Raw genomic sequence first — 102,164 nt, 5'->3', positions numbered from 1 at the left:
ACCGACGGCTGCGCACGTTCGCTGACGACGAGGCGAAGCGGTTCCTGGACGTCGTCACCGCAACGCCAGCACCGCGCGCCGACGCCGCGGCCGCGATGGCCAGAGTCCACGCTGGCGGCAGCAGATGAGCAGCACCTTCAGCTTCGTGTGCCTCGGCCACGACCCAGCGATCGAGACTGCTCGGCTCATCCACGGCTCTCGCGACGTCAGGGACGTGGACACCGCTCTCGGCCTTCTGCCCGAGTACCGCATCGAACACCCACGGTGCGACCTGCTTCTCGCCCGCTACTCCGGCGGCCTGGTCGAACTAATCTGTCCACCGTCCACTGAGGTCGGTGAGACGCGACATGGCGGCAGGTACCACCCCCACGGGCCGGACCGGATCGATGCCAGCTGGCTGCGGCTGCTGTGGGCAGCCTGCTCCTACCCGACCCAGCGCGAGCCCGCGTTGCAGTTCGCGGTCGACGCGTTCAGTGCCACGTGCTGGAACTGGGCGCGCCTCTCCCAGCTGGGCTACGTGCTCGGCGTTCAAGACCACCCTGGAGCGGAGCTGCCATGAGCAACGAGATGTACCTGCAGATCGGCGGCGACCAGCAGCTCGTCCTCGTCGTCCCCGCGAAAGCCCCTGCTTTGCCTGCCACCTACGGCCCGTTCAAGGACAACGAGGCGGTCGCCAAGGCGCTGGAGCTGCTGCTCCAGGCCCGCGTCGAGCTGGCTGGGGCGGTCGTCGTCCCGCTCAACCGGGTCGTGACCGAGCCATGACCGCGCGAGAGCCGTTCTGGTGGAAGCTAGCGCGCCGGTGGATCTGTCACGGCTCCCTCTGGTGTTGCAAGACCATCGACACCCCGCTGTGCAACGGCTTGCTTGAGCCACACCGGTTGGCCCGCTGGCGCCGCGCCGCGCAAGAGGTCGCCGACGACCTCGCCGTGCGACGCGGCATCACGCGCACCGTCGTGCTGGTAGGCCCGTGGGCCATCAAGCTGCCCTCGTTGCGAGCACACGGCGAAGGCCTCGCCGGCGTGTTGTGGAGCATCAGCCGCGGCATCCTCGCCAACCAGTCCGAACGCGACTGGTCCGGCCAGCCCGGCCTGTGCCCGCTCCGCTGGTCGTTCGCCGGCCTCGTCAACGTGTACCCGCGGTGCGAGCCCGTCGACCGCGAGCTCACCGACGACGAGTACGCCGCGATCGGCTTCGCTGGACCGGTCGACAAGAAGCCACCGAACGTCGGGGTCCTCGCCGGCCGCATGGTGTGGCTGGACTACGACCAGAACTGGAACGACCAACCGCCCTGCCGTCACGCAGACAGGAGCAGGGCATGAACAGGTGGATTCTCGGGATCGTGGGCCTCGTACTGTGCGTGGCGGGACTTGTCGCACTGGGCCTTGGCCTGGCTTCCGACCGCGGCTCACGTGCTGCGCTGGGCGCGGTGGGGTTCATCGTGTTCTGGTACGCCGGCTTCTTCTGCTTCGTGGGCGCGTCCTGATGTCCGGCCGCGAGCCTCCGCCGGGCGTGCTGTTCGCGGTCGCCATCGTCGCGCTGCTCGCCGCGATCTGTGCGGTTCCCGTGCTGGCAGCCTGGTGGCTGTTGTGAGCCGCGTCCTGACAATCACACAGCGGCCCGTCACGAGGTGCGCCACGCCAACACTCCGCCCGCGGGCCACGCTCTTCGGCCGCTACTGGCCTGGCATCGCCGGGCGCACGCCGTGGCTCAGGCGACCGTGATGACCGCCTGACGGATCATGGACAGCAGCCCACATACAACCGATCATCCGATGTAAGGAGGTGGCACCATGCGGGCCAACGACGACAAGCCACGTTGCAAGGGCACAACTCGCCAGGGGCTGCCGTGCACAAACCCGCCTCGGCGCGGCGGCAAGGTGTGCCGGATGCACGGAGGCAGCGCCCCGCAGGTGAAGGCAAAGGCCGCCGAGCGAGTCGCCCAGCAGCAGTTCGACAAGGCGATGAGCCAGGCGCTCGCATCCCTCGACGTCGCGCCCGTCGACAACCCCCTCACCGTGTTGGCCGAGCTCGCCGGCCAAGCGGTCGCTTTCAAGAACGCACTCGCGCAGCGGGTGAACCACCTCCAGGACAACATCCGCTACCAGGACGCCCGCGGTTCGGAGCAGTTGCGCAGCGAGGTCGCGCTCTGGGAACGAGCGCTCGACCGGTGCGAACGGTTCTGCGTCTCGATGGCGCGCCTGAACATCGACGACCGGTTGGTGAAGGTCGAAGAGGCCCAGATCGAACTGGTGCTCGCCGCCCTCGACGCCGGCCTCATCGCCATCAACGTCGGACACGACCAGCGCATCGAGGCGAAGGTCGCCGCCGCCCGGCACCTGCGCTCCGTAGAGAACGCCGCGTAGGAGACCAGCGGTGGGGGTGCTGAGCGGCGCGGCCGCGCGGTTGGAGCGCGAGGCCGAGGAAGCGGCGAAGAAGCGTCGCTGGCTTGAGCAGCCCGCGACGTGGATCAAGGACCGGCTCGGCGAGCACATCTGGTCCAAGCAGATCGAGATCGCCGACTCGGTGCGGGACCACCGACTCACGGCGGTGAAGTCCTGCCACGGCTCGGGCAAGAGCTTCACCGCGTCCCGGCTGACGGCCTGGTGGCTCGACACCCACCCGCCCGGCGAAGCGCGCGTCGTCACCACCGCCCCGACCGGGGACCAGGTGCGCGCGATCCTGTGGACCGAGATCAACGGCGCGGTGATGAAGGCGGCCGCGCGGGGGAACCCGTTCCCCGGCCGGGTCAACGAGACCGACTGGAAGCTCGGCAAGCAGCTCATCGCGTTCGGGCGCAAGCCGTCGGACTACAACCCGCACGCCTTCCAGGGCATCCACGCGAAGTTCGTGCTCGTGATCCTCGACGAGGCGTGCGGCATCAACAAGCAGTTCTGGACTGCGGCTAACTCCATCGCGACCGGCGAGCACTGCCGGATCCTCGCGATCGGCAACCCCGACGACCCGTCGAGCCACTTCGCCCGCGTCTGCGCGAGCGAACGCTGGAACACCATCCGCATCAGCGCGTTCGACACCCCGAACTTCACCGATGAGGACGTGCCGGAGGACCTGCGCCCGAACCTCGTCAGCCACGCCTACGTCGAGGAGATGGCCGAGGACTACGGCGTCGAGTCCCCGACCTACATCTCGAAGGTCACCGGCGACTTCCCCAGCGACTCCGAAGATGGCGTCGTCCAGCTCTCCAAGGTGCGTGCGTGCAGCAGCCCCGAGCCCACGCCGCGCGCGGCCGACCAGCTCGTCCCGATCGAGCTCGGCGTCGACCTCGGTGCCGGCGGCGACGAGACCTGCATCCGTGAGCGGCGCGGAATGGTCGTCGGACGAGAGTGGCGCACCCGCACCCGCGAATCCGCGCACGCAGTAGGCCTGGTCATGCAGGCCATTGAGGAGACCAAGGCGACGGCCGTCAAGGTCGACGTGATCGGCATCGGCTGGGGTGTCGTCGGTCGGCTTCAGGAGCTGCGCTCGGAGGGCAAGCACAAGGCGGCCATCTACGGCGTCAACGTCGCCGAGGCGTCTGCCAAGCCCGAGAAGTACTCCCGCCTGCGGTCGCAGCTGTGGTGGGAGATCGGCCGGCAGCTGTCGGAGTCGCGCGGCTGGGACTTCTCGCACCTTGAGGAGAAGGACCGGGAGCGGCTGGTGTCCCAGCTGACCGCGCCGAAGTACACGCTCGACTCGTCTGGTCGGATCACCGTCGAGAAAAAGGACGAGACGAAGAAGCGGCTCGGGCGGTCGCCGGACAACGCGGACGCGCTGCTGCTGGCCTTCTACGTTGAGTCGGGCCCGCGGGTGCGCTGGATCTAGAACTGGCGTTGCGACGCGTCGACGACGGCCTCGCGGATCTTCTTCTGGAACTCGGTGGCCTCGTGCATCGACAGCGCCAAAGGCTCGTTCGCGGGCAGCGGCAGGATCACAACCTGCCCGCGATCGTTGACGGCAGCACCGATGTTGATGGTGCCTCCGCGTCGTCGGACAGGCACGAGGAAGGAGGAGACGTACTCAGGGCGGGGCTGGGACATGTCGCTCTCGCAGACCAGCAGGTGGGGCACCACGAGAGCGGTCCGGGCCTCATGGTGGCGATGGAGACGGCGCCGCACCATGCGATGCGAAGCGGGATGCCTCGGTGGTCGATCTTGAATGAGTCGGCCTCAACGAGGTGTTTGAGGCGCCGGAAGAGACCGACACCCAACTGTGGTGGGCCTGCTACGGGATCCACAGCTGCGGTGCTCTGCCGATGACGCGAGCGGGCGCGAGGCGGGATTCCGGCTGGGGCAGCGCGAGCAGCTTGTGCACGATCTCCTCGAGGCCGCCGGTCTCCTCCCACGTGATCTCGTCGGGCGAGTGTCTGTCGCCAGGCAGGTGGAGCCGCATGCCGAGGGCGTCGTTCACGTCGTTTACGCGAATGGCGTCACGCCAGCCATGCGGCCACACCTTCGCGCCGTCGAGCAAGGCCTCGGTGCCATCGTTGGGGAAGAACTTCCAGCCGGCGTCCTTCAACAGCAGCAGGCCTGCGAACGTCGGGAAGAGCTCGACGGCGTCCTCGGCGGTCAGTGCGGTCACGACGCCTTGCGCTGGGGTTCCTTTGGGTGAAGCGGCAACCAAATCGGACATGTCGACTCCGGGGCGGTACGCGGGTGTCCCGATGTTGTGGGACGATCTCCTCTTGCAAGACGGTACAAACTTGCGCAAGTTTTGACCAGGGCGTGCAAGGTTGCAAGTTCCGATCGGGTGATCTGGGAGTGACGGTGAGTCAGCCAGGCAAGAAGGCGCAGGGGTTGGGTGCGGAACTCCGCAGGATTCGAACAGCACTCAAGCCTCGGCGGTCGATGGCGAGCATCGGCGCCCAACTCGGCTGGTCCGAGTCGAAGGTGAGCCGGATGGAAACCGGCGAGCAGCCGATCTCCTCCGAAGAGTGCGCTTCGCTCCTCACAGCCCTTGGCGTTATCGGCGATGAGCACGCGAAACTCATGGCCATGGCGCGCACACCGAACGACCCGGCGTGGCTCGACAACATCCGCGAAGGCCTGCCCGAAGAATCGATCACGCTGGCCACCTACGAGGCCGAAGCAACCCGCCTCACCAACTGGTCGCCGCTGCTCGTGCCCGGTCTGGCGCAGACCCTTGAGTACAGCCGCGCGTTCATGTTGGCCGACGGCATCTCAGAGGCCGAGGTCGGCACACGACTCATGGCCCGCGCGAAACGGCAGGAACAGGTCCTCGACCGAGGTGTCGAGTACGTCGCCTACATCGACGAGACCGTGCTGCGATTCAACCGCGTCGGCGACGACCTGATTCGCCGAAACCAGCTTCGTCACCTGCTCGATTTGAGCGAGCGCGACAACGTCACGATCCGGCTGATTTCCGTCAACTCTGCGGCACATCCGGGGCTTGTCGGTCCCTTCATGATGATCGAATTTGAGTTGACTCCACCGGTCGTTCACGTGGAACTGTCCAGGTCAGGCGTGTTTCTCTCGAACGGTGGCGAGACCACGCCCTACACCGAGACGCTCAACCAGTTTCAGTCAATCTCGATGGAAGAGGCAGACTCTCTCCGAGCGATCGATTCGATGCTCAGAGAGAAGGGTTCTGGCAGATGACAGATGCAGCGCCGCTCCGGTGGCGCAAGAGTTCCCGCAGTGGCTCCACGTCAGACTGCGTGGAGGTTCCCCACACAAGGGATCGCCTTCGGGACTCAAAGCACACGGCCGTCGAGCTGACGGTCGGCCAGGATGGCTGGTCCGCCTTCCTGGCCACCGCGAAGAACGACGGGTTCACCAGCAACTGAACATCACGCAACACCAGGGGCCGTGCTCAGAGCCGTTGAGCACGGCCCCTGCGCGTAGTGTGCCAGCCGCCGTCGACACGGCGAACCCCTGCAAGGGATGGTCGAGCACCCCGGCGCGGCGCTGGTCCGGGCCGGGGGTCTTACCTCAGTGAGCGGGCCGCGCTTGTCCAGCCACACGAGCCAGCGGTGGCATCTCCTGGACCACCCGAAGGTGGTGGCAGCCCTATGGGAAAGAGACGAGAGCGGGATTCGAACCCGCGTCTGCGGAGCTACCACGAGTGGCTGCCCGTCCGGACAGATCAGCCGCTCGTTCGCGGCGCTCCCCTGTTCTGGCCGCTGAACTACCTCGCCTGGAGCCGGGATGGCAGCTCGCCAGCTGTGCGTTCCAGAGCCCGACACGATGATGGTAGCTCGCAGATGCAGCGAGACCCAGCCGCCTAGTAAACGGCTGGGTCTCGCTGTTCCGACGCTTTGAGCGGCCGGAGGGAGTCGAACCCTCCGGTCTCACCTGGGCTCAGCCGTCGTCACCTGCTCGCGCGAACTGCAGGGAGGGGGCGGCAGCCTATGACACCCAGGGAGGAGCCCAGATCCGTGGGACCGCATGAGGTTTGCAGCCGGGCGGCGCCGGGCGATGTGCGAACGGCTGACGGCCGTCCCGCTTCCGCAACGCCCGTGCACTGACGCTGCGTCCGCTGTTCTCGTCCGGCGGCGGGGGAAGCCCGACGATGATCCGTGCCCCGCGTTGCCCGTCGCCCCCTCACCTGTCACAGCTACTCAGCGACGTATGCAGATCAGGATAGGCGCTCGCCGTCTGGATTCGAACCAGAGTTACCGCACGCGGTGCCACTCCCTGCCAGGTTCGCGGGCGCTCGGCTTCAGGTGCACCTGGTCCGGCTCACGGTTCCCGCTGGGGCCTCGATCCCCGCTGCGCGCGGCGTCTTAGGCCGCTGGACTACTGGCGAGCATGGAGTTGGTGGCCCCTCCAGGTTGAACCTGTGCCGACTGGACGGCGTTGCGCGCCGAGGGGCCGTCGCTCCTCACCGGTGTACGGCCAGCGAGTCCAGCTGCGCGATGCAGTGAGGCTAGCCGAAGACACGAGACTGAGCGCCGAACCACCACGGTTACCCGACGATTCCACGGTCACAAACCGGTCTCGCCGATGAATCGTAGGCGTGTCGTCCGGTTCTGAGCTTGAAAGAACAGGACTTATCGATCTACCTTGTGCGCATGCAGGTCGACGGCCGCCACCCCACGCCTATCCAGGCGGCGCGTCCTGCATGCCGTGACTCGGGTGCCCGACCCCCTCGTGGGGTGTGGGGTTGGGCGCCCGCCCCGCGGCGGTCGCCGTGAAGCTGAGACGACTCCGCTACTCGCGCACCGCGACCCTCATCCTCCTCGGCTTCGCCCTGATCATCGCTGGCCTCTGGACGATCGCAGCCGCTCTCTTTGGCGCGGTGATCGGCGCAGGCGTTGGCCTCGTGCTCACGGGCGTCGCAGTCCTGGTCGTCGAGGGCCTCAGCTCCGAGCCGGGTGATCGCTGATGCGCAGCCTCCTCGGTCCCCTGCTCAACCAGGCGCCCGTCCCGCTCGCGATGCGCCGCAGCAACGGTGGCGCGATGCTCGGCGCCGGCAGCAGCACCGCCGGCTTCGAGACGCAGCTTCGATCGTTCACCACCAACGGCACGGTCAACGGCATCGTGTCGCGCACCAGCACGGCCGTCTCCCAGGTCGAGTGGCACCTCTACCGCAAGTCCAAGACCGGCAAGCCCGAAGACCGGAAGAAGGTCACCGAGCACGCCGCGTGGGACCTGTGGACCAAGCCGAACCCGTTCATGCCACGCCAGGAGTTCGTCGAGGTCGCCCAGCAGCACATCGACCTCGCCGGCGAGTCGCCATGGGTGGTGGCCTACGACAAGCGCGCCAAGACGCTGCCGCTGGAGCTGTGGCCGGTCCGCCCGGACCGAATGGAACCCGACCCCGACCCGAAGAAGTTCCTGCTCGGGTGGCAGTACCGCAGCCCGGAGGACGGCAAGCTCATCCCCCTCGGGCTCAAGGAGGTCATCCACCTCCGCACCCCGAACCCTCTCGACCCGTTCCGCGGCTGCTCCCCGATCGCCACGCTTCTCATCACCCTCGGCCGGTCCCGCGCGGCGGCCGAGTGGAACCGCAACTTCTTCGCCAACAGCGCCAGGCCCGGCGGGATCATCCAGGTCGACAAGCGCCTGTCTGACGACGAGTTCGACGAGCTCGTCCTGCGTTGGAACGAGCAGCACCGCGGTGTCGGCAACGCGCACAAGGTCGCGGTGCTGGAGCAGGGCCAGTGGAAAGAGATCGGCTTCAGCATCAAGGACCTTCAGGTCACGGAGCTTCGTGAGTCGGACCGCGACGAGATCCTTGAGGCCTTCGGGTTCCCGCGCCCGCTGCTGGGCATCGACCAGGACTCGAACCGCGCCGCCGCACAGGCCGCCGAGTACATCTTCGCGAAGTGGCTGACCGTCCCCCGCCTGGAACGCATCCGCGGCGCCCTGAACCACGACCTGCTGCCGCTGTACGGCGACACGTCGAAGGACTTCGAGTTCGACTTCGACAGCCCGGTGCCGGCAGACGACGAGGCCGAGAACGCGTCGCGTGACTCCCGTGTCGCCGCAGCCGTCGCGCTGATCGCGCAGGGCGCCGACCCGGAGGCGACGCTCAAGGCGTTCGACCTGCCAGCGCTGCCGTTCAGCGTGGCTGTCGCCGCGCCGCAAGCGCCTCCGCGCGAGCAGACGACGCCGGACGACACGACGAACGCCCAGTTCTCACGCATCGTCGCCAACCTCGTGCGCAACGCCGCCGACGAGGACACGCCACCTGAACCGGACCTGTCCGCTGTGGACGTCGCCTGGTCTGCCGCGCTCGCCGCGCTGCTCGCCCAGTGGACCGCGGTGGTCGCCGACTGGATCGTCCAGCTCATCGAACAGGTCCGGAGCATCCTGCGTTCCGGTAGCACCGCGGACCTCGCCACCCTGAAGGTCAACACCAGCACCGCCGTCGGGCTGCTGCAGAGCGCGCAGCACCAGCTCGGCGAAACCGCCGCACGCCAGGTCGTAGCCGAGGCCCTCGAGCAGGACGTCGACCTCACCGCGGTGTACCCGACCCGCGAGGACTACGCCCCCGACGCCACCCTCACCGTCAACCTCCTCGCCCGCGGGCTTGAGACCTCGGCCGCACGCGAAGTGCAGCGCATCGCAGGGCCTGACCCGGACGTGGACGAGGTCATCGCAGGGGTGCGCACTCACCTGGAGTCCGCCACCGACGCCGAACCGAAGCGCGTGCTAGGTGGGGCGTTGCACGGCTCCATCAACGCTGGCCGAGCCTCGACGCTCGCGGCCGGGCCGGTCGGCGCCATCTACGCCACGGAGACGCTCGACAGCGCCACCTGCGGACCGTGCCGCGAGATCGACGGCCGCTGGATCTGCGACACCGACGACCTCACCGCCCTCTACAAGCTCTACCCGCTCGCGGGCTACCTCGACTGCGAAGGCGGGATCCGTTGCCGTGGCACCTTCACCGGTGTCTGGCGTGCGCAGACCGGCAAGGAGACCTCATGAAGGACCGGACGAGGGCTGCACGCCGAGGAGCCGTGATCGGCAAGACCGCGGCCCCGAAGAAGCGCGTCAACGCCAACCAGTGGTACCGGATCGAGAACCTCGTCGACCGGCCGTCCACCGCGGCGATCTACATCTACGACGTCATCGGCTGCACCTGCTGGTGGGACGACGACTGCCGGTGCATGACCGCGAAGAACCTGATCGACGAGCTGCAGGGCCTGCGCGTGGACGAGCTGCACATCCACATCAACAGCCCCGGTGGCGAGGTCGACGACGGCATCGCGATCTACAACACGCTGCGCAACCACTCGGCGCGGAAGACGACGTTCATCGACAGCCTCGCCGCGTCGGCCGCCTCGTTCATCGCGCTGGCCGCGGACGAGGTCGTGATCGCGCTGACCGGCCAGGTCATGATCCACGACGCCTCAACGATCGCCATCGGCGACGCCAACGAACTGCGCGAGACCGCCGACCTGCTCGACCGGTACTCCAACAACATCGCCGGGATCTACTCCCGCAAGTCCGGCCGGTCCGTTGAGGACTTCCGCGAGCTGATGCGCGCGGAGACCTGGTTCACCGGCGCCGAGGCCGTTGAAGCGGGCCTCGCCGATCGCACCGACGAGGACGACACCGAGGACGGTGACGACGACATGCAGCAGCGCATGACCGCCCGCCACAACCTGTCGTTGTTCGCGTTCCGCTACGCCGGCCGCGAGCTGGCCCCGGCGCCCGCGCTCACCAACCAGGTCGCGGAGCCCGAGCCGCAGGCACCCGCCGAGCCTGAGCCCCAGGGTGAACCTGAGCCTGAGCGGAGCGCCGTGGCAGCCGAGCCCGAAGCAGAAGCGCCCGAGCCTGCGGAGGACCCGACACCCGCTGATGACGCTGTTGTCGTGCCCGACGCGTCCGGTTCCGACGAAATCGAAACCGGACAGCAGGCGGACGACGAGGCCGCCGAACCCGGCACCGAGCCGGAGGAGACGCCGGCAGACACGGCGTCATCCGACGAGGCGCCCGCCGAGCCCGTCGCAGAAACCCCGGACGACGAGCCGGAACCCGTCCCCGCCGAAACGGCCCCGGTCCCCGAACCGGTCAAGGCCGCCACTGACACGGACTCCTGGGCGCAGCTCTGGAGCCCGCTGATCTCCGCCACCCCAGCGTCGCCCACCTGGGACGACGCGTTCGCCAGCCTGACGAAGCCCTGAAGGGGGCGTGACGATGAAGACGAAGCTCTCTCCGGGGCGGCGTGCGCTGCTCACATCTCGCGGCATCGACCCGAGGTGGGTTGGCCGGATCTGCAACCGAGCGACGCTCACCCCGCCGCCCGGCGTGGCGATCCCGAAGAACTCCGACGAGCTCCTCGAGATGGTCGGCGACCCGAACAAGATGAAGGACGTCGCGAAGGACCCGTCGACGTTCGCCAGCTGGGTGCAGGCCTACGCCGACGAGCAGCAGGGTGAAGGCACCGACCTCCGCGCGGCCGTCAAGGCGGAGACGCAGCGCGTGGTCGCGCAGATGCTGCGGGACAACGACGTCGACGACGAGGGCCAGGAGAACGTCAAGCGCCTCAACCTCGACCCGCAGAACCGCTCCTCGGGCCGAATGCTGTCGACCCACAAGCAGGCCACGGCGCACAACCCGAAGGCGCTCGGCGCCAAGATGGACGGGAAGTTCGCCAACCACAACGACTTCATCTACAACATCTGGCACCTGAACACCACGCCGGAGGCTCAGGCCAAGCGCGCCGAGATCTCCAACGCGTTCGGTTCGGTCGTGCCGTCGGATGGTGGTTTCCTCGTCCCGGAGACCCTGCGCAGCCAGCTGCTGCAGATCGCTCTGGAGGAGTCCGTCGTCCGTCCTCTGGCGACGGTCGTGCCGATGGAGTCGGCGCGGGTCCCGTTCCCGATGATCGACTCGGTCGGCAACAACTCCAGCGTGTTCGGCGGCATGGTCGCCTACTGGGGCGAGGAGGGCGCGCCGCTCACCGACTCCTCGGCAAAGTTCGGCCGGGTCACCCTCGACGCGAAGAAGCTCACGGGCCTCTCCGCCGTCCCGTCCGAGCTGCTGCAGGACAGCCTCATCAGCTTCACCGCGCTGATCGAGAACCTGTGGCCGAAGACGCTGGCGTTCTACGAGGACGTCGCGTTCATGAAGGGCAACGGCGCGGGCGAGCCGCTCGGCTTCCTCGGCGACGGCAACCCCGCCGCGATCGCCGTCGCCGCGGAGTCTGGCCAGGACGCGTCCACGATCTACATCGAGAACATCCTCAAGATGTACTCGCGGATGCTGCCGGCGTCGCTGAGCCGCGCCGCGTGGATCGTCTCCCCGGACTGCATCCCGCAGCTCTACACCATGGCGCTCTCCGTCGGCACCGGCGGCGCCCCGGTCATGCTCGTCAACGCGTCGGGCCCTGGCCCCGCGACGATGCTCGGCCGCCCGATCATCGTGTCCGAGAAGGCCGGCCGCCTCGGCGCCCGCGGCGACATCTCCTTCGTCGACCTCGCCTACTACCTCGTCGGCGACCGGCAGGTCATGACCGCGGCGTCCAGCACGGACTACCAGTTCGGCTCGGACAAGACGACGTTCCGGATCATCCAGCGCGTCGACGGCCGCCCGTGGGTTCAGTCCCCCATCACGCCGCAGAACAACGGCTCGACCCTGTCCCCGTTCGTCGAGCTCGCGGCTCGCTGAGACGGCTGAATCCAGAAAGGACTGACTGACATGGCTCAGGAAGGGCTCGGCCGCCTCTTCGACCTGTCGATCGGGTTTGCCCCGGTCGACATGCAGACGGCCGCGAACACCGGCAAGCGCATCAACCTGCGCATGTACGGCGGCATCGAGATCGTGCTGTTCAAGGGCGCTGGCACCGCGGGCGATGACCCGGTGCTGACCCTCAAGCAGCACACCGCCTCCTCGTCCGGCACCACGGCGAACCTGGCGTCGATCGACCACTACTACGTCAAGTCCGAGCAGACGCTGGACGGCGACGAGACGTGGGCCCGCATCGCCCAGGCCGCGGCCGCCACGATCACCGACCCCGGTGGCGCGGGCACCTCGGCGGAGGAGCAGCAGATCGTCGTCATCCCGGTCAACGCCACGTCGCTGGCCGACGGCTACGACTACATCTCCCTCGACGTCGCCGACGTCGGCGGTAACGCCCAGCTCGGTTGCGTGCTGTACGTCGCGCGTGACCTCGCCGCAGAGCGGGCGCCGGCCAACCTCGTCGCCCCGCTGTCGTAAGGAGACGCGATCATGGCTCCCACGCCTCCGCAGGGCTCAGCGTTCCGCAAGAACCTGTTCGGGCTGAAGGTCGACCGCGCTACCGCGGCTCTTCCTCAGACCACCGCGTCGCCGATCTTCACCGTGGCCGGCGGCCGGGTCCTCATCACCGGCCTGATCGGTGAGGTCACCACGGCGATCCAGAACCAGGCCAACAACACGAAGCTGATCGCCAACCCCACCACGGGATCCGACGTCGACCTCTGCGCGGTCGTTGACGTCGCGAACCTCGAAGTGGGCGGGAAGCTCAGCCTCACGCCGGATCTCGACGCCACGCCGTTCTCGGTGGCGCTCGACAAGCAGCTCGCCGGAGCGATCCCCATGGGGTTCGCGGCGAAGGCGATCTGCGTTGCGGCGGGCTCGATCGATCTCTCGTGCGCCGCCAGCAACACCGGTTCGGTCAAGTGGTCGGTGTTCTACGTGCCGCTCGACGACGGCGCCACGGTAACGGCGGCCTAGCCGTGTCTCTGTGGGTGTGCGGGGGCTGTACCTGCCGGTACTCGGTGGGCGCCCCCGCATGCCCGCAGTGCGGTTCCACGGACCACTACGAGGAAGGCGGCGTCATGCCGAAGATCACCGTCCACGGTGGCCCGTCGATCGCGGGCGAGACACCGGTACTGCTGGAGGCTGGCGAGCACGTCGTTAGCCGCGAGGCTGCGGCCGAGGTGGCTGCTGCGCATCTCGCCCAGCATGAAGAAGACGCGGCCACCACGCCAACGTCCGTCGTCGGCGATCAGGGTCCCGGCGTGGCCGACGAGACGCTCGGCGGCGACTTCAAGCCGCTGCCCGAGGCAGTCGAGGGCGACACCACCGAGCACGTGTCCGAACCGGACTACGAGAGCTGGACGGTGAAGCAGCTCCGCGAGGTCCTTGCCGACCGTGAGCTCGCCACCACCGGTCTCAAGGACGAGCTGATCGCACGTCTCCGCGAGGCGGATGCGGCGGCCAGCGATGGCTGAGGGTCTCTCGGCGGCGGCCGCGAACATCGGGCTTGACCCGATCCTCGCCGCGTACACGTGGATCAAGCTGCACGTCGGCGCGCCCGGTTCGGCCGGAACCGCCAACGCTGCAACGGAAACCACGCGCAAGCAGGCCGCATGGGCTGCCGCTTCTGGTGGGGCATCGAGCAACACCGGAGCCCTGTCATGGACCGGCGTCGCTGGCACCGAGGACTACACCCACTTCTCCGCGTGGTCCGCGAGCACGGCCGGCACCTTCGGCTTCAGCGGCACCATCTCGGCCAACGCCGTCGTCACCGGAGACAGCCTCACCGTCCCGATCGGCGACCTCGACGTCTCCTTCCCCTTGGCCTCGTAGGAGGTGACGCATGACAACTCGGCACCACACCGACCTCATCCCGTGTCCACGGCACCTCGACACGGGACACGTCGCTGTGGCCACCGAGATGTCAGCGCACACCCGTGCGGCAGCTAGGGGGCTGTCGTGACGAACTACTCGATCTGGCCGGCCACCGACGGGCCGTTCTCGTCGAGCGCCGACGACCCGGTCAATCTGGGCATCCAGTTCTCTGTGGACTCGCAGGCCTGGATTGTTGGCCTGCGGTACTTCCGAGGCGCCACGGACGTCAACCCTGACGAGCTGCGGCTGTGGCGAGCAGACAGCCCCAGTGTGGGAACGTCATTGGCCGCCGTCACACCGCCTGCGGCAGGAACGCTCGGGTGGCAGACGGTGTTGCTGGCAGAGCCGGTCGAACTCACGCCGAGCCAGATCTACAAGACGGTCGGTCACTTCCCTGACCACTACGTGGCGTCGGCGGGCTACTGGACGAGCGGTGACGGTGCGGCCGGCATCACCAACGGCATCCTCACCGCCCAGAACAACGACGGTTCTCTCGGAGGTCAAGGCACCTTCAAGTACGGGGCTTCCGCTTACCCGGATGGCACGTTCAACGGCGGCAACTACTGGGTGGACGTGGTCGTCACCGACGTTGATCCGTCGGGTGGCAGCGAGGTCACGGGTACTGGTGTCGCGTTGCTCGGTGCGCTCGCTGCTGCCGCATCCGGGGTTCGCTCGGTGTCGGGCGCGGGCGTCGTCACCTTCGGCGGCCTGTCGGCGACCGCGTCGGGCGTGCGCGTGGTCACGGCCACGGCGGTCGCGAACCTTGGCGGTCTGTCCGGCAGTGCAGTGGGTGGACGGATCGTGGTCGCCACCGCGTCGGCCACGCTCGGCGGACTCATCGGCTCCGCCACAGGTGCACGCACTGTCCTCGGCGGCGTCAACGCCACCCTCGGCGTGCTGGCGGCCAGCATCGTCGGCCGCGTCTCGTTGCGTGGCACCGGGTCCAGTGTGCTCGGACGACTTATCGCCGCCATCACCGTCGACGCGCCAGCGCCTTCGCAGCCGGTGGCGGCAGGCAACTGGTCGACGTTGCTCGACATCGCCCGCGAGGGCGCGGCCTGGGCGGCAGCCGAAGCATCGCGGCCCCCGGTGGCATGTCCGAACGACGGAGAACCGCTGGAACGCAACAGAAGCGGTGTCTTGCACTGCCGCTTCGACGGCTGGACCAGCTACTGACCGCTGGGGGCCTGCAAGGCGGAGCAGGCCCCCAGCCCTAAACGTAGGAGGAGGTGACGATGACCCAAGTTTGGTACTGCACCCGCGAAGACGTGAAGCACGCGACCGCAGCAGAAGAGACCGTGTGGAACAACCGGCAGATCGACCGGGCCATCGCCGCCGGCACCGAAGCGGTCGAGTCGTTGACGCACCGCCGTTTCTATCCCGAGTTCGCCACCCGATACTTCGACTGGCCGAACGAGCAGGACGCGACCCCGTGGCGGCTGTGGCTGAACCAGCACGAGCTGATCGAGGTCACCACCCTTGAGGTCGCCGGGGTGGCGTTGTCGCCCAACGACTTCTTCCTGTACCCGCAGGGCGGCCCGCCGTACAACCGCGTCGAGATCAACCTTGCTGGCAGCGCAGCGTTCAGCGGCGGCGCCACGCACCAGCGCGCGATCGGCATCGCTGGCCTCTTCGGACACAGCGCCAAGCAGGCTCCCGCCGGCGTGCTGGCTGAAGGGCTGGACGCCAGCGAAACGACCGTCGACGTCAGCGACTCCGCGGCGATCGGCGTTGGCCAGCTCATCAAGGTCGGCTCGGAACGCATGCAGGTCACCGGCAAGGCCATGCTCGACACCGGGCAGACCCTGCAGGCCGTCATGCCGTCCGAGGACAACCACGAGATGTGCGTGGTCTCGAACGGTGCCGCGTACTCGATGGGCGAGACGATCCTGGTCGACGCCGAGAAAATGCTGATCCAGGAGATCGCGGGCAACACGCTGATCGTCGAGCGTGCGTACGACGCGAGCACCCTCGCGGCGCACACCGGATCGACGATCTACGCACCCCGCACCTTGACCGTTGAGCGCGGAGTCCTCGGCACCACCGCAGCCGAACACGCCATCAGCACGGCGATCGTGAAGCACGTGCCGCCCTCCCTCGCGCGAGACCTGTGCATCGCGGAAGCGCAGAACACCTTGTACCAGGAGGCATCCGGCTACGCGCGGCAGATCGGCCGCGGCGAGACCGCCCGCGAGGTCTTCGCCCGCGCACTGCGTGACCTTCGGTCCCAGGTGTACGACAGCCTCGGCCGTCACAGTCGAATGAGGACGGTGGTGTGACGTGGCTGAAGTGAACGTCTCCGGGCCGATCTTCGACGGCCGCGCCGACCTTGCCGCTGGCGACTATGTGGACGCTGCACGTCATGCGGTCGCCCGGCAGGCCAAGGCGAACGTGTCGATGCTGCTTGACCGCTACCTCAAGCACCCGACCCCGTACTACGAGACGCAGATGCACATCGACTCCGGCGACCCGGACGTCGTGAAGAACCACGTGAAGCTGTACGGGCCGTGGCTGGAAGGCACCGGCTCCCGCAACTCGCCGAAGACCCGGTTCAAGGGCTACGGCCACTGGCGCGAGGCCACGAAGCTCACGCAGGCCGAAGCGACCCGCGTGGCGCAGAGCGTGCTGCCGCCGTTCCTCGAAGCGATGGGGGGCTGAGGTGGCCAACGACTTCACGCAAGAAGAGTTCGAGGACCTGTTCTCGCAGTTGACCTCGCACGCGAACCGGCTCGGCATCTTCGAGCGCGTCGAGTTCCGCGAGCCCGTGAACAAGCCCGTCGGCGGACTCGCGCTCGCCCTGTGGATCAACGACTACAAGCCCGTCCCGGCAGGGTCAGGACTTGCTGAAACGACGATGCTGCTCGACGTTCGGGCGACCGCGTACAACCCGCTCGGCAGCGGGAAGAACGCTGCGCCGAAGGTCGAGGCTCGCATCCTCTACGCCGTGCACCGCTACATGAAGGTGCTGTCCAACGACTTCGAGCTCGACCGCATGGTCCGCAACATCGACCTGCTCGGGCAGACCGACAAGCGACTCGAATCCGACTTCGGCTACCTCCAGTACGAGGACACCTGGTACCGCATCGGCGAAATCACCGTGCCGCTGATCATCAACGACGTCTACGAGCAGGAGGCCTGACGTGGCAGGCAAGACGACGGGTCTCGGTGACAACCTCTATGTCCAGGGCCGCAACTTGTCCGGCGACATCCAGGCGCTGGGGCGGATCGGCGGCGGCCCTGCGCTGCTCGACATGACCTCCATCGTCAAGTACGCGATGGAGCGCCAAGGCGGCCTGCGCGACGGCGCGATCGAGGCCACGTCGTTCTTCAATCCCGACTCTGGCGCCTCGCACGAGACATTCAGCGCGGCGCCCACGAGCGACATCATCGTCACCTACTGCCGCGGAACCACGCTCGGCAACCCCGCCGCATGCCTCAACGGCAAGCAGGCGAACTACGACCCCACCCGCGGCAACGACGGCTCCCTCACGGCCTCCGTCAACGCGCAGGGCAACGGGTTCGGCCTGGAGTGGTGCGAACAGCTCACCGCCGGCGTCCGCACCGACAGCGCGGCCGCGAACGGTGGAAGCGTGGACTTCGCTGCTGGCACGAACTTTGGACTGCAGGCCTACCTGCATGTCTTCGACTTCACCGGCACCGACGTGACAGTGAAGCTGCAGCAGTCCAGCGACAACGGCGGCGCCGACGCCTGGGCCGACGTCACCGGCGGAGCCTTCACCGCCATCACCGGTGGCGCACCGTCTGCGCAGCGCATCCAGACCGCCCGCAACCTCGCCGTCGAGCGCTATCTCCGCGTCGTCACCGCAACGACCGGCGGGTTCAGCAACCTCGCATTCGCGGTGTCCGTCGCAAAGAACCCTGTGGAGGTGTTGTTCTGATGACCGCTCCTCAGAACATGGAGACGTACGAGATCCAGTCCCCTGTCACCTCGCACTTCCGCGTTGCCTCCTGCGATGAGTACGGGTGCGCCGGTCGCGAGCACGGCTGGGTCACTCTGCTCGACGAGTCCATCGAGCAGCAGGCCGGATGGGCGCAGTGGATCCGCACCAAGTCCAGCCGCAGGTTCCGCGAGGAACGCAACGGCCAGCTCGTCACCTTCACCTTCGAACCCGGCCAGACGTGCTTCCGCACCCACAACGTGCCCGTGCACCGGCCCCCGATCTTCCTCGTGCGCCAGGGAAACCTGACCGTGCGGGGTTCTGTGGTCCGCCACCACACCAGCGGTGAGTCCTGGATGGACGACCTGCACACCAACACCGACAAGGTCGTCACCGCCCTCGGGCGGGGATAGGAGGCGGACATGGCTGGAAAGCAGACTGGTCTCGGCTGGACTGGACTGAACGTCGACAACGCGGCCGGCGTGGCGAAGGACATTCGCAACGACGTCACGAACTTCTCGTTCGCCACGCCGCGAGCGCTGCTGGACTCGACCGGCATCGACAAGTCCGCGAACGAGCGTCTTCCTGGGCTTGCTGACTTCAGCATCGACCTCAGCGGCATCCCCAACTTCGACGCGGACAAGTCGCACTCCGTGCTGAAGACCGTTCCCAGCAGCAGCGTCATCCGCACCGTCGGGCTGGAGATCTCTTCGCAGACGCTGAACAACGAGTGCCTCTTCGCGAACTACGACTGGACGCGCGGAAACGACGGCGCGCTCACCTGGCAGGCCACCGCGAGCCTCGCGGACGGCACAGTACCTACCTGGAGCTGAAATGGGTTTCGTCCGCCAACGCCCCATCCTTGTCCTCGACTTCGAGGGCACGGAGCTCGACGGTCTCACCGTCCGAGCCGAACGCTGCTCGATTGCCGACTACATCGCGATCGGCAACGCCATCCAGCGGCCAACGTCCAGCTTGGACGATTTCGGGCGCGACATCGCGGAGCTGCAAGAACTCGTGATCCCGCGCCTGATCGAGTGGGACCTCGAAGAAGAGGACGGCACGCCGATCCCGCTGACGGCCGAGTACATCGTCCAGCAGGACAAGCAGTTCCAGCTGGACCTGTTCAACGCCTACCGCTACGGGAACGTGCTGGTGCCCCGCCCTTTGGGGAAGCCGTCCGACTCTGGCGAGCCGTCCCCGGAGGAGTCGATTCCGATGGACGTGTTGTCGGAAAGCCTGCCGAGCTGACCGAAGCCGAGCTGATCCGCCGCCTGTGCAGGGAGTTCGGATGCCTGCCCAGCGCCCTGCTCGCCGAAGACACCTACCTGCTGCAACTGATCGCGATCGAAGCCGAAGGCCTCACCGACTAGGAGGTGAACCCGCATGTCCCGTCAGAACACCGTCGAGATCATCGTCAAGACCAAGAACGCGACGGGCGCGGGTCTCCAGTCTGTCCGAAAGGACTTTGCCAAGCAGGGCGACGAGATCCAGCGTGAACTCGACAAGACCGAGGCGATCGTCGCGAAGTCGGGCACCCGCATCGGCGAGAACCTGAGCAAGGGTGTCGCCAAGGGCGCCAAGGACGCCGGAACGAAGGTCACCGAGGCCGCCGAGAAGCTCAAGCGGGAACTCGCCGCGGCGGAAACTGCCGCGTACCAGGAAGCAGCGAAAAGGCGTGCCGCCGAGCAGAAGGTCACTCAGCGGCAGGCCGAGAAGTTTCAGCAGGAGATTCTCAAGGCAGAGAAGGACGCTTACAAAGAAGCGGCCGCGATGCGCGCCGCCGAGGAAAAGGCGATCCAGAAGCACCACGAGAAGCTCCAGCTGGAGATCGCCGCAGCGGAGAAGGCTGCGTACAAGGAAGCTGACAAGCGACGCGCTGCGGAAGTCAAGGCCGCCGAGAAGCACGCCGACACGATCGCGAAGGTCGTCGCGGTCCGTGCCAAGGCAGAGGCCAAGAGCTCCGGGGCAGGCTGGGCCATCGAGTTCGGCAAGGGCGCCGTCACAGCCATGGGCGCAGTGCTGGCCACGCCTCTGGGTGCTGGAGCGGCGGCCGCGGGCCTGTCGCTCGGCGCGGGCGTAGTCGGTGGTCTGACCACCGCTCTGGTCGGCGCTGGCGCGGTCGGCCTTGCGGCGTACCTGTTGAAGGACAACAAGCAGGTCAAGGACACCTGGACCAAGACCTTCAAGGGCATCGCCGAGGACTCGAAGAACGCCGCCGGAGTGATGGCGGACGAGTTCGTCGCGTCCGGCAAGAAGACCGCCGACATCTGGCGCAACGACGTGAAGCCCTCCGTCGAGGAGATCTTCAAGAACGCGCAACCACTTGTCGACAAATTCACCACTGGGCTCGGTAAGGCGGTCGCCGACTTCCTGCCCGGTGTCTCCGAGGCGGTCAAGAACAGCGGGCCTGCGGTCGACGGCTTCACCAAGCTCCTCGGCACGCTGCTGAAGGACACTGGCGACGGGCTCGCCGACCTGTCCACCCACTCCGAAGACCTCGGCAAGTCGCTGGAGCTTGCCGGTGACGGGATCGGCTCGGTCATTAAGGGAACCCTCGGATTCATGGGCGACCTGTCCGAGGCGGTCGCCCGAAACGAGGACGACTTCCGCCGCTGGGGCCGCAACATCGGCGACGCCGCAGATGGCGTCGGCAAGGACATCATCCGGCTCACCGATTTGTTCGCGGCGACCGGCGGCGACTGGAAGACCGGCGACGGCACCGACTTCAAGGAGGCGGCGCGGCGGTTCCTCGAGGGCGGGGAGGACAAGTACGACTCGTACAAGCCGGACCCGGACAACATTCTCGCCAAGCTGCCGCTTCCGACCTCGGTATTCGGCCCGGTGCCGGGCATCGCGGCGAAGGCCTTTCTGGACAAGCGGGACCTCAAAGCGCAAGACCCCACACCGGACTACGCCGCACCGGACAGCGTCAAACTCGTCACTGAGGCCTACAAGCAGCAGGACAGCGCTGCGAGCAAGCTGACCGCGTCGTTGGACGTGCTGAACCAGACGAAGACGTTCGGCATCGAGATCACCGCCGAGGAACTCAACAAGACCGACGGGCTGATGTCCCGCCAGGCGGCGCTCGTCACCAGCCTGCAGGAAACCACGAAGGTCACGGGCGACCACACCTCGGCGAACACCATGGCCTTGGCGTCGATGCTGCAGATCGCGGCCGCCGGCTATCCGGTGCACGACTCGCTGATGCAAATGGTGTCGGGCATGAGCGACGCGCAGCTTGCTGCGCTCGGCGCCACCGTCACCACCGATGCGCTCGGCAACAGCGTCATCAACATCCCCGGCTACAAGCCGATCACCATCAGCGCGGACGCGAGTCAGGCCAACCCGCCGCTGGACGGCGTGATCAACCGGCTCGGCGGGATCCAGAGCAAGACCGTCACCATCCGCGTCAACTCGGTGTACTCGAGCACTGGCGGCTTGGGCTACGTCAACGGCCAAGCGGTGCACCACGACCAGTACAACAAGGGCGGCTGGGTCGGCGGTGTCGGCGGCGACTACGACTCCCAGCCAGCGCTTCTCACGCCTGGCGAGTTCGTCGTCACTCGCAAGGCAGCGCAGCAGAACGGCGCACTGTTGGAGCAGCTCAACAAGAGCGCGGGCGGCTCCATCCTCATGGAGACCACAGACGGCGGCCGCTCAGGTGGCGCGGGCAGTTCTGGCGGTGGTGGCGGCACTGCTGTGATCGAGCTTCGGGCGCTGGGCAACATGTCGCCCCTGGAGCGGATGTTCTACGAGTGGCTCCAGGCCTCCGTTCGCACCGGCAAGCTCACGCTGTCGGGGGTGACCTGATGCAGTTGGTCAACGACCTCGTGACTCGGCTCTTCTTCGACGCCTGGCGGGACGTGTCGACCGACGTGCTGGCCGATGGTGGCGTCAGCATCCAGCGCGGCCGGCGCAGCGAGGACAGCACCGCCCCGCCACAGGAATCCGGGTTCACGCTCAACAACGAGAGCGGCTGGTACACCGAGCGGAACCCCCTGAGTCCGTGGTACGTCCAGCTCGGCCGGAACAACCCGCACGAGACGTCGCTTCGGCTGGCCAAGGACACCGGCTCAACCACGGTGTCCAACGGTTGGGGCACCACCGACGCGCACCCGAACGGCGCCTGGACGGTCTACACGTGGACGAACGCCGGCGGCTCGGCCTCTGACTACGCGAAGGCCGGCGGGAAGCTCACGCACCTCGTCAGCACGGCCAACGCCGCCCGACGGAGCGAGCTGCAGTCGTTCGACCAGCGCGACTTCGACATCACCTACTCGATGACGCTCGGCTTCACGGACGTCCAGGTCGGGTCGATCGGCACGGACCTGTACTTCCGGGTGCAGAACAGCACCGACTTCTACTTCGCCCGGTTGTTGATCGCTCCGGATGAGACGCTCCGGCTGGCGCTGTACGACGGCGCCCAAAACCCGATCCAGGACCTCACAACGGTCACCGGCATCACGCACGCCTCCGGTCAGGCTCTGCACTTCCGCGTGCAGGCCGAGGGCTCGACCTTCCGCCTCAAGGTCTGGGTCGGGGCAGACCGCGAGACCAGCGAGCCCTACGCCTGGCAGGTCGACCTGACCGACACGTCAGGGCTCAACACCGATCTGCTCGACATCCCCGGCTACCTGGCGATCAGGTCCTTTGTGGGCAGCGGCAACACCAACGTGCCGATCACCTTCAGCTACGACAACATCGACATCCGAGTTCCGCTCGCGTTCGACTACATCAGCGAATGGCCGCAGTCCCGCGACATCACCGGTTCCGCCCAGACGGTGACCGTCACCGGCGGCGGGTTGCGGCGGCGGCTGGTGCAGGAGAAGAAGACCGCGATCAGCGCCGTCCGCACCTTCCTCCGTCAGGACAACCGCAACGCCACCCAGGGCATCAAGCACTACTGGCCGCTCGAGGACGGCAGCGGGGTCGTCGCAGGCGAACCGGAAGTCGGCACCGCGGCGCTGTGGCTCACGACCGGGCAGGACACCGCGCAGTCGTTCGGCAAGGGCACGTTGGCGCCGTGGCTGGGCCCCGCAGTCAAGATGCTCGGCGCCGACTCGCTCGACACCCTAGAACCGCTTGCCCTGACAGGATTCCTCGCGGACGAAGGCTGGATGGTCGACCACGTCCGCCGCGGCGCCTGGAGCAACGACTACCTGCTGCGCGTGAAGTACGGCTCCACGGACATCACGATCACCTTCGAGCACTCGATCGACGAGATCGACGTCAACGACCCGTCCGGAAGCGTCACCATCACCTACGTGCCACCGTTCGACGGCGGGTTGCACCACATCCGGTTCACGATCGAGCAGGTCGGCGCGAACATCACCTGGATCCTGTACGTCGACGGCGTTCAGGTCCTCAGCAACACCTACGCCGGCACCTTGACCCGGCTGCGCGAGATCTCCATCGACGACCTCGTCGAGCACTCCAACGAGTTCAGTGTCGGGCACGTCGCGATCTACGACGCCGTGTTCGCCAATACGCCGGCCCCCTGGGATGCCGCGTTCGGCTTCGCCGGAGAGACGGCGCTGAACCGGATGGAGCGCGTGTGCGCCGACTACGACGTTCGCTTCAACTGGATCGGCGACGAGGACGCGACGGCAGCGATGGGTCCGCAGCAGGTCGACCCACTGATGAGCGTTCTTGAGGACTGCGAGAAGGTCGACGACGGCCTGCTGTACGAGCAGCGCTCTGCCGCGTCGCTCGTCTACCGGTCCTCGAACTCGATGATCGGCCGCGAATCGCACTGCACGATCAGCATGGCCGCCAACGAGACCTCCCCACCGTGGAATCCGACACGCGACGACCGCAACGTCGTCAACAAGGTCGTCGCGAAGCGGATCGACGGCGGCGAATACACCCACGAGCTCGACGCCGGGCGCATGTCCACCCAGGCGCCGGAAGACGGCGGCATCGGCCTCTACGAGCAGAAGATCGAGCTCAACGTCGACCTCGACTCGCAGCTGCCGGATCAGGCTTCCTGGCGCGTGGCCCGCGGCACCGTCGACGAGTACCGGTACCCGTCCGTCGTGATCGAGCTGCACCGGCCGGAGATCTGGCAGGACAACCCGGAGCTGTACCGGCGGCTGATCGAGTTGGACGTCGGCGACCAGATCACGTTGGCCGACATGGACAACTCGCACGTCTTCGACGACACCCCGCAGCTCGTCATCGGCTACGCCCGCACCCTCAACCAGTTCCAACACGTGCTCGTCATCGTGTTCGCCCCTGCATCCCCGCTGCGGTCCGGTGTGCTCGATGACGACGATGCCTGGATCGACGCGGAAACCACCGTCGTAGACCGGGCGATGGCGGCCTCGAGCGACACGACGTTCCGGGTGCGCTCGTCATCGGAGACGTGGACGACGAGTGTCGGTTCCGGCGTGCCGATCATGCTGGCCGGTGAGGAGATGCTGGCGACGGCCATCGGGTCGGCCAGTCCCGCACAGGTGAGCGTTGGCACGGCAACGCACGCCGACAACGCACCGGTCACGCCAGGCACGCCGGCTACCAGTGCGGTCGGTGACGTGATGATGATTCTCGCTGCCATCCGAAGCACGTCAGGACGGCCGACCAAGCCAGCAGGCAACTGGGTCACCGTCGTGGACGGTGACAATGTCCGCCTGTTCGCCAAGTACGTGGCGTCCACCAACGAAGCGCCGCCGCAGATTGCGTTCACTGGCGGCGCTGCAGGTGACACGACGTCCGCGATCGCAGCGGTGTTCAGCGGTATCTCGCTCACCACCTACGACACCAACACCGCGCCGAACTCCTCGGCGCAGAACATCGCCTGCACGCCGCCGCTGACGCCGTACGCGGCAAAGACTCTCGTCGTGCAGTTCGCGTGGAAACAGGATGACTGGACATCGGTTGCCACGCTCACGGGCATGACGGAGATCGCCGAGCCGTCCAGTACCACCGGCAACGACCAAGGCATCGTCTGGGACTACCAAGTGTGCGATGGGCTCACCGTCGGCCCTACTGCCAGCTCGTTCACCGTCACCGGCGGCGCTGCCGCTGTATCGCGCTCCGGCGCCGCGGTGTTCCACGCGACCCAGGCATTCACCGTGACCCGCGCGGTCAACGGGGTCTCGGGCCTCGTGCACGCAGCCGGCACGCCCGTCAACGTCGCCCGCCCGCTGACTGTGGGCCCGTCATGACTTGGAGGTGGTGATGGTCGCGCTTGCAGGGCAGAAGGTCACTGCCAGCCTGCTCAACTCCCTTGCGCCCACTGGAGAGACGACCTCCGGCGTCAACACGACGGCGGGCACCACGACGTCGACGGGCTACACGGACACGCTCACCAGCTCCAGCACAGTGTCCGTCGCGTTCATCGCGCCGCCCTCCGGGAAGATCGCCGTCACCATCTGCGGCGCCGTGGACAACGGCGGCGACAACTACTCGGTGATCTCGTACCGCCTCTCGGGCGCTGCGGGAACCGTTGCTGCCAGCGACAACTGGCAGGTCTACTTCCGCAACACCAACGAGGGCGTGGTGTCACGCACCACCTACCAAACAGGACTGACGCCAGGCGCAGCCGGGACTATCACCATGCAGCACAAGGTCTCGGGCGGCACCGGAACGTTCAACCATCGCGAAATTCTCTGGCGACCTGTCGCCGCCTAAGGAGCAAGCATGAGAGCCGTTGAGATTCCCGGCGAGTTCGAGGCCGTGCAGTGGACAGGCAACAACCTCGCCGAGGTCGCCGAGGTCGTCGGTCGATACCGCGGGCCGGAATGGCAGTGGACCGTGCAGCCGGACGGTTCGCTCTACGGGTCGCCCGGCATGGACAGCCTCCGGCTCGCGGAGTTCGAGTGGTTCGTCGTCGGCCCGATGTGGGGTGGCGAGAACCCAAGCGACATCCCGTTCAAGCAGTTGAGCCCCGAGTCGTACAGCAACCGCTACAGCGAGACGCCCAACCCCGACTAACCGCAACGACAGCAGGAAGTAGGTGCCCCAGTGCCAACCACCACCGCGCCGAGCATCTTGACCCGCGGCGGCGATTTCGCCCGCTTTCAGGAAGTGGTCGACTGGGCATCGCTTCCTGCTGACCGGGAGTTCGCGTACCTCGGCATGTTCGACTGGCAGAACCTCGTCGTCGACAAGCAGCTGGCGCGCAACGTCCTCGAAGGGTCCGCCGCGGGCCGAACGCTCGGCGGCTACATGCGCGTCAACCCGACGAGGTGGACGCCGAGCCAGGAAGCGCGCCGGATGCTCGCGCTCGCCGCCGCCCACAACCTGCTCGCTCCGGGCCGTCTGATCCCTGCCGTGGACATCGAGCCCACCAGCGACAAGGAAGCCGACAAGCTCGTGAACTGGCCTCAGTGGACGGCCGCGTTCTTCGACTCCTGGCGGACGCTGTCCGGGCTGCCGCTGGTCGTCTACAGCTCCGGCTCGTACTTCTCCACGCTGCTGGGAGGAACCGGAGGCTGGCCGCTCTGGGTGAAGGCCTGGGTCGGCCACTCGGAGAAGTACTCCCGCCCCGCCGGCCTGAAGCCGGAGGACTGGGCGGGCAACACCTGGTACGAGCCACAGCGCTGCGTCGTGCACCAGTACACGACGACCGGGCGCCTGGCCGGGATCTCGAAGCCCGTGGACCTGGACTGCCTGATGCCAGGCATCCAGCTCAAGGACATCACGCTGCACGCCGCCTAGCGGACAAGGAGGGCAGATGCGAAACGACGACAACGAGAGCGCGCCGAACGACGAAGCGTTCGACGAGGAAGCGCTGATCGACTACCTCATCAGCGTTGACGAGGCGGTCGAGTACGGCGAGCCGTGGACGGAAAAGACCACCTACGAGTGGTGGCACGACGCCGACGGCAACCGCCACGTCCGGCAGGTGATGTCCTACCACGGCGGCGGTTCCCGCGGTGACGACGACGAAGCCGAGTACGTCCGGCGCCTGCTCGACCTCGGTCGAGCGGTCGAGGTCGGCGACCATGCGCCTCTGCCGGATCCGGCCACGACGGACCTGCCTCCCGAAGTCACCCACGTGATCAAGGACGGCAAGGCGGAGCGATTCCGCTTCTACGTCGGCCCACCCGACGACGCCCCGCAGGTCGGCTTCGGGATCAGGACGCTGCTGGCCGCTGCGCCAACTCTCCCGAGCAGTCCTCGCAACGGCGCGCGGGTCATCTGGGTGACCCTGCACACCGCCGAGGGTTCGCGGCGTGCGATCGACCTCTTCAACTTCTTCGCTGCCAATCAGAACGCCTCCAGTCACGTCGGCATCGACGGCTCCGGCTACTACGACTGGGTCGGCCGCGATCGTTCCGCGTGGACGTTGCTCAACGGCAACCCCGTGTCGGTCAACGCGGAGCTCTGCGGCTTCGCGCGGTGGACGCGCGAGCAGTGGCTCAGCACGGGCGTCGTTGACGGCGTTGTGAACCCCCGCGCCATGGTGCGCAACGCGGCCTTGTGGGCGTTGCGCGAGTGCGAGGCGCTCGGCATTCCCAAGCAGTACATCGGGGTCGACGGCGTTCGCGCTCGCCGAGCGGGCGTGATCATCCACTGGGACTACAGCCGTGGCACGGGCGACGGCGATCACTGGGACACCGGCAACGGCTTCCCCTGGGACGTGTTCTTCGCCGACATGAACGGCGGACAGCAGGAAAGCGAGGATGACGTGAGCGCAGAAGAAGTCTGGAACTTCGAGGTCACCAACCCGACCACGAACAAGAAGACGAAGATCATCGACCTGATTCGCTACATCTGCGCCGAGAACATCGGGCCGCTGGTGTGGAACCACGTCGAGCAGAACGCCAACGGCGACAAGGTCGCGATGAAGACGGTCGCGCACGCCACCGACAAGAACGTCGGCGCGGTGAAGACCACGGTCGAGAAGCTGACGGCTGCCGGCATCGACGTCGCCGCGCTGGCCAAGGCCATCGCCACTCAGGTCCTGACCGGGCTCGAAGGTCAGACCGGCGGCGCAACGACGGAAGAGCTGTTCGAAGTGGTGACGAACGGCGTCAAGACCGTTCTCTACAACAACGCTCAGGTGTTCACCCCCAAGGAGAACGTCGGCCTGTGATCACCCCGGTCGTGTCAAGCAGCTGCACGACCACCCACGCCCTTTTCAGCGCAACAGATCCAAGGAGAGATGAGTGGGTGTTCTCCTCCAGTTGCTCACCACCGGGAGGCCGTCGTGATCGCGCCGGCCGTGCGCTACGTGCTCGCCGCCCACGCCATCGTGATCGGCGTGGGCTACCTGCTCGGCCCGTCGAAGTGGTACTCCGGCGGCACCTTCGCCGTCGTCAAGTCGCTGGGTCTGCCGATTCCGGTGTGGGGAGCGGCGATCGCGGTCGTCGGGGTGCTGCTTCTCCTGCGGTTGCACACGATCGGGCACGCGCTCGGCTTGGGCGTGTTCGTGTTCTGGGGCCTGGCCTTGGGTGCGTCGATCTTCACCGGCGACCTGTCTGGCTGGGGCTCGGTCGTGCACAACCTGTTGATGGCAGCACCGTTGCACGGGCTCGGGCTGTGGCGTCGCCGCCTCGCTCGGGTACGAGAACGGGCAGAGCTGACGTGATCCGCGACGTGCTGGTGTCTCCGTCGGCGCGGGACGGTCTTCTGCACATGGCGCAGGCCGCCACGACAGGACCGCCGTGGCTGGCGCTCGCGCTCGCGGCGATCGGCGCTATCACGGCGATCGCCGTTGGTTTCGTGCCTGCGGTCCAAGAGCGCATCAAGCGCGGGCGGTCGCCCAGCGACGGTGCCACCGCTGGGACGTCGCCCGCTGTCGACGGCTCCGTAACCCTCGTCCGCGAGGCGCTCGATGACGCGCGCAAGGAGCGGGACGAGGCGCAAGACGAAGCACGCGAGTTCGCCAAGCAACTCGCCGCCGAGCAGGTCAAGAACGTGCGACTCCAGGCCACGGTCGACCAGCGAGACGAGCAGATCCGGCAGCGAGACGAGCAGATCCGACAGATGATCGCCCGATTCGGAGGTGGCACGTTGTGACGGGCCAGCACGAGCAGAACGGCCGGGACGACCCGATCGACGCTCTTGAGGAGGCGGTCGCCGAGCAGACAGTGGCTGCCGCCGAGCACACCGCGCAGATCTCCGTCGCTCACAGCCAGCGCACGTGGCTGCCGTTCACGCTGGCCGCAGCAATGCTCGTGTCCGTCCTCATCTCAGCGGCGGTCGCTGTCGCCGTAGTGGACCTGTACGGCAAGCAGACCAAGGTGGCCACCGACGTCGGCGAGGTCCGGCAGCTCGCTGAACGCGCGAAGGAAGCCGGCGACACCGCGAACGCGGAGCTGGAGCGCCGCGGCCAGCAGCCAGTCCCCATTCCGCAGCCGGGACAGGCCCAGGACTCCGACGTCCTCGTTGCGGCCGCGACCGCGCGCGTCCTCGCCGCGCTACCCGACACGCGGCCCACCTCGACAGCGATCGCCACCGAAGTCGCGCGGTACGTCACCCAGAACCAGAGCCTGTTCACGCCGTCGCCGCAGCAGATCATGCAGACCGTCGCGGCCTACCTCGAGGAGACCCCGCCCCCGTCCGGGCCCCCCGGTACCCCCGGCACAGACGGCGCGAAGGGCGAGAAAGGTGACCGGGGCGACAAGGGCGACCCGCCGACGCAGCAGGAGATCCAGGCCGCGTGGGTCGCTCTGCTCCGCGACCAACCCGACGTCCTGTGCCCGCGCGGCGGCGCGTTCGCTCAACTCCGCATCGCCCTCGCGGACGGCGGCACCGCCGATACCTGGACGTGCGTCGTCCAGGTCCAGCAGCCCACCACAACCACCACGACTCCGCCGCTGCTTGGGCGACGGTAAACAAGGAAGGGAGCGCCGCTATGCGCGCGTACCTCAAGTCCATTGCCGCGGTTGTCGGCGCCGCCGTCGTCACCGTGCACCAGCTGGTTGCCGACGGCACGCCGTGGACGATCACCCGCACGTTCATGGTGGTCCTCGTCGTTCTCGGCGCGATCACCGTCTACGTCGTGCCGAACCTCGCCAGCGGCGTCGGCGCGTTCGCGAAGGAGATCGTCGCGCTCGGCACTGCAGGTGTTGAGGCCACCATCCCGCTGCTCGACGACGGGCGGATCGTTGGCAACGAGTGGCTCGTGATCGTCATCGCCGTGATGACGGTGGCCGGCGTGCCGCTTGTGGGCAACGCCTCGGTGCCTCGTGCGCTTTCCCCGGTGCCGCGAGCTGCCTGACGACCCGCCGAGCAGCGGCGGCGGGTTGTGCCGCCCACTCCCCCTCGGGCGGCACACAGAACGCCCCAACTCCCCTAGCGGGTCGAGTTGGGGCGTTCTGGCAAGTTGGCGGCCGCGACCAGCTCGTGAAGCCGTGCCGACTGGTACTCGGCTTGCTCAAGCGCCTTGGTCTGCAGCTGCACGAGCTTGCTTGCCGAGACCATGATGCGGCCGACCTCGACCAGCAGCAGAACAAGCAAGATCGCGATGAAGATCAGGATGCTGGTGGGGTCCACGAGGCAGCTCCGCTCTGTCGGTGGCAACCGACGTGTCGCGGGTGCCCGTGCAGGTGTTACGCCATCGGCAGTCCGAGGACAAGCAGAGCGGCGATCAGCACGAAGGCGGGGAAGACCGCAGCCTTCTCCACGACTCCCCCAGTGCGGAACCGGAGCATGCGCGGCGGCCGGATCTCGAACCACGTCTCCCCGGCGATGGGGAGCGGCCACAGGAACGGGCATCCGGACAGCGTCGCGGCGTCTCCGAGGCAGTGCGTCACGCACCCCAGCGCGATGGCGATCCCCAGCAGTGGGCCGGTACCCGCGACGGTACCCAGCACGTCGTCCCCAGCCGATCCCCACCACGCCGCGCCGCAGATCCCCGCGGCCGCGAGTACCCAGTCCCCAAGCGCGTCGACGGCGAACAGGATCCCCAGAACCACGATCCCCACGGGTACCCAGGGGCCGCTCCAGGCGGTACCCAGCGCTGCCGTGGTACCCGCGAGCAGCGCGAACGCGATGGTGTGGGTGGCGTGCCTGTGCTCCCCACGGTGGCGTTCGTCGCGGGGACCCTTCGTGCGGGCGTACAGCCACCTGCTCCCCGCCCGCACCCCACTGGACAGGGCGCCGGTGACTGGTCCGAGCAGGCGCGATGCCCGCGCGCCGGGATGGTCGAGGTCGGGCAGCAGCGCGTACCCGGCGGTGACCGCAGCGAAGAGCAGTGCCTGCGCCAAGGTATCGACGAGCAGCGGGGACGCGGCGAGGCCAGCGCACAGGCCGGTGAGGGCGTGGGTACGTCCCATCACGGGGATCTACCTCCTGGGGATCAGCGGTGAGTACCTGGCGGGTGGGGACCGGGGATCAGCGCCAGGTACGTGAGCGGGTACCTGAGCAGTAGGGGCAGACGGGTACCTGCCGGTCGTTGCGCCATCCCCGGTACCTGAGTTCGCCGATCCCCACGGCGGGGTCGTCGGTGGGGATCGTGGCGCGGGTACTGCAGCCGTCCTGCCCGCAGAGGACGTGCACGACGTCGAGCGGGTACCTGCCCTGGTTGTGGAAGTGGCACAGCTGCAGGTGCTCGGTTGATCCCCAGCCGCCGTGGTACATGTCGGCGATGTCGAGGCCGGCGTGGTGGGCGCGAATGGGTGCGGTGGGGATGCGGTCAGGGTGGTGGCCGGGGTCGTCGCAGATGACGGGGATGTAGTCGAGATTGCGCAGTCCACGCTGGGTTTCCGGGGCTTGCTGGGGATGGTGGTCGCGGGTGCGGTACCACCAGACGAACAGCGCGACGGCGGTGATGACGGTGAGGAGGCTGCTGGACTCAGTCACCCGATCTCCCTTACGGATAGTGACGAAGGCGTCGGCGGGCTGCAAAGCTGCAAAGGGTGACGATCTCCAGGCCGCCATGACACCTCTGCGACGCGCTGACCTGCAAAGACGCGCCCTGATGAGGGGGCACACGCCTGCCTTTGCAGCCTTTGCAGGGTCGACGTTTGCGCTGGTCAGAGCCTGTTTCGCTTTGCAGGTTGCTTTGCAGCAGCCTCTGCAGGTCCTGCAAAGCGGCTGCAAAGCGCCGAGGCCCCTTCCGCGTCCCCGGAAGGGGCCTAACGTCACCTAGTGTGACTGCAGTGGTCACGACCACGCCGCGCGCAGCGTGCCCGCGGTGACCGACATGCCCGCCTCCCTCTTCGTCGTTGCAACCCCCACGCCAGCAAGAACACGCCCCAGCTCCCGGCCAGCTGCCTGCACCTCGCCGAGCGGCGCGTCCTCGTCGACGTCACCGATGCGCTTGGCCAACGCAGACACGGTGATCCACTCGTCGTCGCGCAGATCCTTGACCGCGTCGAACAGGCGCTGCACCAGGGCGACTGCATCGTCCAGCGCGGTGCGCAACTCATCGGCGTTCGGCTGCCACGTCACCACCGGGGCCGGCCACTGGATCACGTTCGCCCCCGCCGCGACCGCAGGTGCAGGCACCGTGGGCGCCAGCGGGGCGGAGGGCGTGGTGGCGTTGCCGGTCGTCTTCGCGAGGAACCGGGCGCGCGCCGACTCGCGGTTCGCCTCCGCCACGCTCTCCCCGCTCTTCGGAAATAGGCGCTCCCACGTCACCCGGTCCGGCTGGTAGCGCTCGGTCGTCGGCAGCGCCTCGAACAGGTCCTCGGCGTACGGACCCTCCACGCCGTGCTTCGCCTTGGCGCGACGCGGCAGGTAGTCCATCGACACCTGCATCGTCCGGGTGCTCTGCCCGCATGCCAGCGCCCGGCCCTGGATCTGCGGCAGCAGCTTCGGCGAGTACGGCAGACCAGGGATCAGCGTGCCGGACACGTTGCTGCCCACGAACATGGCGACGAAGTTCCGGATCGGCAGGTTCGACCGCAGCATCTCTGAGCCGCCGAACGTCTTGAGCTCGGGCAACTGGGTGAAGCCGATGATGGCCATGCACAGCTTCCGGATCCGTTTGGCCAGCGAGCCGAACCGGTCACCGAGTTTGGTGCTGGTGCCGGGGAAGACGGCGTTGAAGACCTGGTCGCACTCCTCGACGAACGCGATTAGCGGCGGCGGCACCACACCCCCGCACGGGCAGTCCGGGTCGGGGATCTCGCCGTTCTGCGCGCACGGCGCGACCATGCCCCACGTGATGGTGCCGCCCGCCTCGGGGTGCATCGCCAGCCAGGTCTCGCGGGTATCTGCGCAGTCCTCCAGGAACTCGAGGAACGCAACTGCGGCTTCTTCTCCGAGTGCCGGGTAGTGGGCATGCTGGGCGAGCACTGGCGAGGAGGCGCCGCGCTGCGGGTCGAGGTAGGCGATCTCGAAGCCAAGGACCTTGGCCTTGTAGCCGAGCTGGTCGCTGATGCTGGATTTGCCCATGCCGGTGCCGCCGAGCACGACGCCGGACCAAGCCCCGTCGCTGGTGGCGAACTCCCAGAAGTAGGCGGTGGCGTCGTCGATGTAGCCGCCGATCCTCACGGCGCACGGGTTGCCAGGGGCGTGCTCGATGTCGGCGGTGACGCGCTTCCCAGCGGCAGCGGCAAGCTCGAGGTCGATGATCTGGGCACGCAACTGCGACGCGTCCTTCAGAGTGCCATCGGTGGGCTGGTCGAACACGATGTCCTGCCCGCCCGATGTCGGGGATGCGATGGCGAGCTTGAGCGCGGACACGATCTTCGATCGCGCGGTGTTGGCCGCGTCCAGTGTCACGCCTGCGGGGCCCGCCTGGACGATGAAGCTGTTCGGACTGTCTGGCCCGACCGGGATGAGCTTGGTGTCGGGCAGGTGCCGGGTTGCGCCCAGCTGCCACAGGGTGACGATCGTGTCGGGTTCGACGATCTCGACGTCCAGGATCTCCGGGGCGACGGAGGTCTCCGGCTTTGGTGCGGGTTGTGCTTCGGTGAGGGCGAGCCGCTGCTCCTTGAGCGTGCGGCGTGCGGCCAGCCGCTTGCGATACCACGGCACCATGCTGAGCAGACCCGCGTAGGTACCGGCGACGAGCAGTGGCGCGTCACCGAAAAGGGCGAGCGCGAGTCCGACCGCGGCACTGCCACCGAACAACTTCCGGCCCTCGGGAAGCCCGTCGAGGGCTCCGGCGCGGGCGGCGTAGAGCGTGGCCATGCCGGTGGAGACAACGCCGGCGACGAGGCCGCCACCGAGGCCGATGATGAGCATTTCCGGGCCGCCTGCCGCGAGGGTCGCCATGAGCCGCTCGTGCATCCAGCCACCGCTCATCACCGTGCCGGTGGTGGCCAGCGGCGGCAGCAGCATCAGGCGGTGCTGCTGCCGGAGCTGGTGTTCCACGGTGGCCAGCACGATGGGCTGACGTGTGCGGGGCTGAAGCTCGGTTGTCACGGCGACCCTCTCTGCGGTCAGCGGTTGGTGACGGACTCTTTGTCGCCTGCGCCGGGGTTCGCGTCGTACTGCTCGGCGATGCCGGTTGCTCGTTCGAGCTCGGCCGCCGCATCGTTGAATGCCTGCTGCGCGGCGGCGAGCTGGTCGCGCGCGGCCTCGATGCCCTGGGTCTTTTCCGCACCCCAGCCCCGGCCGTACATGTCGCTCAGGGTCGTCTCGACGATCCCGAGGCCGTTCTCGCAGGTCGAGGACATGGACTGGCAGAAGCTGATGTAGGGGCCGAGGCCGCCTTCGCCGGCGACAACGGTCGTGGTGGTGTTGGCAATGGCAGCGGTCACGCTGACCTCCAGTGAGTGGTGAATCCGGTGTTATTCGTGCTGCCCGCTGTTGAGGTGCCAGCAGGAAGAGCGAGGGGCGGGGGCCGATCGGTGCGCTGCGCGGTCGCGTAAACGGGCGCGTTGGGCTCGCCTGGCTTGGGCCAGCGCGCCCAGGCGACCCAGCTGGCTGCCCACGCCCACTTCGAGTCGTTTTCGGTGGCGCGCGGCTGTCCTGCGGATTGGGCCGCGCCGATCGCGTCGGCGACCGCAATCCGCACCCACAGGAGCATCAGCGCGACGCCAGCAGCAGCGACCACCCCTGCCCCCTCGAACGCGGCTTGCGCGGCCTGCTGGCCGTTGGAGGTGCGCGGGTCGGTCGGCGAGGGCCGGTTCCGCAACTTCGCGGCACCGTGCTGGGCGAGCTTCGCAACGAACGGCGCGAACCGTGGCGAGCGGGCGGCATGCCGCTGAGCGAGCGCGGCGACCTTGTCTGCGCCCCACGCGAGTGCGCGCCGGCCAAGGGTCTGCAGGTCGGATAACAGGCGCCCGCTGAAGAACCAGAAGAGGAAGATGATGAACAGGATCGCTTCCATGTCACGCCCCGAAGAACGTGGCAAGCGGGCCACCGAGGCGACCGATCAAGGAGGCCGTGTTCCCGCTCCAGATGCCCAGCAGGCCAGTGCACGACAAGGTCAGCATCGGGGCGAGGAGGCCGACGAACGGTGTGTACCGCTTACCGCTCGACTTGCTGCCCAGTGCGCCTTCTCGCCCGCTGGAGATCCCCTTACCGCGACGCAGGGGGACGTCGTGCCACACGAGCCAGAACGCGGCGCAGCCGAGGATGCCGACGATTGCGCTGACGGTGAGCCCAGTAAGTCCGGTGCCAGCCTTCGCGGCCTCTTTCATGAGGTCCTTCAGGCCTGTCACCACGCTGCCGGCGAGGGTGAAGCCTGCGCAGACCCACAGCCAGGTGACAACCTTGATGGACTTCTTCTTCCAGTACATCAGGCCACCCAGAACGAGCATGACGATGCCCACGATGCTGGAGCCAGCGAGTGCGGTTTCCATTGCTTCCCCTCTTTGTTTGGTGGTCGTGGGCTACTCGTTGACGGCGGTCTTGCCGTGCTCGTTCTTGTAGCGGGTGCGAAGGTCGCTGATCTTCTTCCTCAGGTGCTCGGAGCCGAACTGCTCGACGAGGTCCGCGCCCTTGACGGCGTAGACGTCACCGTCGGCGGCGTTGACCTGCTCGACGAACCAGCGCCACACCTGCTCGCGCTGGCTGAGGCCCTCACTGATCGGGCGGACGTTCGTGTCGGTCCGAGGACCCGTGCTGGACCCCGGTTCTGAGGGGTTGGGGTCCAGCACGGGCATGGTCGCGCCGTCCGTGGCGGGGGTGGTCACGGTCGGTGCGCTGGCTTCAGGTCGCGGCGCCGCCGGAGCGGGCTTGGTCGCGGGACGCGGAGTGGTCTGGCGGGCAGACCGCTGTTGCGGCACACCAACCGGAGCGGCGGTGGCGGCTTCCCACTTCGCGAGTGCCCGCAGGTACGCGGCCGCCCGGATGTGGCCGTCGAGGATGTGCAGCAGGAACCCGGCTACCGAGGCGCCCGCAAACATCACGGCGAGCGCGAGGTCGGTGTGCCAAAAGTGCAGCAGTTGGTTCGCGGCGGCGTATCCAGCGAAGCCGAGCGACAGGGCCAGCATCAACTTCCACGCCTCGTGGTCGACGCGGTGGTGCAAGCTTGAGTCGCCAGAAGAGACCATGCAGAACTCGACGAACGCGGCAAGGAACAGCGCGGCAGCGTAGGCGGGTGCAGTGCCGCCGAACTTGTCACCGAGGAAGAGCACCTGGCCAAGACCGCCGGTGGTGACGCTCATGCCGTAGGCGACCTTCATCAGCTTCCGCAGCTTGAACTCGGGCGGCGTGGGCTTGGTGAGCGGGGCGGGGCCCGGCTGCATGACGTGTCCCTTCGGGAAGTGTTCGCGCGTTTAGTGGTGGTGTTCTGTGGATCAGCGGCGGACTTGGGCGGCGCAGTCGATGCACTCGGGCAGATTCGGCTGTTCAGCGTCGAGGTCCGCGCCGCACACGGCGATGTGGCGTCCCCAGCCGAGCCAGGCCAGCAGGCTGCGCCAGAACCTCATGCGGTGGGCGACCTGACGAGGTGACCGGCTGTCGGTCATGAGGACCGCCGCGACATGTCGTCGGCCAGGCCCTGCCACTCGTTGCGCCGTTCGGTCAGGTACTGGACCAGGTCGGGCCGATCGGTACAGGCGTTCTGCAGTGCACGGTCTGCGGCGTTGGCGAGCCCTTTGACTTCGTTCAGCCGCTGCTCGTGGTCGGTCATGTCGGCCCCTTCGCGTTCAGTGGTGGGTGTTCTGCGGATTACGCGGTGTCGGCCGCTTGCTCGCGGCTCTTGATGAATGCGTCGACGGCGCTATCCCGGACGCGAATGCCGCCCTGACCGATGCCTACGCGGTGCGCCGTGAGCAGCCGGTTTGCGACGAGTCGATAGACGGTCCGTGCGGACACCCGCATCTTCTTGGCGACTTCCGGCACGAGCAGCCACTCGTCGTCGGCCATGGGCCCTCCCTTCGTCGTCGGAATTGCTCTAGAGCAGTCACTCTAGAGCATTAGAGTACAAACGTGGCAAAGCTGTCTAGAGCACTCCCCCGTACGCTTAGGCGATGTCCACCCCGCCGCCGAAGTACACGGCACGCCTCATCGCCGACGAGCTGCGCGCAGAGATCAACCGTGGCGGGTACAAACCCGGTCATCAGCTGCCGACCGGGCGCGCGATCATGGCCCGCTTCGGCGTGGCACAGCAGACCGCGCAGAACGTGTACGACCTGCTGCGAGCAGAAGGCTTGGTGGTCAGCCGCGGCGGCGGCGGTGTGTTCGTGAGGGGGCCGGAGCCGGTCGTGCGTGTGCCGCGGCGCAGATTCGTCTTCCGCGATCGGATCAGCTACTTCTTCGACGAGACCGCGCAGGGCTACCGGGCCATCAGCACACCGACCGTGGACATCGTTCCCGCGCCGGCCGAGATCGCGCGCCGTCTCGGCATCGAGCCGGGCTCCGAGGTCGTGATGCGAACACGCGTCCTCGGCGAGCTTGAACCTGAACCTCGCGGGCGACAGCGGGCGGTGTCGTACCTGCCGGCCTGGCTACGCGACGAGCTGCCTGTCATCGGCGAGGAAGACACTGGACTGGGCGGTATCTACGACCGGATCGAGGAGCACTACGGTCAGCCGCTTGCCTGGGAGGAAGCCCAGGGTGCCGTGGCGGCGGGCACCGAAGAGGCCGACGCGCTCGATGGGGTGGTGCACGGCGGCCCGCTGGTGCGGATCCTGCGAACCGCGACTCTTCCGGATGGCCGGGCAGTTGAGGTCAACGACACCCGCATGGACGGCGCCCGTTACGAGGTCGTGGCAGTGCTTGAGCGGGACTCTTCGGCCGCTTGGCCGCCGGCTCCAGCAGAGGAGCCGGTCGTTCCGCCGGACAACGAGGCGTGAGACAGACAGCAGCCCCCGAGCCGTGAAGGTTCGGGGGCTGCTGTCGTTTGGAGGCTACGTGGACGCGTCAGACTGAAGGTTTCGCGGGGTGCGGTTGCCTTTGCCGGGGGCGTTGTCGACAGCGTCGCGAACGAGGCGTGCGATGTAGCGGTTGCGTCCGCCTCTTCCAGGTTCGCGATCGTGGACGGGCACGCCGAGCCGGATCATGCGGTTGCTGACGACTGTGTCCTTGATGCCGCAGTACTTGGCGACCTCCGCGGTGGTCCAGATCTCGTCGGTCATCGGCCAATAATGCTCGACCATCGAGCACACCGGAACGGCCTCCCTCCTTCTTCGCGCGACGCGCTTGTCATAACGATCGATAGTCGAGCATTATGACTGGGTCCGACGACACCCATCGCGAACAAGGAGGCACATCGGTGATCACCGATGAGGCAGCCCAGCAGCTCCTCGCTGGCCTCAAGGCCGAAGACAACGAGCTGCATTGCTACTGCGACGACATCGACTGCGACGCCAACCACCCCGCCGAGGACGGCAACGCCCAGCCGCTCCTGGGCATCGCGTTCGTCACCCCTGACGGTCAGCTGGACACGGACGCGAACCAGGAGGCCTTTGGCTACGACCACGGCGAGCTCATCCAAAACGCAGAGAACGCCGCCATCGAACTGAAGGACTACGCGGCCTGGATCGACGACCTCGTCGTCATCGACCGCACGACCGGCCAGTGGTGGATCGGAACGGAGTTCCCCCGGTGATCACCGAGCAAGCCCTGATCCAGGTCCTCGAAGCCGCCCAGCAAGCGGAGGACGAAGGCCCGTGCTTCTGCCTCGAGCCGGACTGCGAAGAACCGCACGCCGACGACGAAGAGCCCGCCACCCACGTCTCGACGTTCGTCACCTCGACCGGCCAAGTCGACACGAGGCTGAACAAGCAGTACCTCGGCCCCGACTGGGGCTACGACGGCGACCTCGAAACCGTCACCGATCCGGCGCTGTGGCCGGCCGGAAGTAACGCGATCGTGGTCGAGCGGGCAACGGGTGCGTGGTGTGCGCTCGACGACTACCTGTGAACGGCCTGTTGCCTGTTGCGCAACGCAACGGGCAACACCTCCCATCAGCCGATGATCCGACCGAAGCTGAACGCATGCCCACCGCCACCCAGCTCCCCGACCTCGACGCCCTCATCGTCACCGGCGGCTTCCACCACGAGATGCCGTCCACGACGCCGAAGCCGACGGTCGCCCTCGACTTGCGTGACTTCCTCGCCGACCCCGCCCACGTGCCGTCCGGCGAGATGCTCAACCGCACCGGCCTGGACGCCGACGTCGCCGACTTCGTGTTCGCCACCACCGGCGCCCGACCGCTCGTCGCGAACACCGTGCAGCTCGTCGCCGGCATGGCCGCGGTCAAGCAGGTCGTCGTGTGGGTGCGCTGTGCTGGCGGCAAGCACCGCGCCGCGGCGGTCGGCCAGGCCATCCACGACCAGCTCGAGCGGCTCGGCCTGCAGGTGGCGGTGTGGCACCTGCACGTCGACCTCGACCGCGTGATCCGCCCCGACGAACTCGTCGCCGTCTGACTCCGCATGGCCTGACCGTCAGACTCTCTTGTCAGCCCGCAACATTCACGGAAGGAGTCGTAGTGCCCACGACGAATCCCCACCCTGCCCCGATCCTGCTGGAGAACTACGGTCACATCGCGCCAGGCACGACACTGCACGAGATGCTGAGTCACCTCGTCGACGTCGCCGGCGTCCTCGGCCGAGACGGCGTGTTGCCCGAGAGCCCTTACCTGCCGTGGCCTGACCAGATCAGCCGCTCCCTCGCCGGGCAGCTGATCCAGTGGGTGCGCGAGACGAAGCCGACGTGCGGGGCACGCGACCAGGAGCAGGGCAGCACGCCTAACGAGTTCTTCGAGTGCAGACAGCCCGCATTCCACGACGGCGACCATCAGGACGGCAACGCGAGCTGGCCTGCCTGAACACCACGCCATCCCTGCGGCCCCTGGACCAACCGGTCCAGGGGCCGCACTCGTGGACGCATCCGCATGCACGTGACCTGTGCTTACGATGCCTGGCATGCAGGACGAGACGCCGATCATCGGCCGGATGCGCTACCAGCGCCACGGCCAAGGCCTGCGCGAAATCCCACCCCAGCAGTGCGTCCGCCCCCACGACCCGCACGACCTCCGCGGCAACCGCCCAGACCGCATGCTCATCACCTGGGACACCTGCCACCAGCTCCGCGGCTACGTCTGCGTCGCCTGCGAACGCGAGAGCCCCGAATACGCCGAGTGGTGCGTCGGCCCCGCGCCCATCCCGCTCCTGCCCGGCGAACCAACCGCCTGGTCCCGGCAGCCCTCGCCGCCAGCCTGCGGGCACCCCGTGCTGAACGCACACCCTGGCCCGATCGCGACGACAGCTGACTCACCGACCAGGAGCGGCTGAGCCAGCGCCCACCCCTACGACGCCGCGAGGCTCCATGCCGAGCTCAGGCCCTCATCCGGCGCCGGCCGCCACCGCTGCGGAGTGGTCTCCAGGTCCCTGGCCGTCACGATGCCTCGCTGCCACCTGCCGTCAGGCCGCTGCCACCACACCTGGTCCGGCCACACTGCCCACAGGCCGCCAAGGCGAGGTGCTGGGGCGTCCGCGTTCTCGCGATAGAGCACGACCTCCAGGTCGAGCCCGTCGGGCAGGGTCTTACGCAAAGCCCACTTGTCGTCGTTCGCCACGCATCGAAGTGTGCCAGCACGACAACGGCCCCCAGACCAGGTGGGTCCAGGGGCCGCGTCGTTGTCGCGTCAGTACCCGCGCGCGTCACGTTCCGCGCGACGCCGCTGCCCTTCCTCGTCGGTCAGCACACGAAGCTGGTGACGCGGCGCCGCGTCGACGTCGCACGTCTCTCCCTTCGCGCGCATGTCGAACGCCCACGGCTCAAGAACACCAACGAGGTTCTCTTCGGAGTAGGGGCCGACATTCACGATCCGCATCAGACGCCCGACCCAGAGAACCCAAGTACCAGTCTTGAGTTCCGAGTCGCTGTCCTCCCGTTGCTCGGCGGCTTTCGCGTCCCGCACGAGCTGCGCGAAAGCCTCCGGGTCCGCGTCGCTCAAGCGCCGAAGCGCCTCCTCCACGATCGCGGCACGATGCGTCGAACGGCACGCCGCCAGCGGAGCGACCAGGCCGCCGGGAAGGCTGGCGCGGACGATGTGTCTCCACTGTGGACTCGGATGGTTGGTCGTGAGAGCTTCGGCGGCGATCGCGGGCTGGGTGGGCACTGTGGTCCTCTCGGGTTCGGTTCTGTACTTGGTACCGCGTGGCAGAGCGCGCTGTGCGCGACCCGCGCAGGTGTCGCGTTTCTGTCAGGTTCTTGCCATCCGCCACTCAGGGCCAGGTGGCCGCGATCGTCACGCTGTTGATCAGGATGTGCAGCGTGTTGTCCACGACAATCATCAGACCCACCGCGAGCCACGCAGGTGTCTCCGGCGGATACCCCGTCGCACTGCACGCAGACCACGACGGGTTACTCCCGCGCGGCCCGCTGAAGTTCTTCAACCACACCAGGTAGCGGGCGAGCCGGTACCGATCGATCACCGCGTGCGTCCCCACGATGACCGCGACCGCCACCAGGTTCTGGGTGACGAACAGGAACGGGACGCCGTAGGTGATCGCGTGCACGATGGCCGGCAACCACGAGCTGGTCTTGCTCGTGGCCATCCAGTGCGACTGCAGCACGTAGTCGCCGACGAAGTGCGCGAGCGTGGCCCAGAACAGAGCCTCGGCCAAGGTCACGACGTCGGCCTCTCCGCGGTGAGTCCGTCTTGCGGGGTGAGGCCGAGCGCGTCGAGCAGGAGTGCGCAGTCGTCGGCGTCGCGGGCGAAGCTGCCGGCCAGGACGCGGGCGGCCCGGCGGCGTTGTTCCTCGATGTACGCGATCTGGGTCGGGTCGGTGTACAGGCGGCGCAGCGCGAGCGTGGCGTCGGAGCTGAAGTCGCTGCTCATCAGGAAACCTCCACGGTGAGCCAGCATCGAGGGCCAGGCTCGGGCGGGTAGTGGATTTGAGGGGTGAGGATCGTGACGTACTCGTCGGTGTCGTCAGGGACGAGCTCGAGGCCGACCCAGTCGCGCCGCTTGCCGCGGGCCAGTGCATCGACGCAGGCCTTGACGGTGGGGTGGAGGTTGTGGGAGTCCATGCGGGTCCGTCGGCCGGGGGCGTAGTGCAGTTGCACGGTGAGGTGGTTGCCGGCGGGGAGCTTCGCGGCTCGCGCGAGGACGACGGTGGCGCTGCGCACGGCAGCGACGACCTTGGCCTGTTCGCGGTAGTGCCGACGGTCGTTGGACCGCAGCGGCGGGCGCTCCCAGGGCAGGTCGAGGCGGTGTGTTGTGGTCGCCGACATCAGGCGGTCTCCCTCCCCTGCTCGACGACGTCGACCAGCGCGCCGAGCTGCGTGACGGTCTTGTTGAGTTGGTCGGCCATGCTGGAAAGCCGAGCGAGTTCGTGCTTGCTGGGCAGCCGCCGCGTGGCTTCGAGCCACCGGATGGCGTCCCCGATCTGCCTGGTGGTGTAGCGGCCGTTCCAGGTGCCGATCTTGTCGCCGACGATGGTCTCCAGGAGGTCGAGCTGGTGAAGCCGCTCGCGCTGCTCGGGCGTCATCGGGTCGTTGTTGCGTGTGATCGACCGCCTCGCGTCCTCAGCAGCCTGCGCCGCGGCGTCGACGACGGCCTTCTCGGTGCGCCGTTTCTCCTCGGCCTGGTAGCGCATCAGCAGGCGCGCCAGCAGTTCGAGCGGCACGTGAGGTTGACGCACGGCCGCTGGCGTCACGATGGTCATCGCCCTCCCCCGCGCGTTCTTCGGCGGCACCATGAGCCCCCAGCCGTCAGGAAGCTCGCCGGGCTTGACGAGGCTGGCGTCGGGGACGACGAGCCAGAAGCGGCTGGAGTACGGCCACCAGGCTTCCGCTTTGGACGGCTGCCGAAGCTCGGTGAGCCAGTCCGCCCTGGACACCTTGACCTCGTGCACGTCGATCGCGAGGCCACGCGAACCCCACACGCTGATGGCGACGAAGTCGGCGCGGTGGATGTTGTCGGGTGCGTTGAGCTCGCGGAAGACGGCGTGGCTGTCGCGGTCCTTGTGGCCGACGCCGCCGGTGTAGTGACGTTCGAGCGCCTCGCACAACGCCTTGGCGTTCGGGCTCGCCGCGGCGGGCTTCGCCGGGGTCGTGAGTGCGGGGGTGCCGAGGTCGAGCATGTCGGTCACTGGTCCTCCAAGCCGAACCGGGCGCTGGCGTAGGCCTTGAGGTCGGGTTCAAGGTGGGTGCGGCCGCGGTTGTACGGCGGCACCTCCTCTGCGCCGGGGATGACGATGTAGGAGTGCGCGTCAAGCGGCCGCCCGTCCTTGTCCGCGTAGAACGCTTCGCCATCCTCGGCATCCAGGAACGCCTCGTACTGCTCGTCGGTCATGTCGTCGGTGGAGCAGGTGATCCCAAGCTGCTTGCGCTGCTCGGTGCTGAGCTCGTTGACGATCGCCTCAGTGCCAGGGACCACTTCGTAGCACTCGGTCTGATCGACGTATCGGAACGCGGCGTGCAACTGTTCGAGCAGGTGCACGAACTCGCGCTGCCACTCGCCCGGCATCGACTGCAGCAGCGTGCGGGGCACGACCAGGTAGTTGGAGTAGGACAGGCCGAACCAGCGGTGGATCGGCTCGTCGTCGAGGTTGTCGTCCGGTTCGGCTGGCGCAGGCTGGAGGCGGTCGATCTCGGCTGCGATCAGCGCCCCCGCCTTCGCCAGCTCGCGCACGCGGTCGTCCGACGGCTTCCACGCCTCGTACGTCCACGGCCACAGCACGGGCACGACGCGCGCCAGGTCGGCGGGATCAAGGTGTTCGTAAGGGTTGAGCGGCGCGTCGCGCTTGAACTTACGCATCGTCGTCGGCAAGGCGTAGCAGCACGCCGCGATGGCGAGGTCTTCTCCTGCATGGCCGGCGTCGTGCTCGGGGGTGTGACCCTCTTCGCGAATCTGCCGTGCTCGCTCGGCGGCGATCAGGGCGGCGCCGGTCGTTGCCTCATGCATCGGTGTCGTTCCTTTCGCTGGTGCGCGGCAGATCCGGGTCGATGTTGTTGGCCTTGCACAGTTCTCGCGGGCGCTCGGCTTCTGCGTCTGCGCGCTGGCGGGCTTGGTGCGGCGTGAGCCCGTTGGGCTTCACAAAGATCACGGAGTACGTCTCGCCTGTCTTTGTGTTCGGGGCGTCCCAGGACAGGTAGTTCTCGGCCCCGGCTTCATCGAGGGCGGGAATGAACACGGCGAGCAGCTCGGCCGCGAAAGCGCGGGCTGCTTCGGTGGCACCGCCCAGACCGAACGCGATGCCCGTTTCGGTAGCCCGCATCGCGTTGAACCGCAGCGGGTCCTCGGCGAACGTGTCATCGGCCTCGTCCTCCGGGACGGGCCTCGGCAGGGTCTTGCCGAGCTTCCGGGTGGCGCGGCGCAGGCGTTTGACGATGTCGCCGTCTGGCAGTCCTTCACCGCCGACGATGTCCGCGGCGCAGTCGGCGCCGTTCCCTGGGGCGATGTGGCAGTCGTCGAGCACGGTGCCGAACAGCGCGATGACGGACTGGGTGAGTTCGAGGGGCTGGCCGGCCGGGATGCGGGCGACGACCACGCGGGCGTCAGTGCGCACGAGTTGTTCCTCCGCTCGACAGCGTGCCGTCAACGGCGCGGGTGACGGACTTGTCGAAGCACACGGCGATCCCGGAGTCGTCCTCCCCTTCGGACCCGACCGGCTCCAGCCAGATGCGGCTGTAGCCGGGGTCACCGGCGTCGCGCCCGTTGCCGAGGTGCTCGTTGAGCTCCTGCCTGGCGTGGACGAGGATCTGGTAGATGTCCGCAGTGCCATCCACGGGCGCGTCGGCGATCAGCCGCACTTTTGTGGTTGTGGTCTCCTCTCGGCGGTAGCTAGCGGCCACTGCCCACTCCGTTCTGTTGCAGGGGCTGCGTGAACCGCTCGCTGTTCGGCTCGATCCATGCCGGGATGTCGTCGGGGTGAAGCCATGCAACCAGCGCGGCGGTCGCGTCGGCGGAGAGGCTCTTGCCCTGCTGCATCCTGGTGAGGCCCGACTGTGCGATCCCAAGTTCCTTGGCCACCTGGCGCATCGACTTCTGCCTGGATCGGCAGGCCTGCTCCAGCAAGTCGATGAGTTTGGTCCAGTTCACGATGTGCGCGCTCACTGCGATTCCTTCCGCACCTGGATGCCGGTTCCTGCAACGATCACGGCCATCTGTTGGGTGGGCAGCTGGTCGTCGTCCACGGTGAGGCCGAGCTGCTGACGAAGTTCGCACCAGCGCACCTCGATGGCGTCGCAGTCGCACAGGAACGCGCCGTTCTCCGAGACGTAGGAGCACTTTCGCGTCCAGTGCGGGACGCCCTCTCGTGCGAGTCGCCATCCGGTCGGGAAGTCGATGAAGTCCCTCGCGGCCACCATGTCGAGCAGTTCCGGGCTGGCCGGGTTGGCGTACCTGAGCAGGGTGTCCGCGTGGCACGGTCGGCGCGTGCCGTCGGACTCCCAGACGGAGCACCAGCAGCAGAGGTTCTTGCCCGCGAGTTCACGGCGCGCGTACTCGACGGTGGCCTGGCGTCGGTCAAGCCGGAAGCCTGCGCTGACCATCGACGGACTCAGGTTGCCGGTGAGGAGGCGCTCGTACGTCTCGACGGACTCGGCCGCGGTCATGTAGCGCACGTGGCAGACCGTGATCTGGCCGTCGGGGTGGTGGTAGTCGTGGCGTGCGCCGTCGCTGCTGATGCGCCCCTCGTACTCCCATGCTTCGCCACTCAGCACACCGGGCACGCGGGCGAGCCCGTAGTCGGTGTTGAGCGCGAACGGGTTGCCCCACTTCGTTGGCCGGCCCACGAATTTCGTGTTCGAAGGCATCTTCCAGCCAGCGGTGCGTTCGCGCTGGATACGCTCAGGCATTGGGTTTTCCTTCCAGAGACCGGTCTGCGGCCAGGTTCGGGTACCGGGTGTGGTTGTCTCCGCTGATCGGGTCTCGGCAGGACGGTCCGAGCACTCCGTCGACCAGGCGCCGGTGGCGGTGCAGAGATCCGTTGCGATTCACGGCGACGCGGCGACCACAGCCTTCACGAGGGCAGTCCGCGTACCGGGCCGCCCGCGGTGGGAGGCGATGAGAGGGGCACAGGTCCTCGCCCTTGTTGAACGCCCAGCCCGCGTCGTAGGCACGCTTGCGAGCGGTCCGCTGGAACGGTTCGTCGATCGTGGAGCCAGCGACCACGACGACGGTGGTGTTCTTGCAGCTGTTGCGGTCGCAGGAGAACGTGACTGTGCGAACCGCGGTCATGACGCGCGGCCTGAACGTCGCAACCTGTGCCACCACGGCTCGCGTGCCTGGAGCATGCCGCGCGGGTCCGAGTAGCGGCCGAAACCGCCTCTGCTGATGCGCCGCCACAACTCGGGCAACCGCTGTGCGCGCTTCACCGCTTCACCTCGGCACTCACGTCAGTCTCGCTCACTGGGCCGTGGTCGTGGCCCGCGCAGTATTCGGAGCCGGGCACTGCTTCTTCGTTGCAGCGGAAGGGTTCGTCGTCGTACGGGCCGTCGAAGTCGCCGCCACCGCACGTACCGGTCGTCGGCAGGTCAGTCAGCGGGCCGGCCTCGCAGAGCATCGCGGGCACGTACCCGGAGCGGTTCAGGATCTCCAGCGCGTTCTGCCATGGGTTGTTGGCGTTGGAGTGCTCGCCGATCACCTCAACCGGTGCGACGGCGTAGGCGAGCTTGTCTGCCCACTCCTCCATCGAGTCGCGGTACCCGAGCTCGTCGTCGATGTCACGGTCAAGCTTGGCCATCACGGCTTGCTGCTTCTCCAGCGCGGCCAACGCCTCGTCTCGCTGCCACACCGCTTCGGCGTGCAGCCACTCCAGCACGTCCCGCCCGTGCCTCAGAAGCTGGGCGGCGTTCTTCAGGTCCGCTCGTCCCTGCAACACGGCGTTGGTCTGCGTGTCGCTGCCAACAAGACGTCCGGCTTCCCACGCGGACCGCCACAGCTCGTGCAGCCGCTCCATCGGGTCGATCCAGCCCTGCGCGGTGATGTCGATACCGTCGTGCAGCCACTGCGCGGACGGCTCCGGACACGTGCCATCGCCAACGTGTACAAGTGCCCAGCCGCGCTCGGCGAGTTGTGCAACGAACTCGCCGCGCGCCAACGCTTCGCTGACGGCAAGGCCGATCGTCTCCGCAATCGCGTCACCAGGCCGCTCCGGCCGTTCCTCGGCCGCGCGGCGCAACTCGTCCTCGCGGTCCTGCTCGGCGCACTCCTGCTCCGGGGTCACGACTGCACACCTCGTGCCTTCAGTGCTCGCCGGATCTCGACCGCGAAGTTGTAGGCGTCCCGAGTCGGCTGCTCGACGAACTGCTTCCACGGTGTCGTGCCGGGTGCGTCGCTGTACGGCTTGTCGAGCGTGGTCTTCGCGACGAGGCACTTCTTGGAGAGCGTGCGCAGCTTCTGCTCCGCGTCGATGACCAGGCCCTGCAGCAGGATGGTCCACTCGTCAGGGGTGTAGGAGGCCCCGACTTCGAACTCGACGAAAGGCAGCGCGCCGGGCGCGTCCTTCTCCGTCAGCACGCCGATCCAGGACGACTCACCCTCGGTGTCGCACGGCGCCAGCCCGGCACGCTGGCAGCCGTGCACGACCTCCTCATCGTCTGGGTCACCGTGTGGGCAGACGTCGCCACAGCCGCAGGTATCGAACACCTGCCACCACCGCACCGGGTCGTCGTCCCACCGAGACAGCAGGCCCGGAATCTCCCCGCGAGCCATCGCGAAATGTGCACGCACGGCGGCGAGTGCCATCACGGGGTTGTCGGTGAACGCGACGACGTTGTAGCCCTCGACGACGCCGTCGCCGAGCTCAGCGACCTTGATCCCCGCGTATTCCTCGGCGGCGACCTGGTCCAAGCGCAGCACCCCGTCCGGCAGGACTGGTTCCCACGGCGAGATGGCGATCGTGCGCTGCACCAGCTCGCTGTTCAGCGCGCTGGCAGGCAGGTCGTACGACCCGGCCTGTTCCCTCCTCACGCTGATCGGTCCGTGGGTGACGTCGCCGCCCGGCCAGGCCCATCTCGGGCAGTACTCGGTGCGCTCGTGGCCTTCATTCGACATGGCTGTGGTCATCGCTCTGCCCTCGCAAGCGCGGAAGCGACGGTCCGGCCGCCGATCTTCACGTTGGGCGCGAGGCGCTTCGCCAGTGTGGTCGCGCTGGTGAGGGTGAACAGAACGTCCCGCGCGACCTCCTCGTCAGCCTTCACTGTGCTTTCGCTGTACCGATTCTCGTTCTGGTCGTAGAAGAACCCGTTCCTGGTGACTGCCCACAGGCCGGGCGTGTACTCGGAGACGGTCAGGCTCAGCTTCTTGTAGCCGACGTGGTCGACCGGCAGGCAGGACACGGTGTAGGCCGTGACCCGCACGGCCGGCTCCGGAATCCGAGGCTCAACAACCTGACCGGACTCCGCCTTGCAGGTACGGCACATGGCAGGTCCGCCGCACTTCGCCTGCTCGTCCGGCCTGTCCTCGACTGGCTCGGGATCGGGGCCGTACCACCAGCCGTGGCTCGTCCATCCGCTCGTGGCCGTCACGATGCCACCGCCTTTGCTCCCTCGAAGCTCTCCTTGGCGCGGTAGAACTCGGACAGCGGAACCACGGTCAGGTGGTTGCCGGGCTCCGGGTATGGCGTGCCGATGCGTACGAACACGCCAGGCTCGCCGAAGTCGAAGATGCCGGCGACGTGCAGGTTGAAGTCGACCCGCAGGCACACCGCCAGGCCGTGGGGACGCAGCACCATCTCTTGGAGGCTCGGGTACCTGTCGTACTCGGCGATCACCTTTCGCCAGCCGTCGCCGGTGATTCCCCGACGGGGGATGAAGTACGGGCGGTCCTGCTTCCGGCTTAGTCCGGGCGGTACCGCCTGGCTGGGTTTGTCGACGAACCCGCACACGGTGATGCCGTGGTCGTAGCGGGACTGCCAGATGTACAGCGGCAGCTCGGGGTTGGCTCGGTTGTAGGCGTTGGCTTTCTCGTGCTGCGCATGACAGTCCACGAGGTACTGGCGGTACGCCGCCGCGAGTTCGTCGCTCGCTCGGTACGCCGTCGGCTCCTTTGCCATCAGAACTTCCACCAACCGTCAAAGCCAGCGGGCACGGCCGGGTAGTTGGCCAGCATCGGCCGCAGGATCGCCAGGTGCTTTTCCTGCTCCTCCAACGACACATCGCCCCAGAACCCGGAGCCATCCCAGCGGCCGAGCGTGGTGCCGCCGTAGCGGCCGTCGTCGTGCGCGGCCAAGAACGCCAGCGCGTCGGCGGGTTCGTTGTCCTGGTAGTCCCACAGGTAGCCAATGCAGGCGACGGTCACGCCGCGTCGGCGGCGGAACCAGGCGCCGCTGACCCGAGCACCCCAGTAGAAGCTGCCGTCTTCACGCCCGTGCTGCGTCGTGCGCAAGCTGCCCAGGTCGACGGCGTAGGGGCCTTTGCTGATGAGGAACTTCTCCATCTTGATCACGTGCATGTCCTCCGTGGACGGTTGTTCAGGCAACAGATTCGGTGCGGTGAAGGGCTTCGCGCAGACGGGTACCGATCCATTCGCCAACGGCCGGCGTGACGGCGTTGCCGAACCCGTCCGTCTGATCCCGGGCCGAGCCCCACACGACGAAGCTGCCCTCGTAGCCGTAACCAGGGAACGAGACGTCGAAGCCGCAACCGCGGCCGATCTCGTGCGGCCCCAGCATCCGGAAGTAGCAGTCCTCCAACGTGACCTGCGACAGAGCCTCACGCCACTCGGCAGCGAGCAGCGCCGTGGTGTCGCGGGAGGTGAGCGTTCCGAGCGGATCGGTGACCGGGTGCGGGGCCGTCGCGTCCACGCCGGTGCCGTTCTGCTTGTACCAGCCCGCTGACAGCAACGACTGGTGGGCACCTGACCCGACGATCGTGCCGAGCGGATCGCTCAGGGGATGAGCGCGGTACTTGGCTTCGTCGATGGAGCCGTTGTTCTTAATGAACCCGGCAGCGGTGAGCAGGCCAGGAATCTGAGCCGCCGTCACAGCTGGCATCGGCTCGGCGTGTGACGTCGGCAGGGTGTTCTTGCGGAACGGCACCACACCAGCCGCGGACAGCATCCCGAGCCCGCCCGCCCCGGCGCCGGCGACGAGGGTCTCCATCGGTTCCCCGAGGCTGCGGCTCGTGGCGTGGGTGCGGTTCGGCATGACCCGCGCGGACACCACGGCCATGGTCTCGGAGCCGCCCTGCGTCGGCAGCGGTTCGTCCAGTCCGCGCTGGGCGCCCTGGTAGTTGTCGATCGCGGCGAACAGCATCGCCTTCTCATGCGTGCTGGTGACGGTGTCCATTGGCTGGCTGAAGTGCTGGCCGTCGCCGTTGTGCTTGTGTGCGGCGATGACGTGGCCGGTGACCGCGACCGACCCGGTGGACAGGAGCGCGGTCTCCTGCTGACTGGTCTGTGTGGCCATCGGCTGCCACGGGTGCTTCTCGGTGCCGTGCGCGCCCTTCGCTGGCATGAGGATCGCCGGGTAGTCGGGGAACTTGCGCAGGCACCGTTCGGCGCGGCCTGTCGTCGACTCCGCCATCCGGCCCCGGTAGACGACCGTGCCGTCCTTGTCCTTGTAGTCCTTGATCGGCTTGTCGCCGATGCGGGTGCCGAGGTTGGTGAGGTCCAGGGCGTTGATCGACGGCGCCATCGTCGGAATGACCTCGCGGCGGCACGACGGGCAGCGGTAGTTGTACTGCTCGCCGTAGGCGACCTTGCCGGTCGGCGGGAGGCCGGTCTTCCACGTCCACACCGACTCCACGACCTTGTGGCACGGGTCGCACCAGGCGATCGGCCGGTGCTCCAGGTCGGGCGCGGGAATGCCCTTGAGCCAGAATGCCCAGAAACCGCGGTCGCGGGACTGCGGGACGCCGAAGAACTGGGTGTTGAGGTACATGACCTTGTGGTCGTAGCCGAGGAGCTCGAACTGCTTGAGCCACCACCGGTAGGTGCTGCCGTCGCCGACCTTCTTCCGGCCCGGCACCGCCGCACCCCACGAGGTCAACTGCGTGGTGCACTCGACGAGGATCATGCGCGGCAGGTGCTTCTGGGCGTAGTGCAGCACGCAGTTCGCGGTCGCCCTGTCCCGTTCGCTGCGGGTGACCCGCTCCTCGTAGTCCGGGTCATCCATGTTGAACAACGTCAGGCCCTCGGCGTAGGCCTTCTTCGTGTTCGCGGGGCTGTGGTTGACGCACGACACTCCGGCAACGAGGAGGTCTGCGGCGGGCAGGTCGCGCACGTCGTGGTAGGCCGCCGACTCGGTGTCGACCAGGTCCGCGATCCAGTGCTCGACGTGCGGGTGGTTCGCCTCGTGCACCTCGACCTTGTAGGCGCGGTGGTTCGCGGCGGTGATCGCGGTGAACCCGGCCATCTCAACGCCCTTGGTGAGCCCACCGAAGCCGGAGAAGAGGTCCACGGCGGTGAGTTCGTCGTGGCGGAAGCGGCGCCGGCGTGTGGGCGGGCGGTGGGTCGCGACGCTCTGCATGCGTTGTGCTGCACGGCTCATGCGTGGATCTCCAGTCGGTAGGGCTCAAGCGGCTGGTCAGCGCGCACGTAGAGCGGGTGTTTCGGGGAGCCGTCTTTGTTGCGGCCCAGGCACTTCAGGTCGATGCCGTGCTCGGCGAGCAGGGCGGCGACCTCGCGGTCGCGGCCGTGGAGCTTGCCAGGCACGCCCCATCCGGCGATGACGACTGCGGCGTCCTGGACGGCTTCGGCGATGAGGCGGTTGTTGCTGTGGCCGACGGGGTTCGGGTGGCCGTCGAGCACGGCCGGGTCGGTTGAGCGCAGCGCGAACAGGTTGATCACGACCAAGCCTCCGGCGTGCTCGCGTCGAGCGAAGTTGAGGCAGCGGGTGATCGTCGGGTCCGGCACGAACGCGTCCGCGATCGAGGGGTTCAGCATGACGAACACAACGGGCGGCACGTCGGTGTCCCACACGCGGGTCAACTGGTAGCGGTGCGTGCGCGCGGCGTTGAACAGCGCGGTGGCGTACTCGATCAGGTCGCCACCCTCGTCGAGAACCAGCGCCTCGCTCACAGGGCCGTCTCCTGATCGCAGAACAGTGTCGGTTGCGGCAAACGGTTGGACCACAGAACTTCCGTGCGTTCGCCGTTCGTGGAGCTGTTCCCAGTGGTGGTCTTGATCCGGGTGATGTGCCAGCCGTCATACAGCTCGGCGTAGAGCGGCGAGTCGTACCCGGACAGCACGACCGACGCGCGGCACTTCAGCAGGGCCACAGCGAGCTCGCGGTGCTCGGCCGCGCTGCTCATCTCGACCTGGTACTGACGGTTGGCACGGGTCGAGCCGAGGTACGGCGGATCGACGTAAAGCAGGACGTTCTCGTGCTGGCCGTACGCCTCGATCACCTCGAGCGCCGGCCTGCACTCCAGGCTCACGCTGCGAAGGCGCTCGGCGGCGGGCGCCATGCGGCCGACGTAGCCGTCGAGGTATCCGGGGAACGAGGTCGACGGCGAGCTGGCCGGGTTGAGGTAGTACCGCCAGCCAGTGGTGCGCAGTGTGCCGCCGCGCCCCTGGGTCAGCTGAACCCACACGCGGCGAGCACGCTCCAGGTCGGACAGGTCCTCCGGCCGTGTCTCGGACGCGCGGTGCTCAGTCCGTGAGTGCGGGGTCAGCGCCGCGGCGCGCGCCAGCTCGGCGGGCTGGTCGCGCAGGACCCGCCAGAACGTCATCAGATCGCCGTCGAGGTCGTTCACGGTCTCCATCGCCGCCGGCGGCTTCGACAGCAGCACCGCGAGGGAGCCGGCGAACGGTTCGACGTAGTGCTGGTGCGGTGGGAACTTGTCGACGATGCGGTCGGCCAGGCGGGTCTTGCCGCCGTAGTAGGCGAAGGGCGGCGCGGTCACTCGTGGTTCTCGCTTTCGGGGTCGGTGACGAGGTCGCCGTGCCGGTAGCCCGGCGCCTCGTCGATACCCGCTGAGTGCTCAGGGCAGAAGTCCTTGGCGTCGCGGCGTGTCCAGCCCTGCCTCTTGGCCTCGCGGCGCAGCGCGAGCGCGGTCTGCCCGGCGGACGAGTGGTATGCCGTGTTGCAGGAGAACGTGCCGACTCCGCCGCGGTCGCACGCCAGTTCGCGGTGGATGTAGACGGTCACGGCTGCGCTCGCAGTTCGGTGGCGCGAGCGCGGAACTTCTTCGCCTTCTCGTACAGCTCCAGCGCGGCGGGGTCGCGCACCACGTCGACGTCCTCGGTCAGCTCGTCGTACTCGGCCCGGAACGCCTTGGCGATGCGGTCGAGCTCGGCGGCCACGATGAGCGGCGCGGCGGCGGTGAGGGCGGCCTTCGCGCGCACGGCCCACCGGTACTGGGCGCTGGGCTGGAGGTCGTCCCACTTCTGCGGGGGCGTGTCGGACTCGGCCAGGGCGCGGGCGGCGGCTTCGACGGCGTCGCGCGGGATGCTGACGTCAGCCATCAGCGCCATCCTTTCGCGATGTGGCTCATGTCGGGGTTGGCGTGCGGGAGTTTGTGTTTGACGTGGTCCGCATCGAGCACGCACTGGAAGCGCTCGGCGCGCTCGGCGAGGTTGCGGATCCAGGTGTTGTCGAGCCGCGGCTGGACGACTTCCTGGCAACGCACGTTGCCGAATTGCGTCCACTCGCCGGGGGCGTAGCCCTGGTCGTACATGGGCCAGGAAATGTCGCAGTTCTCGCAGAGGAAGTAGTCGTCTTCGAGGTTGACTTCGTCGCCGCACAACGAGCATTCGGGGTTGCGCGGGATGAGCGGTGGCGGGGTCGGCTGGGTGGTCTCCAGCGGGCGGTTGGCCTGTTGGGCGGCGCGGCGGGCGAGCATGCGTTCGCGGATCTGCTCGGTGGTGGGCGCGGTCCAGCCGTGGCGGCCAACGTCACGCCCCCCACGCTGGACGTGGTCCTGCTTGTCGATGCCGCAGTGCTGGCAGGCGCCCGGCACAGGAATCGTCGTGTCAGCCACCGTGCACCGCCTCGGCGGGCTCGTGCTCGAAGTCGGCGGCGCGGTTGACGAGTTCGTCGAGGCTCGTCCCGTCGGCGTCGCAGACGAACACGCCGGTTGCGTCCTGGCTGTCCTTGGCGCGCCGAAGCTCGGGGTATCCGCCTTCGTCCTGGCTCATGAAGAAGTTGGCCAGGTCGACCTTCACCGCCGCTGGGCGGGTGTTGGTGAAGTCCGCGCCGCCGTGCTGCTTGAGCAGGCTGAGTGCGGCGCGGCCGGCGTTATGGCGGCGGAGCTGGCGGGCGATGTGCTCTGCCTGCTTGACCTGCTCGCTGTTGCCGCGCGAAAGGGCCTGCACGAGACGGGACACGTCCGTTGTGCCAGTGGCGACGAGCACGACGACGGGGTCGGGCGGGAAGCCGTCGTCGTTGGGCTTGTCGTAGGCGCGGGTCTCGACGCTCACGAGTTCTCCTTGGCGGTAAAAGTGATGCGCGGCTGGTCGGGGAGAAGCTCGATGTCGTCGAGGTCGAGGTATCGGCCGTACTGGGTGTCGACGGGTTCGTGCGTTCTGATGGCGTAGTTCACGAGGGCGGTGGGCTGGACGACGATCGCGTGGTCGCGCGGGTCGCCTTCGTTGCGGTAGTCCCAGGTGGCGACGACGGTGTGGGGTTCCTGTCGCATGGGCTTGTCGTGCCAGCGGATGCCGGGCTTGGGCATGACCTGGGTGCCGATCGCGGGCAGGGGCGGGCAGGCACAGACGTCGGGGCAGCCCTTGCAGCTGGAGCAGTGCGCGGTGGGCGGCTCTCCGCAGTCGGGAGCTTGGCCGGCGGCGAGGAGGTCCATGCACACCAACGGGTCCGGGGCGGTCATGGCTGCGCCGCCTGCTGTTCGTCGAGCATCGCGGCCAGTTTGGTTCGTGCGTCCGTGAGTTGCTTCAACGCCGCGTCGAGCTTGGCGAGACCTGCCGGGCCAGCCTCGTCGCGCGTCTGCTGGGCCGTCATCTCCATCCAGTTCTCGCGGCCTGACCAGACGCTGAGGTCGTAGGTGCAGGAGCCAGCCGCGATCAGGGCCAGGTCGACCTCGTGTCGCATCTGGGCGCGGGGACGGTGCAGTTCGTGCAGTGCGGCGAGCTCGCGCGGGGTGAGCTTGGGCATGGCGGTCACTCGCCTTCGTTCGTGGCGGGCTTGGGCTTCGCCGTGACCTCGGTCATCGGGCCTTCGGCGTCGAGCAGGAACGGCCACACCTTCACGCCCTCGTACTCGCCGATGGCGCTGGAGCGGTTGCGGCGGCGGTCGGCGGCGCTCATGCGGTAGCAGCCGCGGCCGGCGTTGTCCTGGTGGATCCACAGGTCGCCGTCGAGGTCGCTCATCTTCTTGGGCGGGGGCAACGGAAGAGCGTCGCCAGGGGCGAACACGCGCTGCTCGGGGTGTCGCACGCGGCGCACGATCGCGACCAGCTGGCGGCTGATCGTCAGCTGTCGTTCGCCCTCGATCGCTGGGCGCAGCAGTCTGATCGAGGCTGCCCACAGCTGCGCGTCGTTGTAGTTCTTCGTGGCGCTGTCGACGACCAGTTCGACAAACTGGTTGGCGAGCCTGTTGGCGTCGTCCCAGATCGCGGTCTCGTCGAGGGTGAGCAGGTGCTTGCGGGTCAGCGAGAGGATCTTGCTCTGTCCACTGAGGTCGGGGGGCAGGACGGGCACGCCGTCGGCGGTCATCGGGTTTCTCCGGTGGTGTCGGTGGGCGGGGTGCGGCGGTCCAGCTCGTCGTCGAAGATCTGGTTGACCGTGCGGTTGGCACGGCGAAGCGTGATCACGCTGGACGTCACGAGGGCGATGAGCGCCACCACGCCGAGCGCGGCGAGAGTGACGCTGAAGCCGTAGCCGAGGGCGCCGGTCGTGATTCCGACTGCCACACCGATTACGAGGGCGGCGATGCCGGCCAATGCGTAGACGCGGGCGTGCTTCACGGCTGGGCCCTTCGTCCTTGGGTGGCCGCTGCGGCGACGCCCGTGTAGTGGCGGCGGAAGCGGTCCTGCTCGGCGGCGATCTGCTCGTCGGTCGGCGAGGTCTCCTGCTGGCTGAGCCAACGGGACACCGCCTCGGTGACGATGTGGTCAATGAGCGCGCTGAGCTGGATCTGGGTGCGGGTCAGCTGGATGTCGAGCTGGCGTTCCTTGGCGCTCGCGGGCCGGGCGGCGTGGAGTTGGATGACGATGTCGCTCACGACGCCCTCCCTGCGGGGAGGGTGCGGCGCTCGTCGGCGGTGTTGTGGCGGTAGGTGAGGCGACGCTCGGCGGCCGCCTGCTGCTTCGGGCTGTAGTCGGCGACGACTGCGGCAGACAGGCTGCGAGCGGCGACGATCGCGGAGTGCGCGGTGTGCTCGACCACGGCGCCGTCGAGGTCTTCGCGGGGCACGGTGGCGGTCATGCGGCACGCGCCATGGCGAGCACGGTCATTGCGCACGGCGTGGGGGCGATCTCGCGCGTCAGGCTGACTTCGGCGTTGTTGCGGGCGGCCAGCAGACGTGCGCACAGGTCGTCGTTCGCGAGCGCGCCATGAGCGTCGGGCATGGCGCTGCCGACGATGTCGAGGAACACGTCGTCGATGAGGACCCGCTCGTCCAGCACAACTTCGCGGACGCCTCCGTCGATCGTCATGCGCCACTCGCTGCCATCGGCGAACATCCAGCCCGCGTTGGCGATGTGGTCCTCGACGTTGGAGCGGGTGATGCCGGGTGCCCAGGCGCCGTGCTGGGTGGCGCCGTCGGTTACGACGCAGGACTTGTTGGACAAGTCCACGTGGACGGTGGCGCGCTTCACTTGGCGCCGCCCGACAAGCGGACGTGTTCGGCGTGCGCGCTCTCTAAGGCGCCGTACTCATCGCCTCCAGCGGGGGCGTAGTACGAGCCGCCGCAGGAGCAGTCGGCCAGCAACTGGTCGGGTCCATGCTGCGTCTCGCCATCCGCGATGAGCAAGTTCGTCGAGGTGCTGGTTTCGCGGACATGCGCGACCTCGACAGTCCCTTTCAGCCTGTCCAGCTTGGCCATGGCCTCGTCACGCTCGCGGCGTGCGGAGTCGCGTTCGTCCCGCATCTGTCGGTAGTGCGGGCTTGTGTCGATCGCGATCTGCACGACCTCGGCGCGGGCCTTCTCCAGGTTCCGCACGGCAGCGGCGTGCTGGTCCTGGTGGTACTTCGTGGTCTCCGTGTACTTGCGGAGGTGTTCGATCTCGCCGTAGAGCTCGTCGATGTGGGCGAGTAGGGCAGGCACATCGGCGCCGAGGCTCGCGGTGCGCGTCGTGCGCTCGGCGAAGGATCCGTTGGTGTTCTCGGCGGTGCGCTGGATGAGCAGGACCTGCAGCTGGCGAGCGGTCAGCTTGTTGGGGTCCGTCTTCCTGAGCTTGTCGAGGTTCGGGAAGTCGCTCATCAGACCGTCACCATCCGGAGCGCGGCGATGTCGGCGCGGGCCTCGGCCTTCCAGGACTGGGACTCGGCGGCGCGCTGCTGCCCGTGGCTGCGGCGGCGGCCGCGCGCAGTGCGGGCGGTGATGGTGCCCACGAGCTTCGCGGTGGTGGAGGTGTTCATCGGTGGACTCCCGATCAGAGGTGTTGCTGGCAAACGAGTTGGGGTGACGCCGCCGGAGCGGGGAGGGTGTGGAGTTCCGGCGACGTCTGGCTCAGTGCGAAGCCGACGCGGGCGGGGTGGCGACCGTGAAGAACGGCGTGTACGCGGGGCGATCGGGCCCGGCGAGGAACATCAGCGTGAGCAGCAGGGTGGCGCCGAAGAAGCCGCCAATGACGGCCCAGCCGATGCGGGGGTTGGTGCTGGCGAGGATCGGTGTGGTCTCGATCCGGGTGAGGCGGTACTTCACGGGGTACCTCCAACTCGGTGGCGAACGCGGTTGGTTGGTCGACGGCGCCGGGCTCGGGGGAAGCGGTGCACGAGCCCGGCGCCGTCACGTTCAGGCGAAGCTGTTGCTGATGGCGATGAGCTGTTCGCGGGTCTTGGCGTTCTCGACGGCCGCGCGAATTCCTTCGAGCTGCTGTTCGGCTCGTTCGCAGGACTCGCCCTCTGCCCACTCGTTGAGCCGGTAGATCAGGGCGGCGCGGTGGCGCTCCAGCTCGGTGCCCAGCGGGAAGACGTGTCCGAGGGCGGCTTCGAGGACGAGGTCCTTATCGGTGATCGCGTCGGCGGCGGCCTGCCACACCTGGTGGCAGACCTCGTCGGCGGGCACGGCGTAGGTGACGCCGTCGGCGCCGGAGTTCGCGCTGTCGGCGAACGTCACGAGGAAGTCGCGGTTGCGCCACTCGGCGCGCAGGTGTGTCTCGATCAGCCAGTGCGCGGCGTGGCGCAGGTCGGACTCGTAGGCGTCGACCAGGTCGTCGCCGAAGGTGTCGCGCAGGTCGGTCAGGGCCTGCTTGTCGGACTCGTCCCACGCGTCGGCGGCGCAGTCCGTAACGACCGAGCGTCCCGTTGCGATGGGTTCAAAACCGGACGTCGCAGGCAGCGCGAACGGCTTGCTGTCGCCGATCTGGCGCTCCATGAGCGGTGCGGCCATCTTGATCTCCCTGGTCACCTGGTTTTGTTAAACAAAACGTACGCCACTCCGTCCTGTTTTGCAAGTTTCAAAACCGGACGAGTTCACGGTAGCCTCATCACCGACCCCACAAGGAGGTGAGATGGCAACCGACGAGCCGAACAAGGGCGGTCGCCCGCCGGACCCCGACGGCCCCAAGGACGACTTCTATGGTCTGCGCGGACCAGGCGAGGTGCTCAAGAAGTACAAGGCTGTCGCCGGCCGCAGGGGTGGCAGCGTGCTCATCCAGTTCATGCGCTGGTGGCTCGGCTTCCCCGATGCGGAGCTCCCGGATCGCCCACCCTCCCTGCTCGACAAGGCAGCCTGACCGGTAAGCTTCCTGTTGCGGTGCAAGCGGTTGTCCGAACGCGCGAAGGCCCCCGATCTCCCTTGGGATGTCGGGGGCCGTTCTCGTTTCCGCTACTTGCAGAAGGCGCTCACCACACCTTCCGGCCGCCGTGACGCAACGCCTTCCACAACGACTTCGACCGCGGCTGAACCTGCATCCCCGACGGGGCGGCGCGCAGTGCCTCCTCCGCCTCGGGCGCCACGATGACCCGTTCAGCGAACTCCTGCTGCACCTCCGCGACCTCCTCGACGCCGACCGGTTCAGACGGCGGCGGCGGTTCCTGCGGGCCGTCGTCGAGCAGGTCGGACTCGACGACATCGCTCGGGCGCGGTGTTCGCGCCGCGGCCCACCGATCTCGGCACGTCGGGGTCGCGTACCGCGGCGTGAGGCCGTTGTCCTTCACCGGTGTCTTGCAGCCGCAGGCGCACAGGTCCGGGTTGTGCGTCCCGAAGCTCCCGTAGTCCATCACGAGTCCGCGGTGCGCTGCGGGTTCCGGACGGGCTTGGGCTTCGTCGTTGCGTCTGCGGCGGCCGGCGCGGGCGGAGCCTGGTCGGCGATGGGCGCGGGCTTCTTGAGCTCGGCGAGCTTGGCGTGCAGCATGCCGCGGTCCACGGTCTGCTGGATCTCCAGGCGCCGCAACGCTGCGGCGGACTCCGCTCCCTGGCGCGTGGCCATCGCGTCGGCTTCGGCAACGAGCATCTCGGCCTTCGTGATGTGGTCCTCAAAGGTCCAGGTCGTGTAGTCGAGGTTGTCGGTCATGCGGTCTCCTCTGCTTGCCGTGCGAGCCACTCCCGCACGGTCTGGGTGTGATCGGTCCTGCACAGGTCGAACGCGGTCGGGATGCCGCGTTCGTCGGTCGCCGTGGGGTCCAGGTGCCAGCGCGTCGGCCCTTCAGGCAGCGGTTCGCCCTCGGCCACGAACACGAGCGCGCTCCGGACGTCGAGGCTGTCCACGGTCCACATCGACTGCGAGCGCGCGAGACAGGGCTGGCCGTCGTGCCACCATCGGCGAGACGGTGCCTCAAGCGCGGGCCGCCCGCAGGCGCCGCAGCAGCCGCGGCGCGGCCACTGCGACGGATCCCACAGACCAGGGATGGTCATCGGCTTGTGCTGCCTTGGTCGGCTCCGTCGACCTCGATCTGCACCTGCAGTCCGGCAGCACGGAACACCGCCTGGACGTCGCTGATCTTCAGGTGTTCGGGGATCTGGGTGGCGTCCAGTTCCACGACGTGCGGCTGTTTCGTCGCAGTGTCCTTCACGCGGAACTGTCGCCAGCTTTCCTCTATCTGGTAGCGGATGTAGGCGGCCTCGTAGCCACTGGCGAACGCCCGCTCGACGAAACGCATGACCTCGTACTGCGCGCTCTCGTCCGGAATCTTGTCGACGAGCTGCTTCAGCTCATCGACGAGCTCGCGAGGCAGGAAGCCGACGCGAACCTTCCACTCACCCACGGCGTCTCCTCAGGACCAGTGCCAGGGCGACGAGCAGCGCGATCGGGGCCAGCGCGAAGTTGAAGCAGCCCCGGCCGTTCGCCCACTCCTCACCAGAGCCCATGTCGGCGCGCGTCACGGCGTCTCCGCCGGCCTGGCCGGGCTGTGGTTCTTCATCGGTCAGTCCTTCTCGTCGGGCAGACATGCGTCGATGGCGAACTTCCACAGCCACGAGGAATCGTCGACATACAGGCGCGGGAAGTCCCAAGGGCTGTCGCCGTCGCGAGCGCCGTAGTTCACCTGCTCCAGCGGCAGGCCCGGCATCTGCACCTCGAACGCGCACAGCCCACCCCAGGCACGGAAGACGATGATGAACGCGTAGCGGCCGTCGCCATAGTCGGCCGACTCGATGCGATGGGTCAGGACGTGGTCATAGTTCTCGCGGGCGGCTGCGACATCGAGCACGAGCTGATTGATGTTGACGATGGCGTTCTCGACGGTCGCGGACGGGACCGCTCCGGTGCCGGGGTTGATGTGGATGGTCGTCATCGGTCGGGGTTCCCTTCGACGGCAGGAGCGGGCCAATGTTGATTTGCCTGGTGATTTGGTGATTCCACCGACGACTCAAGTGCCGCGCGTCGTTCGCGGAGTCGCGTGATCGTTGCCTCGTCGATCCATCCCGTGCGGACATACGGCTTGCCGGGGTGGCCCTTCTCCCCTGTCGCGAACATCGCCAGCAGTTCGTCGGCGAGCGCGGTCGCAGCGGTGGCGCGCTCTCCTGCAGTCTGGGTCCATGCTCGCTGGTTGGCGATGAGCTGCTGAACATCGGTGTCCCCGCCGAGACCGTTCAGGGGCCAGAGTTCCCTCAACCGCTCGACCTCGGCGGCGACTGCTTTGAAGGTTCTGTGAGGCATGCCATGCCGCACGTGCTCGTACAGCGCTTCCGCGTCACGAACCTCGCATGGCACGTCGCTCCCGTCGCAACAACCGAGCAGGGCGTGCACGGCGCGCTCCAGGAAGTCCTCGTTCTGCTCCAAGCGTTCGATCTCGACCTTGTGCTCAGCAATGATCCCTTCCCACCGAGGCACGTGGGTGTCCGCGAACTTGAGCGAGCGGCGGAGTTCCGAGGCTCTGGCGGCCATCCTGCGCATCAGTTCCGAGTAGGTGTCCTCGGTCTTGTCGAGCAACTCCTGCAGTTCGTTCGCTCGCCGCTCCTCGCTGCGGTACAGCGAGGCGAACGTGGAGGCGTCGCGCTCCGGCGGTGCCGCGTTCTGAACAACGGTGATGACTGCCCGTGCGCGGCGGCGCATTGCCCGCTGTGTCTCCGGCCGGAGTTCACTCCAGGGCTTCGGGTTCCAGGTGTACTCGTCGGCCCACGCTTGCAGCATTGCGTAGGCGGCCTGCTCCAGCAGGTCCTCGGCGATCTCAGGTCGCTGCTCGCGGGCGGGTTCCTGCGTCGTGGTCACGCTGCACGCTCCGGGAGCTCGACGTGCTGGCGGCCATCGAGCAGCGAGCCGCCGGCCTTCGATGTGCGTCCGCCGACCTGCTTGAAGAAGAACGGCACGTCCGCGCTCGCGCACTGGTCTCGCAGTGACCGCGCCCAGTCGAGGTTCATCGGGCGGTGCTTGGCTCCCGATTCACCTCCACAGATCACCCAGGACACCTTCTGCGCCGAGGTCGCCCAAACGTCGGGAATGCCGTGTCGTCCGTGGACGACGTCGAGGTGCGTGCCGCCTCCATCGGTGTACGCGACTCGTGTGAGGTCGACAGCTTCGAGAAGTGGTTCACACGACAGGAAGCGCACCTTCGCAGGCCTCATCAGCAGGGCCGCGATGCGCTCGTTGGCTCGACGCTGATCCTCCACTGAGGTGCCGAGCCAGACGTTGTCCGGCCAGTCGTCGCCCCACGGCGCCATGTCAGCGACGTTCTCGATGCGCTTCGTCAGCAGCTGCCAGCGCAGCCACGGCGTCTCGGCGATCAGGTCCCACAGGCGGGTGCGAGCCGCGTCGAGCTCGGCGTTGACCTCGTCGACGGGGTGCCGCTCGAAGACGTCCGACATGGAGGCGCAGAACACCAGCGCAGGCTTGCCCGCATGCTCGGCGTCGCGGTTCCACTTGAGCGGCTTGCGCCAGTTGTCCTTGCCCAGCATGCGACGCGGGCCCGAGCGGCGCCACAGTTCCTGGCCCCAGCGGTGCGCGAGGGTGTCGGCGTAGCAGAAGCGGCACGCCGGCGAGACGCGCGAGCATCCCCACCAGGCGTTGAAGGTGTGATCCGTCCACTGGATGGCGGTTTGGTCAGCCACGGCCGCTCTCCGTTTCAGCGTGCTCGGCAACGAACCGCTTGATGCGCGCCTGGTAGCACTCGGCTTCGCTGAAGTCCATGTGCTCCTGGCAGTAGCCGTGGTGATCGAGCGAGCAGGGCTCGTTCACCGTCGCGTCGTCGAGGAGAGCGATCGCGCCCTTGAGATCGGCGCGCAGGCGAGTGATGGTGCGCAGGTACTGTTCGACCTTGTGGCTGGCGAAGTGCTGCTGCAGCGCGTCCTCGACGCGTTGGGCGCGCTGCACCTGGGCGACGCCGGTCATCACCCCGGACCCGAAGATGTTGGCGAGTGCGTTGGCGGGCACGTCTACCACGGGTTCGGCGTGCTGCCACGCGCAGTTGTCGAGTGGGCACGAGATCACTTCGACGGTCACGGTCTCTGGTGAGCTCACGCGAACCACTCCTTGAACTCCGGCAGGAGTCCGCTCTGGACCATCTGGTCCGCCTCGAACTGGAGGGTTTCGGGCAAGGGCTCGCCGGTGCCGTCCACCCACTCCTGTGACGGGGCGATGTAGCCGAGTTGTCCAGCAGCATGCAGAACGGCAACCTGTCCGCCCGCATCGTTGAGCAGGTCCTCGCCGCTGGTGATCGTGAACCCGGCGAGCGGGCCGTGCGTGATGTGCTCGATCACGACGACACCCCCGCTGGCTCCTGCTCGGACTCCTCGGCGTCCTCGGGTTCGGGCAGTGGCGGCAGATCCGCTGCGTACACCCCGATGTCTGGGGCCTGGCCGTCGGCGAGGTCGGAGTCGTTCCAGCCCTTCGAGGGGGCTATGACTCCGCGGTAGCTGACGCCGATCTGAACATGGACGTTCATGGACTGGTGCACGCGGTAGAGCGACACGGTTCCGCTGTGCCGGTTCGCGATCGTGAGGAACGCGGAGAGCGCGGACGCGGTGTAGTCGGTGCGGTTCTCCACCGCCTTCATGTCCTGCGGCGCGGTGAGGTGCACGGAGGCGAGCAGCGGGAACACGGTGCGCGGGAACGTGTCGAGGTCGCTCCACGCGAACCTCTGGGTGAAGCCGTGGCCGAACAGGTCCGGGTCCTCGGCGATGACGACGTCTTCACCATCACGCCGGAGGTCGCTGACGTGGTCGTTCCTGTTGTCCTTGTTGAGGAGCTTCTTCAGGCTCTCGATCAGGGCGCGGACGTAGTTCACCGGCAGGAGCGTCGGCAGGAGGCCGCCGCCGGCCTCGACCCACGAGTGGCCGACGACGCGGCCGTTCGTCGAGGTGGCGACGAGGCAGTTCACGGCACCGACTTCGGAGTTCTCCTCGACCTTCGACGTGTGCAGCAGGATGCCGGCGCAGCCTGCGAGACCCGTCTCTTCGGCCGCGGTGAGGAGGTGGTCGTTGAGGAGGGCCAGGAGATCCTTGGTGAGTATGCGAACGGACATCAGGCGTCCTCCAGGGACAGTTGACGGGGCTTGTGGTGGGGGCAGAAGTCCCCGCTCTTGTCGCAATGCCAGCCCTGCGTGCGCAGGTAGGCGCGGGCGTAACCGAAGCGGCGGTTTTCGGAGTCGTTCTCGTGCACGAGGTAGTCGCCGCGTTCCTCGTGCTCGCAGGTGTCGCAGAAGACCGCGATCTCGCACGAGAACCGGTCGGCCCGGTACGGCGGCACGGTGACCGCGCCGGCGCCGAGCGGCCACGTGAACGTCGGGATGCCGAGCCGGGTGGACATCTCGGCCGTGTCGCGGGCGCCGCGGCTGCCGGTCGCCACTAGGGCGTGCGTCTCCTGGATCGGCTCGGGTCCGAACATCTCGTGATTGCGGTACGGGCCTGCGGCCGGGCAGTACTCCTTGCCGTCCTTGATCCGCCGGTGTCGCGGGCGGCACTGCGGCCGGCACGGCCCGTACCAGTCGGCCGGGCGCGGCTCGTCGATGCCGCCGAGCTCGCGCCAGATCGCGGCCACGTCCTGGTCGCCTTCGGGACAGTCGCCGTGGACGAGCACCGCGTTGGGGCGAGCGGCGTGGACCTGTTCGACGACGCTGCGCATGGCGGTCTTGTCGGTGTACCCGCGGGCGACGGTGAAGAGGAGGCGGATCTTCACCGGGCAGCCTTGGGGATGCGCACGTGTCCGGACATCGAGCGTGCCGAGACGTGCCGGGGGTCGCCGGTGATGGTCACGTTGCCGGACATGGCGTCCGCGTCGATTTCGGCGCCGCTGCCTGCGATCGCCCTGATGCCCCCGGACATCGTGCTGATCGACGCGGCACTCGCGACACCGTCGACGTGGATGTCGCCGGACATCGACTTGAGCATGCCGTTGTCCATCGCGCGGACCTCGATGTCGCCGGACTGGCTGCGGGCGTGCACCCGGTCGGCGCCGTCGGCGCGCAGGTCGCCGGACGTCGCGGCGAACCGGATAGCCTTGAGGTGCCCCGTCGTTCTGACCGATGCTCCGCCGGCGTCGACGGTGAGGCTGGAGCCTCGCGGCAGCCGGGCCGACAGGCGCACGCCACCGCCAGTGGCGATGACCACGGTGCCGCTGCCTCCGGCCGCTCGGCCGTTGACGACAGTCACTCCGCCGGCGTTGCCGATCACGATGTTGCCGACCGAGACCGAGCCGGTGTTGATGGACACGCTGTGTCCGTTGCGGACGATCGTCGTCGAGTTACCCGGCGTCCTCGGCAGGCGCACCGCGAACTCGTCAGCGCGCGAGCTGACCTCGGCGCGGGCGATCAGGTCGAGCGCGGTCTCATCGTCCGGCTGCTCCGGATGGAGCTCGACGACAGCGGTGTCGATGTCTTCGACGGTGACGTCGATGGTGCCGATGCTCGTGGTGAGGTCGAGCAGGACGGGGCCAGGTCGACTGTGCTGGATGGTGGTCATGCGGCGGACTCCTTGGTGGTGGTAGCCGGGCGGTCGATGACCCAAGGCCCGTGGAACCGGGTGACCGTGCGGTGCGCGACACCCGCGCTGGGGATCTCGTGCAGGGCGTCGTTGAGCGTCTCGGCGGCCGCGACGTACGCCGCGTCCTCCGGGCTCGTGCCGCGGAGGAACAGCTCGTGCTCGACGTGCTGGCGGGCCTGCGCGGCGTAGGCGTTGATCTCGTCGGCGAGTTCAAGCCAGCGATCGCGGCACTCCCACGACATCACCCTGATCGCGTCGAGGCTTGCCGCCCGAGCCAGCTCGCTTGCCACCTCGCGCGCAGCGAGCGGTGGCATGACGGCCGCGGTGTTGGCGATCGCGGCCTGGATCGTCGCCAGGGTCTCTTCCGGGCCGCGGACCTTGGTGGTCGCGGGCCGCAGTTCGGTGGCGTTCACGCGGCCACCTCGACCCGGAACGGCAGCACGGGCTGGTGGTCGCCGTCGGAGCAGGACGAGCACAGGTCGTGCGCCTCGAACACCGCGAGGATCGCCTTGCGGGTGTCGTGGTCGAGCTTGAGCACGAAGTCCCGGGACACCTGGGTCCAGTCGACGTTGAGCTCGCCGAGTCGGGCGGCGATGGACTGGGCGACGTCGAGCGGGTAGTCCCAGTTCTGGACGCGCAGCAGGGTCGGCTCGTGGGTGATGCCCCACTTGCCCTCGGCTCGCTTCCAGTCGGCGCCGTCGAACGAGCCCGTGAGCGTCTGCGTGACGATGAGCCCCGGCGTGCGGGTGGGCACGTACGGCACGTCCGCCGTCAGGCCGTCGCGGGTGGTGATCTCGGTGGTGCTGAGGCCTGCCGGGATCGGCGGTTGCTGGTCTGCTTCGCCACCGAGCCACGTCATGGGGTGCCCGTCCGCGATCTGGCGGCTCCACTGCCAGTTCAGTTCGCCCGCGGTCTCGCCGTCCTCCATGGACTTCTGGACCCAGACGGCGAGCCGGTCGGCTTCCTGCGGGTCACGCCGGCGTAGCGCTTCGAGGAACACCACGGCGGGGAACTTGCTGATGTAGTGCGCGATGGCGATGTGGTTCGGGTTGCCGGTCTTGGGATCGACGACGCGTTCGAGGAGGGAATCGGCGTCGGCGAGGGCCTGGCGGATGTAGTCCTCGGCGGTGTTGATCTCGGGTGCGGGCCGAGCGAGGCTCTGCGCCCCTTCAGTGGCTTGGGGTTCCTGTCCCATGGCGAGGGTCCTTCCAATCGCGCCCCGTCGATCTGGGGCGGGCAAACGGGTGGTCTTGATCAAGCGGGCTACTGCAGGCCCAGCTGCACGCGACGACCTGGCGCGAGGTGCGGGCGGCAGTCGAGGCACGGGACGGCGTTTTCGCGGTCGACCCAGCCCTTGACGCACTTGCTGCACTCGCTTGGTCCGTGCGCAGGCGGAGGCACGACGGGCGCGGGCAAGTCCGCGGTCAGGTCGTCGTCCAGGTCGTCGTCGAAGCGGTCGTCGTGGCTCACGACTGCTCCAGGTTCTGGCGCACCCGCGCGAGCTCGGCGGCGGCCTCGGCGCGGCGTCGCTCGTCGTCGGGCGAGTTGCGAACGCGGGGACGCTTCAGCGAGAACGGCATGGCGAACAGTCGGCGGAGCTTCCAGCGCGCTTCACGCGTCGTGGCGAGCTGGGCGGCCACTACCTCGAAGGCGGCCTTCGCATCGTCACGCGTCTGGTCCGAGGCCGGAGCGGGGCCGGGCAGCGCAAGCATCGGCGTCCGATCGGCGCGTCGAGCCTCGTGGATGAGGGCGGTGATGTGGGCGGGCTTCATGTACTCGGTCGAGTAGGTGATGTGCTGCTTCACTGCCTCAGCCGCCTCATGCGCACGCCACTTCGCGGTGTGTGCGGCCATCAGCCAGACGGTGACCATGTCGGCACTGGGCTTGCGGTGGTCGCTGTTCGCGATCAACGTCAGCAGGTCGACCATCTGGGCGTGAGTCATCGGCGTGTAGTTGCTGGCGTTCATCGGTGATCACCTCGCGAGTGGGGTGCGGGTAGCGAGATCAGCAGGGGCAGCGCGTCGGTTCCGGTCGCAGCGAGAGGCATCTGGTCCGGCGCGAGCTGCCAGGTCGCCGGACCGGCGCTAGGGCCCGGCTGGGATGGCCCCTGCTTGAGGGCCTGCCACTCGGCGGTGATGTCGCGGCTGGGCTTCGGCTTGCGCTGCTCCCATTCGCGAAGGGCTTGGAGCCGCAGTTGGTCGTACTGCTTCCGGAACTTCGGCATCGACAGGACGTTCGCTTTCCAGAACGAGTCCGCGGTGGCCCAGTCGATGAGGTTGAGAGCGTGCTGAAGTTCGCGGCCGTCGCGGTCGAGCAGCAGGCGTGCGTCGGTGCGCCACTTCGCGGTGATCGTTGCCTTCACGCCGTTGGCCGTGAGGCGTTCGTGGAGGCGTTCGCACAAGGCGTTCACGTCGTCGCGAATCGCGTCTTCCGTAGGAGACGCGAGTTGTTCTTTTGGTAGTTCATATGGCAGGTCAAGGGCAGGTGTAGCCGGGATGACCTGCGGTTCTGACGGTGGTGACACCGTCAATGACGGTGTGCCACACCGTCGATGACGGTCCGCCACAGCGTCAGTGACGGTGTCGGACACCGTCAGGCTGACGTCGTCAGACGGCGTCATCTGACGGTCCACCGCACCGTCAGCCTGACGCTGTGCCACACCGTCAGATCCGGTGCGCCGACGCTCTTCGTATCGCCGCTGCCGCTCGCGCTGCTTCTCCAGCGCGCGCTCGCGACGCTCGTCGTTGACGCCCCTGCCGGAGCGCTCGATGTCGAGATCCAACTGCCACACCGTCGTTCCACCGGTGAGCTCAGCGGTCTTCGAGATCAGGCCCTTGGCCTGGATGCGGTCGAGTGCCTGCTGAACGGTGTCGGTCGTGATGTGGCAATCCTCGGCGAGGGTGCCCAGACCGGGCCGCGCGTTCTTGCCGTCCTTGTCCGCGTACGTCGCGAGCGTCAGCAACACGAAGTGCGCGGTGAGATCCGGCCGGCCGTCGGCGCGGGTCATCGTGGGGACCCGCTTCGCCCATGCGATCGGCGTGAACGCCGTTCTGCGGGGCATGTGGCCTCCAAAGGCTCGAAGGGAGGCGCGGTCATGCCGCTGCCGTGATGTCGTTGACGGCGTTGGGTTGCAGCCCTAGCCGCTCTCGGATGCGGGCGGTCGTGTATTCCGTCATCTGCGTGTGCGCAGCGACCTCCGCATCGAGCCACCCGAGCTCGTGCACCAGGTGCCACACGAGGTCCTCCCGGTCCCTGGTAGGCAGAGACTCGGCCGGCTCGCGGCCCTCGAGGCAGCGCACCCACAACTTCCAGCTCGCGTGCGGCCGTCCAAGAACAAGCGCGGCAGGCAGCGCACGACGGCGCGCCGCGGTCATGCCGACCTCTTCTCGGCCCAGGCCTTCGATGCGGCGCGGTCCATGCAAGCCGCGACGATCTCGTGTCCGAAGAACTCGCCGAACTGATGGCAGACCTCCTCGGTGGAGTTGACGAGGAGCTCGCCGAGGCCTTCGGCTGAGACGCGAACGGTGTCCTGATTCCCTCGACGAATCCTCGCGGCGGAGGACCGGATCGTGTGGGCGTGCTTGCAGTCGGCGCAGGGCTCTTCACCGCGGGCAGCGTGCGCGTCGAACCCGCTGCTGGTGCCGTGCTCGACAGGGGTCGTCCTAGCCCGCCTCATCGCGCACCTCCAGGAGTGGCGCCGTGCTCGGAGGGGATACGGCCAGTGCCCTGGCAGCGGTCGGTGTAGAAACCGGGCGTGTGGGCGAAGTGGTAGCGAATCTGCCCACGCTCATCGAGGGCACGCCCGTCACGCCCGCACCACGGGCAGGTGACCCGCTCGACGTGGCGCGGTGCAGCGAGCACGATCCAGGTCGCGAGGTCCTCGTCCGTGAGGAACTTCTCGAAGCGGCCGTGCCCGTCGTACGCCGTCCAGTACTGCTCGCCGTTGAACCGCAACGCGATCCGCGTGCCCTCAGGGTTCATGCGCGCTTCGGGGTTCATGCCGCCAGCTCCCACTCGGCCTGCAGCGGGTGCTGCTCGGCCGGCGTCCACCCCGTCGCCCCGGGCAGTTCGTACTCCTCGCGCCCGAACCTGCGGACAGGCCAGTCCTCGGGGCTGTTGTCCAACGGCACCAACCAGCCGTCGATGCGGGCCTGGGCACGTTCCTGGTTTTCCATCCAGTCGTGACACATGCCTGGCGTGGTTGCGGAGCCGCACACGGTGACGAGGTTCGCCATCGTGTTCTTGCCGCCGCGACCACGCGGAAGCCTGTGCTGCAACGAGTACGGGCAGTTGCGGATGTCACGGCCGCAGCGCTGGCAGGTGTAGTCGTCACGCGTCAGCACGGCGTCGCGCATCTTCTTCGTCGGCCCCGTGTAGCGCGGAGACTTCGTTGTTCCCGTCTGCTTGAGACCCGTGCCCGCGCCAGCCTTGGAGTTGAACGAGGTGCGGCGCATGGGCTCGGTGCGGGGAGGGAACGCGGTGCGCTCCAGCTGCTTCCTGCGGATCACGCGACGCTCCCTTCCATGTGCGATTGGGTGCGGTCGCGCGCCTCGGCGCACCGCAGCGCCTCACGTGCCGCCTGCTCGAACCCGTGGGCGAAGGCGTCGACAACGGACCGCGTCCACGCCTCCGTGCCAGCAACCCCGTCAACAGCGGCACATGCCCGTCGGGTGATGTCGTTGACGAGGCGCTCGGCTTCGGCCAACGCGGGCATGTGCCGGGCGCGATCCGCCAACACGAGTGCCATCAGGCGCTGTTCGCGGACCTGGATTGCTGCTGCCGCACGGTGTTCGCTGCTATCCAGGTGGACCTCGGGACAGGTGACGCACTCCGGACAGCACGGCGTGCAGTCGTCGGCGCAGCACCCGGCGGGCCGGTGGCCACCGCAGCACACCGTGACCACCCCCGTCCGCACCAGTGCGGTCTTCACGACGCCACGCCGACATGGATGTGGTCCCGGACTGCGGTGCTGGTCTTGTGCACGTGCCGGCCTACTTCGGTGGCCAGGCCGCGCAGCGACACCGCCGTGCTGTCCGCGAGATTGAGAACAGACCGCTCTTCAGGAGTGAGGAGCCCCTTGACGTCCTTGGCCATTGCGGCGGCGCCTGCCTGCTCCATCTCGGCCCACAGCCCGTTGAGTCCAGCGCGCTTGTCCAACGTCAGCAACCGGTCGACTAGGGAGACGATCGTGGCGTCAGTCGATGCCGGGATCTCGTCCTGCGACGGCTCCGGTGCTGCACTGGGCGGAGGAGGAAGCGGTCTCGGTGCGACTGTCTGCCGCCCCGGCACTGCGCGCACGGGCGGCTCCTCGCCGGGCATGGTCTGGTCGGCGTCGAGCACGCGCACCACCGGCATCGGGGTGTTGACGGTGCAGCCGGACCAGTCCCACACGATCGCCGCAGGGCTGAAGTTGGCGCGGAGCTGGCGTCGCTGGGTGGCGTTGAGCCGAGTGCGTTCGGGCGTCTGAAAGGACACGATCTCCGGCTTCGCACCGTGCACGTAGCGAATCCAGGCGGTGACGTCGAATCCCAGCTGGTCCTGTGCCTTGAGGACCCATCTGCCGTCCGCGTTGCGCTTCTCCCGCGCGATCATGATCACGGGGCCAGGCCAGGTGAGGATCTTGGTCATGAGCTGCCGGTGGCGATTACCGAGGAGCGTCCACAGGTCCGCGTCGATCTCTACCTTGACCTCGGAGGAGTACGCGGCAGCCGGATCAAGGCCATGCCTGATCAGCTCCGAGGCGGTGCGCCGCCGGGCCCGCCGGTCGCCGAGGTTGGACAGCATCATCCACTCGCTGCTCATGGTGTTCACGATCAGCGCGCTCGGCATGCCGCCGGTGGCGGCGACCTCACGGGCGACTTCCCATGCGGCGTCGACCTGCCCGATGATGTCGGCCCACGTGCCGTCGTGGTCGAGCAGTTCGAAGTCGGCGTCGGGTGCGGCACCGTAGATGTCGCCAGTCGAACCGGTGTTGAGTTCCAGCCAGTAGCTCGTGACGAGCCGGGCGTCACCGGTGAACGACGCGGCCGCCCAAGCGGCGTCGCCAATGGAAGCCTCGTCACCGGTGAACAGGACCCGCTGCCAGCCGCCCGCACCGGTGGGACGGCGTGTACGCAGGGCGGTCACTCGTCACCGCCGAGCATGTTGCCTTCCATGTCGACGATGCCGCTCACGATCAGGTCGTCGACGACGCTCGGGTTGCGGAAGGTCACGTAGACCTTGGGGGCGCTGGGTTCCACGACGATTCCGGGAGGAGCGTCCACGCCGACCTCGCCGCCGAAGCCCATCGGCCGCTGGGCGAGCCTGGACTTCAACGCGAGCTCGTTGATCACGTGGTCCGGGACGACATCGACCTCTTCGAGCAGGTACGGCGCGAACTGCTTGAGCACGTTGAACACGTGCTGCTCGGTCGTGCCTGGCATCAGACGCGTCTGCTTCTCGACCTTGTCGGCGTAGCGCTCCTTCACCCACTCCTTGCTCGCCGACGGGTCGACCACCTTCGCGGTGTAGGTGAGCTTCGAGACGGTGATCTGGACGAACTCTTCGTCGGCGTTGAGCGGGTTCATCACCGGCAGGGAACCCTTGCGGCCCAAAACCCTCACGACGTCGGCCTTCGCCGCCTCGTCGACCTTGTTGAACCGCTCGGCGTTGCGGTTCGCCACTGCGGCGCGGATCAACACCGCGTTCAACGCCTTGACAGCGGTGTCCTCGACGACGGGAGCTTCAACCTCCGTCGACGGGTCACCCGGCTGGATCTCCTCGTGCACGTCGGCCTGCTCCATGCCCGTGCTGATGTCCGTCGTCACGCTGCGTCCTCCTGAGCGGGCTTCTTCACCTGGAACCGGTAGGGCTCGCCGTCGATCGAGACGACGAGGTCGTGACCGGTGATGTCGTTGGTCCAGCACACGTAGCGGGCGGAGGCGATGGCCGCGTGCACGCGGGCGAGGTCCCAGTCCGCGCCGAAGCCGGAGGGGCTGAAGCAGTGCACGATCTGGCGGACCGTCTGGTCGCTGTACCCGGTGCCGTCGCAGTGGTCGCAGTTGCCCTTGATGGCGAACGCGGCGCTGGTGGCGAGCTGCTTGATCTGGTCGCGCTCGGCGGCGTCGCGCACCACGGAAGATGCGTTCGCGGCCAAAGGTGTGCGATCCTTGCTGTGCATAGGGGTTGGACTCCCTTGTTCAGTGGCGAATGAATGGCCGTCTGCTTGGCCGGGTGCGACCGGCTTGGTGGGCGGCCTTCGTCATCCGGCCTTGGGCTGGCGGCGCGGGGGACGCGCGCGGAGCGGAACGACTTCGTTCCGGCTCTCCGACTGCCGTCGCCGCGGCTGGGCGCGACGACGTGCTGTCGTCGTCGGCTTTTCGGGGGTCATGACGGGCAGCTCTTCGAAGATCGCGACGATCTCGTTGAGGTGCGCGTCGGTGAACCTGTACGAGCCACCGACCTTCGTGAACGGGATCTGCCGGCGTCGCGCCTGGTCTTCCACCCACCACTTCGAGACCTTCAGCGCATTGGCGACCTCTTTGGCCGTGTGCAGTTCGGGCAGCTCGGACATCAGGCAGCGCTCCGCTCGCGGTCGGCACGCCACTCGGCCACCAAAATCGTCCGGTTCCCACTCCTGAAAACAGGACGACGAGGGCATGCTTGCGCAAGCCCGATCAGCTGCTGATCCCCCTGGAAGGGTGCGTCGCCCGTGATCATGCGGCGAGCGTTTCTTCGGACAGGCTCTCGCGGATCTTGATGAACAGCGCGTCCGATTCCACCTGAAGCGCCTGCGCGAAACGCGCGGCGACCTTCTCGTCGGTGTCGATGCGCTGGCCGCTGCGGAGCTGCTCGATCGTGGTCTTGCTCGTTCCGACCAGCTCTGCGGTTCGCTGGATGGACAGACCGTGCACCTCCATCAGCTGTCTGATCAGGCGCGGACGGACGATGAGCCTCATGCTGGCGACCCTCATAGGCACCCCCTTCGCTCCTTGACTTTTGACGAGGACACGACCGTACGCTGGGATGTCCTGTTCTGCAATATCAAAACAGGACGACCGTTGGTCTGTTCGGCCTCGTCTGAACAGGTTCAGGCGGCCTAGCAGGGAGAATGGCAAGTTTGGGGAACATAACGATCGTGGGACACTGCATTCGTGTTCCGCAGGACGGGCGGATCACCGACACCCCACGACCGTCCGGAGGCTCGCCGATGGGTCACTTCAGTGACTACCTCAACAAGCATCCGCGAACGGCTGGCATGTCCGCCAGCAAGTTCGCGGAGGCAGTCGGTATCAGCAGGAACACGGCGAACGAGTTCCTCCAAGGGAGAACCCTGCCCCACGAAGGCACCCTGCAGAAGATCTCACGCACCTTCGTCGAACTCCCGCTCGCGAAGATGCAGGAGCTGGTGCTGCTCGATACTCCGGTTGACCTGCCCGGCGTTGAGCTTCTCAACTTTGAGCAGCGCGGCCTGGTCAGGGAGATCGTCAGGCAGCTACTGAAGGCCTCAGGGCGGGAGGCTCGAAACCCGGAGCAAGAGCCTCGGACCGAGGACAACGTGGTGCAGCTCCCCGTGTCGAAGCTGCCCGACCGGGTGAAAAAGGCCGCGTACGACCCACCCTCAGACGAGTAATCACTGACGGTTACTTGCACACGTACACCCGTTACCCGGATGGAGCAGCCCGAGAGTTACAGGCAACTCAACATTCATCGAGAAGTTGCCCCAACGAGGTGAAGATTCCACCCCGCGTACCCAAACAGTCGTAACGGCGCCCACCCGAACAGCGCTATCGGCGCCGTGCACCACATTCCGCCGCTCCTCCAACTGCTTGACACGCTGCTTGGTCACGCGCAGGAAATCACGATCCGCCGTGGCGTCCCCGATGTGGGACTCGCTGAAGTCGACTTCGCCGCGCACCTCATCACCGTCAAGGACGGCCTGAGTCCCGGCCAGCTCCACGTTGCGCTCGTGCACGAGTTCGTCCACCTGCTCCGCGGCCCGGCCCGCATAGGCCGCGAGCACCTCGAAGAAGCGGCTGTGCACAACGAGGTTGCCCGCCTCCTTGCTCCACGGCACGAGCTTCCTGCCATCCTGCATGGTGCAAACCCCACCGAGATCGCCGAACGCCTCGTGATCGATCGGCACACCGCGCGCCTTGCCCTTGGCCTTGCGCGCGCGGAGGACGCGACAGGAGCCGCCTGATGGGCTACGCGGAGAAACGCACGGGCAAGGACGGCGTGTACTACCGCGGCCGCTACAAGATCAGCCCTGGACGCTACGGCACCGTCGCAGACGCGAACGGACGCACGATCAGGTTCAGCACCAAGCGCAAAGCCGAAGAGTCCGCGAACGACGAAGAGGCAAAGGTCCGCGCCGGCTCGTGGCGCGACCCCGCAACCGGCCAGACCCCACTCATCGACTACGCCTCACGCTGGTACGCCGCGCAGGACCTCGCACTGTCCACGATGGAGTCCTACAAGACCAACCTCGAGGTGCACATCCTGCCGCAGTTCGGGGACACGGCGATCGGCGCTATCAGTGCGTTCGACATCGCCGAGTGGGAGAAAGAGCAGCGGGCGGCCGGGTACGCGCCCAGCACTGTCAACAGCTGGCGAGGCACTCTGCACCTCGTTCTCGCGGACGCGGTCGAGGACGAAGTGATCCCGTCGAACCCGGCGTCGCGGCGCCGCGGGCGCGGCAAGCGCGCTGGCCGATCAAGCGACCGAGGCCCAGAGAAGGTCTTCACGAACGCATTGGGCGCGTTGCTGATCGCCGAGCGGGCCGCGCTGCTGTCCGGCCGTGACGACGAGTTCGTGGCGGTCGTGACGAAGTTCTACACCGGCGTGCGTTGGGGCGAGCTTGTCGGCTTGGAGACCGAGCACACGCGTCTGCGATCGATTCGCATCGAGTGGCAGCTGTACGAACTCAGCACGGGGGTGCTGCACCGCTGCCCGCCGAAGGACGACTCCTACCGCGACATCGACGTGCCGGCGTTCCTCTCGCGCCTACTCTCCGACCACATTGCTCGGACCGGGCCGACGCCGTGCGCGTGCCATGGCCGGACCTACGTGTTCAGCGGCGCGCACCAGGAGAACCGCGTGGCTAAGCGGCCTGGCGCGAAGCTCGCCGACGTCGCCCGGCGCGCCGGGGTCTCGACGGGCACAGTGTCGAACGTGCTCAACCATCCCGAGCGGCTGGCCGAGGAGACCCGCGTGCGGGTCGAGCAGGCAATCGCCGAACTTGGGTTCGTACGCGGCGGCCGCGAGCGGGAGACCGCGCCACACTGGCGTCGCAACGGCTACGCGGCGTGGCTCTTCCAGCCGGCAGCGACGGGCTTCTACCCGAAGAAGGCGCCGTACGACGCACGGCCAGTGCCGGTGCTCGCCGAGCCGTGGCCCGGAGTACCAGTGCGCGGGCGCAACGCTCCTGGACGTGCGGACGCGTGCTGGACGCCGATAGCCAAGGGCCTCACTCCACACGGCCTCCGGCACTCGCACAAGACGTCTCTGGTGGAGAAGGGGATCCCGAAGCCGCTTCAGGACGAACGCTTCGGCCACATGGACGGGACGGTGCAGGGTCGCTACTCCCACGTCACCGAGGACATGCGGGCCCGGCTGCTCGCCGAGCTGACAGCGGACTGGGAAACGGCGCTCGACGAGCGGATCGCGATGAACCCGCGGTCGCCGGTTGCCGTACTGGACGAGCTGCTGCAGGCGCGCGCCCGCCGGGTCAGCGAGCAGTCGCGCGAGCAGTCACGGGGACGGGTTCGGCGGACGCTAGGGCTGGCGTGACAGAACCGCAGAATCAAGATCGTCTCCCGAGATTCTCCCGAGACGCCCCGTGAGACAAATCAGGGCCGGTTCTCTCTCCCGAGAAAACCGGCCCTGAACTGCGATAATCGACCGTCGGGACGACAGGATTTGAACCTGCGACCCCTTGACCCCCAGTCAAGTGCGCTACCAAACTGCGCCACGTCCCGGCCACACTCCCGGTTTCCCGGCGTGCATGAGAAATCCTACAACACCGCGGACAGAGATCAAAAACGACCCCCGCAACAGGCCGCGAGCTGCGGAAATACGGCGGGGACCCGAAGTTCGGGTCCCCGCGTCCCTCGGTCCGACCGATCCCCCGATCCTCGACCGACACCCCGATCATGCGGTGGCGGCGTCTCGGGCGCCACCTCCTAAAGTCGAGTCTTGTCCGTCAACCTTCGGCTTACCGGGCGGTAGGACCGCGCTCACGCTGAAGCCGCCGTCTGCTCGGTACGAGGTGGTGAGGGTGCCGCCTGCCAGGCGTACTCGTTCGGACAGGCCGTGCAGGCCCGCGCCTCCGCCGTCGCCCGGGGGTGGTAGGTCGCCTGGGCCGTTCACCACTGAGACGCGGACTGGTGTGGCTCGGTCCACGGTGACCGTGACTGTGGCGCCGGGGGCGTGTTTTGTCACGTTGGTCAGGGATTCCTGGACTACTCGGAACAGGGCCCTGGAGACGGCTGGGGACAGTGGGGTGTCGCCTGTTTCGGACAGCGTTACGGAGACGCCGGCTACTCGGGCTCGCTCTATCAGTTCCTGCAAGGACGGGTAGGTGGTGTCCGAGTTCAGGAGGCCCAGGGCCGCTCGCATTTCGGACAGGGATTCCTTTGCCAGGGCGCGTAAGCGGAGGGCGGTTTCGCGTACGACCGGGTCTGGGGCGGTGGCGGCCAGGGCGGCTGACTCGACTGCTATCAGGGTGGCGTGGTGGCCTACCGCGTCGTGGATCTCGCGGGCTATTCGGGCTCGTTCCGCGGCACGGGCCGAGGTCTCTTGGGCCTCCAGTTCGGCGGCGCGCGCTCGGCGGGTTTCGTAGAGCGACTGGGTCAGTTCCTTGCGGGTGGTGTTGAGGGCGCCCAGGGCTGTGGGGGCTGCTGCCAGGCCGAAGGCGAACGCGGTGGCCAGCAGCAGGGGGCCTATTGGGATTGTCTGGGTCATCAGGACCGGGGCGATGGAGGCCACGGTCATGAGCAGGACCCAGAAGACCTGGACCGGGATCGACTTCTCCTTGCGGCCCAGGCGGTATTGGGCCACCAGTGCCGGGGCCCAGCCCAGGCCGCCGGCTACTGCTGGGACGCACAGGAGAGAAGCGAGCCACGGCCAGCGCAGGCGCAGAGGCAGCAGCAGAGAGGCGGCCACAGCGGTCCACAGGGACCATTCGAACGGGCGGTCCTGGGTCATCAGGACCACTCCCGCGGTGATGGCCACGGTGAGGACTTCGCGCAGTACTGGCCTCACCACACACCGACCTGGTGCGCGACGAGAGCCGCCTGCACCCGGTTCTCCACGCCCAGTTTGGTCAGGACGGTGGAGACGTAGCTCTTCACCGTCGCTTCGGACAGGCAGAGTTCCTCGGCGATCGAGTGGTTCGAACGGCCTGCCGCGACCAGTTCGAGGACCTGGCGTTCGCGGGCCGAGAGCGAGTCGAGCTGCCGGTTGGCTCGGAAGCCGCGCAGGCGCGGTAGCAGGCGGGCGGTGATGCGCGGGTCCAGGACCGCTCCGCCTGCCGCGAGGTCGACCACGGCTCGGACCAGGGCTTCCGGTTCGGCGTCCTTCAGCAGGAAGCCCTGGGCGCCGAGGTCCAGGGCGGTCGCCACGTAGTCGTCCAGGTCGAACGTGGTCAGCACGGCGATCGCGGGCGGGGTGGCCCAGGTGCGCAGCCGGCGGACCGCCTCCAGGCCGTCCACGCCCGGCATCTGGACGTCCACCAGGACGACGTCGGGCAGGTGCGCCAGGACGGCCTCCACCAGGGAAGCGCCGTCGGCTGCCTCGCCGACCACCTCGACCCGTCCGTCGGCCTCGAGGAGGACTTTCAGGCCCCGCCGCAGCAGGGCCTCGTCGTCGGCTAGCACCACGCGTACGGCCACAGACCCAACCAACCGCACCCCATGACAAAGGGCAACCAGATCGGCCGGGTCGTCACCCGGAGAAACTACTTCTTGGCGGCGCCGGCCTTCTTCTTCTCGCGCACGCGCACGGAGATGCGGACCGGGCTGCCCTCGAAGCCGAACTCCTCGCGGAGGCGGCGCTCGATGAACCGGCGGTACGACGCCTCCAGGAAGCCCGTCGTGAACAGCACGAACGTCGGCGGGCGGGTCGAGGCCTGCGTCGCGAACAGCACCTTGGGCTGCTTGCCGCTGCGCACGGGCGGCGGGGTGGCGGCGATCAGCTCGGTCAGCCACTGGTTCAGGCGGCCGGTCGGAACGCGGGTGTCCCACGAGTTCAGAGCGGTGCGCAGCGCGGGGGCGAGCTTGTGCACGGCGCGGCCGGTCAGGGCCGAGATGTTGACCTTGTCCGCCCACGGCACGCGCACGAGACCGCGTTCGAGTTCGCGGACCATCTCGGTGCGGCGGTCCTCGTCGACGAGGTCCCACTTGTTGAACGCCAGCACGCACGCGCGGCCCGACTCGACGACCATCGTCAGGACACGCAGGTCCTGCTCCGCCAACGGCTCGTGCGCGTCCAGCAGCACGACCGCGACCTCGGCGGTCTCGATCGCGGACTTGGTGCGCAGCGAGGCGTAGTACTCGGCACCGCCGGAGAACTTGACCCGCTTGCGCAGGCCGGCGGTGTCGACGAAACGCCAGATCTCGCCGTCGAGCTCGACCAGCGAGTCGACCGGGTCGACGGTGGTGCCCGCGACCGAGTCGACGACCGAGCGGTTCTCGCCCGTCAGGCGGTTGAGCAGGGACGACTTGCCGACGTTCGGCTTGCCGACGAGCGCCACGCGGCGGGGGCCGCCGTTGCCGGCGCCGAAGTCGTCGCGCGGGGTCTCCGGCAGCTTCGAGAGGATCACGTCGAGCATGTCGCCGGAGCCGCGGCCGTGCAGGCCGGACACCGCGATGGGCTCGCCCAGGCCCAGCGACCACAGCGACGCGACGTCGGCCATCAGCCGGTCGTCGTCCACCTTGGACGCGCAGAGGATCACGGGCTTCTTGGACCGGCGCAGGACCTTCGCGACGGCCTCCTCGGTCTGCGTCGCGCCCACCGACGCGTCCACGACCAGCAGGATCACGTCCGCGGTCGCCATCGCGAGCTCGGCCTGCGCGGCCACGGAGGCCTGCAGCCCGACCGCGTCCGGCTCCCAGCCGCCCGTGTCGACCACGGTGAACTTGCGGCCGTTCCACAGCGCGTCGTACGCCACCCGGTCACGCGTCACGCCCGGCACGTCCTGCACCACGGCCTCTCGGCGGCCGATGATGCGGTTGACCAGTGTGGACTTGCCGACGTTCGGCCGTCCGACCACCGCGAGCACCGGCTGTGGCGGCGCGGCTTCCTCACCGTCAGAGCCGTCGAGGTCGCCGAAGGCTGACCAGTCGGCCTCGTCCTCCCAGGTGCCGTCCAGGTCCGTCATCGTCTTCCCTCACTCGTGCGAAGTCCATCAAGTTCGGCGACCAGTGTCGCCAGGCGATCACGCACCTGCTCGGTGGCAACGCCCAATGCAGCCCGTCCCTTCCCCTCGGGAAGGTGGAACGGCTCACCGATCAGCACGTCGACCTCGGGGCGCCAGCCCTTGGCCTGGTAGGTCCCGCGGCAGGCGATCGGCAGCACCATCGCGCCGGACGTCTTGGCCAGCCACGCGGCGCCGTTCTGCGCACTCGCCACGTCGCCCTCGCCGCGCGTGCCCTCGGGGAAGATCCCGATCACGCCGCCGGCCTTGAGCACGGACTGCGCGGTGACCAGTGCCGTGCGATCGGCTTCGCCCCGCTTGACGGGGATCTGGCCGATCTTGCGCAACAGGTTGCCGACGACGCCCTTGAACATCTCCTGCTTGATCAGGAACGTCACGCGCCGGGGCAGCGCCCCGAACAGGATCGGCCCGTCAGACATCGAGCTGTGGTTGGCGACGACGACCACGCCGCCGCTCAAGGGTACGCGGTCGCGGCCGTGCACCCGAATCCGGAACTGCCAGGCGTAGGGAACCCGCCCGATCCAGCGTCCGAGGTCGAACAGCCAGGGCACCGTCCCCGCGGGAACGCTCACCCGGTCACCCGCAGCCCGCGGCGCTCCACGAGCTCCAGCAACGCCCGGATGGTGCCCGCGAGGTCGAGGTCGGTGTTGTCGAGTTCCACCGCGTCGCCGGCCGCCTTCAACGGCGACACGGCGCGCGACGAGTCGTACTTGTCACGCCGCTGCACGTCGGCGAGCGCGGCGTCCACAGTGGACTGACGTCCGGCGGCGGTGTCCTGTTTGGTCCTGCGCGCGGCCCGCGCGTCGGCCGATGCCGTCAGGTAGACCTTCAACGGGGCGTCGGGCGACACGACCGTGCCGATGTCGCGCCCCTCGACGACGATCCCGCCGACGTGGTCGACGGCGTCCGCGATGATCGCGCGCTGCTGGGCGACGAGCAGTTCCCGCACGTGCCTGGTCGCGGAGACGGGTGACACCGCCAGCGACACCTCCGGCCCGCGGATCTCGGCCGACACGTCGTCGCCGTCGAGCGTGATGCCGGGTTTCTGGGGGTCCGTGCCGACGACGAGCACCGCGCCGTCCACGACCGCGGCGACCTTGACCTCGTCCGCCGGGTCGACGCCCGCGCGCAGCACCGCCAGCGCGATCGCCCGGTACATCGAGCCGGTGTCGAGGTAGCGCGCGTCCAGCGCCATCGCGACGCGCTTGGCCACGGTGGACTTGCCGGTGCCGGCCGGTCCGTCGAGAGCGACCACACCGCGCAACTGACCCTGGCCCACAGCAGCTCCCTCCGAGACACCCACGGCCCACATTGTGCCTGGTGCGGACGCTCACACCGGCACCGGGACGGTCCAGGTGCCGATCATCCGGAATCATGCCCCGGTGAACTTGCGCAGGTGGCGGCTCGCCGTCGTGGCGTTCGCCGTGTCGGTCATCGGTGTCCTGATCTGGCTGACCACTCGGGACGTGGGCGACGAACTCGCCGGCGGGACAGGGGTGGTGCTCGCGGTCGCGGGCCTGGTGGCCGGTTTGCTGAGCCTGCGCGCCACGGCCGTGCGTGACCCGGACCAGGCTCTGGAGGACCTCGCCCGGCTCGTCGCCGAGCGCTGGCAGACCGAGGCCGGCGCACAGCGGGACGCGCGCTGGGCGTCGACCGGACGGCCGGTCGCCCCGAGCGCCGCGGAGGTCATCGGCACCGGTGTGGTCGCGGGCAGGCCGATCCGGCTGAAGCTGCACGGCGGGGCGGCCGACCTGGCGAAGGCACTGCGCGCACTGCCCGCACACCAGCTCGTGGTGCTGGGCGAGCCGGGTTGCGGCAAGACGAGCGCCGCGATCGAGCTCACGCTCCGCCTGCTCGCCCAGCGTGAACCCGGCGACCTGGTGCCGGTGCTGTTCCCGCTGGCCTCGTGGGATCCCCGGAAGCACGACCTGGACACGTGGATGGCGCGCCGGATCTCGGCGGACCACCCGGTGTTCCGCGGGCGTGGGAAGCGAGTGGCACGAGAACTCGTCGACCGCGGGCTCGTGCTGCCCGTGCTGGACTCGCTGGACGGGGTCACGTCGAAGGTCGACGCCGTGCGGACCATCGCGGGCATGACCAGGCCGATGGTGCTCACCTGCCGCGCCGACGACTACGAGGAGATCATCCGGGAGAGCGGTGTCCTGGTCGGACGCGCCGCCGTGGTCGAGCTGACGCGTTTCCCGGTCGGCGGGGGTGAAGCGCCCAGCGAAGTCCACATAGGACTCGTGGCTCGGGAGAGCCTGCTCTGAAGGTCTCGATCGGTGGAATCCGCAACAGGCCTGAGCTCCCGTGACCGATCTCGTGTGCGCACAACCGATCACATGGAGGGCTCAGTGACCACCCTGGAACAGCACAGCGCCGTCGAGGCGTTGCTGCACCGCACGCTCGCCACGCACAAGTCGATGTTCCTCGCCACGGCGGGTTCCGACGGCTCGTGGGTGAGCGGCGTCTACTTCGCCGAGGACGGGCCGCACACGCTCGTGCTCGTGCTGGAGGAGCGCGGCCGCACGCTCAAGGCGATCAAGGAGAACCCCGAGGTCGCGCTGGTCGTGTCGACCGGGTCGCCGATGGAGCCGTTCCTGCAGGCCCGCGGCACCGCCGTGGTGGTCGACGGCGCCGAGGACGAGGCCGTGCGGCAGCGGCTCGTGACGAAGGTGCCCGAGGTGGCGCCGTTCCTGGCCACGCCGATCCGCACGGTCAAGGTGTCCGTGCCGTCGTGGCGCGTGACGGACATCCCCAACGGCTGGTTGCCCGGCAAGGACTTCAGCGCGTGACGTCGCCGGCGCCCCGCTCGTCCGGGCGGGGCGCCGCGAGCCGCTGGAACTCCTCCTCGGAGATCGGCAGCGTGCGCGACCAGGGCGACCCGTTGACCGGTTGCCAGCCGTCCGGGGTCCACCGCTCGTACTCCAGTTCGTACGGATTCGGCAGCCGCCTGACCAGAACGGGGACGTCGCCGAAGTGGTAGACGTCGTCGTTCTCGCGCAGGACCGCCTGGTAGTCGTGAGGCCGGCCGCGGAACCTGCGCGATCTCGCCGTCATCACGGCGACGTAGCGGCTCATGCGGAAGTGGCGCTCGCCGAACTCCACCACCCACCAGCCCGGCTCCAGCCGCCCGAGCACGTCGGTGTGCCGCCAGCCGAGGTCGTCGGGGGTCTCGTCGGCCGATCCGGTGCGGCGAACGAGCTCGTAGACGTAGTACCCGTCCTCCTTCTCGAGGCCGTGCCAGACGTCGAAGTACCTGACCTCGGCGGTCTCCCGACCCCGGCTGGTCCGTTCCACGTCCTCGCGGCCGACCGGCAGCACGACGCGGTCACGCGGCTCCCTCCCCAGCACCCACTCGCCCTCACCCAGGTACGTCTCCCATTCGCCGTCGCCGCTCGCGGGGCACCGGATCAGGGCGTGCGCGCGGCCGACGTCCACGACGTCGCCCAGGCTCTCGAACTCCGCGAAGTAGTAGTGGCCGTCCACCGGTTCGGCCTGCCGCCGTGCCGTCAGAAGGGCGACGACCTCTTCGCCGGGCGCCTGCGACGGCTTCTCGGGCTGCTGGGCATCGGTGCGGCGCAGGAGGTGCTCCACCTCGGCCCGGGTCGCCTCGCGGTAGTCGTCGTAGGAGTCGCGGTCCTTCGCCCTGGACAGATCGCTGCTCCGCTCCCACACGCCGTGACCCTCATACCGCTCTTCGTGGTAGGCGCTGATGGTGCGGTAGAGCCCTTTGGCGTTGCCGGCATCGGACATGCCGTGCCCGTCCGCGAACAACGCGTAATAGCGGTAATCGGCCAGATAGGGCTGGAACACGCGATCACCCCCCAGTGATCGCTCGACTTTAGCGGGCGGAACCGGTGTTCGGAACGCACACTGGGCCCTCCGGCCTGGAGGCGCCCCATGACGCAGCTGCCCCAGCTCGACGCCCCGCTGTTCCTCACCGACGGCGGCGCCGAGACCACACTGATCTTCGACGACGGCATCGACCTGCCCGACTTCGCCGCGTTCCCGTTGCTCGACGACGCGGACGGCCACGCGGCGCTCACCCGCTACTTCGAGCGCTACGCCGGCATCGCCGAACGCGACGGCGCGGGCATCGTCCTGGAGACCGCCACGTGGCGAGCCAATCCCGACTGGGCCGCACGGCTCGGCTACGACGACGAACAGCTCGCGACGGCCAACCGCAAAGCCGTAGACCTGCTTCTCGACGTGCGGCAGCGGTTCGCGATCCCGGTCGTGATCAGCGGCTGCGTCGGGCCGCGTGGCGACGCCTACCGGCCTGAGTCGATCATGACGAGGGAGGAGGCGCGCGACTACCACTCGCCCCAGATCAGGACGTTCGCCGACACCCCAGCCGACCTCGTCACCGCCATGACGCTGACGAACGTCCCCGAGGCCACCGGCATCGTCGACGCCGCACGGGAAGCGAACGTGCCCGTGGTCATCTCGTTCACCGTCGAAACGGACGGCAGGCTGCCCAGCGGGGACGCGCTGGGCGACGCGATCGAGGCCGTCGACCGCGACACGAACGGCTACCCGGCCTACTACATGGTCAACTGCGCGCATCCCACGCACATCGCGCCCGTGCTCGACCCCGGCGCGGAGTGGACGAAACGCCTGAGAGGCATCAGGGCCAACGCGTCGAAGCAAAGCCACGCCGAACTCGACGAGGCCGAAGTCCTCGACCGGGGCGATCCGGAAGAACTCGCGGACGACTACCGGAAACTCAGAGCGCTCTTCCCCGGGCTGACCGTGCTGGGCGGCTGCTGCGGCACCGACCACCGGCACATCGACGCGATCAGCAGAAAGCTCAGTGGTTGAGGTCGGTCCGCAACGCCGCCGCCCCGCGCAGGTAGACGTGCTTGACCGACGACCGCGGCAGATCGGTCTCGACGTGCGCCAGCAACCGGATCACCCGCGGCATCGAACCGGGCACCGCGATCTCCGTCGCGGACAGCAGTGGTACGTCCGAGAGCCCCGCCAGGCGCGCGGCGTAGGCGGGGAACTCCGACACGAGATCCGGAGTGGCGGTCAGCACCACGCTGATCAGGTCGTCGGCCGTCAACGCGTTGCACGACAACACCTCCCGCACCAGCTCGGCCGTCGCCTCCAGCAGCAGGTCGCGCGAGTCCGCGTCGATCTGCGTGGCTCCCCTGATCGCTCGTACCGCCATGCGACCGACCCTACAGCGTCCTCAGTGGACGTCAGTGGTCCAGGACGATGTTGGGGAACCGCAGGGTCAGACCGAGCAGGTTCACGACGTAGGCGCCCCATCCGCCGCCGAGCAGCACCAGCCGCCGCTGACCGAGCAGGCCCGCGGTCTCGATCAGCACGTGCAGGCCGCTCGACCCGATGAACGTCAGGCCGCTGAAGTCGATCACGACGTCTCCCGCGCCGTCCCCGAACGAGCAGGCGAGAGCCAGCTCGGAGCGCAGCAGGTCGCTGGTGCTCAGATCGACCTCGCCGGTGAGCGTCACCACGGCGCCGTGGCGACGTACCTCCAACAGGGCTGAGTCGGGTTCCATCGTGGGTGCCTCACGGATCAGGAGACAGCAGATCGCGCACCGCCGCGAGCACACGCAGCGGGTGCGTTGGTTTCGGCAAATAAGCATCGGCGACGTGAGCGGCCGGCTCGATCGCCGAAACGGCCACCACCGGCACACCGGACGTTCGTGCCGCCGCCGCGAACCTGGTCCCCTCCCCATGAGACGTCAGCAGGTCCACGATCGCCAGTGCCGGTGGACTCTGAAGAGCCTCCTGCGCGGCAGGGACTGTCGTCACGAGCGTGACGTCGTACCCCTCCGCGTGCAGGAACGCGGCGAGCGACTGACCGGAGAACCGGTCGCCGTCGAGAAGCAGCACGCGCGGGTGTCCCGGAGGCGCGGGCAGGTCCGGGACACCCGCACGCGACCAGACCCGCACGAGCGCTCGCACGACCGTGCCGGGCCAGGTCGGTTTGCCGGGCCGCACCTGCACCTCGTCGGCGATGCCGAACAGCAGGCGCAGACCCAGCGGCCGGGCGGCGGTGCCGGCCTCGAGGTCGAACACGCCGTCGTCCTCGATGGTCAGCAGCACGGCGTGATCGCGCGGCTCCCACGTCACCCCGACGACGGACGCCCCCGCGCGCCGCACCGCGTTGTCCGCCGCCTCGGCCACCGCGAGCAGCACGTCCCGCGCGTCGTCGCCGTGCAGCCCGGACTCACCGGCGAGACCCCGCACGAAGGCCCGGATCTCCGGCAACGACCCTGGTGTCGCCGGAAACCAGCGGGTCCGCGCGCTCATCACGCGGCGTGCGACGGGACCGCCAGCAACGGCGTGATCAGCTCCCGCAACGTGGTCGCACGGCGTCTGCCCGCTTCGGCGTGCAACGGATCGAGCTTCTTGCGCGTGCGGGCGGACATCATGTCCCCGGTCTGCACCACGGCCAGCGCCGCCGTCACCGCCGCCTCGTCCGCGTCCCCTTCCAGGAGGTGGTTGAGCGACAACGCGATCAGCGCGAACGTGCGGCTGCGCGCCATGTCGTCCCGATATCCCGTCACGGCCTGCCGCAACGACGTGATGGCCGGCCGCGCGAACCCGCGGTCGACGGTGCTCGCGAGAGACGTGTAGACGGCACCGGTGATGCCCGCGAGGTCGTGCACGTCGAAGAACGCGGCCCACGGCGCGGCACGGTCCACGTCCGCCCGTGCGAACTCGTCGTGCGCACGCCCCAGCAACGCCAGCGCGGCCACCCGATCCCCCATCTCGGCGTGACACCAGGCCTGGTTCGCGGCCAGGATCGCGTTCGTGTGGTGGTTGTTCGCGACGATCCCCGCGAGCCGGAACATGCCGAGCGCTTCGGCGGGTCCACCGTGGTGCAGGTGGACCCGCCCCATCCGATAGCGGATGTTCGCCACCAGGTCCTCGTCCTGGGCGAAGTCGAGGGCGAGGAGGAAGTGGCGGTGCGCGGACCCTCCCAGTCCGGCGTCGAAGGCGGTCCACCCGGCGAGCGCGTGCAGTTCCGCGATGGCGCTGCGGAAGTCCCGGCGAACGGCGGCACTGGCCGAGTGCGCGAAAGCCTTGTCACACCAGGACAACATCGCCTGCACCTGCGTACGGCACGCCCCACCCCCGTAGCGGTAGTCGACCGCGCGCAACGCCGACGTCATCGCCCTCAGGTGCCTGACGTGCACGTGCCCGATCTTGGCGTGGGGCGGCGGCAACGAGGGTGCGGCGTCGTCATGCATTGGACGATTTTCAACGCGTGTTTGATCGGGGACCAGGGTCGAACGAACCCGCCGGGCAGGGCCCTACGGTGACAGGTCGGCCAGCAGAAGTCCGCTCCGCGGCTTTGGGGTGAAATAGGTGCTCTTGCGCGGCATCTTGGTGCCCGCCAGCACCTCCCGCAACGGCACTGGCGCGATCAGCAGCACCGCCTCGGCCTCCACGGACGGATCCACGACGGCCCGCACGCACGGACTCTCCGGATCGAGCCCGAGCGCCTCGCCCAGCAGCACCGACTCGACGACGGCGTGGTCGATCCCCTGCCCCGCGGGCAGTTCGACCCGCAGCACCTCGTCCGCGCACCGCACCACGACGACACCCGGTTCCGGATCGACGACGTACGGCAACGACGTCACCGTCAGCCCGACCCGTTCCCACGCCGTCACGAGATCGGCCGTGCCGAACCCGGTGCCGACGATCGCGCGGTGGATCGGCCCGACCCGCAGCCCCGGCCCGGACGTGACGAGCGCCAGCAACCCGGCCAGCCCCGCCTCCCGCGCCGCCGCGACCCGGTGGTTGCCGTCCGCGACGAGCAACGGATGCGCGCCCGCCGCCTCGAGGAACCGCTCCTGCAGCTCCCCCGGCCCGACCAGCCACACCCAGTGCCGCCGCCCGCCCGAGTCCACGAGCGACACGGCCGGGTCGCCGGTCATGCCGAGCACCAGGTCCGTCAGGCCGTCGTGCGGGGTGATCGGGATCAGCATCGCCGCACTGGTCGCGATGCCCAGCGAGGCCAGGACCTGAGCGCGTTCGGCGACCACGTTCGGATAGACGTCCTCGGTGTGCGCGATCCCGTCCGGATCGACCAGGCACAGCAGACCGCACGCCGTCCCGTCCGGTCCGTCCACCCGGTACGGCGCGACGACGTCGGTGACCTCGGTGTACGCCCGCCGGATCAGCGCCGCGAGCTCGGCGCGGGCGTGCGGCAGCGCGTCGAGCAGCCCGGTGCCCGCGGCCAGGGCGGCAGGCGTGCGGTGGGGGTGCTGGACGGCCAGCAACGTGCCGTGCGGGGCTCTCGCGAGCGCCCCGATCACCTGGCCGGGTTCAGCGAACTCGTCGACGTCGGGACCGGGCACGCGCTCACGCACCACCCAGCCGCGACGCACCGGTCGTACCCGCAGCGTCATCCTCACCTCCTGGGACATCGACGTATCATGATCTGTGTGAACGTAGAGATCACGCCCCTGCCGGGCATCGGGACGCGCCAGGACTTCATGATCCGCGCCGGACGCCGGGTCGGCGTGATCACCTACCGGGACGGCCGGTTCGAGCTGATCCTGTCCAAGGCGTCGGATCCCGACTCCTGCGCCGCCTCGATACCCCTTTCGCCGGAAGAGGCGAACACGCTCGCGGGCCTGCTCGGCGCGCCGCAGCTCGTCGCCCACCTGCGCGAGGAGACCCGCGACATCGTGGGCATCACGACCCGTCAGCTGCCGGTGACCGCCTTCGCGAACCACTCGCTCGGCGAGACCGCTCTGCGCACGCGCACCGGTGCGTCCATCGTGGCCGTCGTGCGCTCGGGCAACGCGCATCCGTCGCCCGGCCCCGACTTCCTCTTCGAAAACGGTGACCTCGCGGTCGTCGTCGGCACCGCGGAGGGCCTCGACGCCGCCGCTGAGATCCTCCACGGCGGTTAAGCACAGTGCACGAGACAACAATGGCCATGATCCAGCTCGGCGCGGTGTTCTTCGGCCTCGGTCTGCTGGGTCGTGTCGCTCGACGTGCCGGAATCTCCCCGATCCCGCTCTACCTGATCGGCGGGCTCGCTTTCGGGCACGGTGGATTAGTCCCGTTGCACGGCATTCAGGAGTTCACGCACATCGCCAGCGAGATCGGCGTCGTGCTGCTGCTCCTGCTGCTCGGCCTGGAGTACTCGGCGTCCGAGCTCACCACCGGGCTGAAGAAGTCCTGGATGGCCGGCGTGCTCGACCTGGTGCTGAACTCGGCGCCGGGCGCGATCGCGGCGATCCTGCTCGGCTGGGGCACGGTCGGGGCGCTGGCGATGGCGGGCGTCACGTACATCTCGTCGTCGGGCATCGTCGCGAAGGTGCTCGGCGACCTCGGCCGGTTGGGTAACCGCGAGACGCCGGTCGTGCTGTCCGTGCTCGTGTTCGAGGACCTCGCGATGGCCGTGTACCTGCCGGTGCTCACCGCCGTGCTGGCGGGTGTGAGCTTCCTCGGCGGACTCACCTCGGTCGGCATCTCGCTGTTCGCGATCACCGTGGTCCTGGTGGTGGCGTTGAAGTACGGCCGGTTCATCTCGGCCATTGTGGACAGTCCGGACCACGAGGTGTTCCTGCTCAAGCTGCTCGGCTCGGCCCTGCTCGTCGCGGGCATCGCCTCGCAGCTGCAGGTCTCCGCGGCGGTCGGCGCGTTCCTGCTCGGCATCGCGATCTCGGGGTCGACCGCCGAGAACGCGACGCGCCTGCTGGAGCCGCTGCGCGACCTGTTCGCCGCGATGTTCTTCGTCGTGTTCGGACTGAACACCGACCCGCGCTCGATTCCCCCCGTTCTGGGCATCGCCATCGCTCTCGCCGCCGTCACGACCGCGACGAAGGTGTTCACCGGCTGGTGGGCGGCGCGCAGGCAGGGCATCGGCAAGATGGGCCGCATGCGTGCGGGCGTGGCACTCGTGGCGCGCGGCGAGTTCTCCATCGTCATCGCCGGGCTGGCCGTGGCCTCGGGCCAGGTGGCCGACGAGCTGGCCGCTCTGGCCACCGCGTACGTGCTGCTGATGGCCGTCCTCGGGCCCATCGCGGCGAAGTACGTTGAGCCAATCGGTGAATTCTTTCAGCGCAGACGGCAAATGGCCTGAAACAACTGCCCCGATGTGACGACTCTCTAGTGAGGGCTAGACGGAGAGTAGGGGCGAATCGTCATGACCGAACCCGCGGAAGTGGAGACCACCGGCCGGTTCCTGGTGCTGTTGCAGGAAGACGCCGTAGAAGAGGGCCTGGCCGAGCTCGGCGCGATCGCCGGGTTCAACCCGAACACCGGTGAGATCGGCTCGGACACGCTGCAGGTGTTCCCGGAGCTCGGCGTAGCCGTGGTGTCCGGTGACCCGAACCTGCTGGGCGAGCTGAACGGGGCAGCCGACCGCCCCGGCCCGGTGCAGATCGTCGAACCGGAACGCGTCGTGCACGTGTTCGCCGCACCAGCGGAGGAAGAACCCGAGGCCGCGGCCGACGAGTCGGTGCTGACCTGGGGGCTGCAGGCGGTCGGCGCGGACGTCAGCACGGCCACCGGCAAGGGCGTCAAGATCGCCGTCCTGGACACCGGCTTCGAGCAGAACCACCCGGACTTCGCGGGCCGCACCATCACCACGAAGTCGTTCATCACCGGCGAGGACGTGCAGGACGGCCACGGCCACGGCACGCACTGCATCGGCACGTCCTCTGGCCCGCGCAAGCCCGCCACCCCGCCCGGCTACGGCATCGCGTACGAGGCGGAGATCTTCGCGGGCAAGGTCCTGTCGAACGCGGGCTCCGGCTCCGACGGCGGCATCCTCGCGGGCATCGACTGGGCCGTCGCCAACGGCTGCGCGATCATCTCGATGTCCCTGGGCGCAGACGTCCCCGCGGGCACCCCGTACTCGCAGATCTACGAGACCGTCGCCCAGCGCGCGATGGCCAAGGGCACGCTGATCATCGCCGCGGCGGGCAACGCCTCGACCCGCCCGGCCCGCATCGCGCCGGTGGGCCACCCCGCCCGCTGCCCCAGCATCATCGCCGTGGCCGCGATCGACGTGAACCGAGCGATCGCGTCGTTCTCGTCGGGCTCGGCGGACAGGATCGGCCAGATCGACGTGTGCGCCCCCGGCGTGGACGTCTACTCGTCGTTCAAGCTCCCGCAGAAGTACTCCCGCCTGCGCGGCACCTCAATGGCGACCCCGCACGTGGCAGGCGTGGCGGTCCTGATCGCGGAGCGAACCGGCGCCCGAGGCTTCGAACTGTGGGCCCGCCTGGCCGGCACCGCACTACGCCTCCCCCTGCCGTCCACCGACATCGGCACCGGACTCGTCCAGGCGCCATGACCGCTTCGGTGGACCAGGTGATGGTCTCCGTGAAGGACGGCAGCCTCCCGCAGGTCCTGGACGACCTGCGGGAGGCGGGCCTGGTGGTCGACACGGTCCTGGAAGCCCTGGGCGTGGTGACCGGCACCGCCGAGGTCAGAGCCATCCCAGCACTGCAGGCGGTACCGGGAGTCATCGACGTAGAACGACAGTGGCGCGTACAGCTCCCGCCGTACTGACTAGGCTCTGCACCGACCCCACACACGACTGATCGAACAAGTGTTCTATGCTGTGCGCGGGGTCACGTCGTTGCGCAGAGAGGAAACCTGATCGTGTCGGACACGCTCACCGAGGTGCAGGCAGTCGAGGAGACCGTCGTGGAGGAGACTCCGGCGCCGGCGGCCCCCGCGGCCGAGAAGGCCGAGGCTCCGAAGCCCGTGGAGGCTCCGAAGACCGAGGCTCCCAAGGCAGAGGCCCCCAAGGCCGAGAAGCCGAAGGCAGGCCGCCCGAAGAGCACGGCGAAGAAGACCCGGACCGTAGAGCTCACGCTCACGGTGACGGGCACCGCCGAGGGCGAATGGCAGGCAGACCTGGTCCACGGCACGCAGCGCGTCGTGTCGGGCCTGGTGATCCCGGCCATCGCCGTCGCGAAGGCGGCCAAGGAACTGCACGAGGACATCGCGGAAGGCATCGAGTCGGTGCTGGAGGCGGCCCGCGACCAGCACCGCACCCGCATGGAGGAGCTGGAAGCCGAACTGGCCAAGGTGAAGGCCCAGCTGGCTGAGCTCTCCGACTAGTTCCAGCAAGACGCGAAAGGGCGGCCCGCACAAGCGGACCGCCCTTTCGCATGCAACGACAACGACTGTTAATCGCAGGATTACTGGCTCAAGCCAACGCACGACCGCCCGCGAAGCCGAAGGCGAGCCGTCCTTACCGCGCGGCAAGGGCGGTGGGGTCCCGTCACGAGTCGCACCACAGCTCTTGCTGCATGCAAGAAGGGTTGTCAAACGGACACGCTTTTCGTCCGTTTGACAACCCTTCTTGCATGTGGCCCGCTCTTGGTGCGGCTCGTGACGGGACCCCACCGCCAACGCACCCAAACTACGAAACCGGCGGCCGCCCAAAGCAACAGGCGTGCCATCTACCCGCGTGTGGCGCGGACCCCCCGATCAGATTGCCGGGGGCCTGGGGGCAGAGCCCCCAGGGGAAGCACGCAAGGCGACCAGGCCGCCCGCAAGCCGGGGAACGCCACGAATCTAGCGAGACGGATCAAGCACAAGCTTCCCAGCAGTCCGACGAGACCGAAGGTCCTCGTGAGCCTGCCGAACCTCCCCCATCCCATACTCCCCACCAGGAACGGCCTTGACCTTCCCATCCACAACAAGCGCAAACAGCTCAGCCATAGCCCGATGCGCCAACGTCCCATGCTCAGCATCCCGAACCCTCAACGCGTGCGGCAACCACATACCCGCAACGGTCGTGGAGTGCACCAGCAACGCCCCGAGGTCAACCGGCTTCGGCCTTTCCCGCGAGGCCATGCCATAAAACGCAAGCCGCCCAAAAGGACCCAACGCCACAACCGACTGATCAGTGACCGCTCCCCCAGTCATGTCCAGCACAACATCAACCCGCCGCCCACCGTTGGCCTCGATCAGGGCAGCAGTCATGTCCTCGGAGCGAGAGTCGATCGCGACGTCCGCCCCAAGATCCAACGCCAGCTTCCGCTTGTCATCGGACGAAGCAGTAGCGATGACCCGCCCAGCCCCCCACAACTTGGCCAGCTGAACCGCAATCGTCCCCACACCACCACCAGCAGCGTGCACGACAACCGACTCACCAGCCTCCATGTGAGTCGACTTGCGCAGCAACAGCCAAGCCGTGGCCCCCTGAACGATCAACGACAAGGCCGTCAGATCGTCCACACCGTCAGGAACGTCAAAGGTGGTCAAAGCAGGCGCGACAGCCTTCTCCGCATACCCACCGGAGTTCTTGGTCAGAGCGACAACCCGACGCCCGTCCTCAGTGACCCCGACAACCTCACCACCAGGGACCAACGGCAGCGACATCTTCGCCAGGTACGAGTTCTCCGCCTGGTGCGTGTCGGCGTAGTTCAGCCCTGCACGCGAAACGGAGATCAGCACCTCACCCTCGCCCGCGACCGGGTCGGGCAGCTCCACCTGCTGGAGCACCTCGGGCCCGCCGAACTCGGTGATCTGAATGGCACGCACGTCAGTTCTCCTCAAGCGCGATCGAAACGGGGTCCTTGCGAGCGGCCTCGACGCGCGAACCGTCAGCGGCGCGAGGCCCAGGCGGGTTGCGGAACCCGAACGGCTCCGACGGACGGCCGGCCTGCACGAACCAGGCCTCACCGGTCCCCGAACCCTCCACAATGGACATGAAACCGTCCACCACAGCGGACACCGGGATGATCGGCATGCCGATCTCGTCCAGCGTCGACCGCAGCGGAACGATGATGTTGGTGTCGGCGAACCCAGGACACAGCGCGTTCACGCGCACGTCGGGATAGGCACCACCGAGCGAGCGCACAAGACCGACAACAGCAGCCTTGTTGGCGCCATAAACGGGGTCACCCGGCATCGCCATGAGACCGGCCATCGACGCCGTCGCGATGATCTGGCCGCCACGCTTGCGAACCTCGGGCAACGCGTAGTGCGCGCCGTAAACGACGCCGTCGAAGTTGATGGCCATCGCGCGCCGGTACGTCTCGACGTCGAAGTCGTCGCCCAGCGAGCACCCGGTGCCGATGCCGGCGTTCAGGAACGCGATGTCGAGTCCGCCGAACTCGCGCACCGCGAGAGCGACAGCCTCGGCGGAGTCCGAAGGCACCGTCACGTCGCAGCGCACGAACACGCCGCCGATCTCATCGGCGACGGCTTTGCCCTGGTCGACGTCCACGTCAGCCACGACGACGTGCACGCCGAGCGACGCCAGACGCCGGGCGGACGCGGCGCCGATGCCGTTGGATCCGCCGGTGATGAGCGCGACCTTGCCGGTGAGTTCCACTGGCACCTGCCTCCTCGAATTGCCACATTCCGACCAGTCGGTATGGTCGTCCGCACAGGCCTGGACGTCAAGCGGACTGATAGGTACGTTACTAAGCGCTTGCTTAGCTCACCATCCCCTCACCGAAGGAGGACCCGTGGCCGACAGGGTTGCGATCGTCACCGGCGCGGCTCGTGGCATCGGCGCCGCGGTCGCGCAGCGTCTCGCCGCGGACGGCCTGGCCGTCGCGTTGCTCGACCTCGACGAGCAGGGCGTGCTGGACGGCGCCGACAAGATCGTCGCGAGCGGTGGCCGCGCCATCGGCCTCAAGGTCGACGTCGCCGACGAGGAGCAGGTCAACGCCGCCGTCGCGAAGGTCGCCGAGGAGCTCGGCGCGCCGACCGTGCTGATCAACAACGCCGGCGTGCTGCGCGACAACCTGCTGTTCAAGATGACCTCCGCGGACTGGGACACGGTCATGAACGTGCACCTGCGCGGCGCGTTCCTGATGAGCAAGGCCGTTCAGGCGTTCCAGACGAAGGAAGGCTTCGGCCGCATCGTCAACCTGTCGAGCACCAGCGCTCTCGGCAACCGCGGCCAGGCCAACTACTCCGCCGCCAAGGCCGGTCTGCAGGGCTTCACCAAGACCCTCGCGATCGAGCTCGGCAAGTTCGGCGTCACGGTCAACGCGATCGCGCCGGGCTTCATCGCCACCGAGATGACCAAGGCGACGGCCGAGCGCATGAAGATCCCGTTCGAGGACTTCCTCACCGGCGCGGCGCAGGCGATCCCGGTCGCGCGCGTCGGCCAGCCGGAGGACATCGCGCACACCGCGTCGTTCCTCGTGAGCGAGGGTGCCGGGTTCGTGTCCGGCCAGGTCATCTACGTCGCCGGCGGACCGAAGGACTGAGACTCATGCGCGCTTTCGAGAACATCGACGAGCTGGTCGCCGCGAAGGGCGAGCACCTCGGGTTCGGCGAGTGGCACGAGGTCACGCAGGAGCAGGTCAACCTGTTCGCCGACGCGACGCTGGATCACCAGTGGATCCACATCGACGTCGAGAAGGCCAAGAAGGGCCCGTTCGGCGGCCCGGTGGCGCACGGCTACCTGACGTTGTCGCTGGTGCCGTACCTGGTGCGGGACGTCTACACCGTCAAGAACATCAAGATGGGCGTGAACTACGGCAGCAACAAGGTCCGTTTCCCGCAGCCGGTGCTGGTCGGCGCCAGGGTGCGCGGCGGGGTCGAACTGCTGGACGTCACGGACATCGCGCTGGGCAAGCAGCTCGTGACCAAGGTCGTCATCGAGATCGAGGGCAGCGACAAGCCCGCGTGCGTCGCCGAGATCGTCAGCGTGATTGTGCCGTGAGGCTGTGGATCAGCAGATCCGCGTAGTGCTCCGCCAGCCGCCCGGCCGGGATGTCCCCGTCCGGGCGGTACCACGTGCCCAGCTGGTGCAACGACCCGAAGAAGTAGTACGTGGCGACGTCGGCGGGCACGTCGTCGCGGAAGGTCCCGTCCCGCTGCCCCTCCTCGATCAGGCCGCGGAACTTCTCGTGGTAGCGCCGCCGTTCCGCCCGCACTTCCTTCTGCTTCTCGGCGGACAGGTGGTTCATGGAGCGGAAGAACACCTTGGCGGCGTCGAAGTCCTCGATGCTCGTGACGATCACGTCGATCGCGGCCTCGCGGAGGCGCTCGGTGATCGGGCCGGTACTCGACGCGATCTTCTCCAGGTGTTCGGTCTGCAAGCGCAGCAACCGCCCGTAGATCTCGTGCAGCAGGTCGTCCTTCGACCCGAAGTAGTGGTACATGGCGCCTTTGGTGACGCCGGCGTGTTCCACGATCTCCTGCACGGCGACCCGCTCGTACCCCTTGTCCGCGAACAGGCGGGTGGCGGCGTCGATCAGTCTTTCAGGCACGGTCACGACCGGAGCGTACCTTCCGAGCTAGGAGAATCCAGGCAATGACCACTCGCTGGACGGTGGTCGTCGATCGCGACGACCTCGCCAAAACCGAGGTGCTGCACGACGAACTGCCGGAGCCGTCCGAGCTGTCCGACTGCGAGGTGCTGCTCCGGGTCAGCCACGTCGGCCTCACCGCCAACAACGTCACGTACGGCGTGATCGGCGACCTCATCGGCTACTGGCGCTTCTTCCCCACCTCCGCCGAGGGTCGCGGCGTGATCCCGGTCTGGGGCTTCGCCGACGTCGTCGAATCCACTGTGGACGCTCTGCCCGCCGGTACCCGCGTCTACGGCTACCTGCCGATGGCGAGCCATTTCGTCGCACGTGCCAAGCTGACCTCGTCCGGTTTCGTCGACACCGCCGACCACCGCGCCGACCTGCCCGCGGTCTACAACAGCTACCTCGTCACCACCCAGGATCCCGCCTACGACGAGCAGCTCGAAGACCTGCAGGTGTTGTACCGGCCGCTGTTCCTCACGTCGTTCCTGCTGGCCGACCAGCTGGCGGACAACGACTTCCACGGCGCTCGCACCGTCGTGATCTCCTCGGCCTCCAGCAAGACGGCGTTCGGCACCGCGCAACGCCTTCGTGACCAGGGCGTGCGGGTCGTGGGCCTGACTTCGCCGCGCAACGTCGAGTTCACGCGGAGCCTGGGCCTCTACGACACCGTGCTCCCCTACGACGCTTCGGTGGACGTCGAACCGAGCGTGTACCTGGACTTCAGCGGGTCGGCCGACGTGCGTTCGGCGCTGCACGACCGGCTGGGCTCCGCGCTGGTCAAGGACATCTCGATCGGCCTGACCCACCAGGCCGCCTCGCAGGACCCGCGCTCCGAGTTCTTCTTCGCCCCGGACCGGCTGCGCAAGCGCACGGCCGACTGGGGCTCGGACGGCCTGGCCCAGCGCTTCGGCGAGGCGTGGCGCGGCTTCACCGCTCAGGCGGGCGACTGGGTCGGGGTCGTCCGGCACAGCGGCCCGGACGAGCTGATCGACGTGTGGCAGGCCGTGCTCGCGGGCAAGGCGAACCCGAACAGCGCCGACGTGATCACCTTCTGATCAGCCCGGCCAGCAGGCCCGCGATGTTGTGGGCGTCGTCGTGGCCGCGGTGGTGCGTGCCGTCGAGCTTCTGCCCGGCGAGCCGCACCGCCTCGGCCATGCCGACTTCTCGTGGCAACGCGTGCACCAGCGCGAACAACGTCTTGACGTTGACGTGCCGCGGCCCGAACGGATAGCGGACACCGAAGTCGGCGCACTGCCGTTCGAACATCTTGCGGTCGTAGTCGCCGTAGGACGCCCACACCCGGCGGTCCGACCGGAACTCCTTGCGCAGCAACGCACAGGCCTCGGCGAACGAGACTCCGCCCGCGACCTGTTCGGCGGTCAACGTCGTGAGTTGAGTGCAAAAAGGACTGACGGTCGACCGCGAAGGCCGCACCAGCACCGATCGACGCTCACCGCGGACCCCGGTCGCCACCGCGACCGGGCAGATCCCGATCTCGATGATCTCCGAGACCTCACCGCCGGGCGGCGTCCCCTCCCAGCACGTCGACTCCACGTCGACCACGAGCACTTCATCCAACGCGATCACGCGCTGATCGTCCCTCATCCGTCTACTGGAATACGACGACCGGCAGCACCACGATCTCGCCGGTCGCCGCGTTCCACGACTGGACCTTGCCGAGGCACCGCGCGTTGAACTGACCCGGCGGCAGCGTGTCGCGCAGGCTCGCCCGGTCGCACTCCACCCGCACCCGGTGCTCGCCCATGGGCGCGATCAGCACCGCCGGGTCCTCGCCGTCCCCGACCTCGAACCGGCCGTGCAGCGACACGTAGTCGCGAATGTCGTTGAGCCGCTTGGCCTTTCCCCGCCGCCACGACTCGTCGGCCGTGATCGTCCGCGTCGTCAGGTCGACGTCGACCACGCCGTGGCCCGCGCGCAGGCCGGCCAGCACGACGCCGATGACGTCGATCTCCGTGGCCGGTTTCTCGTAGGTGTCGGTGTTCTGCTCCACCACCGAACCGTCCACGCCGATGCCGAACTCGCTGGGGCCGACCTGCAGCTTGCCGTTCTTGGTGACGGTGATCTGCTTGACGAACTGCCGGGTGACCGCGTCGTCGTACCGGCCGACCTTGCACAGGTTGATCATCCGCCGGCCGTGCACGTAGAACAGCAGGCCCGGCACCTCCGGTTCCGGTTCACGGCGCCGCAGCCACCGCCACCCGAGAGCGACGACCACGACCAGCGCGATCAGCGTCGCGACCCACAGCAGGATCCAGCCCCACGAGACCGACCACCACAAAGCTCTATCGACATCCACGGATCTCTCTCACCGCCTCCAGCAACGACTTCTCGCCGGCCTCCACGAGACGGCCACCGCTCGCCTGCGCCACCCGGTCCAGTTCCGCCGTCGAGGCCTCGCCGAACCGGATCGGGAACACCGGCACCTCTCCCCGCCCAACGCGAAGGAACTCGTTCACCGACGGCCCCGCGTTGTTCTCCCCGTCGGTCATCAGCACCACCGCCGTCTCCCCGCGGGCCAGCCGCAGGGCGTGGTCCAGCGCGGCCCAGATCGCCGTGTTGTCCTGCAGGTCGTCGGACGCGACGACGGCCAGCAGCGCGTCGAGGTCCTGCTTCCCGCGCACGGTGATCGAACGTTCCTCCAGCACGGTGCCCGCGAACCGGATGATCGTGACCGTCTCGCCGACGTAGAAGCGGTCGAACCCGTTGAGGGACGCGAACGCCTCCCGCAGCCCGGCGAGCCGCGGGCCCCGCATGGACGTCGAGTAGTCCAGCACGAAGATCACCTGACGGCCTTCGCCCGCGCGGTCGTGGAACAGCAGCAGCCGGTCGAGCACCTCCTGGCTGTCCGGGAAGTACAGCGCGGTGCCGAGGTCGGCGCGCAGCTTCTCGTTGCGCACCACGGAGGGTTCGACGGGCCGGCGCCAGGTGCGTTCGGCGATCATCCGCTGCGCGTCCGGCGACTTCAACCACTCCACTACCCGGTCGTACGCGGCGCGGTGCGCAGGCTCGACCAGCATCAGCGGGTAGTCCGAGAGCACGATGCCGTCGCGCGGGTAGACGATCTCCAGCGGCTCAGGCAGGCGGCCGGAAGCGTTCAGGGACAACAACTCCGACTCGTGCGCGACCAGTCCGTCCACATCGGACCGCCACACGAACTCGGCGACCGGGTCAGGCGCGTCGAACGCCCGCCCCGCGAGGAATCCCTGCAAACGATCGCAGCTCACGTCCTCTGGCCGCAGCGCCGCGCCGGTGCCCGCGGCCGCCGTCGCGACCCCGATCAACGCGGCCATCCCACCACCGGACACGCGCGGATCGGCCATGCCGTACCGGAACTGGCCCAGCGCGGCCCGGTCGGCGACGTCGGCCCACGTCGGCCGTTCGCCCAGCACGGCCCGGCTGCCGGGTTTCACCCCGAGCACCACCGGGGACGTCATGACGCTCGACGCCAGCTCGGGTTCGGCACCGCGCAGCCGCAGGAACCTGGTGGTGGACAACCACGCCAGGTCGAACCCGGCGAGCGACTTGCTGGCCTCGACCGTGCCGCGGTGCTCCACCTCCAGCTCGACGCCGGTGGCCTTCTTCAGCTCCGCCAGCACAGGGCCGAGGTCGGCCAGTTCCGTGCTCGCCAGCATCTTCAGGCGAACCGGCTCAGGCGTGCTCGACGTGCACGCGGTCAGCAGGAGCAGCAGAACCGCCGCCAGCACCCTCATTTGCAGTCGCCGACGACGTCGAGCATGCGCTCGAAGAGCTCCGCCTTGGGCAGCTCCACCCTGCCCTTGTCACCCGCCGGTGGTTCCGGCAGACCACGGCCCGCGATGTAGGTCCCGAAGTCGTCAGCGGACTCCCCGTTCCAGCTCAGCGAGTGGAACCCCAGCTCGACCGCGCGCCGCCGCAGCTCCGGGTCGTTCATCATCAGCTCGCCGATCCGGTCGCCCTCCGGCGTGAACGAGATCAGCTCGGGCGTGCTCTGGTGCTGCTTCTCCGGGTAGAGCAGCACGCGTTCGGTGTCGAAGGTCTTCTGCCGCAGCTGATAGGCGATGTACTGGTGTTCGTAGATCACCGCGATGACGGCGTGCGTCCGGCCCTCCGGCACGAAGTACTTCGGTGCCATGTCCTCGCCCGCCTGCCCCTGCGCGTCGACGAACGGTTTGACCTTCCGCGCCAGTTCCTCCGCGGCCTCGACGGTCTGCGGCGGCTCGTCACCGAAGGCGGTGGCGAAGAAACCGACGAGCGTCGCGCCGGAGTAGGCCTTGCACGGGTCCGGCGACTGCGCGATGACCCGGTTGCCGTTGGTCAGGCCGTATTCGCTCCACCTGTTGTCGGCGAGCGTCGTGAACTCGGCCATCTTGAGGTTGTAGTAGAGCGGTTGCGGACCTGGACCGGCCGGTGTCGCGGCACCCGCCCGCACGAGCGCCTCGGCGTACTCGCGGAACGTGGCGAGCACGACCGGGGTGAAGAACGGCCGGTACGGCACGACGTGCTTGCCCGCCCGGCGCGTCTTCACGTGCTCGTTCGCCACGTGACCCGACGGGAAGACGAAGTGGTACGAGTCGAGGTCGGGTTTGTCCGCCAGGTCGCGCGAACCGACCGGCGTCACGTGCACCTGGTAGCCACGCGCCATCAGGATGCGCTTGACCTGCTCGTCCTGGAAGAAGTCCCGCTTGGAGGCGAACAGCGCCCGCACCACGGTGACAGAGCGGAACGGGCCGGTGATGTGCCCGGAAACCAGGAGCACCACCAGCCCGCACACGAACACCGCCAGCGGCGGGACGAACCACAGCAGGAACCGTCTTCGCGGGTCGACGACCTTGAACTCGGGCTCCCGCACGGCTCCCCCTGGAGTCAGACGATCACGGCACCACCGTCGACGACGAGCGTCTCCCCGGTAACGTAACCGCCCGCCGGCGAAGCCAGGAACACAACGGCGGAAGCGAGCTCCTCCGGGTCACCGATTCGCCCGGATGGCAGCGTCGCCTGGATCTTCTCCAGGTACCCGGGCGGGTACTGGTCGGTCATCTCGGAGGCGAAGAAACCGGGGCAGATCGCGTTGACGCGGATGCCCTTGCGGCCGGTCCACTGCTGCGCCAGGTCCCGCGTCAGGCCGAGCAGACCGGCCTTCGACGCCGAGTACGCGGCCTGGGGAATACCGCCGGTCACGAGGCCGAGCACGCTCGAGATGTTGATGATCGAGCCGCCGGACTTCATGACGGCCGCGGCCGCCTGGGCCATCCAGTAGGCGCCGTTGAGGTTCACGTCCATGACGCCGAGGAACTCCTCCGGCGTCTCCCGCGACGCCGGGACCGCCGACGCGACACCGGCGTTGTTCACGAGCACCGCGACGGTGCCGAACTCGGCCGCCGCACGAGCGACCTCACGGCAGTCGTCGGGCTGCGAGACGTCGGCCTGCACTACCAGGGCGCGCCGACCGGCGGCCTCGACCAGTGCGGCCGTCTCCTTCAGCTTGTCCGCACGGCGTGCCGCGAGCACGACGTCCGCGCCGGCCTCCGCGAGGCCCTTGGCGAATGCCACACCCAGGCCCGAGGAGGCGCCGGTGACGATCGCGACCTTCCCGTCGAGACGGAACTTGTCCAGGATTCCCACTACGAAAGCCTTTCCAGGATGATCGCCATGCCCTGGCCGCCGCCGACGCACATCGTCTCCAGGCCGAACTGGGCGTCACGGGCCTGCATGCCGTTGATCAGCGTCGTCATGATTCGCGCACCGGTCGAGCCGAACGGATGACCCAGCGCGATCGCACCGCCGTGCACGTTGAGCTTGTCGATGTCGATGCCCAACGCGCGCTGGGAGCCGAGCACCTGGACAGCGAAAGCCTCGTTGATCTCCACCAGGTCGATGTCCGAAATGGACAGACCGGCGTGACCCAGCGCCTGCTTCGTGGCGTCGACGGGGCCGAGGCCCATGATCTCCGGCGACAGTCCG

Annotated in this window: 153 protein-coding genes and 2 tRNA genes (2 of these 155 cut by a window edge); 55 read left to right on the top strand and 100 right to left on the bottom strand. The window is 68.1% G+C overall.

Annotation, left to right across the window (positions count from 1 at the left end):
* The 7 genes from ACIQF0_RS01310 to ACIQF0_RS01280 all read left to right on the top strand — a co-directional run.
* A protein-coding gene (locus tag ACIQF0_RS01310) for a hypothetical protein (RefSeq protein ID WP_401023323.1) crosses the window boundary here: on the top strand, nucleotides 1-128 show its 3' portion. It extends 532 nt beyond the left edge of the window; 128 of the gene's 660 nt are visible here — the last part of the coding sequence; the start codon falls outside the window, past its left edge; it ends in the stop codon at nucleotides 126-128.
* Nucleotides 125-559, top strand: a complete 435-nt coding sequence (locus ACIQF0_RS01305; RefSeq protein WP_401023322.1) for a hypothetical protein — start codon at nucleotides 125-127, stop codon at nucleotides 557-559. The genes ACIQF0_RS01310 and ACIQF0_RS01305 overlap by 4 nt, the downstream gene beginning before the upstream one ends.
* Entirely contained in the window at nucleotides 556-762 is a 207-nt protein-coding gene (locus ACIQF0_RS01300) for a hypothetical protein (protein WP_401023321.1), read from the top strand. The genes ACIQF0_RS01305 and ACIQF0_RS01300 overlap by 4 nt, the downstream gene beginning before the upstream one ends.
* Nucleotides 763-860: 98 nt before the next feature.
* Nucleotides 861-1,319 (top strand): hypothetical protein, encoded by a 459-nt coding sequence (locus ACIQF0_RS01295; RefSeq protein ID WP_401023320.1) that lies wholly within the window; start codon nucleotides 861-863, stop codon nucleotides 1,317-1,319.
* Nucleotides 1,316-1,483 carry a hypothetical protein gene (locus tag ACIQF0_RS01290; protein ID WP_401023319.1) on the top strand — a complete coding sequence of 56 codons (168 nt, stop codon included), beginning with the start codon at nucleotides 1,316-1,318 and terminating at the stop codon, nucleotides 1,481-1,483. The genes ACIQF0_RS01295 and ACIQF0_RS01290 overlap by 4 nt, the downstream gene beginning before the upstream one ends.
* A 402-nt stretch (nucleotides 1,484-1,885) precedes the next feature.
* Nucleotides 1,886-2,362, top strand: coding sequence for a hypothetical protein (locus ACIQF0_RS01285; RefSeq protein ID WP_401023318.1), 477 nt, complete (start codon nucleotides 1,886-1,888; stop codon nucleotides 2,360-2,362).
* A 10-nt stretch (nucleotides 2,363-2,372) separates the two neighbouring features.
* Nucleotides 2,373-3,818 carry a terminase large subunit domain-containing protein gene (locus ACIQF0_RS01280; protein WP_401023317.1) on the top strand — a complete coding sequence of 482 codons (1,446 nt, stop codon included), beginning with the start codon at nucleotides 2,373-2,375 and terminating at the stop codon, nucleotides 3,816-3,818.
* Here the strand turns inward: ACIQF0_RS01280 and ACIQF0_RS01275 are convergent.
* Both ACIQF0_RS01275 and ACIQF0_RS01270 read right to left on the bottom strand, forming a co-directional pair.
* Nucleotides 3,815-3,994 (bottom strand): hypothetical protein, encoded by a 180-nt coding sequence (locus ACIQF0_RS01275; RefSeq protein ID WP_401023316.1) that lies wholly within the window; start codon nucleotides 3,992-3,994, stop codon nucleotides 3,815-3,817. The two genes, ACIQF0_RS01280 and ACIQF0_RS01275, sit on opposite strands and share 4 nt — an antisense overlap.
* 223 nt (nucleotides 3,995-4,217) lie before the next feature.
* On the bottom strand, nucleotides 4,218-4,574 hold the full coding sequence (locus tag ACIQF0_RS01270; RefSeq protein ID WP_401023315.1) for a hypothetical protein: 357 nt from the start codon (nucleotides 4,572-4,574) through the stop codon (nucleotides 4,218-4,220).
* Between the two features lie 185 nt (nucleotides 4,575-4,759).
* On the opposite strand from ACIQF0_RS01270, the gene ACIQF0_RS01265 reads away from it, so the two are divergent.
* The gene (locus tag ACIQF0_RS01265) at nucleotides 4,760-5,611 is read left to right on the top strand and encodes a helix-turn-helix domain-containing protein (RefSeq protein ID WP_401023314.1); all 852 of its coding nucleotides are present in this window, start codon (nucleotides 4,760-4,762) and stop codon (nucleotides 5,609-5,611) included.
* Nucleotides 5,608-5,799: a DUF397 domain-containing protein gene (locus tag ACIQF0_RS01260; protein ID WP_401023313.1), complete on the top strand. Its 192-nt coding sequence runs from the start codon at nucleotides 5,608-5,610 to the stop codon at nucleotides 5,797-5,799. Before ACIQF0_RS01265 ends, ACIQF0_RS01260 begins: the two co-directional genes overlap by 4 nt.
* 234 nt (nucleotides 5,800-6,033) lie before the next feature.
* Here ACIQF0_RS01260 and ACIQF0_RS01255 read toward each other — a convergent pair.
* A tRNA-OTHER gene (locus tag ACIQF0_RS01255) sits at nucleotides 6,034-6,150 on the bottom strand.
* Nucleotides 6,151-7,118: 968 nt separating this feature from the next.
* Here ACIQF0_RS01255 and ACIQF0_RS01250 point away from each other — a divergent pair.
* The 26 genes from ACIQF0_RS01250 (at nucleotide 7,119) to ACIQF0_RS01125 (ending at nucleotide 30,097) form a co-directional block, all read left to right on the top strand.
* Nucleotides 7,119-7,340: a hypothetical protein gene (locus ACIQF0_RS01250; RefSeq protein ID WP_401023312.1), complete on the top strand. Its 222-nt coding sequence runs from the start codon at nucleotides 7,119-7,121 to the stop codon at nucleotides 7,338-7,340.
* Nucleotides 7,340-9,388, top strand: coding sequence for a phage portal protein (locus ACIQF0_RS01245; RefSeq protein WP_401023311.1), 2,049 nt, complete (start codon nucleotides 7,340-7,342; stop codon nucleotides 9,386-9,388). Before ACIQF0_RS01250 ends, ACIQF0_RS01245 begins: the two co-directional genes overlap by 1 nt.
* Nucleotides 9,385-10,590 carry a head maturation protease, ClpP-related gene (locus ACIQF0_RS01240; RefSeq protein WP_401023310.1) on the top strand — a complete coding sequence of 402 codons (1,206 nt, stop codon included), beginning with the start codon at nucleotides 9,385-9,387 and terminating at the stop codon, nucleotides 10,588-10,590. The genes ACIQF0_RS01245 and ACIQF0_RS01240 overlap by 4 nt, the downstream gene beginning before the upstream one ends.
* Before the next feature lie 13 nt (nucleotides 10,591-10,603).
* Entirely contained in the window at nucleotides 10,604-12,076 is a 1,473-nt protein-coding gene (locus ACIQF0_RS01235) for a phage major capsid protein (RefSeq protein WP_401023309.1), read from the top strand.
* A gap of 30 nt (nucleotides 12,077-12,106) precedes the next feature.
* Nucleotides 12,107-12,625, top strand: a complete 519-nt coding sequence (locus ACIQF0_RS01230; RefSeq protein WP_401023308.1) for a hypothetical protein — start codon at nucleotides 12,107-12,109, stop codon at nucleotides 12,623-12,625.
* A gap of 12 nt (nucleotides 12,626-12,637) precedes the next feature.
* The gene (locus ACIQF0_RS01225) at nucleotides 12,638-13,123 is read left to right on the top strand and encodes a hypothetical protein (protein ID WP_401023307.1); all 486 of its coding nucleotides are present in this window, start codon (nucleotides 12,638-12,640) and stop codon (nucleotides 13,121-13,123) included.
* A gap of 104 nt (nucleotides 13,124-13,227) precedes the next feature.
* Complete coding sequence (locus ACIQF0_RS01220; RefSeq protein ID WP_401023306.1) at nucleotides 13,228-13,623, top strand: SAP domain-containing protein; 396 nt, start codon at nucleotides 13,228-13,230, stop codon at nucleotides 13,621-13,623.
* Nucleotides 13,616-13,981 (top strand): hypothetical protein, encoded by a 366-nt coding sequence (locus tag ACIQF0_RS01215; RefSeq protein ID WP_401023305.1) that lies wholly within the window; start codon nucleotides 13,616-13,618, stop codon nucleotides 13,979-13,981. The genes ACIQF0_RS01220 and ACIQF0_RS01215 overlap by 8 nt, the downstream gene beginning before the upstream one ends.
* Nucleotides 13,982-14,107: 126 nt before the next feature.
* The gene (locus tag ACIQF0_RS01210) at nucleotides 14,108-15,199 is read left to right on the top strand and encodes a DUF4082 domain-containing protein (RefSeq protein ID WP_401023304.1); all 1,092 of its coding nucleotides are present in this window, start codon (nucleotides 14,108-14,110) and stop codon (nucleotides 15,197-15,199) included.
* A gap of 59 nt (nucleotides 15,200-15,258) precedes the next feature.
* Nucleotides 15,259-16,302, top strand: a complete 1,044-nt coding sequence (locus tag ACIQF0_RS01205) for a hypothetical protein (protein WP_401023303.1) — start codon at nucleotides 15,259-15,261, stop codon at nucleotides 16,300-16,302.
* A 1-nt stretch (nucleotide 16,303) separates the two neighbouring features.
* Nucleotides 16,304-16,681 carry a hypothetical protein gene (locus tag ACIQF0_RS01200; RefSeq protein WP_401023302.1) on the top strand — a complete coding sequence of 126 codons (378 nt, stop codon included), beginning with the start codon at nucleotides 16,304-16,306 and terminating at the stop codon, nucleotides 16,679-16,681.
* 1 nt (nucleotide 16,682) lies between these two features.
* Nucleotides 16,683-17,162: a hypothetical protein gene (locus ACIQF0_RS01195; protein WP_401023301.1), complete on the top strand. Its 480-nt coding sequence runs from the start codon at nucleotides 16,683-16,685 to the stop codon at nucleotides 17,160-17,162.
* A gap of 1 nt (nucleotide 17,163) precedes the next feature.
* Nucleotides 17,164-17,922 (top strand): hypothetical protein, encoded by a 759-nt coding sequence (locus tag ACIQF0_RS01190; protein WP_401023300.1) that lies wholly within the window; start codon nucleotides 17,164-17,166, stop codon nucleotides 17,920-17,922.
* Nucleotides 17,922-18,335, top strand: a complete 414-nt coding sequence (locus ACIQF0_RS01185) for a hypothetical protein (RefSeq protein WP_401023299.1) — start codon at nucleotides 17,922-17,924, stop codon at nucleotides 18,333-18,335. Before ACIQF0_RS01190 ends, ACIQF0_RS01185 begins: the two co-directional genes overlap by 1 nt.
* 9 nt (nucleotides 18,336-18,344) lie before the next feature.
* Nucleotides 18,345-18,755 (top strand): hypothetical protein, encoded by a 411-nt coding sequence (locus ACIQF0_RS01180; RefSeq protein ID WP_401023298.1) that lies wholly within the window; start codon nucleotides 18,345-18,347, stop codon nucleotides 18,753-18,755.
* Nucleotide 18,756: 1 nt separating this feature from the next.
* A complete protein-coding gene (locus ACIQF0_RS01175; RefSeq protein WP_401023297.1) occupies nucleotides 18,757-19,173 on the top strand; it encodes a hypothetical protein in 417 nt (138 codons plus the stop codon).
* 135 nt (nucleotides 19,174-19,308) lie between these two features.
* Nucleotides 19,309-21,735 (top strand): hypothetical protein, encoded by a 2,427-nt coding sequence (locus ACIQF0_RS01170; protein ID WP_401023296.1) that lies wholly within the window; start codon nucleotides 19,309-19,311, stop codon nucleotides 21,733-21,735.
* On the top strand, nucleotides 21,735-25,091 hold the full coding sequence (locus ACIQF0_RS01165; protein WP_401023295.1) for a hypothetical protein: 3,357 nt from the start codon (nucleotides 21,735-21,737) through the stop codon (nucleotides 25,089-25,091). The genes ACIQF0_RS01170 and ACIQF0_RS01165 overlap by 1 nt, the downstream gene beginning before the upstream one ends.
* 13 nt (nucleotides 25,092-25,104) lie before the next feature.
* Nucleotides 25,105-25,557, top strand: a complete 453-nt coding sequence (locus ACIQF0_RS01160) for a hypothetical protein (protein WP_401023294.1) — start codon at nucleotides 25,105-25,107, stop codon at nucleotides 25,555-25,557.
* 9 nt (nucleotides 25,558-25,566) lie between these two features.
* On the top strand, nucleotides 25,567-25,860 hold the full coding sequence (locus tag ACIQF0_RS01155) for a hypothetical protein (protein WP_401023293.1): 294 nt from the start codon (nucleotides 25,567-25,569) through the stop codon (nucleotides 25,858-25,860).
* Between the two features lie 30 nt (nucleotides 25,861-25,890).
* A complete protein-coding gene (locus tag ACIQF0_RS01150; RefSeq protein WP_401023292.1) occupies nucleotides 25,891-26,586 on the top strand; it encodes a GH25 family lysozyme in 696 nt (231 codons plus the stop codon).
* Nucleotides 26,587-26,602: 16 nt separating this feature from the next.
* Nucleotides 26,603-27,967: a hypothetical protein gene (locus tag ACIQF0_RS01145; RefSeq protein WP_401023291.1), complete on the top strand. Its 1,365-nt coding sequence runs from the start codon at nucleotides 26,603-26,605 to the stop codon at nucleotides 27,965-27,967.
* 114 nt (nucleotides 27,968-28,081) lie between these two features.
* Nucleotides 28,082-28,462: a hypothetical protein gene (locus tag ACIQF0_RS01140; RefSeq protein ID WP_401023290.1), complete on the top strand. Its 381-nt coding sequence runs from the start codon at nucleotides 28,082-28,084 to the stop codon at nucleotides 28,460-28,462.
* Nucleotides 28,459-28,893, top strand: a complete 435-nt coding sequence (locus ACIQF0_RS01135; protein WP_401023289.1) for a hypothetical protein — start codon at nucleotides 28,459-28,461, stop codon at nucleotides 28,891-28,893. Before ACIQF0_RS01140 ends, ACIQF0_RS01135 begins: the two co-directional genes overlap by 4 nt.
* Nucleotides 28,890-29,711 (top strand): hypothetical protein, encoded by an 822-nt coding sequence (locus ACIQF0_RS01130; RefSeq protein ID WP_401023288.1) that lies wholly within the window; start codon nucleotides 28,890-28,892, stop codon nucleotides 29,709-29,711. The genes ACIQF0_RS01135 and ACIQF0_RS01130 overlap by 4 nt, the downstream gene beginning before the upstream one ends.
* Nucleotides 29,712-29,731: 20 nt before the next feature.
* Nucleotides 29,732-30,097, top strand: coding sequence for a hypothetical protein (locus ACIQF0_RS01125; RefSeq protein ID WP_401023287.1), 366 nt, complete (start codon nucleotides 29,732-29,734; stop codon nucleotides 30,095-30,097).
* Nucleotides 30,098-30,171: 74 nt separating this feature from the next.
* On the opposite strand, the gene ACIQF0_RS01120 is transcribed toward ACIQF0_RS01125, so the two are convergent.
* The 11 genes from ACIQF0_RS01120 to ACIQF0_RS01070 form a co-directional block, all read right to left on the bottom strand.
* Entirely contained in the window at nucleotides 30,172-30,372 is a 201-nt protein-coding gene (locus tag ACIQF0_RS01120) for a hypothetical protein (RefSeq protein ID WP_401023286.1), read from the bottom strand.
* A 56-nt stretch (nucleotides 30,373-30,428) separates the two neighbouring features.
* Complete coding sequence (locus ACIQF0_RS01115) at nucleotides 30,429-31,154, bottom strand: metal-dependent hydrolase (protein WP_401027640.1); 726 nt, start codon at nucleotides 31,152-31,154, stop codon at nucleotides 30,429-30,431.
* Nucleotides 31,155-31,212: 58 nt separating this feature from the next.
* Nucleotides 31,213-31,680, bottom strand: a complete 468-nt coding sequence (locus ACIQF0_RS01110; protein ID WP_401023285.1) for a hypothetical protein — start codon at nucleotides 31,678-31,680, stop codon at nucleotides 31,213-31,215.
* 303 nt (nucleotides 31,681-31,983) lie between these two features.
* Entirely contained in the window at nucleotides 31,984-34,194 is a 2,211-nt protein-coding gene (locus tag ACIQF0_RS01105) for a hypothetical protein (protein WP_401023284.1), read from the bottom strand.
* Nucleotides 34,195-34,211: 17 nt separating this feature from the next.
* Complete coding sequence (locus tag ACIQF0_RS01100; protein WP_401023283.1) at nucleotides 34,212-34,532, bottom strand: hypothetical protein; 321 nt, start codon at nucleotides 34,530-34,532, stop codon at nucleotides 34,212-34,214.
* Nucleotides 34,529-35,104, bottom strand: coding sequence for a hypothetical protein (locus ACIQF0_RS01095; protein ID WP_401023282.1), 576 nt, complete (start codon nucleotides 35,102-35,104; stop codon nucleotides 34,529-34,531). Before ACIQF0_RS01095 ends, ACIQF0_RS01100 begins: the two co-directional genes overlap by 4 nt.
* A 1-nt stretch (nucleotide 35,105) precedes the next feature.
* On the bottom strand, nucleotides 35,106-35,579 hold the full coding sequence (locus ACIQF0_RS01090; RefSeq protein ID WP_401023281.1) for a hypothetical protein: 474 nt from the start codon (nucleotides 35,577-35,579) through the stop codon (nucleotides 35,106-35,108).
* A 30-nt stretch (nucleotides 35,580-35,609) separates the two neighbouring features.
* Nucleotides 35,610-36,467, bottom strand: coding sequence for a hypothetical protein (locus ACIQF0_RS01085; protein ID WP_401023280.1), 858 nt, complete (start codon nucleotides 36,465-36,467; stop codon nucleotides 35,610-35,612).
* Between the two features lie 51 nt (nucleotides 36,468-36,518).
* Nucleotides 36,519-36,650 (bottom strand): hypothetical protein, encoded by a 132-nt coding sequence (locus ACIQF0_RS01080; protein WP_401023279.1) that lies wholly within the window; start codon nucleotides 36,648-36,650, stop codon nucleotides 36,519-36,521.
* 35 nt (nucleotides 36,651-36,685) lie between these two features.
* Complete coding sequence (locus ACIQF0_RS01075) at nucleotides 36,686-36,853, bottom strand: hypothetical protein (RefSeq protein WP_401023278.1); 168 nt, start codon at nucleotides 36,851-36,853, stop codon at nucleotides 36,686-36,688.
* A 38-nt stretch (nucleotides 36,854-36,891) separates the two neighbouring features.
* On the bottom strand, nucleotides 36,892-37,089 hold the full coding sequence (locus ACIQF0_RS01070) for a helix-turn-helix transcriptional regulator (protein WP_401023277.1): 198 nt from the start codon (nucleotides 37,087-37,089) through the stop codon (nucleotides 36,892-36,894).
* Between the two features lie 104 nt (nucleotides 37,090-37,193).
* Here ACIQF0_RS01070 and ACIQF0_RS01065 point away from each other — a divergent pair, with 104 nt between their 5' ends.
* Nucleotides 37,194-38,018, top strand: a complete 825-nt coding sequence (locus ACIQF0_RS01065; RefSeq protein ID WP_401023276.1) for a GntR family transcriptional regulator — start codon at nucleotides 37,194-37,196, stop codon at nucleotides 38,016-38,018.
* A 54-nt stretch (nucleotides 38,019-38,072) separates the two neighbouring features.
* Here the strand turns inward: ACIQF0_RS01065 and ACIQF0_RS01060 are convergent, their stop codons facing one another.
* The gene (locus ACIQF0_RS01060) at nucleotides 38,073-38,300 is read right to left on the bottom strand and encodes a hypothetical protein (RefSeq protein WP_401023275.1); all 228 of its coding nucleotides are present in this window, start codon (nucleotides 38,298-38,300) and stop codon (nucleotides 38,073-38,075) included.
* Between the two features lie 137 nt (nucleotides 38,301-38,437).
* Between ACIQF0_RS01060 and ACIQF0_RS01055 the strand changes: the two genes are divergently transcribed.
* The 5 genes from ACIQF0_RS01055 (at nucleotide 38,438) to ACIQF0_RS01035 (ending at nucleotide 40,460) form a co-directional block, all read left to right on the top strand.
* Nucleotides 38,438-38,773, top strand: coding sequence for a hypothetical protein (locus ACIQF0_RS01055; protein ID WP_401023274.1), 336 nt, complete (start codon nucleotides 38,438-38,440; stop codon nucleotides 38,771-38,773).
* Entirely contained in the window at nucleotides 38,770-39,087 is a 318-nt protein-coding gene (locus ACIQF0_RS01050; protein WP_401023273.1) for a hypothetical protein, read from the top strand. Before ACIQF0_RS01055 ends, ACIQF0_RS01050 begins: the two co-directional genes overlap by 4 nt.
* 74 nt (nucleotides 39,088-39,161) lie before the next feature.
* Complete coding sequence (locus tag ACIQF0_RS01045) at nucleotides 39,162-39,593, top strand: hypothetical protein (protein WP_401023272.1); 432 nt, start codon at nucleotides 39,162-39,164, stop codon at nucleotides 39,591-39,593.
* A 62-nt stretch (nucleotides 39,594-39,655) separates the two neighbouring features.
* The gene (locus ACIQF0_RS01040; protein ID WP_401023271.1) at nucleotides 39,656-39,994 is read left to right on the top strand and encodes a hypothetical protein; all 339 of its coding nucleotides are present in this window, start codon (nucleotides 39,656-39,658) and stop codon (nucleotides 39,992-39,994) included.
* A gap of 97 nt (nucleotides 39,995-40,091) precedes the next feature.
* A complete protein-coding gene (locus ACIQF0_RS01035) occupies nucleotides 40,092-40,460 on the top strand; it encodes a hypothetical protein (protein WP_401023270.1) in 369 nt (122 codons plus the stop codon).
* A 14-nt stretch (nucleotides 40,461-40,474) separates the two neighbouring features.
* Here ACIQF0_RS01035 and ACIQF0_RS01030 read toward each other — a convergent pair whose 3' ends face one another.
* The 35 genes from ACIQF0_RS01030 to ACIQF0_RS00860 form a co-directional block, all read right to left on the bottom strand.
* Nucleotides 40,475-40,744: a hypothetical protein gene (locus ACIQF0_RS01030; RefSeq protein WP_401023269.1), complete on the bottom strand. Its 270-nt coding sequence runs from the start codon at nucleotides 40,742-40,744 to the stop codon at nucleotides 40,475-40,477.
* A 69-nt stretch (nucleotides 40,745-40,813) separates the two neighbouring features.
* On the bottom strand, nucleotides 40,814-41,146 hold the full coding sequence (locus tag ACIQF0_RS01025) for a hypothetical protein (RefSeq protein WP_401023268.1): 333 nt from the start codon (nucleotides 41,144-41,146) through the stop codon (nucleotides 40,814-40,816).
* Between the two features lie 250 nt (nucleotides 41,147-41,396).
* Nucleotides 41,397-41,804 carry a DUF3307 domain-containing protein gene (locus tag ACIQF0_RS01020; RefSeq protein WP_401023267.1) on the bottom strand — a complete coding sequence of 136 codons (408 nt, stop codon included), beginning with the start codon at nucleotides 41,802-41,804 and terminating at the stop codon, nucleotides 41,397-41,399.
* Nucleotides 41,801-42,013, bottom strand: coding sequence for a hypothetical protein (locus tag ACIQF0_RS01015; protein ID WP_401023266.1), 213 nt, complete (start codon nucleotides 42,011-42,013; stop codon nucleotides 41,801-41,803). The genes ACIQF0_RS01020 and ACIQF0_RS01015 overlap by 4 nt, the downstream gene beginning before the upstream one ends.
* Nucleotides 42,013-42,408, bottom strand: a complete 396-nt coding sequence (locus tag ACIQF0_RS01010; protein ID WP_401023265.1) for a hypothetical protein — start codon at nucleotides 42,406-42,408, stop codon at nucleotides 42,013-42,015. Before ACIQF0_RS01010 ends, ACIQF0_RS01015 begins: the two co-directional genes overlap by 1 nt.
* Nucleotides 42,408-43,268, bottom strand: a complete 861-nt coding sequence (locus ACIQF0_RS01005) for a hypothetical protein (RefSeq protein WP_401023264.1) — start codon at nucleotides 43,266-43,268, stop codon at nucleotides 42,408-42,410. The genes ACIQF0_RS01010 and ACIQF0_RS01005 overlap by 1 nt, the downstream gene beginning before the upstream one ends.
* Nucleotides 43,265-44,083 (bottom strand): hypothetical protein, encoded by an 819-nt coding sequence (locus ACIQF0_RS01000; RefSeq protein ID WP_401023263.1) that lies wholly within the window; start codon nucleotides 44,081-44,083, stop codon nucleotides 43,265-43,267. Before ACIQF0_RS01000 ends, ACIQF0_RS01005 begins: the two co-directional genes overlap by 4 nt.
* On the bottom strand, nucleotides 44,076-44,687 hold the full coding sequence (locus tag ACIQF0_RS00995) for a hypothetical protein (RefSeq protein ID WP_401023262.1): 612 nt from the start codon (nucleotides 44,685-44,687) through the stop codon (nucleotides 44,076-44,078). The genes ACIQF0_RS01000 and ACIQF0_RS00995 overlap by 8 nt, the downstream gene beginning before the upstream one ends.
* The gene (locus tag ACIQF0_RS00990) at nucleotides 44,677-44,973 is read right to left on the bottom strand and encodes a hypothetical protein (protein WP_401023261.1); all 297 of its coding nucleotides are present in this window, start codon (nucleotides 44,971-44,973) and stop codon (nucleotides 44,677-44,679) included. Before ACIQF0_RS00990 ends, ACIQF0_RS00995 begins: the two co-directional genes overlap by 11 nt.
* Complete coding sequence (locus ACIQF0_RS00985) at nucleotides 44,963-45,235, bottom strand: hypothetical protein (RefSeq protein WP_401023260.1); 273 nt, start codon at nucleotides 45,233-45,235, stop codon at nucleotides 44,963-44,965. Before ACIQF0_RS00985 ends, ACIQF0_RS00990 begins: the two co-directional genes overlap by 11 nt.
* On the bottom strand, nucleotides 45,232-45,978 hold the full coding sequence (locus tag ACIQF0_RS00980) for a DUF4326 domain-containing protein (protein ID WP_401023259.1): 747 nt from the start codon (nucleotides 45,976-45,978) through the stop codon (nucleotides 45,232-45,234). Before ACIQF0_RS00980 ends, ACIQF0_RS00985 begins: the two co-directional genes overlap by 4 nt.
* The gene (locus ACIQF0_RS00975) at nucleotides 45,971-46,360 is read right to left on the bottom strand and encodes a hypothetical protein (RefSeq protein WP_401023258.1); all 390 of its coding nucleotides are present in this window, start codon (nucleotides 46,358-46,360) and stop codon (nucleotides 45,971-45,973) included. Before ACIQF0_RS00975 ends, ACIQF0_RS00980 begins: the two co-directional genes overlap by 8 nt.
* Nucleotides 46,361-46,493: 133 nt before the next feature.
* Complete coding sequence (locus tag ACIQF0_RS00970) at nucleotides 46,494-47,348, bottom strand: hypothetical protein (protein WP_401023257.1); 855 nt, start codon at nucleotides 47,346-47,348, stop codon at nucleotides 46,494-46,496.
* Complete coding sequence (locus ACIQF0_RS00965) at nucleotides 47,345-48,190, bottom strand: hypothetical protein (RefSeq protein WP_401023256.1); 846 nt, start codon at nucleotides 48,188-48,190, stop codon at nucleotides 47,345-47,347. Before ACIQF0_RS00965 ends, ACIQF0_RS00970 begins: the two co-directional genes overlap by 4 nt.
* Entirely contained in the window at nucleotides 48,187-48,651 is a 465-nt protein-coding gene (locus tag ACIQF0_RS00960) for a hypothetical protein (RefSeq protein ID WP_401023255.1), read from the bottom strand. Before ACIQF0_RS00960 ends, ACIQF0_RS00965 begins: the two co-directional genes overlap by 4 nt.
* A complete protein-coding gene (locus ACIQF0_RS00955; RefSeq protein ID WP_401023254.1) occupies nucleotides 48,648-49,178 on the bottom strand; it encodes a hypothetical protein in 531 nt (176 codons plus the stop codon). The genes ACIQF0_RS00960 and ACIQF0_RS00955 overlap by 4 nt, the downstream gene beginning before the upstream one ends.
* Nucleotides 49,178-49,570, bottom strand: a complete 393-nt coding sequence (locus tag ACIQF0_RS00950) for a hypothetical protein (protein WP_401023253.1) — start codon at nucleotides 49,568-49,570, stop codon at nucleotides 49,178-49,180. Before ACIQF0_RS00950 ends, ACIQF0_RS00955 begins: the two co-directional genes overlap by 1 nt.
* 25 nt (nucleotides 49,571-49,595) lie before the next feature.
* Nucleotides 49,596-51,614: a DNA cytosine methyltransferase gene (locus tag ACIQF0_RS00945; RefSeq protein ID WP_401023252.1), complete on the bottom strand. Its 2,019-nt coding sequence runs from the start codon at nucleotides 51,612-51,614 to the stop codon at nucleotides 49,596-49,598.
* Nucleotides 51,611-52,144 carry a DUF1643 domain-containing protein gene (locus ACIQF0_RS00940; protein WP_401023251.1) on the bottom strand — a complete coding sequence of 178 codons (534 nt, stop codon included), beginning with the start codon at nucleotides 52,142-52,144 and terminating at the stop codon, nucleotides 51,611-51,613. Before ACIQF0_RS00940 ends, ACIQF0_RS00945 begins: the two co-directional genes overlap by 4 nt.
* Nucleotides 52,141-52,971, bottom strand: coding sequence for a DNA adenine methylase (locus tag ACIQF0_RS00935; protein WP_401023250.1), 831 nt, complete (start codon nucleotides 52,969-52,971; stop codon nucleotides 52,141-52,143). Before ACIQF0_RS00935 ends, ACIQF0_RS00940 begins: the two co-directional genes overlap by 4 nt.
* Nucleotides 52,968-53,216, bottom strand: a complete 249-nt coding sequence (locus tag ACIQF0_RS00930; protein ID WP_401023249.1) for a hypothetical protein — start codon at nucleotides 53,214-53,216, stop codon at nucleotides 52,968-52,970. Before ACIQF0_RS00930 ends, ACIQF0_RS00935 begins: the two co-directional genes overlap by 4 nt.
* Nucleotides 53,213-53,533 carry a hypothetical protein gene (locus ACIQF0_RS00925; RefSeq protein ID WP_401023248.1) on the bottom strand — a complete coding sequence of 107 codons (321 nt, stop codon included), beginning with the start codon at nucleotides 53,531-53,533 and terminating at the stop codon, nucleotides 53,213-53,215. The genes ACIQF0_RS00930 and ACIQF0_RS00925 overlap by 4 nt, the downstream gene beginning before the upstream one ends.
* The gene (locus ACIQF0_RS00920; protein WP_401023247.1) at nucleotides 53,533-54,048 is read right to left on the bottom strand and encodes a hypothetical protein; all 516 of its coding nucleotides are present in this window, start codon (nucleotides 54,046-54,048) and stop codon (nucleotides 53,533-53,535) included. The genes ACIQF0_RS00925 and ACIQF0_RS00920 overlap by 1 nt, the downstream gene beginning before the upstream one ends.
* Complete coding sequence (locus tag ACIQF0_RS00915) at nucleotides 54,041-54,487, bottom strand: hypothetical protein (protein WP_401023246.1); 447 nt, start codon at nucleotides 54,485-54,487, stop codon at nucleotides 54,041-54,043. Before ACIQF0_RS00915 ends, ACIQF0_RS00920 begins: the two co-directional genes overlap by 8 nt.
* Nucleotides 54,484-54,894: a hypothetical protein gene (locus ACIQF0_RS00910; protein WP_401023245.1), complete on the bottom strand. Its 411-nt coding sequence runs from the start codon at nucleotides 54,892-54,894 to the stop codon at nucleotides 54,484-54,486. Before ACIQF0_RS00910 ends, ACIQF0_RS00915 begins: the two co-directional genes overlap by 4 nt.
* Nucleotides 54,891-55,187, bottom strand: a complete 297-nt coding sequence (locus ACIQF0_RS00905; RefSeq protein ID WP_401023244.1) for a hypothetical protein — start codon at nucleotides 55,185-55,187, stop codon at nucleotides 54,891-54,893. The genes ACIQF0_RS00910 and ACIQF0_RS00905 overlap by 4 nt, the downstream gene beginning before the upstream one ends.
* Nucleotides 55,184-55,738: a hypothetical protein gene (locus ACIQF0_RS00900; protein ID WP_401023243.1), complete on the bottom strand. Its 555-nt coding sequence runs from the start codon at nucleotides 55,736-55,738 to the stop codon at nucleotides 55,184-55,186. The genes ACIQF0_RS00905 and ACIQF0_RS00900 overlap by 4 nt, the downstream gene beginning before the upstream one ends.
* Nucleotides 55,735-55,989, bottom strand: coding sequence for a hypothetical protein (locus ACIQF0_RS00895; protein ID WP_401023242.1), 255 nt, complete (start codon nucleotides 55,987-55,989; stop codon nucleotides 55,735-55,737). The genes ACIQF0_RS00900 and ACIQF0_RS00895 overlap by 4 nt, the downstream gene beginning before the upstream one ends.
* A complete protein-coding gene (locus ACIQF0_RS00890; RefSeq protein WP_401023241.1) occupies nucleotides 55,986-56,246 on the bottom strand; it encodes a hypothetical protein in 261 nt (86 codons plus the stop codon). Before ACIQF0_RS00890 ends, ACIQF0_RS00895 begins: the two co-directional genes overlap by 4 nt.
* On the bottom strand, nucleotides 56,243-56,449 hold the full coding sequence (locus tag ACIQF0_RS00885) for a hypothetical protein (protein WP_401023240.1): 207 nt from the start codon (nucleotides 56,447-56,449) through the stop codon (nucleotides 56,243-56,245). Before ACIQF0_RS00885 ends, ACIQF0_RS00890 begins: the two co-directional genes overlap by 4 nt.
* Nucleotides 56,446-56,841, bottom strand: a complete 396-nt coding sequence (locus ACIQF0_RS00880) for a hypothetical protein (RefSeq protein WP_401023239.1) — start codon at nucleotides 56,839-56,841, stop codon at nucleotides 56,446-56,448. The genes ACIQF0_RS00885 and ACIQF0_RS00880 overlap by 4 nt, the downstream gene beginning before the upstream one ends.
* The gene (locus ACIQF0_RS00875) at nucleotides 56,838-57,446 is read right to left on the bottom strand and encodes a hypothetical protein (protein ID WP_401023238.1); all 609 of its coding nucleotides are present in this window, start codon (nucleotides 57,444-57,446) and stop codon (nucleotides 56,838-56,840) included. Before ACIQF0_RS00875 ends, ACIQF0_RS00880 begins: the two co-directional genes overlap by 4 nt.
* Nucleotides 57,446-57,604 (bottom strand): hypothetical protein, encoded by a 159-nt coding sequence (locus ACIQF0_RS00870; protein WP_401023237.1) that lies wholly within the window; start codon nucleotides 57,602-57,604, stop codon nucleotides 57,446-57,448. Before ACIQF0_RS00870 ends, ACIQF0_RS00875 begins: the two co-directional genes overlap by 1 nt.
* 91 nt (nucleotides 57,605-57,695) lie before the next feature.
* On the bottom strand, nucleotides 57,696-57,890 hold the full coding sequence (locus tag ACIQF0_RS00865; protein ID WP_401023236.1) for a hypothetical protein: 195 nt from the start codon (nucleotides 57,888-57,890) through the stop codon (nucleotides 57,696-57,698).
* A 90-nt stretch (nucleotides 57,891-57,980) separates the two neighbouring features.
* Nucleotides 57,981-58,595, bottom strand: a complete 615-nt coding sequence (locus ACIQF0_RS00860; RefSeq protein ID WP_401023235.1) for a hypothetical protein — start codon at nucleotides 58,593-58,595, stop codon at nucleotides 57,981-57,983.
* Nucleotides 58,596-58,698: 103 nt separating this feature from the next.
* On the opposite strand from ACIQF0_RS00860, the gene ACIQF0_RS00855 reads away from it, so the two are divergent.
* Entirely contained in the window at nucleotides 58,699-58,923 is a 225-nt protein-coding gene (locus tag ACIQF0_RS00855; RefSeq protein ID WP_401023234.1) for a hypothetical protein, read from the top strand.
* Nucleotides 58,924-59,032: 109 nt separating this feature from the next.
* Here ACIQF0_RS00855 and ACIQF0_RS00850 read toward each other — a convergent pair whose 3' ends face one another.
* The 28 genes from ACIQF0_RS00850 to ACIQF0_RS00715 form a co-directional block, all read right to left on the bottom strand.
* Nucleotides 59,033-59,410 (bottom strand): hypothetical protein, encoded by a 378-nt coding sequence (locus tag ACIQF0_RS00850; protein WP_401023233.1) that lies wholly within the window; start codon nucleotides 59,408-59,410, stop codon nucleotides 59,033-59,035.
* Nucleotides 59,410-59,703 carry a hypothetical protein gene (locus ACIQF0_RS00845; RefSeq protein ID WP_401023232.1) on the bottom strand — a complete coding sequence of 98 codons (294 nt, stop codon included), beginning with the start codon at nucleotides 59,701-59,703 and terminating at the stop codon, nucleotides 59,410-59,412. Before ACIQF0_RS00845 ends, ACIQF0_RS00850 begins: the two co-directional genes overlap by 1 nt.
* Nucleotides 59,700-60,044 carry a hypothetical protein gene (locus ACIQF0_RS00840; protein WP_401023231.1) on the bottom strand — a complete coding sequence of 115 codons (345 nt, stop codon included), beginning with the start codon at nucleotides 60,042-60,044 and terminating at the stop codon, nucleotides 59,700-59,702. Before ACIQF0_RS00840 ends, ACIQF0_RS00845 begins: the two co-directional genes overlap by 4 nt.
* On the bottom strand, nucleotides 60,041-60,394 hold the full coding sequence (locus ACIQF0_RS00835; RefSeq protein WP_401023230.1) for a hypothetical protein: 354 nt from the start codon (nucleotides 60,392-60,394) through the stop codon (nucleotides 60,041-60,043). The genes ACIQF0_RS00840 and ACIQF0_RS00835 overlap by 4 nt, the downstream gene beginning before the upstream one ends.
* Nucleotides 60,387-60,512 carry a hypothetical protein gene (locus tag ACIQF0_RS00830; RefSeq protein WP_401023229.1) on the bottom strand — a complete coding sequence of 42 codons (126 nt, stop codon included), beginning with the start codon at nucleotides 60,510-60,512 and terminating at the stop codon, nucleotides 60,387-60,389. The genes ACIQF0_RS00835 and ACIQF0_RS00830 overlap by 8 nt, the downstream gene beginning before the upstream one ends.
* A 41-nt stretch (nucleotides 60,513-60,553) precedes the next feature.
* Nucleotides 60,554-60,922 carry a hypothetical protein gene (locus ACIQF0_RS00825; RefSeq protein ID WP_401023228.1) on the bottom strand — a complete coding sequence of 123 codons (369 nt, stop codon included), beginning with the start codon at nucleotides 60,920-60,922 and terminating at the stop codon, nucleotides 60,554-60,556.
* Entirely contained in the window at nucleotides 60,919-61,683 is a 765-nt protein-coding gene (locus ACIQF0_RS00820; RefSeq protein WP_401023227.1) for a hypothetical protein, read from the bottom strand. Before ACIQF0_RS00820 ends, ACIQF0_RS00825 begins: the two co-directional genes overlap by 4 nt.
* A 152-nt stretch (nucleotides 61,684-61,835) precedes the next feature.
* Nucleotides 61,836-62,675 carry a DUF5131 family protein gene (locus ACIQF0_RS00815; protein ID WP_401023226.1) on the bottom strand — a complete coding sequence of 280 codons (840 nt, stop codon included), beginning with the start codon at nucleotides 62,673-62,675 and terminating at the stop codon, nucleotides 61,836-61,838.
* Nucleotides 62,668-63,084 (bottom strand): hypothetical protein, encoded by a 417-nt coding sequence (locus ACIQF0_RS00810; RefSeq protein WP_401023225.1) that lies wholly within the window; start codon nucleotides 63,082-63,084, stop codon nucleotides 62,668-62,670. Before ACIQF0_RS00810 ends, ACIQF0_RS00815 begins: the two co-directional genes overlap by 8 nt.
* Nucleotides 63,081-63,323, bottom strand: coding sequence for a hypothetical protein (locus tag ACIQF0_RS00805; protein WP_401023224.1), 243 nt, complete (start codon nucleotides 63,321-63,323; stop codon nucleotides 63,081-63,083). The genes ACIQF0_RS00810 and ACIQF0_RS00805 overlap by 4 nt, the downstream gene beginning before the upstream one ends.
* Complete coding sequence (locus ACIQF0_RS00800) at nucleotides 63,320-64,087, bottom strand: hypothetical protein (RefSeq protein ID WP_401023223.1); 768 nt, start codon at nucleotides 64,085-64,087, stop codon at nucleotides 63,320-63,322. The genes ACIQF0_RS00805 and ACIQF0_RS00800 overlap by 4 nt, the downstream gene beginning before the upstream one ends.
* Nucleotides 64,087-64,740, bottom strand: a complete 654-nt coding sequence (locus ACIQF0_RS00795) for a hypothetical protein (RefSeq protein WP_401023222.1) — start codon at nucleotides 64,738-64,740, stop codon at nucleotides 64,087-64,089. Before ACIQF0_RS00795 ends, ACIQF0_RS00800 begins: the two co-directional genes overlap by 1 nt.
* Nucleotides 64,737-65,522: a DUF4097 family beta strand repeat-containing protein gene (locus tag ACIQF0_RS00790; RefSeq protein ID WP_401023221.1), complete on the bottom strand. Its 786-nt coding sequence runs from the start codon at nucleotides 65,520-65,522 to the stop codon at nucleotides 64,737-64,739. Before ACIQF0_RS00790 ends, ACIQF0_RS00795 begins: the two co-directional genes overlap by 4 nt.
* A complete protein-coding gene (locus tag ACIQF0_RS00785; RefSeq protein WP_401023220.1) occupies nucleotides 65,519-65,956 on the bottom strand; it encodes a hypothetical protein in 438 nt (145 codons plus the stop codon). Before ACIQF0_RS00785 ends, ACIQF0_RS00790 begins: the two co-directional genes overlap by 4 nt.
* The gene (locus ACIQF0_RS00780; RefSeq protein ID WP_401023219.1) at nucleotides 65,953-66,738 is read right to left on the bottom strand and encodes a hypothetical protein; all 786 of its coding nucleotides are present in this window, start codon (nucleotides 66,736-66,738) and stop codon (nucleotides 65,953-65,955) included. The genes ACIQF0_RS00785 and ACIQF0_RS00780 overlap by 4 nt, the downstream gene beginning before the upstream one ends.
* A 68-nt stretch (nucleotides 66,739-66,806) precedes the next feature.
* Nucleotides 66,807-67,013, bottom strand: coding sequence for a hypothetical protein (locus tag ACIQF0_RS00775; protein ID WP_401023218.1), 207 nt, complete (start codon nucleotides 67,011-67,013; stop codon nucleotides 66,807-66,809).
* Nucleotides 67,010-67,510, bottom strand: coding sequence for a hypothetical protein (locus ACIQF0_RS00770; protein ID WP_401023217.1), 501 nt, complete (start codon nucleotides 67,508-67,510; stop codon nucleotides 67,010-67,012). The genes ACIQF0_RS00775 and ACIQF0_RS00770 overlap by 4 nt, the downstream gene beginning before the upstream one ends.
* Nucleotides 67,507-68,604, bottom strand: a complete 1,098-nt coding sequence (locus ACIQF0_RS00765) for a helix-turn-helix domain-containing protein (protein ID WP_401023216.1) — start codon at nucleotides 68,602-68,604, stop codon at nucleotides 67,507-67,509. Before ACIQF0_RS00765 ends, ACIQF0_RS00770 begins: the two co-directional genes overlap by 4 nt.
* 31 nt (nucleotides 68,605-68,635) lie before the next feature.
* Nucleotides 68,636-68,917, bottom strand: a complete 282-nt coding sequence (locus ACIQF0_RS00760) for a hypothetical protein (RefSeq protein ID WP_401023215.1) — start codon at nucleotides 68,915-68,917, stop codon at nucleotides 68,636-68,638.
* On the bottom strand, nucleotides 68,914-69,219 hold the full coding sequence (locus ACIQF0_RS00755; RefSeq protein ID WP_401023214.1) for a hypothetical protein: 306 nt from the start codon (nucleotides 69,217-69,219) through the stop codon (nucleotides 68,914-68,916). Before ACIQF0_RS00755 ends, ACIQF0_RS00760 begins: the two co-directional genes overlap by 4 nt.
* On the bottom strand, nucleotides 69,216-69,542 hold the full coding sequence (locus ACIQF0_RS00750; protein ID WP_401023213.1) for a hypothetical protein: 327 nt from the start codon (nucleotides 69,540-69,542) through the stop codon (nucleotides 69,216-69,218). The genes ACIQF0_RS00755 and ACIQF0_RS00750 overlap by 4 nt, the downstream gene beginning before the upstream one ends.
* The gene (locus ACIQF0_RS00745) at nucleotides 69,539-70,051 is read right to left on the bottom strand and encodes an HNH endonuclease (RefSeq protein WP_401023212.1); all 513 of its coding nucleotides are present in this window, start codon (nucleotides 70,049-70,051) and stop codon (nucleotides 69,539-69,541) included. Before ACIQF0_RS00745 ends, ACIQF0_RS00750 begins: the two co-directional genes overlap by 4 nt.
* The gene (locus tag ACIQF0_RS00740; protein ID WP_401023211.1) at nucleotides 70,048-70,473 is read right to left on the bottom strand and encodes a hypothetical protein; all 426 of its coding nucleotides are present in this window, start codon (nucleotides 70,471-70,473) and stop codon (nucleotides 70,048-70,050) included. Before ACIQF0_RS00740 ends, ACIQF0_RS00745 begins: the two co-directional genes overlap by 4 nt.
* Nucleotides 70,470-71,669, bottom strand: a complete 1,200-nt coding sequence (locus ACIQF0_RS00735) for a hypothetical protein (RefSeq protein WP_401023210.1) — start codon at nucleotides 71,667-71,669, stop codon at nucleotides 70,470-70,472. Before ACIQF0_RS00735 ends, ACIQF0_RS00740 begins: the two co-directional genes overlap by 4 nt.
* Nucleotides 71,666-72,349 (bottom strand): hypothetical protein, encoded by a 684-nt coding sequence (locus tag ACIQF0_RS00730; protein WP_401023209.1) that lies wholly within the window; start codon nucleotides 72,347-72,349, stop codon nucleotides 71,666-71,668. The genes ACIQF0_RS00735 and ACIQF0_RS00730 overlap by 4 nt, the downstream gene beginning before the upstream one ends.
* Complete coding sequence (locus ACIQF0_RS00725) at nucleotides 72,346-72,702, bottom strand: hypothetical protein (protein ID WP_401023208.1); 357 nt, start codon at nucleotides 72,700-72,702, stop codon at nucleotides 72,346-72,348. Before ACIQF0_RS00725 ends, ACIQF0_RS00730 begins: the two co-directional genes overlap by 4 nt.
* 81 nt (nucleotides 72,703-72,783) lie before the next feature.
* Entirely contained in the window at nucleotides 72,784-73,095 is a 312-nt protein-coding gene (locus tag ACIQF0_RS00720) for a helix-turn-helix domain-containing protein (RefSeq protein WP_401023207.1), read from the bottom strand.
* Nucleotides 73,096-73,237: 142 nt separating this feature from the next.
* Nucleotides 73,238-73,480: a helix-turn-helix domain-containing protein gene (locus ACIQF0_RS00715; RefSeq protein WP_401023206.1), complete on the bottom strand. Its 243-nt coding sequence runs from the start codon at nucleotides 73,478-73,480 to the stop codon at nucleotides 73,238-73,240.
* 299 nt (nucleotides 73,481-73,779) lie between these two features.
* On the opposite strand from ACIQF0_RS00715, the gene ACIQF0_RS00710 reads away from it, so the two are divergent.
* Nucleotides 73,780-74,154, top strand: coding sequence for a helix-turn-helix domain-containing protein (locus ACIQF0_RS00710; RefSeq protein WP_401023205.1), 375 nt, complete (start codon nucleotides 73,780-73,782; stop codon nucleotides 74,152-74,154).
* Here the strand turns inward: ACIQF0_RS00710 and ACIQF0_RS00705 are convergent, their stop codons facing one another.
* Nucleotides 74,155-74,667 (bottom strand): hypothetical protein, encoded by a 513-nt coding sequence (locus ACIQF0_RS00705; protein WP_401023204.1) that lies wholly within the window; start codon nucleotides 74,665-74,667, stop codon nucleotides 74,155-74,157.
* A 56-nt stretch (nucleotides 74,668-74,723) separates the two neighbouring features.
* On the opposite strand from ACIQF0_RS00705, the gene ACIQF0_RS00700 reads away from it, so the two are divergent.
* Complete coding sequence (locus ACIQF0_RS00700; protein ID WP_401023203.1) at nucleotides 74,724-76,313, top strand: LacI family DNA-binding transcriptional regulator; 1,590 nt, start codon at nucleotides 74,724-74,726, stop codon at nucleotides 76,311-76,313.
* A 114-nt stretch (nucleotides 76,314-76,427) separates the two neighbouring features.
* On the opposite strand, the gene ACIQF0_RS00695 is transcribed toward ACIQF0_RS00700, so the two are convergent.
* The 6 genes from ACIQF0_RS00695 to cmk form a co-directional block, all read right to left on the bottom strand.
* A tRNA-Pro gene (locus ACIQF0_RS00695) sits at nucleotides 76,428-76,501 on the bottom strand.
* Nucleotides 76,502-76,673: 172 nt separating this feature from the next.
* Nucleotides 76,674-77,756 carry a sensor histidine kinase gene (locus ACIQF0_RS00690; protein WP_401023202.1) on the bottom strand — a complete coding sequence of 361 codons (1,083 nt, stop codon included), beginning with the start codon at nucleotides 77,754-77,756 and terminating at the stop codon, nucleotides 76,674-76,676.
* 26 nt (nucleotides 77,757-77,782) lie between these two features.
* A complete protein-coding gene (locus ACIQF0_RS00685; RefSeq protein WP_360047448.1) occupies nucleotides 77,783-78,415 on the bottom strand; it encodes a response regulator transcription factor in 633 nt (210 codons plus the stop codon).
* A 65-nt stretch (nucleotides 78,416-78,480) separates the two neighbouring features.
* A complete protein-coding gene (der, locus tag ACIQF0_RS00680; RefSeq protein ID WP_360047449.1) occupies nucleotides 78,481-79,902 on the bottom strand; it encodes a ribosome biogenesis GTPase Der in 1,422 nt (473 codons plus the stop codon).
* Complete coding sequence (locus ACIQF0_RS00675; RefSeq protein ID WP_360047450.1) at nucleotides 79,899-80,531, bottom strand: lysophospholipid acyltransferase family protein; 633 nt, start codon at nucleotides 80,529-80,531, stop codon at nucleotides 79,899-79,901. Before ACIQF0_RS00675 ends, der begins: the two co-directional genes overlap by 4 nt.
* Nucleotides 80,528-81,214: a (d)CMP kinase gene (cmk, locus tag ACIQF0_RS00670; RefSeq protein ID WP_360047467.1), complete on the bottom strand. Its 687-nt coding sequence runs from the start codon at nucleotides 81,212-81,214 to the stop codon at nucleotides 80,528-80,530. Before cmk ends, ACIQF0_RS00675 begins: the two co-directional genes overlap by 4 nt.
* Nucleotides 81,215-81,341: 127 nt before the next feature.
* Here cmk and ACIQF0_RS00665 point away from each other — a divergent pair, with 127 nt between their 5' ends.
* Together ACIQF0_RS00665 and ACIQF0_RS00660 are read left to right on the top strand one after the other, a co-directional pair.
* Nucleotides 81,342-82,229 carry a hypothetical protein gene (locus ACIQF0_RS00665; protein WP_401023201.1) on the top strand — a complete coding sequence of 296 codons (888 nt, stop codon included), beginning with the start codon at nucleotides 81,342-81,344 and terminating at the stop codon, nucleotides 82,227-82,229.
* A gap of 84 nt (nucleotides 82,230-82,313) precedes the next feature.
* A complete protein-coding gene (locus ACIQF0_RS00660) occupies nucleotides 82,314-82,754 on the top strand; it encodes a pyridoxamine 5'-phosphate oxidase family protein (RefSeq protein WP_360047453.1) in 441 nt (146 codons plus the stop codon).
* Here ACIQF0_RS00660 and ACIQF0_RS00655 read toward each other — a convergent pair.
* Nucleotides 82,744-83,775, bottom strand: a complete 1,032-nt coding sequence (locus tag ACIQF0_RS00655; protein WP_401023200.1) for a hypothetical protein — start codon at nucleotides 83,773-83,775, stop codon at nucleotides 82,744-82,746. The two genes, ACIQF0_RS00660 and ACIQF0_RS00655, sit on opposite strands and share 11 nt — an antisense overlap.
* Before the next feature lie 87 nt (nucleotides 83,776-83,862).
* Here ACIQF0_RS00655 and ACIQF0_RS00650 point away from each other — a divergent pair, with 87 nt between their 5' ends.
* Nucleotides 83,863-84,783 carry a homocysteine S-methyltransferase family protein gene (locus ACIQF0_RS00650; RefSeq protein WP_401023199.1) on the top strand — a complete coding sequence of 307 codons (921 nt, stop codon included), beginning with the start codon at nucleotides 83,863-83,865 and terminating at the stop codon, nucleotides 84,781-84,783.
* On the opposite strand, the gene aroH is transcribed toward ACIQF0_RS00650, so the two are convergent.
* From aroH to ACIQF0_RS00625, 5 genes are all read right to left on the bottom strand, one after another.
* On the bottom strand, nucleotides 84,773-85,135 hold the full coding sequence (gene aroH / locus ACIQF0_RS00645) for a chorismate mutase (protein ID WP_360047456.1): 363 nt from the start codon (nucleotides 85,133-85,135) through the stop codon (nucleotides 84,773-84,775). The genes ACIQF0_RS00650 and aroH overlap by 11 nt on opposite strands.
* 31 nt (nucleotides 85,136-85,166) lie before the next feature.
* A complete protein-coding gene (locus ACIQF0_RS00640; RefSeq protein WP_401023198.1) occupies nucleotides 85,167-85,487 on the bottom strand; it encodes an STAS domain-containing protein in 321 nt (106 codons plus the stop codon).
* A gap of 10 nt (nucleotides 85,488-85,497) precedes the next feature.
* A complete protein-coding gene (locus tag ACIQF0_RS00635) occupies nucleotides 85,498-86,244 on the bottom strand; it encodes an ATP-binding protein (RefSeq protein WP_401023197.1) in 747 nt (248 codons plus the stop codon).
* A complete protein-coding gene (locus tag ACIQF0_RS00630) occupies nucleotides 86,244-87,188 on the bottom strand; it encodes a hypothetical protein (protein ID WP_401023196.1) in 945 nt (314 codons plus the stop codon). The genes ACIQF0_RS00635 and ACIQF0_RS00630 overlap by 1 nt, the downstream gene beginning before the upstream one ends.
* Before the next feature lie 63 nt (nucleotides 87,189-87,251).
* The gene (locus ACIQF0_RS00625) at nucleotides 87,252-88,352 is read right to left on the bottom strand and encodes a DUF1015 family protein (RefSeq protein WP_401027637.1); all 1,101 of its coding nucleotides are present in this window, start codon (nucleotides 88,350-88,352) and stop codon (nucleotides 87,252-87,254) included.
* Between the two features lie 36 nt (nucleotides 88,353-88,388).
* Here ACIQF0_RS00625 and ACIQF0_RS00620 point away from each other — a divergent pair, with 36 nt between their 5' ends.
* The 5 genes from ACIQF0_RS00620 (at nucleotide 88,389) to ACIQF0_RS00600 (ending at nucleotide 92,034) form a co-directional block, all read left to right on the top strand.
* Nucleotides 88,389-88,862, top strand: a complete 474-nt coding sequence (locus ACIQF0_RS00620) for a cation:proton antiporter regulatory subunit (RefSeq protein ID WP_401023195.1) — start codon at nucleotides 88,389-88,391, stop codon at nucleotides 88,860-88,862.
* A 20-nt stretch (nucleotides 88,863-88,882) separates the two neighbouring features.
* Nucleotides 88,883-90,040, top strand: coding sequence for a cation:proton antiporter (locus ACIQF0_RS00615; RefSeq protein WP_401023194.1), 1,158 nt, complete (start codon nucleotides 88,883-88,885; stop codon nucleotides 90,038-90,040).
* Between the two features lie 63 nt (nucleotides 90,041-90,103).
* Entirely contained in the window at nucleotides 90,104-91,258 is a 1,155-nt protein-coding gene (locus ACIQF0_RS00610) for a S8 family peptidase (protein ID WP_401023193.1), read from the top strand.
* The gene (locus ACIQF0_RS00605) at nucleotides 91,255-91,476 is read left to right on the top strand and encodes a hypothetical protein (protein WP_360047464.1); all 222 of its coding nucleotides are present in this window, start codon (nucleotides 91,255-91,257) and stop codon (nucleotides 91,474-91,476) included. The genes ACIQF0_RS00610 and ACIQF0_RS00605 overlap by 4 nt, the downstream gene beginning before the upstream one ends.
* Nucleotides 91,477-91,569: 93 nt before the next feature.
* The gene (locus ACIQF0_RS00600) at nucleotides 91,570-92,034 is read left to right on the top strand and encodes a DUF6319 family protein (RefSeq protein WP_401023192.1); all 465 of its coding nucleotides are present in this window, start codon (nucleotides 91,570-91,572) and stop codon (nucleotides 92,032-92,034) included.
* A 459-nt stretch (nucleotides 92,035-92,493) separates the two neighbouring features.
* Here the strand turns inward: ACIQF0_RS00600 and ACIQF0_RS00595 are convergent, their stop codons facing one another.
* Nucleotides 92,494-93,465 (bottom strand): zinc-binding alcohol dehydrogenase family protein, encoded by a 972-nt coding sequence (locus tag ACIQF0_RS00595; RefSeq protein ID WP_401023191.1) that lies wholly within the window; start codon nucleotides 93,463-93,465, stop codon nucleotides 92,494-92,496.
* Nucleotide 93,466: 1 nt separating this feature from the next.
* Complete coding sequence (locus ACIQF0_RS00590; protein ID WP_401023190.1) at nucleotides 93,467-94,267, bottom strand: SDR family NAD(P)-dependent oxidoreductase; 801 nt, start codon at nucleotides 94,265-94,267, stop codon at nucleotides 93,467-93,469.
* 130 nt (nucleotides 94,268-94,397) lie between these two features.
* On the opposite strand from ACIQF0_RS00590, the gene ACIQF0_RS00585 reads away from it, so the two are divergent.
* Together ACIQF0_RS00585 and ACIQF0_RS00580 are read left to right on the top strand one after the other, a co-directional pair.
* Nucleotides 94,398-95,150, top strand: coding sequence for an SDR family oxidoreductase (locus ACIQF0_RS00585; RefSeq protein ID WP_360046760.1), 753 nt, complete (start codon nucleotides 94,398-94,400; stop codon nucleotides 95,148-95,150).
* 5 nt (nucleotides 95,151-95,155) lie between these two features.
* Nucleotides 95,156-95,608 (top strand): MaoC family dehydratase, encoded by a 453-nt coding sequence (locus ACIQF0_RS00580; protein WP_093605121.1) that lies wholly within the window; start codon nucleotides 95,156-95,158, stop codon nucleotides 95,606-95,608.
* On the opposite strand, the gene ACIQF0_RS00575 is transcribed toward ACIQF0_RS00580, so the two are convergent.
* Nucleotides 95,589-96,164, bottom strand: coding sequence for a TetR/AcrR family transcriptional regulator (locus tag ACIQF0_RS00575; protein ID WP_360046759.1), 576 nt, complete (start codon nucleotides 96,162-96,164; stop codon nucleotides 95,589-95,591). The genes ACIQF0_RS00580 and ACIQF0_RS00575 overlap by 20 nt on opposite strands.
* Nucleotides 96,165-96,202: 38 nt before the next feature.
* Here ACIQF0_RS00575 and ACIQF0_RS00570 point away from each other — a divergent pair, with 38 nt between their 5' ends.
* Nucleotides 96,203-97,258, top strand: coding sequence for a DUF2855 family protein (locus tag ACIQF0_RS00570; protein WP_401023189.1), 1,056 nt, complete (start codon nucleotides 96,203-96,205; stop codon nucleotides 97,256-97,258).
* On the opposite strand, the gene ACIQF0_RS00565 is transcribed toward ACIQF0_RS00570, so the two are convergent.
* The 6 genes in view from ACIQF0_RS00565 to ACIQF0_RS00540 are tightly spaced (at most 14 nt apart) and all read right to left on the bottom strand, a layout consistent with a single transcriptional unit that may run on beyond the window.
* Nucleotides 97,248-97,808: an exonuclease domain-containing protein gene (locus tag ACIQF0_RS00565; protein WP_401023188.1), complete on the bottom strand. Its 561-nt coding sequence runs from the start codon at nucleotides 97,806-97,808 to the stop codon at nucleotides 97,248-97,250. The two genes, ACIQF0_RS00570 and ACIQF0_RS00565, sit on opposite strands and share 11 nt — an antisense overlap.
* A gap of 4 nt (nucleotides 97,809-97,812) precedes the next feature.
* Nucleotides 97,813-98,520: a hypothetical protein gene (locus tag ACIQF0_RS00560; RefSeq protein WP_401023187.1), complete on the bottom strand. Its 708-nt coding sequence runs from the start codon at nucleotides 98,518-98,520 to the stop codon at nucleotides 97,813-97,815.
* Nucleotides 98,507-99,934 (bottom strand): substrate-binding domain-containing protein, encoded by a 1,428-nt coding sequence (locus tag ACIQF0_RS00555; protein ID WP_401023186.1) that lies wholly within the window; start codon nucleotides 99,932-99,934, stop codon nucleotides 98,507-98,509. The genes ACIQF0_RS00560 and ACIQF0_RS00555 overlap by 14 nt, the downstream gene beginning before the upstream one ends.
* Nucleotides 99,931-101,052 carry a hypothetical protein gene (locus ACIQF0_RS00550; RefSeq protein ID WP_401023185.1) on the bottom strand — a complete coding sequence of 374 codons (1,122 nt, stop codon included), beginning with the start codon at nucleotides 101,050-101,052 and terminating at the stop codon, nucleotides 99,931-99,933. The genes ACIQF0_RS00555 and ACIQF0_RS00550 overlap by 4 nt, the downstream gene beginning before the upstream one ends.
* A gap of 14 nt (nucleotides 101,053-101,066) precedes the next feature.
* Nucleotides 101,067-101,825: an SDR family NAD(P)-dependent oxidoreductase gene (locus ACIQF0_RS00545; protein ID WP_401023184.1), complete on the bottom strand. Its 759-nt coding sequence runs from the start codon at nucleotides 101,823-101,825 to the stop codon at nucleotides 101,067-101,069.
* A protein-coding gene (locus ACIQF0_RS00540; RefSeq protein ID WP_401023183.1) for an acetyl-CoA C-acetyltransferase crosses the window boundary here: on the bottom strand, nucleotides 101,825-102,164 show its 3' end. 857 nt of this gene lie beyond the right edge of the window; the window shows 340 of its 1,197 coding nt (coding positions 858-1,197); its start codon lies beyond the right edge, outside the window; it ends in the stop codon at nucleotides 101,825-101,827. The genes ACIQF0_RS00545 and ACIQF0_RS00540 overlap by 1 nt, the downstream gene beginning before the upstream one ends.

The sequence above is a fragment of the Lentzea sp. NPDC092896 genome, assembly GCF_044754905.1.
Classification (GTDB): domain Bacteria; phylum Actinomycetota; class Actinomycetes; order Mycobacteriales; family Pseudonocardiaceae; genus Lentzea.
The sequence above is the reverse complement of the archived record's forward strand: the minus strand, read 5'-3'. Positions and strand labels throughout refer to the sequence as shown.

Excerpts from the sequence above, each read along its gene's own strand:
- ACIQF0_RS01305 (WP_401023322.1), top strand. The coding sequence starts at position 125 with ATGAGCAGCACCTTCAGCTTCGTGTGCCTCGGCCACGACCCAGCGATC.
- ACIQF0_RS01300 (WP_401023321.1), top strand. The coding sequence starts at position 556 with ATGAGCAACGAGATGTACCTGCAGATCGGCGGCGACCAGCAGCTCGTC.
- ACIQF0_RS01290 (WP_401023319.1), top strand. The coding sequence starts at position 1,316 with ATGAACAGGTGGATTCTCGGGATCGTGGGCCTCGTACTGTGCGTGGCG.
- ACIQF0_RS01285 (WP_401023318.1), top strand. The coding sequence starts at position 1,886 with ATGCACGGAGGCAGCGCCCCGCAGGTGAAGGCAAAGGCCGCCGAGCGA.
- ACIQF0_RS01260 (WP_401023313.1), top strand. The coding sequence starts at position 5,608 with ATGACAGATGCAGCGCCGCTCCGGTGGCGCAAGAGTTCCCGCAGTGGC.
- ACIQF0_RS01245 (WP_401023311.1), top strand. The coding sequence starts at position 7,340 with ATGCGCAGCCTCCTCGGTCCCCTGCTCAACCAGGCGCCCGTCCCGCTC.
- ACIQF0_RS01240 (WP_401023310.1), top strand. The coding sequence starts at position 9,385 with ATGAAGGACCGGACGAGGGCTGCACGCCGAGGAGCCGTGATCGGCAAG.
- ACIQF0_RS01235 (WP_401023309.1), top strand. The coding sequence starts at position 10,604 with ATGAAGACGAAGCTCTCTCCGGGGCGGCGTGCGCTGCTCACATCTCGC.
- ACIQF0_RS01230 (WP_401023308.1), top strand. The coding sequence starts at position 12,107 with ATGGCTCAGGAAGGGCTCGGCCGCCTCTTCGACCTGTCGATCGGGTTT.
- ACIQF0_RS01225 (WP_401023307.1), top strand. The coding sequence starts at position 12,638 with ATGGCTCCCACGCCTCCGCAGGGCTCAGCGTTCCGCAAGAACCTGTTC.
- ACIQF0_RS01220 (WP_401023306.1), top strand. The coding sequence starts at position 13,228 with ATGCCGAAGATCACCGTCCACGGTGGCCCGTCGATCGCGGGCGAGACA.
- ACIQF0_RS01215 (WP_401023305.1), top strand. The coding sequence starts at position 13,616 with ATGGCTGAGGGTCTCTCGGCGGCGGCCGCGAACATCGGGCTTGACCCG.
- ACIQF0_RS01205 (WP_401023303.1), top strand. The coding sequence starts at position 15,259 with ATGACCCAAGTTTGGTACTGCACCCGCGAAGACGTGAAGCACGCGACC.
- ACIQF0_RS01185 (WP_401023299.1), top strand. The coding sequence starts at position 17,922 with ATGACCGCTCCTCAGAACATGGAGACGTACGAGATCCAGTCCCCTGTC.
- ACIQF0_RS01180 (WP_401023298.1), top strand. The coding sequence starts at position 18,345 with ATGGCTGGAAAGCAGACTGGTCTCGGCTGGACTGGACTGAACGTCGAC.
- ACIQF0_RS01175 (WP_401023297.1), top strand. The coding sequence starts at position 18,757 with ATGGGTTTCGTCCGCCAACGCCCCATCCTTGTCCTCGACTTCGAGGGC.
- ACIQF0_RS01170 (WP_401023296.1), top strand. The coding sequence starts at position 19,309 with ATGTCCCGTCAGAACACCGTCGAGATCATCGTCAAGACCAAGAACGCG.
- ACIQF0_RS01165 (WP_401023295.1), top strand. The coding sequence starts at position 21,735 with ATGCAGTTGGTCAACGACCTCGTGACTCGGCTCTTCTTCGACGCCTGG.
- ACIQF0_RS01160 (WP_401023294.1), top strand. The coding sequence starts at position 25,105 with ATGGTCGCGCTTGCAGGGCAGAAGGTCACTGCCAGCCTGCTCAACTCC.
- ACIQF0_RS01155 (WP_401023293.1), top strand. The coding sequence starts at position 25,567 with ATGAGAGCCGTTGAGATTCCCGGCGAGTTCGAGGCCGTGCAGTGGACA.
- ACIQF0_RS01145 (WP_401023291.1), top strand. The coding sequence starts at position 26,603 with ATGCGAAACGACGACAACGAGAGCGCGCCGAACGACGAAGCGTTCGAC.
- ACIQF0_RS01125 (WP_401023287.1), top strand. The coding sequence starts at position 29,732 with ATGCGCGCGTACCTCAAGTCCATTGCCGCGGTTGTCGGCGCCGCCGTC.
- ACIQF0_RS01115 (WP_401027640.1), bottom strand. The coding sequence starts at position 31,154 with ATGGGACGTACCCACGCCCTCACCGGCCTGTGCGCTGGCCTCGCCGCG.
- ACIQF0_RS01095 (WP_401023282.1), bottom strand. The coding sequence starts at position 35,104 with ATGGAAGCGATCCTGTTCATCATCTTCCTCTTCTGGTTCTTCAGCGGG.
- ACIQF0_RS01090 (WP_401023281.1), bottom strand. The coding sequence starts at position 35,579 with ATGGAAACCGCACTCGCTGGCTCCAGCATCGTGGGCATCGTCATGCTC.
- ACIQF0_RS01085 (WP_401023280.1), bottom strand. The coding sequence starts at position 36,467 with ATGCAGCCGGGCCCCGCCCCGCTCACCAAGCCCACGCCGCCCGAGTTC.
- ACIQF0_RS01080 (WP_401023279.1), bottom strand. The coding sequence starts at position 36,650 with ATGAGGTTCTGGCGCAGCCTGCTGGCCTGGCTCGGCTGGGGACGCCAC.
- ACIQF0_RS01075 (WP_401023278.1), bottom strand. The coding sequence starts at position 36,853 with ATGACCGACCACGAGCAGCGGCTGAACGAAGTCAAAGGGCTCGCCAAC.
- ACIQF0_RS01070 (WP_401023277.1), bottom strand. The coding sequence starts at position 37,089 with ATGGCCGACGACGAGTGGCTGCTCGTGCCGGAAGTCGCCAAGAAGATG.
- ACIQF0_RS01065 (WP_401023276.1), top strand. The coding sequence starts at position 37,194 with ATGTCCACCCCGCCGCCGAAGTACACGGCACGCCTCATCGCCGACGAG.
- ACIQF0_RS01060 (WP_401023275.1), bottom strand. The coding sequence starts at position 38,300 with ATGACCGACGAGATCTGGACCACCGCGGAGGTCGCCAAGTACTGCGGC.
- ACIQF0_RS01045 (WP_401023272.1), top strand. The coding sequence starts at position 39,162 with ATGCCCACCGCCACCCAGCTCCCCGACCTCGACGCCCTCATCGTCACC.
- ACIQF0_RS01035 (WP_401023270.1), top strand. The coding sequence starts at position 40,092 with ATGCAGGACGAGACGCCGATCATCGGCCGGATGCGCTACCAGCGCCAC.
- ACIQF0_RS01015 (WP_401023266.1), bottom strand. The coding sequence starts at position 42,013 with ATGAGCAGCGACTTCAGCTCCGACGCCACGCTCGCGCTGCGCCGCCTG.
- ACIQF0_RS01010 (WP_401023265.1), bottom strand. The coding sequence starts at position 42,408 with ATGTCGGCGACCACAACACACCGCCTCGACCTGCCCTGGGAGCGCCCG.
- ACIQF0_RS01000 (WP_401023263.1), bottom strand. The coding sequence starts at position 44,083 with ATGCATGAGGCAACGACCGGCGCCGCCCTGATCGCCGCCGAGCGAGCA.
- ACIQF0_RS00980 (WP_401023259.1), bottom strand. The coding sequence starts at position 45,978 with ATGCCTGAGCGTATCCAGCGCGAACGCACCGCTGGCTGGAAGATGCCT.
- ACIQF0_RS00975 (WP_401023258.1), bottom strand. The coding sequence starts at position 46,360 with ATGACCGCGGTTCGCACAGTCACGTTCTCCTGCGACCGCAACAGCTGC.
- ACIQF0_RS00965 (WP_401023256.1), bottom strand. The coding sequence starts at position 48,190 with ATGACCACAGCCATGTCGAATGAAGGCCACGAGCGCACCGAGTACTGC.
- ACIQF0_RS00955 (WP_401023254.1), bottom strand. The coding sequence starts at position 49,178 with ATGGCAAAGGAGCCGACGGCGTACCGAGCGAGCGACGAACTCGCGGCG.
- ACIQF0_RS00945 (WP_401023252.1), bottom strand. The coding sequence starts at position 51,614 with ATGAGCCGTGCAGCACAACGCATGCAGAGCGTCGCGACCCACCGCCCG.
- ACIQF0_RS00925 (WP_401023248.1), bottom strand. The coding sequence starts at position 53,533 with ATGGCTGACGTCAGCATCCCGCGCGACGCCGTCGAAGCCGCCGCCCGC.
- ACIQF0_RS00910 (WP_401023245.1), bottom strand. The coding sequence starts at position 54,894 with ATGACCGCCCCGGACCCGTTGGTGTGCATGGACCTCCTCGCCGCCGGC.
- ACIQF0_RS00900 (WP_401023243.1), bottom strand. The coding sequence starts at position 55,738 with ATGACCGCCGACGGCGTGCCCGTCCTGCCCCCCGACCTCAGTGGACAG.
- ACIQF0_RS00885 (WP_401023240.1), bottom strand. The coding sequence starts at position 56,449 with ATGACCGCCACCGTGCCCCGCGAAGACCTCGACGGCGCCGTGGTCGAG.
- ACIQF0_RS00875 (WP_401023238.1), bottom strand. The coding sequence starts at position 57,446 with ATGAGCGACTTCCCGAACCTCGACAAGCTCAGGAAGACGGACCCCAAC.
- ACIQF0_RS00870 (WP_401023237.1), bottom strand. The coding sequence starts at position 57,604 with ATGAACACCTCCACCACCGCGAAGCTCGTGGGCACCATCACCGCCCGC.
- ACIQF0_RS00855 (WP_401023234.1), top strand. The coding sequence starts at position 58,699 with ATGGCAACCGACGAGCCGAACAAGGGCGGTCGCCCGCCGGACCCCGAC.
- ACIQF0_RS00850 (WP_401023233.1), bottom strand. The coding sequence starts at position 59,410 with ATGGACTACGGGAGCTTCGGGACGCACAACCCGGACCTGTGCGCCTGC.
- ACIQF0_RS00845 (WP_401023232.1), bottom strand. The coding sequence starts at position 59,703 with ATGACCGACAACCTCGACTACACGACCTGGACCTTTGAGGACCACATC.
- ACIQF0_RS00840 (WP_401023231.1), bottom strand. The coding sequence starts at position 60,044 with ATGACCATCCCTGGTCTGTGGGATCCGTCGCAGTGGCCGCGCCGCGGC.
- ACIQF0_RS00825 (WP_401023228.1), bottom strand. The coding sequence starts at position 60,922 with ATGACGACCATCCACATCAACCCCGGCACCGGAGCGGTCCCGTCCGCG.
- ACIQF0_RS00820 (WP_401023227.1), bottom strand. The coding sequence starts at position 61,683 with ATGCGCCGCCGCGCACGGGCAGTCATCACCGTTGTTCAGAACGCGGCA.
- ACIQF0_RS00800 (WP_401023223.1), bottom strand. The coding sequence starts at position 64,087 with ATGTCCGTTCGCATACTCACCAAGGATCTCCTGGCCCTCCTCAACGAC.
- ACIQF0_RS00790 (WP_401023221.1), bottom strand. The coding sequence starts at position 65,522 with ATGACCACCATCCAGCACAGTCGACCTGGCCCCGTCCTGCTCGACCTC.
- ACIQF0_RS00780 (WP_401023219.1), bottom strand. The coding sequence starts at position 66,738 with ATGGGACAGGAACCCCAAGCCACTGAAGGGGCGCAGAGCCTCGCTCGG.
- ACIQF0_RS00770 (WP_401023217.1), bottom strand. The coding sequence starts at position 67,510 with ATGAACGCCAGCAACTACACGCCGATGACTCACGCCCAGATGGTCGAC.
- ACIQF0_RS00765 (WP_401023216.1), bottom strand. The coding sequence starts at position 68,604 with ATGCCCCGCAGAACGGCGTTCACGCCGATCGCATGGGCGAAGCGGGTC.
- ACIQF0_RS00760 (WP_401023215.1), bottom strand. The coding sequence starts at position 68,917 with ATGACCGCGGCGCGCCGTCGTGCGCTGCCTGCCGCGCTTGTTCTTGGA.
- ACIQF0_RS00755 (WP_401023214.1), bottom strand. The coding sequence starts at position 69,219 with ATGAGGCGGGCTAGGACGACCCCTGTCGAGCACGGCACCAGCAGCGGG.
- ACIQF0_RS00750 (WP_401023213.1), bottom strand. The coding sequence starts at position 69,542 with ATGAACCCCGAAGCGCGCATGAACCCTGAGGGCACGCGGATCGCGTTG.
- ACIQF0_RS00725 (WP_401023208.1), bottom strand. The coding sequence starts at position 72,702 with ATGCACAGCAAGGATCGCACACCTTTGGCCGCGAACGCATCTTCCGTG.
- ACIQF0_RS00720 (WP_401023207.1), bottom strand. The coding sequence starts at position 73,095 with ATGTCCGAGCTGCCCGAACTGCACACGGCCAAAGAGGTCGCCAATGCG.
- ACIQF0_RS00715 (WP_401023206.1), bottom strand. The coding sequence starts at position 73,480 with ATGAGGCTCATCGTCCGTCCGCGCCTGATCAGACAGCTGATGGAGGTG.
- ACIQF0_RS00710 (WP_401023205.1), top strand. The coding sequence starts at position 73,780 with ATGTCCGCCAGCAAGTTCGCGGAGGCAGTCGGTATCAGCAGGAACACG.
- ACIQF0_RS00700 (WP_401023203.1), top strand. The coding sequence starts at position 74,724 with ATGGGCTACGCGGAGAAACGCACGGGCAAGGACGGCGTGTACTACCGC.
- der (WP_360047449.1), bottom strand. The coding sequence starts at position 79,902 with ATGACGGACCTGGACGGCACCTGGGAGGACGAGGCCGACTGGTCAGCC.
- ACIQF0_RS00650 (WP_401023199.1), top strand. The coding sequence starts at position 83,863 with ATGACGCAGCTGCCCCAGCTCGACGCCCCGCTGTTCCTCACCGACGGC.
- aroH (WP_360047456.1), bottom strand. The coding sequence starts at position 85,135 with ATGGCGGTACGAGCGATCAGGGGAGCCACGCAGATCGACGCGGACTCG.
- ACIQF0_RS00640 (WP_401023198.1), bottom strand. The coding sequence starts at position 85,487 with ATGGAACCCGACTCAGCCCTGTTGGAGGTACGTCGCCACGGCGCCGTG.
- ACIQF0_RS00635 (WP_401023197.1), bottom strand. The coding sequence starts at position 86,244 with ATGAGCGCGCGGACCCGCTGGTTTCCGGCGACACCAGGGTCGTTGCCG.
- ACIQF0_RS00630 (WP_401023196.1), bottom strand. The coding sequence starts at position 87,188 with ATGCATGACGACGCCGCACCCTCGTTGCCGCCGCCCCACGCCAAGATC.
- ACIQF0_RS00625 (WP_401027637.1), bottom strand. The coding sequence starts at position 88,352 with ATGACGCTGCGGGTACGACCGGTGCGTCGCGGCTGGGTGGTGCGTGAG.
- ACIQF0_RS00615 (WP_401023194.1), top strand. The coding sequence starts at position 88,883 with ATGGCCATGATCCAGCTCGGCGCGGTGTTCTTCGGCCTCGGTCTGCTG.
- ACIQF0_RS00610 (WP_401023193.1), top strand. The coding sequence starts at position 90,104 with ATGACCGAACCCGCGGAAGTGGAGACCACCGGCCGGTTCCTGGTGCTG.
- ACIQF0_RS00605 (WP_360047464.1), top strand. The coding sequence starts at position 91,255 with ATGACCGCTTCGGTGGACCAGGTGATGGTCTCCGTGAAGGACGGCAGC.
- ACIQF0_RS00580 (WP_093605121.1), top strand. The coding sequence starts at position 95,156 with ATGCGCGCTTTCGAGAACATCGACGAGCTGGTCGCCGCGAAGGGCGAG.
- ACIQF0_RS00570 (WP_401023189.1), top strand. The coding sequence starts at position 96,203 with ATGACCACTCGCTGGACGGTGGTCGTCGATCGCGACGACCTCGCCAAA.
- ACIQF0_RS00565 (WP_401023188.1), bottom strand. The coding sequence starts at position 97,808 with ATGAGGGACGATCAGCGCGTGATCGCGTTGGATGAAGTGCTCGTGGTC.
- ACIQF0_RS00555 (WP_401023186.1), bottom strand. The coding sequence starts at position 99,934 with ATGAGGGTGCTGGCGGCGGTTCTGCTGCTCCTGCTGACCGCGTGCACG.